This is a genomic window from Streptomyces sp. NPDC059696 (genome assembly GCF_042733745.1).
GTDB lineage: Bacteria > Actinomycetota > Actinomycetes > Streptomycetales > Streptomycetaceae > Streptomyces.
Genome location: NZ_JBHWFG010000014.1, coordinates 1 through 110193, shown reverse-complemented (window position 1 = coordinate 110193; position 110193 = coordinate 1). Strand labels below are relative to the sequence as shown.

Annotated in this window: 118 protein-coding genes, 1 rRNA gene and 2 pseudogenes (1 of these 121 only partly in view); 58 read left to right on the top strand and 63 right to left on the bottom strand. The window is 71.6% G+C overall.

The window, feature by feature from the left end:
• The 6 genes from ACFV20_RS17655 to ACFV20_RS17630 all read right to left on the bottom strand — a co-directional run.
• Positions 1-859: the 5' portion of a DoxX family protein gene (locus tag ACFV20_RS17655; RefSeq protein ID WP_385657548.1), read on the bottom strand. The gene continues 890 nt to the left of window position 1, outside the view; the window shows 859 of its 1749 coding nt (coding positions 1-859); the start codon lies at positions 857-859; its stop codon lies off the left edge, out of view.
• Between the two features lie 128 nt (positions 860-987).
• Positions 988-1929, bottom strand: a complete 942-nt coding sequence (gene rlmB, locus ACFV20_RS17650) for a 23S rRNA (guanosine(2251)-2'-O)-methyltransferase RlmB (protein ID WP_385657545.1) — start codon at positions 1927-1929, stop codon at positions 988-990.
• A 107-nt stretch (positions 1930-2036) separates the two neighbouring features.
• Positions 2037-3434, bottom strand: coding sequence for a cysteine--tRNA ligase (gene cysS, locus ACFV20_RS17645; protein WP_385657542.1), 1398 nt, complete (start codon positions 3432-3434; stop codon positions 2037-2039).
• 97 nt (positions 3435-3531) lie between these two features.
• The gene (gene ispF / locus ACFV20_RS17640) at positions 3532-4026 is read right to left on the bottom strand and encodes a 2-C-methyl-D-erythritol 2,4-cyclodiphosphate synthase (protein WP_097217387.1); all 495 of its coding nucleotides are present in this window, start codon (positions 4024-4026) and stop codon (positions 3532-3534) included.
• Complete coding sequence (gene ispD, locus ACFV20_RS17635) at positions 4016-4780, bottom strand: 2-C-methyl-D-erythritol 4-phosphate cytidylyltransferase (RefSeq protein WP_385657539.1); 765 nt, start codon at positions 4778-4780, stop codon at positions 4016-4018. The genes ispF and ispD overlap by 11 nt, the downstream gene beginning before the upstream one ends.
• Before the next feature lie 354 nt (positions 4781-5134).
• The gene (locus ACFV20_RS17630; RefSeq protein ID WP_355097881.1) at positions 5135-5617 is read right to left on the bottom strand and encodes a CarD family transcriptional regulator; all 483 of its coding nucleotides are present in this window, start codon (positions 5615-5617) and stop codon (positions 5135-5137) included.
• Positions 5618-6199: 582 nt separating this feature from the next.
• Between ACFV20_RS17630 and ACFV20_RS17625 the strand changes: the two genes are divergently transcribed.
• A complete protein-coding gene (locus ACFV20_RS17625) occupies positions 6200-6874 on the top strand; it encodes a DUF461 domain-containing protein (protein WP_385657536.1) in 675 nt (224 codons plus the stop codon).
• 72 nt (positions 6875-6946) lie between these two features.
• On the opposite strand, the gene ACFV20_RS17620 is transcribed toward ACFV20_RS17625, so the two are convergent.
• Positions 6947-7627, bottom strand: a complete 681-nt coding sequence (locus tag ACFV20_RS17620; protein WP_030243122.1) for a response regulator transcription factor — start codon at positions 7625-7627, stop codon at positions 6947-6949.
• Positions 7624-8913 carry a sensor histidine kinase gene (locus ACFV20_RS17615; RefSeq protein ID WP_385657533.1) on the bottom strand — a complete coding sequence of 430 codons (1290 nt, stop codon included), beginning with the start codon at positions 8911-8913 and terminating at the stop codon, positions 7624-7626. The genes ACFV20_RS17620 and ACFV20_RS17615 overlap by 4 nt, the downstream gene beginning before the upstream one ends.
• A gap of 245 nt (positions 8914-9158) precedes the next feature.
• Here ACFV20_RS17615 and phoU point away from each other — a divergent pair, with 245 nt between their 5' ends.
• The 3 genes from phoU (at position 9159) to ACFV20_RS17600 (ending at position 10530) form a co-directional block, all read left to right on the top strand.
• Complete coding sequence (gene phoU / locus ACFV20_RS17610; RefSeq protein WP_385657531.1) at positions 9159-9860, top strand: phosphate signaling complex protein PhoU; 702 nt, start codon at positions 9159-9161, stop codon at positions 9858-9860.
• 109 nt (positions 9861-9969) lie between these two features.
• Positions 9970-10125: a hypothetical protein gene (locus tag ACFV20_RS17605; protein WP_167345925.1), complete on the top strand. Its 156-nt coding sequence runs from the start codon at positions 9970-9972 to the stop codon at positions 10123-10125.
• A 153-nt stretch (positions 10126-10278) separates the two neighbouring features.
• Positions 10279-10530 (top strand): SCO4226 family nickel-binding protein, encoded by a 252-nt coding sequence (locus ACFV20_RS17600; protein WP_053670838.1) that lies wholly within the window; start codon positions 10279-10281, stop codon positions 10528-10530.
• A gap of 237 nt (positions 10531-10767) precedes the next feature.
• Here the strand turns inward: ACFV20_RS17600 and ACFV20_RS17595 are convergent, their stop codons facing one another.
• Positions 10768-11913: an RNA polymerase sigma factor gene (locus ACFV20_RS17595; RefSeq protein ID WP_385657683.1), complete on the bottom strand. Its 1146-nt coding sequence runs from the start codon at positions 11911-11913 to the stop codon at positions 10768-10770.
• 8 nt (positions 11914-11921) lie between these two features.
• The gene (locus ACFV20_RS17590) at positions 11922-12329 is read right to left on the bottom strand and encodes a YciI family protein (RefSeq protein ID WP_385657528.1); all 408 of its coding nucleotides are present in this window, start codon (positions 12327-12329) and stop codon (positions 11922-11924) included.
• A 443-nt stretch (positions 12330-12772) separates the two neighbouring features.
• Here ACFV20_RS17590 and ACFV20_RS17585 point away from each other — a divergent pair, with 443 nt between their 5' ends.
• From ACFV20_RS17585 to ACFV20_RS17575, 3 genes are all read left to right on the top strand, one after another.
• Positions 12773-13618 carry a hypothetical protein gene (locus ACFV20_RS17585; protein ID WP_385657525.1) on the top strand — a complete coding sequence of 282 codons (846 nt, stop codon included), beginning with the start codon at positions 12773-12775 and terminating at the stop codon, positions 13616-13618.
• 114 nt (positions 13619-13732) lie between these two features.
• Positions 13733-13987: a hypothetical protein gene (locus tag ACFV20_RS17580; protein ID WP_385657522.1), complete on the top strand. Its 255-nt coding sequence runs from the start codon at positions 13733-13735 to the stop codon at positions 13985-13987.
• Between the two features lie 114 nt (positions 13988-14101).
• Positions 14102-14311, top strand: coding sequence for a hypothetical protein (locus tag ACFV20_RS17575; protein WP_385657520.1), 210 nt, complete (start codon positions 14102-14104; stop codon positions 14309-14311).
• A 12-nt stretch (positions 14312-14323) separates the two neighbouring features.
• On the opposite strand, the gene ACFV20_RS17570 is transcribed toward ACFV20_RS17575, so the two are convergent.
• Both ACFV20_RS17570 and ACFV20_RS17565 read right to left on the bottom strand, forming a co-directional pair.
• Entirely contained in the window at positions 14324-15190 is an 867-nt protein-coding gene (locus ACFV20_RS17570; RefSeq protein WP_385657518.1) for a tetratricopeptide repeat protein, read from the bottom strand.
• Positions 15191-15381: 191 nt separating this feature from the next.
• Positions 15382-16920: a ricin-type beta-trefoil lectin domain protein gene (locus tag ACFV20_RS17565; protein WP_385657515.1), complete on the bottom strand. Its 1539-nt coding sequence runs from the start codon at positions 16918-16920 to the stop codon at positions 15382-15384.
• An 813-nt stretch (positions 16921-17733) separates the two neighbouring features.
• Here ACFV20_RS17565 and ACFV20_RS17560 point away from each other — a divergent pair.
• Both ACFV20_RS17560 and ACFV20_RS17555 read left to right on the top strand, forming a co-directional pair.
• A complete protein-coding gene (locus ACFV20_RS17560; RefSeq protein ID WP_385657512.1) occupies positions 17734-18456 on the top strand; it encodes a hypothetical protein in 723 nt (240 codons plus the stop codon).
• A 746-nt stretch (positions 18457-19202) separates the two neighbouring features.
• Entirely contained in the window at positions 19203-19538 is a 336-nt protein-coding gene (locus ACFV20_RS17555) for a transposase (protein WP_385657509.1), read from the top strand.
• An 80-nt stretch (positions 19539-19618) separates the two neighbouring features.
• Here the strand turns inward: ACFV20_RS17555 and ACFV20_RS17550 are convergent, their stop codons facing one another.
• Positions 19619-20380 (bottom strand): phosphoglyceromutase, encoded by a 762-nt coding sequence (locus ACFV20_RS17550; protein ID WP_385657506.1) that lies wholly within the window; start codon positions 20378-20380, stop codon positions 19619-19621.
• Positions 20381-20564: 184 nt separating this feature from the next.
• Between ACFV20_RS17550 and ACFV20_RS17545 the strand changes: the two genes are divergently transcribed.
• A complete protein-coding gene (locus ACFV20_RS17545; RefSeq protein WP_385657503.1) occupies positions 20565-21833 on the top strand; it encodes an MDR family MFS transporter in 1269 nt (422 codons plus the stop codon).
• Between the two features lie 357 nt (positions 21834-22190).
• On the opposite strand, the gene ACFV20_RS17540 is transcribed toward ACFV20_RS17545, so the two are convergent.
• On the bottom strand, positions 22191-22526 hold the full coding sequence (locus ACFV20_RS17540) for a DUF6233 domain-containing protein (protein ID WP_385657500.1): 336 nt from the start codon (positions 22524-22526) through the stop codon (positions 22191-22193).
• 98 nt (positions 22527-22624) lie between these two features.
• Between ACFV20_RS17540 and ACFV20_RS17535 the strand changes: the two genes are divergently transcribed.
• Entirely contained in the window at positions 22625-23065 is a 441-nt protein-coding gene (locus ACFV20_RS17535; protein WP_385657497.1) for a nuclear transport factor 2 family protein, read from the top strand.
• A gap of 42 nt (positions 23066-23107) precedes the next feature.
• Here the strand turns inward: ACFV20_RS17535 and ACFV20_RS17530 are convergent, their stop codons facing one another.
• Both ACFV20_RS17530 and ACFV20_RS17525 read right to left on the bottom strand, forming a co-directional pair.
• Positions 23108-23803 carry a hypothetical protein gene (locus ACFV20_RS17530; protein WP_385657494.1) on the bottom strand — a complete coding sequence of 232 codons (696 nt, stop codon included), beginning with the start codon at positions 23801-23803 and terminating at the stop codon, positions 23108-23110.
• A gap of 113 nt (positions 23804-23916) precedes the next feature.
• Positions 23917-24342 carry a DUF2000 family protein gene (locus ACFV20_RS17525; RefSeq protein ID WP_385657492.1) on the bottom strand — a complete coding sequence of 142 codons (426 nt, stop codon included), beginning with the start codon at positions 24340-24342 and terminating at the stop codon, positions 23917-23919.
• A gap of 49 nt (positions 24343-24391) precedes the next feature.
• Between ACFV20_RS17525 and ACFV20_RS17520 the strand changes: the two are divergent.
• Positions 24392-25273: pseudogene (locus tag ACFV20_RS17520) on the top strand (AraC family transcriptional regulator); the annotation flags it as partial.
• Here ACFV20_RS17520 and ACFV20_RS17515 read toward each other — a convergent pair.
• Positions 25267-25776 (bottom strand): YbjN domain-containing protein, encoded by a 510-nt coding sequence (locus ACFV20_RS17515; RefSeq protein ID WP_385657490.1) that lies wholly within the window; start codon positions 25774-25776, stop codon positions 25267-25269. The pseudogene ACFV20_RS17520 and the gene ACFV20_RS17515 sit on opposite strands and share 7 nt — an antisense overlap.
• Complete coding sequence (gene mshA, locus ACFV20_RS17510) at positions 25769-27106, bottom strand: D-inositol-3-phosphate glycosyltransferase (protein ID WP_385657487.1); 1338 nt, start codon at positions 27104-27106, stop codon at positions 25769-25771. The genes ACFV20_RS17515 and mshA overlap by 8 nt, the downstream gene beginning before the upstream one ends.
• 233 nt (positions 27107-27339) lie before the next feature.
• Here mshA and ACFV20_RS17505 point away from each other — a divergent pair, with 233 nt between their 5' ends.
• The 4 genes from ACFV20_RS17505 (at position 27340) to ACFV20_RS17490 (ending at position 31716) form a co-directional block, all read left to right on the top strand.
• A complete protein-coding gene (locus ACFV20_RS17505) occupies positions 27340-27756 on the top strand; it encodes a CPCC family cysteine-rich protein (protein ID WP_385657484.1) in 417 nt (138 codons plus the stop codon).
• 31 nt (positions 27757-27787) lie between these two features.
• Positions 27788-28606 carry a class I SAM-dependent methyltransferase gene (locus ACFV20_RS17500; RefSeq protein ID WP_385657481.1) on the top strand — a complete coding sequence of 273 codons (819 nt, stop codon included), beginning with the start codon at positions 27788-27790 and terminating at the stop codon, positions 28604-28606.
• Positions 28607-28803: 197 nt separating this feature from the next.
• A complete protein-coding gene (locus ACFV20_RS17495) occupies positions 28804-29886 on the top strand; it encodes an NlpC/P60 family protein (protein WP_385657478.1) in 1083 nt (360 codons plus the stop codon).
• Between the two features lie 477 nt (positions 29887-30363).
• Complete coding sequence (locus tag ACFV20_RS17490) at positions 30364-31716, top strand: PP2C family protein-serine/threonine phosphatase (RefSeq protein WP_385657475.1); 1353 nt, start codon at positions 30364-30366, stop codon at positions 31714-31716.
• Between the two features lie 26 nt (positions 31717-31742).
• On the opposite strand, the gene ACFV20_RS17485 is transcribed toward ACFV20_RS17490, so the two are convergent.
• From ACFV20_RS17485 to ACFV20_RS17475, 3 genes are all read right to left on the bottom strand, one after another.
• Positions 31743-32075 carry a DUF2516 family protein gene (locus ACFV20_RS17485; RefSeq protein ID WP_385657681.1) on the bottom strand — a complete coding sequence of 111 codons (333 nt, stop codon included), beginning with the start codon at positions 32073-32075 and terminating at the stop codon, positions 31743-31745.
• A gap of 118 nt (positions 32076-32193) precedes the next feature.
• The gene (locus ACFV20_RS17480) at positions 32194-32859 is read right to left on the bottom strand and encodes a hypothetical protein (protein ID WP_385657472.1); all 666 of its coding nucleotides are present in this window, start codon (positions 32857-32859) and stop codon (positions 32194-32196) included.
• An 88-nt stretch (positions 32860-32947) separates the two neighbouring features.
• On the bottom strand, positions 32948-33565 hold the full coding sequence (locus ACFV20_RS17475) for a helix-turn-helix domain-containing protein (protein ID WP_385657469.1): 618 nt from the start codon (positions 33563-33565) through the stop codon (positions 32948-32950).
• On the opposite strand from ACFV20_RS17475, the gene ACFV20_RS17470 reads away from it, so the two are divergent.
• Complete coding sequence (locus ACFV20_RS17470; RefSeq protein WP_385657466.1) at positions 33564-33746, top strand: hypothetical protein; 183 nt, start codon at positions 33564-33566, stop codon at positions 33744-33746. The two genes, ACFV20_RS17475 and ACFV20_RS17470, sit on opposite strands and share 2 nt — an antisense overlap.
• A 169-nt stretch (positions 33747-33915) precedes the next feature.
• Here ACFV20_RS17470 and ACFV20_RS17465 read toward each other — a convergent pair whose 3' ends face one another.
• Complete coding sequence (locus ACFV20_RS17465) at positions 33916-34902, bottom strand: alpha/beta hydrolase (RefSeq protein ID WP_385657463.1); 987 nt, start codon at positions 34900-34902, stop codon at positions 33916-33918.
• A gap of 152 nt (positions 34903-35054) precedes the next feature.
• Positions 35055-35660: a GNAT family N-acetyltransferase gene (locus ACFV20_RS17460; protein WP_385657461.1), complete on the bottom strand. Its 606-nt coding sequence runs from the start codon at positions 35658-35660 to the stop codon at positions 35055-35057.
• A gap of 108 nt (positions 35661-35768) precedes the next feature.
• On the opposite strand from ACFV20_RS17460, the gene ACFV20_RS17455 reads away from it, so the two are divergent.
• Complete coding sequence (locus ACFV20_RS17455) at positions 35769-35897, top strand: GntR family transcriptional regulator (RefSeq protein WP_385657679.1); 129 nt, start codon at positions 35769-35771, stop codon at positions 35895-35897.
• Here the strand turns inward: ACFV20_RS17455 and ACFV20_RS17450 are convergent.
• Positions 35863-36612, bottom strand: coding sequence for a class I SAM-dependent methyltransferase (locus ACFV20_RS17450; protein ID WP_385657458.1), 750 nt, complete (start codon positions 36610-36612; stop codon positions 35863-35865). The two genes, ACFV20_RS17455 and ACFV20_RS17450, sit on opposite strands and share 35 nt — an antisense overlap.
• A 111-nt stretch (positions 36613-36723) precedes the next feature.
• On the opposite strand from ACFV20_RS17450, the gene ACFV20_RS17445 reads away from it, so the two are divergent.
• The 3 genes from ACFV20_RS17445 to ACFV20_RS17435 are packed head-to-tail and all read left to right on the top strand — an operon-like array spanning position 36724 to position 39092.
• Positions 36724-37272 (top strand): DUF2269 domain-containing protein, encoded by a 549-nt coding sequence (locus tag ACFV20_RS17445; protein WP_385657455.1) that lies wholly within the window; start codon positions 36724-36726, stop codon positions 37270-37272.
• Positions 37273-37320: 48 nt separating this feature from the next.
• A complete protein-coding gene (locus tag ACFV20_RS17440) occupies positions 37321-37908 on the top strand; it encodes a WHG domain-containing protein (protein ID WP_361116474.1) in 588 nt (195 codons plus the stop codon).
• Positions 37909-37913: 5 nt separating this feature from the next.
• Positions 37914-39092, top strand: a complete 1179-nt coding sequence (locus ACFV20_RS17435; RefSeq protein ID WP_385657452.1) for a GDSL-type esterase/lipase family protein — start codon at positions 37914-37916, stop codon at positions 39090-39092.
• A 15-nt stretch (positions 39093-39107) separates the two neighbouring features.
• Here ACFV20_RS17435 and ACFV20_RS17430 read toward each other — a convergent pair whose 3' ends face one another.
• From ACFV20_RS17430 to ACFV20_RS17410, 5 genes are all read right to left on the bottom strand, one after another.
• Positions 39108-39731 (bottom strand): RraA family protein, encoded by a 624-nt coding sequence (locus ACFV20_RS17430; RefSeq protein WP_385657449.1) that lies wholly within the window; start codon positions 39729-39731, stop codon positions 39108-39110.
• 24 nt (positions 39732-39755) lie between these two features.
• The gene (locus ACFV20_RS17425; RefSeq protein ID WP_385657446.1) at positions 39756-41846 is read right to left on the bottom strand and encodes a HelD family protein; all 2091 of its coding nucleotides are present in this window, start codon (positions 41844-41846) and stop codon (positions 39756-39758) included.
• Positions 41847-41886: 40 nt separating this feature from the next.
• Positions 41887-42525 carry a TetR family transcriptional regulator gene (locus tag ACFV20_RS17420; RefSeq protein WP_385657444.1) on the bottom strand — a complete coding sequence of 213 codons (639 nt, stop codon included), beginning with the start codon at positions 42523-42525 and terminating at the stop codon, positions 41887-41889.
• A gap of 26 nt (positions 42526-42551) precedes the next feature.
• Positions 42552-44741: a phosphotransferase family protein gene (locus tag ACFV20_RS17415; protein WP_385657441.1), complete on the bottom strand. Its 2190-nt coding sequence runs from the start codon at positions 44739-44741 to the stop codon at positions 42552-42554.
• Positions 44742-44999: 258 nt separating this feature from the next.
• Entirely contained in the window at positions 45000-45863 is an 864-nt protein-coding gene (locus ACFV20_RS17410) for a GntR family transcriptional regulator (RefSeq protein ID WP_385657438.1), read from the bottom strand.
• A gap of 194 nt (positions 45864-46057) precedes the next feature.
• On the opposite strand from ACFV20_RS17410, the gene ACFV20_RS17405 reads away from it, so the two are divergent.
• Positions 46058-46240, top strand: a complete 183-nt coding sequence (locus tag ACFV20_RS17405; protein WP_385657435.1) for a hypothetical protein — start codon at positions 46058-46060, stop codon at positions 46238-46240.
• Here the strand turns inward: ACFV20_RS17405 and ACFV20_RS17400 are convergent.
• Positions 46237-46959: an HAD family hydrolase gene (locus ACFV20_RS17400; protein WP_385657432.1), complete on the bottom strand. Its 723-nt coding sequence runs from the start codon at positions 46957-46959 to the stop codon at positions 46237-46239. The two genes, ACFV20_RS17405 and ACFV20_RS17400, sit on opposite strands and share 4 nt — an antisense overlap.
• Before the next feature lie 26 nt (positions 46960-46985).
• Positions 46986-47879 (bottom strand): winged helix-turn-helix domain-containing protein, encoded by an 894-nt coding sequence (locus ACFV20_RS17395; protein ID WP_385657429.1) that lies wholly within the window; start codon positions 47877-47879, stop codon positions 46986-46988.
• A 147-nt stretch (positions 47880-48026) separates the two neighbouring features.
• Here ACFV20_RS17395 and ACFV20_RS17390 point away from each other — a divergent pair, with 147 nt between their 5' ends.
• Positions 48027-48215, top strand: coding sequence for a hypothetical protein (locus tag ACFV20_RS17390; protein ID WP_031143363.1), 189 nt, complete (start codon positions 48027-48029; stop codon positions 48213-48215).
• Positions 48216-48251: 36 nt separating this feature from the next.
• Here the strand turns inward: ACFV20_RS17390 and ACFV20_RS17385 are convergent, their stop codons facing one another.
• The 3 genes from ACFV20_RS17385 to ACFV20_RS17375 form a co-directional block, all read right to left on the bottom strand.
• Positions 48252-49085 carry a winged helix-turn-helix domain-containing protein gene (locus ACFV20_RS17385; protein WP_385657426.1) on the bottom strand — a complete coding sequence of 278 codons (834 nt, stop codon included), beginning with the start codon at positions 49083-49085 and terminating at the stop codon, positions 48252-48254.
• 366 nt (positions 49086-49451) lie between these two features.
• On the bottom strand, positions 49452-50717 hold the full coding sequence (locus ACFV20_RS17380) for a GNAT family N-acetyltransferase (RefSeq protein WP_385657424.1): 1266 nt from the start codon (positions 50715-50717) through the stop codon (positions 49452-49454).
• A gap of 78 nt (positions 50718-50795) precedes the next feature.
• Positions 50796-51428, bottom strand: coding sequence for an aerial mycelium formation protein (locus tag ACFV20_RS17375; RefSeq protein WP_385657422.1), 633 nt, complete (start codon positions 51426-51428; stop codon positions 50796-50798).
• A gap of 211 nt (positions 51429-51639) precedes the next feature.
• On the opposite strand from ACFV20_RS17375, the gene dtd reads away from it, so the two are divergent.
• Positions 51640-52065, top strand: coding sequence for a D-aminoacyl-tRNA deacylase (dtd, locus tag ACFV20_RS17370; protein WP_185007077.1), 426 nt, complete (start codon positions 51640-51642; stop codon positions 52063-52065).
• 46 nt (positions 52066-52111) lie between these two features.
• On the opposite strand, the gene ACFV20_RS17365 is transcribed toward dtd, so the two are convergent.
• The 6 genes from ACFV20_RS17365 to ACFV20_RS17340 all read right to left on the bottom strand — a co-directional run bounded on the left by ACFV20_RS17365 (position 52112) and on the right by ACFV20_RS17340 (position 56946).
• The gene (locus ACFV20_RS17365) at positions 52112-53077 is read right to left on the bottom strand and encodes a YgfZ/GcvT domain-containing protein (RefSeq protein WP_385657419.1); all 966 of its coding nucleotides are present in this window, start codon (positions 53075-53077) and stop codon (positions 52112-52114) included.
• A 10-nt stretch (positions 53078-53087) separates the two neighbouring features.
• Entirely contained in the window at positions 53088-53525 is a 438-nt protein-coding gene (locus ACFV20_RS17360; protein ID WP_385657417.1) for a Fur family transcriptional regulator, read from the bottom strand.
• Between the two features lie 51 nt (positions 53526-53576).
• Positions 53577-54152: an FABP family protein gene (locus tag ACFV20_RS17355; protein ID WP_385657414.1), complete on the bottom strand. Its 576-nt coding sequence runs from the start codon at positions 54150-54152 to the stop codon at positions 53577-53579.
• 219 nt (positions 54153-54371) lie between these two features.
• The gene (locus ACFV20_RS17350; protein WP_385657412.1) at positions 54372-55367 is read right to left on the bottom strand and encodes a hypothetical protein; all 996 of its coding nucleotides are present in this window, start codon (positions 55365-55367) and stop codon (positions 54372-54374) included.
• Positions 55364-56266, bottom strand: a complete 903-nt coding sequence (locus tag ACFV20_RS17345) for a hypothetical protein (RefSeq protein ID WP_385657410.1) — start codon at positions 56264-56266, stop codon at positions 55364-55366. The genes ACFV20_RS17350 and ACFV20_RS17345 overlap by 4 nt, the downstream gene beginning before the upstream one ends.
• Positions 56263-56946 (bottom strand): hypothetical protein, encoded by a 684-nt coding sequence (locus ACFV20_RS17340; RefSeq protein WP_385657408.1) that lies wholly within the window; start codon positions 56944-56946, stop codon positions 56263-56265. Before ACFV20_RS17340 ends, ACFV20_RS17345 begins: the two co-directional genes overlap by 4 nt.
• Positions 56947-57194: 248 nt before the next feature.
• Between ACFV20_RS17340 and ACFV20_RS17335 the strand changes: the two genes are divergently transcribed.
• On the top strand, positions 57195-57557 hold the full coding sequence (locus ACFV20_RS17335) for a DsrE family protein (RefSeq protein WP_385657405.1): 363 nt from the start codon (positions 57195-57197) through the stop codon (positions 57555-57557).
• 67 nt (positions 57558-57624) lie between these two features.
• Here ACFV20_RS17335 and ACFV20_RS17330 read toward each other — a convergent pair whose 3' ends face one another.
• From ACFV20_RS17330 to ACFV20_RS17295, 8 genes are all read right to left on the bottom strand, one after another.
• Entirely contained in the window at positions 57625-57885 is a 261-nt protein-coding gene (locus ACFV20_RS17330; RefSeq protein WP_366710741.1) for a DUF3099 domain-containing protein, read from the bottom strand.
• Between the two features lie 86 nt (positions 57886-57971).
• A complete protein-coding gene (locus ACFV20_RS17325; protein WP_003991226.1) occupies positions 57972-58259 on the bottom strand; it encodes a DUF1416 domain-containing protein in 288 nt (95 codons plus the stop codon).
• A gap of 39 nt (positions 58260-58298) precedes the next feature.
• Positions 58299-59144, bottom strand: a complete 846-nt coding sequence (locus tag ACFV20_RS17320) for a sulfurtransferase (protein WP_385657402.1) — start codon at positions 59142-59144, stop codon at positions 58299-58301.
• A gap of 137 nt (positions 59145-59281) precedes the next feature.
• The gene (locus ACFV20_RS17315; RefSeq protein ID WP_350310325.1) at positions 59282-59362 is read right to left on the bottom strand and encodes a putative leader peptide; all 81 of its coding nucleotides are present in this window, start codon (positions 59360-59362) and stop codon (positions 59282-59284) included.
• Positions 59363-59564: 202 nt separating this feature from the next.
• The gene (locus ACFV20_RS17310) at positions 59565-60302 is read right to left on the bottom strand and encodes a DUF2993 domain-containing protein (protein WP_385657400.1); all 738 of its coding nucleotides are present in this window, start codon (positions 60300-60302) and stop codon (positions 59565-59567) included.
• A 139-nt stretch (positions 60303-60441) separates the two neighbouring features.
• Positions 60442-61557, bottom strand: coding sequence for a hypothetical protein (locus tag ACFV20_RS17305; protein WP_385657397.1), 1116 nt, complete (start codon positions 61555-61557; stop codon positions 60442-60444).
• A 2-nt stretch (positions 61558-61559) separates the two neighbouring features.
• A complete protein-coding gene (locus tag ACFV20_RS17300; protein WP_385657394.1) occupies positions 61560-61814 on the bottom strand; it encodes a MoaD/ThiS family protein in 255 nt (84 codons plus the stop codon).
• Between the two features lie 38 nt (positions 61815-61852).
• Positions 61853-62704 carry an alpha/beta hydrolase gene (locus ACFV20_RS17295; protein ID WP_385657391.1) on the bottom strand — a complete coding sequence of 284 codons (852 nt, stop codon included), beginning with the start codon at positions 62702-62704 and terminating at the stop codon, positions 61853-61855.
• Between the two features lie 171 nt (positions 62705-62875).
• Here ACFV20_RS17295 and ACFV20_RS17290 point away from each other — a divergent pair, with 171 nt between their 5' ends.
• The 6 genes from ACFV20_RS17290 (at position 62876) to ACFV20_RS17265 (ending at position 68846) form a co-directional block, all read left to right on the top strand.
• Entirely contained in the window at positions 62876-63664 is a 789-nt protein-coding gene (locus tag ACFV20_RS17290) for a response regulator transcription factor (RefSeq protein ID WP_385657388.1), read from the top strand.
• 128 nt (positions 63665-63792) lie between these two features.
• Entirely contained in the window at positions 63793-64815 is a 1023-nt protein-coding gene (locus ACFV20_RS17285; protein WP_385657385.1) for a LacI family DNA-binding transcriptional regulator, read from the top strand.
• Positions 64816-64926: 111 nt separating this feature from the next.
• Positions 64927-65937: a S1C family serine protease gene (locus ACFV20_RS17280; protein ID WP_385657382.1), complete on the top strand. Its 1011-nt coding sequence runs from the start codon at positions 64927-64929 to the stop codon at positions 65935-65937.
• A 31-nt stretch (positions 65938-65968) separates the two neighbouring features.
• Positions 65969-66202: a hypothetical protein gene (locus ACFV20_RS17275; RefSeq protein WP_385657380.1), complete on the top strand. Its 234-nt coding sequence runs from the start codon at positions 65969-65971 to the stop codon at positions 66200-66202.
• A 434-nt stretch (positions 66203-66636) separates the two neighbouring features.
• A complete protein-coding gene (locus ACFV20_RS17270; protein ID WP_385657377.1) occupies positions 66637-67374 on the top strand; it encodes a response regulator transcription factor in 738 nt (245 codons plus the stop codon).
• Entirely contained in the window at positions 67371-68846 is a 1476-nt protein-coding gene (locus tag ACFV20_RS17265; RefSeq protein WP_385657374.1) for a sensor histidine kinase, read from the top strand. The genes ACFV20_RS17270 and ACFV20_RS17265 overlap by 4 nt, the downstream gene beginning before the upstream one ends.
• A gap of 330 nt (positions 68847-69176) precedes the next feature.
• On the opposite strand, the gene ACFV20_RS17260 is transcribed toward ACFV20_RS17265, so the two are convergent.
• The 3 genes from ACFV20_RS17260 to ACFV20_RS17250 form a co-directional block, all read right to left on the bottom strand.
• Complete coding sequence (locus ACFV20_RS17260) at positions 69177-69374, bottom strand: DUF397 domain-containing protein (RefSeq protein ID WP_385657371.1); 198 nt, start codon at positions 69372-69374, stop codon at positions 69177-69179.
• Positions 69371-70192: a helix-turn-helix domain-containing protein gene (locus ACFV20_RS17255; RefSeq protein WP_385657368.1), complete on the bottom strand. Its 822-nt coding sequence runs from the start codon at positions 70190-70192 to the stop codon at positions 69371-69373. The genes ACFV20_RS17260 and ACFV20_RS17255 overlap by 4 nt, the downstream gene beginning before the upstream one ends.
• Positions 70193-70332: 140 nt before the next feature.
• Positions 70333-70539 carry a hypothetical protein gene (locus ACFV20_RS17250; protein WP_385657365.1) on the bottom strand — a complete coding sequence of 69 codons (207 nt, stop codon included), beginning with the start codon at positions 70537-70539 and terminating at the stop codon, positions 70333-70335.
• Positions 70540-70541: 2 nt separating this feature from the next.
• Between ACFV20_RS17250 and ACFV20_RS17245 the strand changes: the two genes are divergently transcribed.
• The gene (locus ACFV20_RS17245; protein WP_385657363.1) at positions 70542-70811 is read left to right on the top strand and encodes a hypothetical protein; all 270 of its coding nucleotides are present in this window, start codon (positions 70542-70544) and stop codon (positions 70809-70811) included.
• Positions 70812-71090: 279 nt separating this feature from the next.
• Positions 71091-72071: pseudogene (locus tag ACFV20_RS17240) on the top strand (pectinesterase family protein); the annotation flags it as partial.
• Positions 72072-72138: 67 nt separating this feature from the next.
• Here ACFV20_RS17240 and ACFV20_RS17235 read toward each other — a convergent pair.
• From ACFV20_RS17235 to ACFV20_RS17225, 3 genes are all read right to left on the bottom strand, one after another.
• Positions 72139-73170, bottom strand: a complete 1032-nt coding sequence (locus ACFV20_RS17235) for a glycoside hydrolase family 5 protein (protein WP_385657360.1) — start codon at positions 73168-73170, stop codon at positions 72139-72141.
• A gap of 180 nt (positions 73171-73350) precedes the next feature.
• Complete coding sequence (locus tag ACFV20_RS17230; protein ID WP_385657357.1) at positions 73351-74562, bottom strand: DUF2993 domain-containing protein; 1212 nt, start codon at positions 74560-74562, stop codon at positions 73351-73353.
• Between the two features lie 58 nt (positions 74563-74620).
• Positions 74621-76438, bottom strand: coding sequence for a bifunctional metallophosphatase/5'-nucleotidase (locus ACFV20_RS17225; protein WP_385657354.1), 1818 nt, complete (start codon positions 76436-76438; stop codon positions 74621-74623).
• Positions 76439-76582: 144 nt separating this feature from the next.
• Between ACFV20_RS17225 and mshD the strand changes: the two genes are divergently transcribed.
• Positions 76583-77509, top strand: a complete 927-nt coding sequence (gene mshD, locus ACFV20_RS17220) for a mycothiol synthase (protein WP_385657351.1) — start codon at positions 76583-76585, stop codon at positions 77507-77509.
• A gap of 68 nt (positions 77510-77577) precedes the next feature.
• Here the strand turns inward: mshD and ACFV20_RS17215 are convergent, their stop codons facing one another.
• Positions 77578-78540 (bottom strand): LysR family transcriptional regulator, encoded by a 963-nt coding sequence (locus ACFV20_RS17215; protein WP_385657348.1) that lies wholly within the window; start codon positions 78538-78540, stop codon positions 77578-77580.
• Positions 78541-78620: 80 nt separating this feature from the next.
• Here ACFV20_RS17215 and ACFV20_RS17210 point away from each other — a divergent pair, with 80 nt between their 5' ends.
• From ACFV20_RS17210 to pstB, 11 genes are all read left to right on the top strand, one after another.
• The gene (locus ACFV20_RS17210) at positions 78621-79013 is read left to right on the top strand and encodes a GntR family transcriptional regulator (protein WP_385657345.1); all 393 of its coding nucleotides are present in this window, start codon (positions 78621-78623) and stop codon (positions 79011-79013) included.
• Complete coding sequence (locus ACFV20_RS17205; RefSeq protein WP_385657342.1) at positions 79010-79894, top strand: ABC transporter ATP-binding protein; 885 nt, start codon at positions 79010-79012, stop codon at positions 79892-79894. The genes ACFV20_RS17210 and ACFV20_RS17205 overlap by 4 nt, the downstream gene beginning before the upstream one ends.
• Positions 79891-80895 carry an ABC transporter permease gene (locus tag ACFV20_RS17200; protein ID WP_385657340.1) on the top strand — a complete coding sequence of 335 codons (1005 nt, stop codon included), beginning with the start codon at positions 79891-79893 and terminating at the stop codon, positions 80893-80895. The genes ACFV20_RS17205 and ACFV20_RS17200 overlap by 4 nt, the downstream gene beginning before the upstream one ends.
• Entirely contained in the window at positions 80892-81821 is a 930-nt protein-coding gene (locus ACFV20_RS17195) for a hypothetical protein (protein WP_385657337.1), read from the top strand. The genes ACFV20_RS17200 and ACFV20_RS17195 overlap by 4 nt, the downstream gene beginning before the upstream one ends.
• A gap of 162 nt (positions 81822-81983) precedes the next feature.
• The gene (locus ACFV20_RS17190) at positions 81984-84350 is read left to right on the top strand and encodes an RNA degradosome polyphosphate kinase (protein ID WP_385657335.1); all 2367 of its coding nucleotides are present in this window, start codon (positions 81984-81986) and stop codon (positions 84348-84350) included.
• Complete coding sequence (locus ACFV20_RS17185) at positions 84331-85407, top strand: CHAD domain-containing protein (protein ID WP_385657333.1); 1077 nt, start codon at positions 84331-84333, stop codon at positions 85405-85407. Before ACFV20_RS17190 ends, ACFV20_RS17185 begins: the two co-directional genes overlap by 20 nt.
• A 32-nt stretch (positions 85408-85439) precedes the next feature.
• Positions 85440-85874 (top strand): NUDIX hydrolase, encoded by a 435-nt coding sequence (locus ACFV20_RS17180; RefSeq protein ID WP_385657330.1) that lies wholly within the window; start codon positions 85440-85442, stop codon positions 85872-85874.
• A 257-nt stretch (positions 85875-86131) separates the two neighbouring features.
• On the top strand, positions 86132-87262 hold the full coding sequence (gene pstS / locus ACFV20_RS17175) for a phosphate ABC transporter substrate-binding protein PstS (protein ID WP_385657328.1): 1131 nt from the start codon (positions 86132-86134) through the stop codon (positions 87260-87262).
• Between the two features lie 103 nt (positions 87263-87365).
• Positions 87366-88367, top strand: coding sequence for a phosphate ABC transporter permease subunit PstC (pstC, locus tag ACFV20_RS17170; protein WP_385657325.1), 1002 nt, complete (start codon positions 87366-87368; stop codon positions 88365-88367).
• The gene (pstA, locus tag ACFV20_RS17165; RefSeq protein WP_385657322.1) at positions 88364-89425 is read left to right on the top strand and encodes a phosphate ABC transporter permease PstA; all 1062 of its coding nucleotides are present in this window, start codon (positions 88364-88366) and stop codon (positions 89423-89425) included. Before pstC ends, pstA begins: the two co-directional genes overlap by 4 nt.
• Positions 89426-89495: 70 nt before the next feature.
• Positions 89496-90272, top strand: a complete 777-nt coding sequence (gene pstB, locus ACFV20_RS17160; RefSeq protein ID WP_385657319.1) for a phosphate ABC transporter ATP-binding protein PstB — start codon at positions 89496-89498, stop codon at positions 90270-90272.
• 109 nt (positions 90273-90381) lie between these two features.
• Here pstB and ACFV20_RS17155 read toward each other — a convergent pair whose 3' ends face one another.
• Together ACFV20_RS17155 and ACFV20_RS17150 are read right to left on the bottom strand one after the other, a co-directional pair.
• Positions 90382-91380, bottom strand: coding sequence for an anion permease (locus ACFV20_RS17155; RefSeq protein ID WP_385657317.1), 999 nt, complete (start codon positions 91378-91380; stop codon positions 90382-90384).
• 7 nt (positions 91381-91387) lie between these two features.
• Positions 91388-92008, bottom strand: a complete 621-nt coding sequence (locus ACFV20_RS17150; RefSeq protein ID WP_053670931.1) for a DUF47 domain-containing protein — start codon at positions 92006-92008, stop codon at positions 91388-91390.
• Between the two features lie 204 nt (positions 92009-92212).
• Here ACFV20_RS17150 and ACFV20_RS17145 point away from each other — a divergent pair, with 204 nt between their 5' ends.
• Complete coding sequence (locus ACFV20_RS17145; RefSeq protein WP_221516217.1) at positions 92213-92590, top strand: metal-sensitive transcriptional regulator; 378 nt, start codon at positions 92213-92215, stop codon at positions 92588-92590.
• 12 nt (positions 92591-92602) lie between these two features.
• On the opposite strand, the gene ACFV20_RS17140 is transcribed toward ACFV20_RS17145, so the two are convergent.
• Both ACFV20_RS17140 and ACFV20_RS17135 read right to left on the bottom strand, forming a co-directional pair.
• Positions 92603-92770 carry a hypothetical protein gene (locus tag ACFV20_RS17140; protein WP_385657690.1) on the bottom strand — a complete coding sequence of 56 codons (168 nt, stop codon included), beginning with the start codon at positions 92768-92770 and terminating at the stop codon, positions 92603-92605.
• Between the two features lie 91 nt (positions 92771-92861).
• Positions 92862-93713, bottom strand: a complete 852-nt coding sequence (locus tag ACFV20_RS17135) for a hypothetical protein (RefSeq protein WP_385657312.1) — start codon at positions 93711-93713, stop codon at positions 92862-92864.
• A 117-nt stretch (positions 93714-93830) separates the two neighbouring features.
• Between ACFV20_RS17135 and ACFV20_RS17130 the strand changes: the two genes are divergently transcribed.
• Together ACFV20_RS17130 and ACFV20_RS17125 are read left to right on the top strand one after the other, a co-directional pair.
• Positions 93831-94022, top strand: coding sequence for a hypothetical protein (locus ACFV20_RS17130; protein ID WP_385657311.1), 192 nt, complete (start codon positions 93831-93833; stop codon positions 94020-94022).
• Positions 94023-94115: 93 nt separating this feature from the next.
• Positions 94116-95669 carry an FAD-binding oxidoreductase gene (locus tag ACFV20_RS17125; RefSeq protein ID WP_385657308.1) on the top strand — a complete coding sequence of 518 codons (1554 nt, stop codon included), beginning with the start codon at positions 94116-94118 and terminating at the stop codon, positions 95667-95669.
• Between the two features lie 18 nt (positions 95670-95687).
• Here ACFV20_RS17125 and ACFV20_RS17120 read toward each other — a convergent pair whose 3' ends face one another.
• On the bottom strand, positions 95688-96386 hold the full coding sequence (locus ACFV20_RS17120) for a phosphatase PAP2 family protein (RefSeq protein WP_385657305.1): 699 nt from the start codon (positions 96384-96386) through the stop codon (positions 95688-95690).
• 246 nt (positions 96387-96632) lie between these two features.
• The gene (locus tag ACFV20_RS17115; RefSeq protein ID WP_385657677.1) at positions 96633-97634 is read right to left on the bottom strand and encodes an NlpC/P60 family protein; all 1002 of its coding nucleotides are present in this window, start codon (positions 97632-97634) and stop codon (positions 96633-96635) included.
• Positions 97635-98227: 593 nt separating this feature from the next.
• Here ACFV20_RS17115 and ACFV20_RS17110 point away from each other — a divergent pair.
• From ACFV20_RS17110 to ACFV20_RS17085, 6 genes are all read left to right on the top strand, one after another.
• Entirely contained in the window at positions 98228-98536 is a 309-nt protein-coding gene (locus ACFV20_RS17110) for a hypothetical protein (RefSeq protein WP_003991275.1), read from the top strand.
• 217 nt (positions 98537-98753) lie between these two features.
• The gene (locus ACFV20_RS17105; RefSeq protein ID WP_385657302.1) at positions 98754-99581 is read left to right on the top strand and encodes a hypothetical protein; all 828 of its coding nucleotides are present in this window, start codon (positions 98754-98756) and stop codon (positions 99579-99581) included.
• Positions 99571-100899, top strand: a complete 1329-nt coding sequence (locus tag ACFV20_RS17100; RefSeq protein ID WP_385657300.1) for a hypothetical protein — start codon at positions 99571-99573, stop codon at positions 100897-100899. Before ACFV20_RS17105 ends, ACFV20_RS17100 begins: the two co-directional genes overlap by 11 nt.
• The gene (locus ACFV20_RS17095) at positions 100896-102452 is read left to right on the top strand and encodes an SCO6880 family protein (RefSeq protein WP_385657297.1); all 1557 of its coding nucleotides are present in this window, start codon (positions 100896-100898) and stop codon (positions 102450-102452) included. Before ACFV20_RS17100 ends, ACFV20_RS17095 begins: the two co-directional genes overlap by 4 nt.
• Positions 102453-102458: 6 nt before the next feature.
• A complete protein-coding gene (locus ACFV20_RS17090; RefSeq protein WP_234845518.1) occupies positions 102459-103868 on the top strand; it encodes an ATP-binding protein in 1410 nt (469 codons plus the stop codon).
• 17 nt (positions 103869-103885) lie between these two features.
• On the top strand, positions 103886-105643 hold the full coding sequence (locus ACFV20_RS17085) for a TraM recognition domain-containing protein (RefSeq protein ID WP_385657294.1): 1758 nt from the start codon (positions 103886-103888) through the stop codon (positions 105641-105643).
• A gap of 129 nt (positions 105644-105772) precedes the next feature.
• Here the strand turns inward: ACFV20_RS17085 and ACFV20_RS17080 are convergent, their stop codons facing one another.
• Positions 105773-106315, bottom strand: coding sequence for a GNAT family N-acetyltransferase (locus tag ACFV20_RS17080; RefSeq protein ID WP_385657291.1), 543 nt, complete (start codon positions 106313-106315; stop codon positions 105773-105775).
• A gap of 93 nt (positions 106316-106408) precedes the next feature.
• Between ACFV20_RS17080 and ACFV20_RS17075 the strand changes: the two genes are divergently transcribed.
• Genes ACFV20_RS17075 through ACFV20_RS17060 form a run of 4 tightly spaced genes read left to right on the top strand, consistent with a single transcriptional unit; the run spans position 106409 to position 110050 of the window.
• On the top strand, positions 106409-107329 hold the full coding sequence (locus ACFV20_RS17075; protein WP_385657288.1) for an ATP-binding cassette domain-containing protein: 921 nt from the start codon (positions 106409-106411) through the stop codon (positions 107327-107329).
• Positions 107326-108108, top strand: coding sequence for an ABC transporter permease (locus tag ACFV20_RS17070; protein ID WP_385657285.1), 783 nt, complete (start codon positions 107326-107328; stop codon positions 108106-108108). Before ACFV20_RS17075 ends, ACFV20_RS17070 begins: the two co-directional genes overlap by 4 nt.
• 23 nt (positions 108109-108131) lie before the next feature.
• Complete coding sequence (locus ACFV20_RS17065) at positions 108132-109382, top strand: sensor histidine kinase (protein ID WP_385657675.1); 1251 nt, start codon at positions 108132-108134, stop codon at positions 109380-109382.
• Positions 109379-110050, top strand: coding sequence for a response regulator (locus tag ACFV20_RS17060; RefSeq protein ID WP_385657282.1), 672 nt, complete (start codon positions 109379-109381; stop codon positions 110048-110050). The genes ACFV20_RS17065 and ACFV20_RS17060 overlap by 4 nt, the downstream gene beginning before the upstream one ends.
• A 56-nt stretch (positions 110051-110106) precedes the next feature.
• Here the strand turns inward: ACFV20_RS17060 and rrf are convergent.
• A 5S ribosomal RNA gene (gene rrf / locus ACFV20_RS17055) occupies positions 110107-110193 on the bottom strand; the annotation flags it as partial.

The following is a 110193-nucleotide window of genomic DNA, read 5'->3' as shown; positions in this document are numbered from 1 at the left end:
CTTCGAAGTAGACGGGGTCGCACAGCTTGCCCATGCCGGCGTAGATGGAGATGAAGCCGAGGAAGACGCGCAGCGGGAGCAGGACCACGCCGAGGTTCATCCGGCGGCCCGGGTAGTAGGCGTGCCGGGCCGGGTCGTCGCCGTGCCGCTTGCCCCGGCGCCCGGTGTCGTCCGCTTCGGTCGCGTGCTCCTCGAACTCGCCGTCCGCGTAGTCCGGTTCGCCGTAAGCCTGTTCGTCGTAGGCCTGTTCGTCGTAGGCGCTGCCGACGGTGCGCATGGGCGGCAGCAGCCGGGTGCCGTCGGCGGGCTCGTGGGTGCGCTGCGGGCCGACCACGGGCGTCTCGACGGTCTGGGCGAGATCGCCCTCGTAGCCGTCGCCCGGGTAGCCGTCGCCGCCCGCGTAGCCGTCGCCGCCGTAGCCCGCGCCCTGGTACCCGGGGGTGTCGTACCCGGGGCCCACGCGGGAGATGACCTGGGTGGCCCCGGCGTCGGCGGCGGGCTCGTCGGCGTGGCGGACGCTCTCGTGCCGCACGGCCTGCAGGAGCCGGTGTGCGCCGGTGTCGTCGGGGGCGGATCTGCCGCTCCAGACGACGGGTCGGCGGCGGGCGGTGGCCCCGTCCGCCCCTCCCCCCACCTGGGGGATGCGGGCGGTGTCCTCGGTGGCGGTCAGATGCCGAGCGACCCGGGGGGACTGGACGCGACGCGTCGATACGCCCAACTGCACGCGGAAACTCGCGTGATTGACGATGACCTGCGCCGGGTCGCTCGGCACCTTCACCATGCTCAGCGCGGGAGCGTCGTCGAGTCCCGACGAGCGGTCCCCCGTGGGTGTGCGGGGTGTTCTGGTGTCCACACTCATCTAACCGAGTGACGTCGCGTTAGGACACTGCTTTGACCCGCCGGATCTGTCCGGACCCCGTCAAGCTTGTCCTCGTCGCCCCGATGACACCGGAATTACCCCGTACAGGTGAAGTTCCGGACGCTTGTTCAGCTGCGTCGGCGGGCCGCCTCGTACAGCACGATCCCCGCCGCCACACCGGCGTTGAGCGACTCGGCGCCGCCCGGCATCGGGATCCGCACCCGGACGTCACAGGTCTCCCCGACCAGCCGGGACAGGCCCTTGCCCTCGCTGCCGACGACGATGACGAGCGGGCCGTCCAGCGCCGCCAGCTCACCGAGGTCCGCCTCACCGTCGGCGGCCAGGCCGACGACCGTGATGCCGGCCTTCTTGTACGCCTCCAGGGCCCGGGTCAGGTTGGTGGCGCGGGCGACGGGGGTACGGGCCGCCGTACCGGCGGACGTCTTCCAGGCGCCGGCCGTCATGCCGGCCGCGCGGCGCTCGGGGACCACGACGCCGTGACCGCCGAACGCGGAGACGGAGCGGACCACCGCGCCGAGGTTGCGCGGGTCGGTGACGCCGTCCAAGGCGACGATCAGCGGGTCCTCGCCGCTGTCGTAGGCGGCGGCCGCCAGGTCCTCGGGGTGCGCGTACTCGTACGGCGGGACCTGCAGGACCAGGCCCTGGTGGTTGAGGCCGTTGGTCATCCGGTCCAGCTCGGGACGCGGGGCCTCCATCAGGTTGATGCCGCCGCGCTCGGCGGCGACCTGGAGGGCCTCGCGCACCCGCTCGTCGTTGTCGATGAACTGCTGGACGTAGAGCGTGGAGGCGGGGACGCCCTCGCGCAGCGCCTCCAGGACCGGGTTGCGGCCGACGACCAGCTCGGACGTGCCCTTGCCGCCGCGGCCACGGGCCACGGGGCGGCGCACCGACTGCTTCGCCTTGGCGTTGGCGACGCGGTTCTTCTTGTGTCCCTTGCGCATCTCGGCGGGCGGGGTGGGGCCCTTGCCCTCGAGGCCCTTGCGCCGCTGGCCGCCACTGCCGACCTGCGCGCCCTTCTTGCCGGACATGCGGCGGTTGTTGGCTGCCATGACCTACCTGTCTCTGCTGTCGCCGTGAGGCGGTGAAGTGCGTACGTCTATGAAGTGTGCCGCCCGGGGGCCCGGGCGGCACAATCGATCTTCCGGCCGCGGCCGGGCTAGCGCGGGCCGAGGGTCCAGCGCGGGCCCTGCGGGCTGTCCTCGATGACCAGGCCGGACTGGCCGAGCTGGTCGCGGATGGCGTCGGCGGTGGGCCAGTCCTTGCGGGCCCGGGCGGCCTCGCGCTGGTCGAGGACCATGCGCACGAGCGTGTCGACCACGCCGTGCAGGTCCTGGCCGCGGTCGCCCTCCCCGGCCCACTGCGGGTCCAGCGGGTCGAGGCCGAGCACGCCGAGCATCGCGCGGACCTCGGCGAGCCGGGCCACGGCCGCTTCCTTGTCGTCGGCGGCCAGCGCGCTGTTGCCCTGCCGGACCGTGGTGTGCACGACGGCGAGGGCCTGCGGCACGCCCAGGTCGTCGTCCATGGCCTCGGCGAAGGCCAGCGGCACCTCGGCGGCGGGCTCGACGACGCCGGCCTTCTCCACCACGCGCTGCACGAAGCCCTCGATCCGCGCGAACGCCGACTCGGCCTCGCGCAGCGCCTCCTCGCTGTACTCGATCATCGAGCGGTAGTGCGGGGTGCCGAGGTAGTAGCGCAGCACGATGGGCCGCCAGCGCTTGACCATCTCGCTGACCAGGACCGAGTTGCCGAGCGACTTGGACATCTTCTCGCCGCTCATGGTGACCCAGGCGTTGTGCACCCAGTACCGGGCGAACTCGTCGCCGTAGGCCTTGGCCTGGGCGATCTCGTTCTCGTGGTGCGGGAAGATCAGGTCCAGGCCGCCGCCGTGGATGTCGAAGGCGGAGCCGAGGTACTTGTGCGCCATGGCCGAGCACTCCAGGTGCCAGCCGGGCCGGCCGCGTCCCCACGGCGTCTCCCAGTCGGGCTCGCCGGGCTTGGTGGCCTTCCACATGGCGAAGTCGCGCGGGTCGCGCTTGCCGGTGATGCCCTCCTCGGCGGGCTGCCGCATCTCGTCGAGGTCCTGCCGGGACAGCTCCAGGTAGGAGGGCCAGGAGCGGACGTCGAAGTAGACGCTGCCGTCGGCCTCGTAGGCGTGGCCGCGCTCGATGAGGCCGCGCATCATCTCGACCATCTCGGTGATGTGGCCGGTGGCCCGCGGCTCGTAGGTGGGCGGCAGGCATCCGAGCACGGTGTAGCCGTCGTTGAAGGCGCGCTCGTTCTCGTAGCCGATGGCCCACCAGGGGCGGTTCTGGTCGGCCGACTTCGCGATGATCTTGTCGTCGATGTCCGTCACGTTCCGCACGAACGTGACGTCGTAGCCGCGGTACTCGAACCAGCGGCGCATGATGTCGAAGTTCAGCCCGGAGCGGATGTGCCCGATGTGCGGGGCCGCCTGCACGGTGGCACCACACAGGTAGATCGAGACACAACCCGGCCGGAGCGGGGAGAAGTCACGGATCTGCCGGGCGCTGGTGTCGTACAGGCGAATAGTCACCACTCCAGGGTAGTGGGCCCCGGGGAGTGCCTCAGGACCTTCACCCCGGGACGCACACATTCGTGACACAGGCGACGGGCAGGCCCGGCGCCCGCCCTCAGCCGGTGCGCACCACCAGGGCCGTGGCCACCGCCATCAGCCCTTCCTCCCGGCCGGGGAAGCCCAGCCCGTCCGTCGTCGCGCCCGACACCGACACCGGTGCTCCGGCCGCCTCCGACAGCAGCTTCTGCGCCTCGTCCCGGCGCTTGCCGATCTTCGGGCGGGGACCCACCACCTGTACGGCGATGTTGCCGATGCGGAATCCGGCCTCGCGCACGATGCGCGCGGCCTCCGTCAGGAGCGTGACCCCGGAGGCACCGGACCACTCGGGCCGGCCCGTGCCGAAGTGCTGCCCGAGGTCGCCGAGACCCGCGGCGGAGAACAGGGCGTTGCAGGCGGCGTGCGCGACGACGTCCGCGTCGGAGTGCCCGGCCAGGCCCGGGCCCGCGTCCTCCCACTTCAGGCCGGCGCACCACAGCTCGCGGCCCTCCTCGAAGGCGTGGATGTCGGTGCCGATGCCGACCTGGGGCAGTACGGGCTGGTCAGAAGCCATCGTTGAGCCTCCTGCGGGCCAGGACCGCCTCCGCGAGGACCAGGTCCAGGGGGCGGGTCACCTTGAAGGCCTCCTCGTGGCCGGGGACGGCCACGACCGTGAGGCCGAGCCGCTCGACCATGCCGGCGTCGTCGGTGACCTCGCCGGTCACCGTCTCGTGCGCCCTGACCAGGGTGGTCCGGTCGAAGCCCTGCGGGGTCTGGACCGCCCGCAGCAGGGCGCGCTCGGGCGTGGCGACGACCGGCTCCGGCTCGCCGGGGGTGCCGGCGGGTTCGACCTGCTTGACGGTGTCGGCGAGCGGCAGCGCCGGCACCACGGCCGGGGCGCCGTCCCGGACGGCCTCGATCACGGCGTCGACGGTGTCCACCGGCACCAGCGGCCGGGCCGCGTCGTGGACGAGCACGATGTCGTGGCCGGGCGGCAGCGCGTCGAGGCCGAGCTTCACGGACTCCTGGCGGGTCTGCCCGCCCGGGACGACCAGGAAGTCCGTCCGCTCGGGCAGGGCGTGCGCGTCGAGCAGCGAGCGGACCTCGGCGGCGCCGTCGGGCGGGGCCACGACGACGACCGTGGCGACGGCGCGGGAGGCGGCCATCGCGCGGACGGCGTGGATCAGCATGGGGGTGCCGCCGAGCGCGCGGAGCGCCTTGGGGGCGCCCGGGCCCAGCCGGACGCCGCGGCCGGCGGCGGGAATCACGGCCGCCGTACGGGCCGTGGAGGGTCCGGCGGACGGCGAGGGACGCGAATCGTCAGACATGGTTCCTGTCAGGTTTGTGTGCTGGCCCGGCGTGGGTATGGCCTGGAGGAGTGCCGGGCGCGACGCGCTCGACCGGACCCTTCCGTGACGCCGGTCGAGCCCGCTGCCCGGGACCCCGAACACCGGGGCGTGAGTGATAACACATCTCGGAGTGACGGCGCATCGGCTTCGGAGTACGAACATGCCGCAGCGCCCGGCGACAAGTATTTCGTCATCGGGCACCGCGGCATTTCGATGTGCTGGCGCGCGCTCGGCCGGCCTCGGCTGATCAGCCTCGACCAGCAGCCTTGATCAGCGGCTTCGGCCTGCGCAGAGCGCTGCGCGACAGGACTCGCTTCGGGAGGCGGCTTCGCCTCAGGAGGCGAGCACCTCGTCGAGCAGGGCTTCGGCCTTGTCCTCGTTGGTGTTCTCCGCGAGGGCGAGCTCGCTCACCAGAATCTGGCGGGCCTTGGCGAGCATGCGCTTCTCACCGGCGGACAGTCCGCGCTCGCGCTCACGACGCCACAGGTCACGCACCACTTCCGCGACCTTGATGACATCGCCCGAGGCGAGCTTCTCCAGGTTTGCCTTGTATCGACGGGACCAGTTCGTGGGCTCCTCGGCGTACGCCGCGCGCAGCACCTCGAAGACCCGGTCCAGCCCGTCCTGACCGACCACATCACGCACGCCGACGAACTCCGCATTGTCCGCTGGCACACGTACCGTCAGGTCGCCCTGGGCGACCTTCAGCACCAAGTAGGTCTTGTCCACGCCTTTGATCTGGCGAGTTTCGATGGCCTCGATCAGCGCGGCCCCGTGATGGGGATAGACCACGGTGTCGCCAACCTTGAACGTCATGTGACAGGTACCCCTTCCGTGGCTATCCAGGGTAACACGGAAACTGCGGGTACTGAATGGCGTTTTCGCAGGTCAGGGCATATCTCGGGGCTTGACAACTCCGACAGGAACGTGCTTCGGACAGGGATCGGAAGAAGGTATTCGCAGGTGGGAGCGGCTCTTCGGGGCGAGTGAAACGCGTACGCTACACGCATCCGGAGCATCCTCCAGAAGGCCGAACATCCCCATATGTCCGGTTCCGTATGATCGACTTCCGCTACTCCGTTCGGCGGCCCCGGCCGGGTTCACGTCGAATCCGGAATTGATCACCGGGCGTCCTGCCGAGCCTGCGGTGATCAATTCCGAGGCCGCCCGCGCATTCCTTCACGGAACATTTGCGGTGCCGCGCGGGTCTCTTATGTGAATGCCGGACGACGGCCACGCCAATGTGACACGGGAGTCACATGAGACTCAGGTGGGATCAGCGGTGCCGGGGGGTCGGGTGCGGCCGGACGAGGGCGGCTCGGTAACCTAAGGCCCGCTGACAGACACTTAGGGCGGCTTTATCGGCCGCTCCGCTCGAGTCAAGGAGTTGCCGCCGCCGTGAGCAGCAGCCTTCGACGCGGTGCCCTCGCCGCCGTCGTCACCGCGTTCTCGATCGCCTCGCTCGCCGCGTGCGGCGCCGGCAACGACGCCCAGACGCTGGAGATCAAGCCGGACAACGCGGCGACGAGCGTCGGCGACATCAAGGTCCAGAACGCGATCGTGATCACGCAGCCCGACCTCGAGTCGACCGGCCCGGCCGCGATCTCCGCCACCCTCTTCAACTCGGGCCGCAGCGCCGAGACGCTGGAGTCCATCACCCTGCCCGGCACCGGCAAGACCGCCGAGCTCAAGCCCGCCAAGGGCGGCAGCCTCAGCATCCCGGCCGGCGGCTCGCTGATCCTGGGCGGCAAGGACAACGCCACGGCGATGCTGCCGAGCAGCCGTGAGGCCGTGCAGGACGGCAACGCCCAGAAGGTCACCTTCACCTTCAGCAAGACGGGTGCCGTGAGCCTGCAGGCCTTCGTCGTCCCCGCCGAGCACTACTTCAAGGAGTGGGGCCCCACCGAGGTCCCGGCCGCGCCGGGCGCCTCGACGTCCCCGTCGGGTTCGCCGTCCGGTTCCCCCGCCGAGGGCGAGTCGGGTGCGCCGGAGAGCCCCGCGGCCGGTGAGACGCCGGGCGGCCACGCGTCCGGCACGCCGAGCGACGCGGCCTCGGCGAGCGCCGGTCACTGAGCAGACGCGACCAGGGCGGGCCCCCTCCGAGGAGGGGGCCCGCCCTTCGTGCTGCTGTCGCCGTCCGCCGGCCTACGGCTCGAACTTGTAGCCGAGGCCGCGGACCGTCACCAGGTAGCGCGGGGCGCCCGGGTCCGGCTCGATCTTGGCCCGCAGCCGCTTGACGTGGACGTCGAGGGTCTTGGTGTCACCGACGTAGTCGGCGCCCCAGACGCGGTCGATGAGCTGCATGCGGGTCAGCACCCGGCCGGCGTTGCGCAGCAGCATCTCCAGCAGGTCGAACTCCTTCAGCGGCAGATCGATCTTGGTGCCGCCGACGGTGACCACGTGCCGGTCGACGTCCATGCGGACCGGGCCGGCCTCGAGAGCCGCCGGGGTGACCTCCTCGGGCTCGCCGCGGCGGCGCAGCACGGCACGGATCCGCGCGACCAGCTCGCGCGAGGAGAACGGCTTGGTGACGTAGTCGTCGGCTCCTATCTCCAGCCCGACGACCTTGTCGATCTCACTGTCCTTGGCGGTCACCATGATGACGGGGACGTTGGAGCGGCCGCGCAGCTGGCGGCACACCTCCGTGCCCGGCAGGCCGGGCAGCATCAGGTCGAGCAGGACGAGGTCGGCGCCGTTGCGCTCGAACTCGTCGAGTCCGTCGGGCCCGGTGGTCGCGACGGCGACCTCGAAGCCCTCCTTGCGGAGCATGTACGACAGGGCGTCGGAGAAGGACTCCTCGTCCTCGACGACGAGCACTCGGGTCACGGAAGGACCTCCGGGGCGGGAAGCGTTTCGTACGCGGCTGATTCGGGGGATGTGGGGGTGGACCGCCCGGCCTCCTCGTCGAGGCCCGCGCCTCCTGCGCGCGTCTGACGGGCGGGCTGCTGAGACGCGCCGCGGGCCGCACCGGCCTCCGGCAGGCGCAGGGTGAAGGTGGAGCCCTGGCCTTCGGCGCTCCAGACGGTGACCTCCCCGCCGTGCGAGGCGGCCACGTGCTTGACGATGGCCAGCCCCAGTCCCGTGCCGCCGGTGGCACGGGAGCGGGCCGGGTCGACGCGGTAGAAGCGCTCGAAGATGCGCTCCTTGTCCTTGTCGGAGATGCCGATGCCCTGGTCGGTGACGGCGATCTCGATGTGGTCCCCGCCTGGGGCGTTCACGCTGCGGGCGGCTATGCCGACGCGGGTGCGGGCGGGCGAGTAGTTGACCGCGTTCTCGACGAGGTTGCCGAGGGCGGCGGCGAGCTGGCCGCGGTTTCCCCACACGCGCAGGTCGGCGGTTCCCCCCGAGGCCATGGTGATCTGTTTGGCGCCGGCCTGGTGCCGGCAGCGGTCGATGGCCTCGGCGACGAGCTCGTCGACGCGGACCGGCTCGGCGTCCTCCAGCGGGTCGTCGTTCTGCACGCGGGAGAGGTCGATGAGCTCCTGCACCAGGCTGGTGAGCCGGGTGGCCTCGATCTGCATACGCCCCGCGAACCGCTGCACGGCCTCGGGGTCGTCGGAGGCGTCCATCACCGCCTCGGAGAGCAGCGAGAGGGCGCCGACCGGCGTCTTCAGCTCATGGCTCACGTTGGCGACGAAGTCGCGCCGGACCGCCTCGATGCGGCGGGCCTCGGTCAGGTCCTCCACCAGCAGCAGCACCAGCCGGGAGCCGAGCGGCGCGACCCGCGCGGAGACGGCCAGGGCCTCTCCGCGTCCGGTGCCGCGCCGGGGCAGGTCCAGCTCGACCTGGCGTATCTCGCCGTCCCGCCGGGTGTCCCGGGCCATCTGCAGCATCGGCTCGACGGCGAGCTTGCCGCCGCGGACCAGGCCGAGGGCGTACGCCGCCGAGCTGGCCTTGACCACGGCGTCCGCCTCGTCGAGGACGACGGCGGACGACCTGAGGACCGACAGGACCGTGTCCACGCCGGGCGGGAGCACCGCGTCGGTGTGCAGGGAGCTACGGGTGGGGCGCTTCTGCTCGCGCTCACTCCAGCGGAACGCGAGCATGGCGATGACGCCGGTGAGCACCCCGGCGATCGCTGCCGCTGCGGCGACCGCCGCGTTCACGTCCATGCACCCAGGTTAGGCATGGCTCGGCCACCCTCCACAGCCGTCGGGCTGCGAGCTCGAACACTCGTCGCCCAGAGTTCACCTTGGAGCCAGTATTGGTTCATTTGGGATGCCGGAAACGGACGCGTACGGGGCGGAACGTGGGAGCGTGGGGTTCGGACCGCCGGTCATACGACGGTCGTACCGCCGGTTGTCCGGTGGGCCCCGGCCCTTGGACCCCCGACTGAAACGCACGAGAGGGAAGCCTGATGCGGGACGCGTACCACGAGGAACTGGACTCGATCGGCGACGGTCTGGTGGAGATGGCCCGGCTGGTCGGGTCGGCGATCGGGCGCGCCACGACCGCCATGCTCGACTCCGACCTGAAGCTCGCCGAGAACGTCATCGAGGCCGACCAGCGGGTCGACGAGCTCCAGCACGAGCTGGAGGCCCGGGCCATAGCCCTGCTGGCGCGGCAGCAGCCGGTGGCGACGGACCTGCGCATCGTCGTGACGTCGCTGCGCATGTCGGCCGACCTGGAGCGCTCGGGCGACCTCGCCCAGCACGTGGCGAAGCTCGCGCGCCTGCGCTACCCGGACCGCGCCGTCCCGAGCGACCTGCACGCCACGATCCTGGAGATGGGCCAGCTCGCGCAGCGCCTGATGGCGAAGGCCGCGGAGGTGATCATCACCAAGGACGTCGATCTGGCGCTCCAGCTGGAGCAGGACGACGACGAGATGGACCTGCTGCACCGCACCCTCTTCCAGCACCTGATGGACGACCGCTGGAAGCACGGCATCGAGACGGCCGTGGACGTCACGCTGCTCGGCCGCTACTACGAGCGGTTCGCCGACCACGCGGTCTCGGTCGCCAAGCGCGTGGTGTACCTGGTGACGGGTGAGCACGCCGACGAGCTCCAGGCGGACGTGCAGCCGGAGATCCAGGCGGTGTCGGGGGCGGAGAGCGCCTGACGGGCCCGGCCCGGGCGGTCGGGGCGCGTGGGCGCCTCAATGCGCCGTTGATGCGCCCAGCCGGACGGGCATCCAATGGGCGCAGGCACCAGCCTCGAGGAGGGACCCCATGGCCGAATCCCCCAGCACCACGCCCGACCCCGCCCGGCAGCGAGAGACCGAGCAGCCCGCCGAGATCAGGAGCCTGCCCCTGATCGCCGCGTGCGGCTGCGGCTCGGGCTGTGGCTGCGGGTGCCAGTCGGGCAGCCCCTGCCAGTGCGGCTGACGCCGGCGCTTCGCAGTCCGTACGAACCGAGGGGCCCCGGCCGTGTCGCCGGGGCCCCTCGGCGTGCGGTCGCCCGGGTGGCCGTACGGGCGGAGCATGAGAGGTAGGCAAGGCGGCGCGGGCGAGCACCGTGCCGGGAAGGAGGCGCGCGGCATGCCCAAGTTCATGGACGTCCACCGCGGGATGGAGGGCATCACGGAGGAGCAGTTGCGTGAAGCCCACAACGCGGACCTCGCGATCGAGAAGGACGAGCAGGTCCACTTCGAGATGGCCTGGGCGGACCCGGAGTCCGGCCACGTCTACTGCCTCTCCGAGGCCCCCTCGGCCGAAGCGGTCCAGCGCATTCACGAGCGCGCCGGGCACAAGGCGGACGAGGTGCATCCCGTGCCGTTGACGGTGCGGTGACGGGGGGTTGACCGGTTGAACTGGTGGGTCCCCGGTAGCAGGCCGGTGCCCCCGTCGTGTGCGGCGGTCTGATCTGTCGGCAGCGCCCGGGGGCGGCGGTCCGTCGGCGGCGCCCGTGTGTAGCGGTCCGTCGGCGGCGCCCGGGGGCAGTGGTCTGTCGGCGGCGCCCGGGGGCGGCGGTCCGTCGGCGGCGCCCGTGTGTAGCGGTCCGTCGGCGGCGCCCGGGGCGGCGGTCCGTCAGCGGCGTCGGTCGGTGTTGAGGCGGGCCGCCTGGCGGGTCAGATAGTCGCGTTCGGCGAGGTGGGGAGCCTTGCGGGCCGCCTCGGCGTACAGGCGGGCCGCCGTCTCCGGGTCGCCGTCGCGTTCGTGGAGGTAGGCCGCCACCGCGTCACGGCGGGGCAGCGTGTCGTCCACCTCCGCGAGCGCCGCGAGTCCGGCGCGCGGTCCGTCCGCCTCGCCCACGGCCACCGCGCGGTTGAGCCGGACCACCGGGCTGTCGGTGAGACCGGCGAGTTCGTCGTACCACTCCACGATCTGCACCCAGTCCGTCTCCTCGGCGGTGGGCGCGTCGGCGTGCAGCGCGGCGATGGCGGCCTGGGCCTGGAACTCGCCCAGCCGGTCACGGGCGAGGGCCGCCTGGAGGATGCCGACGCCCTCGGCGATCAGCCGGGTGTCCCACCGGCCGCGGTCCTGCTCGGCGAGCGGCACCAGACTGCCGTCGGGCGCGATACGGCCGGCGCGCCGGGCGTGGTGGAGCAGCATCAGCGCGAGCAGCCCCGACACCTCGGGGTGGTCGATCGCGGCCGCGAGCTGCCGGGTGAGCCGGATGGCCTCGGCCGCGAGGTCGACGTCGCCCGAGTAGCCCTCGTTGAAGACCAGGTAGAGGACGCGCAGCACGGTCGCCACGTCGCCGGGCTGGTCGAACCGCACGCCGGAGACGGTGCGCTTGGCACGGCTGATGCGCTGCGCCATCGTCGCCTCCGGCACCAGGTAGGCCTGGGCGATCTGCCGGGTGGTGAGCCCGCCGACGGCGCGCAGCGTGAGCGCGACCGCCGACGACGGGGTCAGTGAGGGGTGGGCGCACAGGAAGTACAGCTGGAGCGTGTCGTCCACGTCGGACGCGGGCCCGGGCGCCGGCTCCTCCTCGACGAGGTCCTCCCGCCTGCGGCGGGCACGGTCCGCGCGGGCCTGGTCGAGGAACTTGCGCCAGGCCACGGTGACCAGCCAGCCCTTCGCGTCCCGCGGCCGTTCGGACGGCCAGACGCGGAGCGCCTCGGCCAGCGCGTCCTGCACGGCGTCCTCGGCCGCCGCGAAGTCGGCTCCGCGGCGGACGAGGATCGTGAGCACACTCGGGGTGAGGCTTCTGATGAGGGCCTCGTCCATCGGTGGGGTCACTCCGTGATGGTGGGCGCGGCGGTCAGGAAGGGGCGTACCTCCAGCCACTCGTGGATCGGCTTGCCGCCCGCGCCGGGGGCGGCCGACAGTTCCCCGGCCAGCTCGACGGCACGGTCGTAGCCGTCCACGTCGATGATCATCCAGCCGGCGATGAGGTCCTTGGTCTCGGCGAACGGCCCGTCCGTGACCGGCGGACGCCCTTCACCGTCGTAGCGGACCCAGGCCCCCTCGGGGGCGAGCGCCTGCCCGTCGACGAACTCGCCGGTCTTCTCCAGCCGCGCCGCGAAGTCGTGCATGTACTGCATGTGGGCCGAGATCTCCTCGGGCGTCCACTGGTCCATCGGCACGTCGTTGACGGCCGACGGGGCGCCTCGGTAGTGCTTCAGCAGCAGGTACTTCGCCATGATGATTCTCCTCGGTGCCGGTGCGGCCATCTTGGCCGCTGTCACCCCGGGGACGGAGCCGGACGCGGGTTCTCGACATCCCCGCCGAAGTTTTTTCCGGCGGCGTCCGTATCCACTGGTGTCGCTCCGCATCCACTGGTGTCGCTCCGCATCCACTGGTGTCGCTCCGCTGTCGCTGCTTCGCCGGTGTGCTCGCGCAAGACCGTGGGGCGGGAGGACAAACCATACGGTGGGCGGACAAAACGCTCACGAAATGACCGTCATGCGCGATCCGCTCTGGCAGAGTCGATGCCTGTTCGAGGGGCCCCGACACGCGTGCCCCCTGCGCCCAGTGACCCGGGACATGCCATGAGCGACGCACGGAGCGACTCCGGACGGAACACCGGACCGGGTCGTATCGCCGCCCTCACGCCCGTCGTCGTCCGGCCCCTCTCCCCGCCCGCGTGACGTCCGCCGAGCAGCGCGCGGAGGGCGCGGGACCGTTCACCACCCGGCTCACCTGGCACGTCCCCGAAGGCGGCACCGCCGTATGGGAGTCACGGCTCGCCCGGCGGCGCGGCATCATCGCGGTCCGGCCGGACGGCGCCCCGACAGGCCGCCACACCAGGGCCGACGACCTCGCGCTCGGCCGGCTGCGCAGACTCAACGCCATCGCCGCGACCGCCTTCGTCATCGGCGGCGCCCTCTTCGCGCTCGGCGCGGGGGTCGCCCAGTTCGGCTCCGGCGACGCCACCACCTGCGCCTCGATCTACTTAGCCGGCGGCCTGTTCTTCAACACCGGCGGCTACGTCTCGCTGCTCCAGGTCGTCAACGCGCCCCGGCACGTCCCCGGGGGCGCCGGGCGTCTGGTCACGAGCGGCTGGCGCTGGTGGAGCTACGAGCCGACGCGGGTGGACTGGCTGAGCACGTTCGTCCTGTTCGCCGGAACGCTGGTGTTCGGCGTCAACCTGCTCGACTCCTTCCTCCAGGGGTTGAGCGTCCAGCAGATCAACCGGCTGATCTGGGTGCCGGACGTGATCGGCTGCCTGTTGTTCCTGATCTCCGGCCACCTCGCCTTCGTCGAGATCTGCCACGGCCGGGGCCCGTGTCTGCGTCGGCACGATCTCGGCTGGTCGATCGTCGCCGTCAACCAGCTCGGCTCCGTCCTCTTCATGGTCTCCGCGCTCGCCGCCTACACCCGTCCGGCCACCGCCGACCCGGCCAACGCGGACATCGCCAACTGGGGCACCCTCCTCGGCGCCGCGTGCTTCTCCGTGGGCGGCCTTCTGCAGTTCGGCGAACGCCCTTGAGCCGTGGGCGGGGGAGACCGCATTCGGATGCCATTCGGATGCCCCCTTGCCCGGGCGGGGCGATAATGGAAAGAGGAGAGACACAGCTTCTCTACTGTGAAAGGAGAGAAGACGGTGAGCCTCAATACGTATGTGAACGACGCGCAGGAGCAAGCCCTCAAAGAGAACGCGGCGGACTTCGCGGAGCTGGAACCTCAGCTGAACGAGGTGCGCAGGAGGGCCATGTCCCGCCTCGAGAAGGTGGGTCTGGTCGGCGGAGGGGACATCCTGAACTGCCTGGTCTGCGTGGTGTGCGAAGGATGGACTCTCGGCGACGACAACAAGTGCGGCAGCTGCTCCCACGCCTGGTTCTCGCACAACGTGCGGTAGCGGGGGCGCGAGGGTCGCGAGGGTCGCGAGGGTCGCGAGAACGATGTCGTCCCGGGCGCCCGTCGCAGCAAACCCTGTTGACCGGTGAGCGGCCACTCGGATTCGATCGAGGCCATGACCGATGGCGCCGCAGTCGACATTGCCGACGAGCAGATCCTCACCCAGCAGATCCTCCAGGGCATCAGGACCCTCCGCGAGCATCTGGACTGCTCACTGCATGAGGCCCTGGACGCCTTCGTCGCCAGGTACGAACTCCTCAGGGCGGAGCGTCCAGGCGAATTCACCTGCGGTCATGAGGAGTACTGGGTCGGCTTCTACTCGTGAGCCGCCGGGGGCTCAACCAAACAGCTCCCATCCGTTCCAGCTGCGTGCGCCGCCCGCCGCCCACGTATCGAGGAGCTGCCGGGCCTCGGCCTCAGGAGCGGCCAGCCAGACGGTCTGTGAGCCGCCGTGGGTCGGGGCGCCGGCATCGTCCCAGTCGACCCGACCCTCACTGCAGCAGGCGCACAGCAGGTGGAAGCTGCTTGCCGGCTCGGCACCGAAGTCATGCGAGAAGAATGAAGCCACCAGAGCTTCGACGTCGGACGCGTCCGCCGCGTTTACGGTCACACGCAGAGTCGGCAGCGAAGAAGCCTCGAAGAGCAGCAGTTCGTCGAAGACGGCGACGCTCCGGCCGTTGTACGTCCGCTCGCCGGTCGGCTCCCCGTCGTGCACGACGATCTCGCCGAAGCGACGGCCTTTCGTGGCAGGAACGTTCATCACGCGCCCTCGCGTCGGGCAGAGCCGCTGGATCCAGACCACCTCGCGCTCGCCACCCGTGTCCAGACGCACGCACGCCGGACCGAAGGCGCCGTTGATCTCCCCCTCACCCTCTGGCATCGGGATCCCGAAGCCCTCCCAGGCGTCACGGGCGGTCGCCCAGTCACGCTGGATGGTGGAAGCAACCCCCAGGTTCCAGAACGCCGGGTCCTGCTCACCGCGCGGCGAGCGGGCGGCAGCCTCACGGCCGAGTTCGTAGGCCTTGGCCCAGTTACGCAAGAACTTGTACGCCAGTGCTGCGTCGTACCACCACGCCGCACTGGGGCCCTCGTCCGGATAGTGAGCCAGGACCTGCTCGTACAGTTCGGCGGAACGCAGCCACTCCTCGGCGTCCCACATCTCGCGAGCCCGTTCCAGCAACTGCTTCGCCTCGGACTTCTCCACGCCCCTGCCCCTCCCTATGACCAGGGAGGGAGTTTCGCACGACGGCTGACGGGGCCCTGGAAGGAGATGCTGACGGGGCCCTGGAAGGAGATGTCGAACCGGTGATCTCTTCGCCCCGGAACAACTCGGTGCCGGCCGCGACTTGAGCCGGCGGCACTTCACCTGGCCGTTGTCAGTGCCGGCGGGGCGGGTCATTTCGCCCCCGCCCGCCACTGCTGAGCCGTGCCCCCGGTCAGCGGCTCCAGCGACAGCCCGCCGCCCTCGTCCGGGGTGACCGCCGACTCGATGGCGATCGCCGGGCGGATGACCCCGTCGGCGTCGACCGTGAAGCGCAGGTTGTCGCCGTGGTCGCCGTCAAGCGAGTCGCAGTCCCAGATGCCTACACCCCGGTCGACGGAACCGCGGCTGTCCAGGCAGTAGTCGGGGTCCGCGGACGACTGCACGACACCGCGACCGGTGTCGACGCGCCAGCGCTGGGTGGGGGCGGCGGTGCAGGGAGCGGTGACGACGTCGGTGCCGTTGTCGAAGTCGCCGGACACCTCCAGGCACCGGCCCGAGGCGGCGTTCACGACCTGGGCGTACGTGCCGTTCGGGGCGTGGGCCGTGGGGGTCGGGGACGGGCGGGGGCTGTGGCTCGGGCTCGGGGGCCGTGTCGTCGGTCTCGGGCTCCGCGTATGAGACGACGGGGACCTGGAGGTCCGGGACGGCGACGGTGTCGCGGACACCGTCGCCGTGACCGTGACCGGCGGCGCGGTCGTGGGCGTGCCGCCGGCGCCCGCCGAGCGGTGGCCCGCGGAGCCGCCCGAGGGCAGCATGAGGATCGCCAGGGGGACCAGAGCCACGCCGAAGGCCGCGGAGGCCAGCAGTAAACGGCGGGACGGAGGGCGCCGCGCTCCCCTGCCGTCGGCGACGACCCGGGGCTCGGCGCCTTGCCGGGTCGTGTACGCCGAACCGGACCAGGGCAGCAGGCCCTCCGCCAGGGCCGCGCGCGGGGTGTCCCGCAGGCTCGTCAGCTCCTCGTGTGCGGCCGTGCAATGCGGGCATTGCGCCATGTGCGTGTGCAGGTCGGCACTGTGGCGGGGGGCGTCCGCCCGCGTCGACTCCTCGATCAGGCGGCGGAAGTCCGCGCAGCGCGGGTCGTCGGAGGCGGCCAGGCGCGACCTGAGACAGGCCTGGGACATCGCCTGGAGGGCCTGCGTCGTGCCGTACACCACGTCCTGGGGGGCGAGGTCGAGGAAGACGGCCGTGCGGCCCTCGGGTTCCTCGTCCACGACGGCGTACCAGAGCAGGCCCTGGGTGCGGGAGGGCAGGGCGTGGAACGCGGCCAGCAGGGGCGGCAGCGGGCCCCCCGGGGTGCCGGTGGTGTTCAGGACCAGCAGCAGTCCGGGGTCCAGGCCCGCGGAGCGGTCGTCGCGGGCCCAGGAGGCGGCCAGCCGGGCGGTCAGCAGCAGGAGGTGGTGGCGGAGCGGGACGCGGGGTTCCACACCGTGTGCCGTCTCGCGGGCCGCCGCCGTGAAGGTCTCGGCCACCAGCCGCCGGGCCGCCGACTCGCTCGCGGTGCACAGCCGGGCGTAGGCGAGGGCCGCCGGGCGGTGCCGTCGGTGGAGCTCCCGCAGGGCCGCGTAGGCGGTGACGCTGTCGCCGCGCAGCAGTACGGTCAGCCGCGCGTCCGGCACTTCGCCGTACGGACCGCGGTCCGCGTCCCCGGCAATGTCGCCACCCTGAGCCATCCTCGCCCCTCCTCGCCCGCCGCCCGTCCCCTGTGCTGACCTACCAGCCAGTTTGGGGTGCCCACATGGTGGCGGAGGCGACCCTTTTGGAAAAGGGAGTTACCTGAAGTTACCTGAGGTAACCGACCGGGGCTTCGGCAACCGGGAAGCGGACCTCCGAAACGGACGGCCCACAAGATGCCGACAAACCCCCTATCTGCCAGGAAACCGCAGGCGGGGGGCTTGTTCGTGACTTGCTGGTCAGGGGCGGTGGACTCGTGCGCCTGGTCGTCGTCGTTGGTCGTCATTGGCCACTGCCGAGCGGCGTCGGGACGGCCCAGCCAACACCGCTATGGGCGTCGCCTTACCGCGTTACGCAGTGCCTCGAACCAACCCCTGAGGAGCCACCTCAGCCACCAGAACCAGCCTCTCCGCCTGCCCTGTGGCCCCCAGCGCAACGCCCCATGAAGCGAGTCTGGCAGAGCCTGCGCGGGGAGTGGGCGACCGTGGGGCAACTGCTCGCGAGAGCTGCTGCGTTCCACATACGGAGCCATCAGCTTGGGAAGTTGTGAAGTTGGGGCTGGGTGGAGGTCTGACCTTGGCGCACGGCTGGACTGCGGTCTGTGCGGGCTGGTTCGCTTTCACCGTGGTTCCCCGCTGTTCCCCGCTCGTTCTGGTGCGCTTGTGGTGCGGACTCAAGGCGGCGCCCGTCGGCGGCAGGATGGCCAGCTCCGTCAGCAGGCCACGACCTCGACGGGGCGGCGTCCAGCGGTCCCTTTGCAGACAAGCCTGTTCCGGCGCCGCTGTATGGGCGCGGATGAAGGAGACAGTTGCGTGGACACCCTTTCGGTGACGCTGGTCTCGGCGTTAACCTCCGGTGCCATCTCCATGGGGCTCGTGTGGCTGACCGGCCATCAGCAACGGCGAGACAGCAAACGCACTCAACGCGAGACTCAGAACCTCTCGTATCTCAACCCCCTCAGGTGGCACACCGCTGAAGCTCATCACCGGCTCTCGCTCTATGCCACCGCTGTCGACCGGCAGGGCTTCTACCGACCGGCTCAGGTGCTCAACGAACCGCAGGAAGTGGACGGAAAGAGCCCCGCTTGGTTTGCCGGGACGGGTGTCGCGCTGGTTTCAAGCATTTGGATTACTTCCTGCCTGTTCGCCCAGATGACTCGCACGCGTCACGACATACCGTTTCTGCGCTTGCCGGGAAAGGATGACACGAGACTTGCCGCCCTGATATTGAAGGTCCACGTAGCTTTCGCCGCCTGTGACGTCTACTACGCGACGCAGTCAAGCATCGGTGTTGATGTCTTTCTTGAACCTGAAGGACGACTCAGGAGCTACAGAGAATTTTGCGACCTCCTTTCGCAACCGGATCGGAGGGTGTGGGCAGACCCCCTCATCTGGTTCCACCTCGCCATCGCCAACGGTGAGCGTCGCCCCGACCTCCAGCGCGCCTTGGACGCCCTTCAAGAGTTGTCCGGGTTCCTCGACGACAGCCTTGCCGGCGGCGCGTCCCTGCAAGCGCGCTGGGACGCGGAGCGCTAGGACACGCCGCAACGGCAGCCCGTGATGATGGCCGATAAGCCCTCAGCTTGGGAACTAAGCGCGCGGTCGCCAGGCTGGCTGTGCCACAGACGCGCCGCACGGCAGCGGAGCGCATGGGTGACGGTCGGTCTACGCAGCGATCGTCGGATGAGGCGCTCACACACCGGTCCTGGCCCCGGTTCCCGGCGGTGCGGCTTCGGAGTGGCGCCCGCCGCCGGTCGCCGAGCAGGCTTCCGGCGTAGCGGCTTCCGTCAGTGCTGTCCGGGCCCAGTCCGTGGAGGCACCTGGGAAGGCCACGGGTTGGGTGGAGCAGCGGGGGCAGGGGGTGTTTGCCCTGACCCGAAAGGCGCCGCACCAAGGGGCGTTGGCGCGAACGAGGCCGGGACGGCTGACGGCGACGCCTCGACCGCGCGTCCCTTGCGGGCTCCCACCACGACGGAAACGCCCGCGATCTCTAGAGCGATCCCGGCCATACCGAGGAGGATCGGAGTGTGCAGGCCGTCCTCGGTGTCGCAGATCTGTACCGGTTCCTGTCCTATTTTCGTGGCCCGGCACTGCCACCCTGTGGCGTCGTCCATGTCCCACAGGGCGGCATAGGCGAGTAGGGCAAAGCCGGACAGCATCAGGGCGATCTGCAAGGTGCGGGCTATCGGTGACATGGTCAGTCACCATAGCGGTCAGGGTGTGCCCTTCGGGCACTGTCGGGTGCGCCGCACGATCGGGTTACATCTGCACTGGCTTGCCCTGTGGGGTTCCGCCAGGACGTCGTGCGGATTGCGAGGAATAGCGGGCCGGGTGTGACGGTCGAGCAGGTGGCCACCGACTTCGGAGTCCATCCGATGACGTTGTGGAAGTGGATGCGTCGCGCGGACATCGACGACGGGACCAAGCCCGGAACGACCAGCCAGGAGAGCGCCGAGCTTCGGGAAGCGCGTCGGCGGATCAAGCTGCTGGAGCAGGAGAACGAGGTCCCTGCGGCGGGCCGCGGCCTATCTGTCGCAGGCACATCTGCCGGGAAAGGGATCTACCCGCTCGTGAGACAGGAGCCGGAGCCCGGAGAGCGCACGGCCTCATCGCCCTGACGGCCCGGAGGCAGCCCAGAGGCAGCGAAAAGCCCCCTCCCGGCGGAGAACCCGCAGGCAGGGGGCTTACTCGTGGGCGGTTACTTCTTCTTGCCCTGGTTCTTGACCGCCTCGATCGCCGCTGCCGCTGCCTCGGGGTCGAGGTAGGTGCCGCCCGGGTTCAGGGGCTTGAAGTCGGCGTCGAGCTCATAGGAGAGCGGGATGCCCGTGGGGATGTTGAGGCCCGCGATGTCCGCGTCGGAGATGCCGTCGAGGTGCTTGACCAGGGCGCGGAGCGAGTTGCCGTGGGCCGCGACCAGGACCGTGCGGCCGGTCAGCAGGTCCGGGACGATCGCGTCGAACCAGTACGGGAGCATGCGGACGACGACGTCCTTCAGGCACTCCGTGCGCGGACGCAGCTCCGGCGGGAGGGTCGCGTAGCGCGGGTCGTGGAACTGGGAGTACTCGGCGTCGATGTCGAGCGGCGGGGGCGGGGTGTCGTAGGACCGGCGCCACAGCATGAACTGCTCCTCGCCGAACTCGGCGAGCGTCTGGGCCTTGTCCTTGCCCTGGAGGGCACCGTAGTGGCGCTCGTTGAGGCGCCAGCTGCGGTGAACCGGGATCCAGTGACGGTCCGCGGCCTCCAGGGCCAGCTGGGCCGTGCGGATCGCGCGCTTCTGGAGGGACGTGTGGACCACGTCGGGGAGAAGATCGGCGTCCTTCAGGAGCTCGCCACCGCGGACTGCCTCCTTCTCGCCCTTCTCGTTGAGGTTCACGTCCACCCAGCCGGTGAACAGGTTCTTCGCGTTCCACTCGCTCTCGCCGTGGCGGAGGAGGATCAGCTTGTACGGTGCGTCGGCCATGCCCCAGAGCGTAATCCACGCTTTCGCCCGTTCGCGTGGCTGCCCGGCAGGCGGACGTTTGACGGGATCTGTTAATTGAGTGGCCCCCGTCAACCGACGGCTCGTAATGTGCTCATGCCTTCAGCACTGCTTACACACGCGCTCCTCACCCACACCGCTCACGCCTTGCTGCCCCGGGGGATCCATGCCGTACGCCCTGCGTGCCCGACGTGCCGTCCGGGAGACGGTCTCCGGTCTCCCCCGCGAGTTCTGGTGGCTGTGGACCAGCACCCTCGTCAACCGGCTCGGCGCCTTCGTCGCCACCTTCATGGCGCTGTACCTGACCCTCGACCGCGGCTACTCCGCCTCGTACGCCGGTCTGGTCGCCGCCCTGCACGGGCTCGGCGGCGTGGTCTCCTCGCTGGGCGGCGGTGTGATGACCGACCGGCTGGGCCGACGGCCGACCCTGCTGATCGCTCAGGCCTCGACCGCCGTGTGCGTCGCGCTGCTGGGCTTCGTGCACGACCCGGTCGCGATCGCCGGCGTCGCCTTCCTCGTCGGCATGGCCTCCAACGCCTCGCGGCCCGCCGTGCAGGCGATGATGGCCGACATCGTCCGGCCCGAGGACCGCATCCGCGCCTTCTCCCTCAACTACTGGGCCATCAACCTCGGCTTCGCCGTCTCCTCCATGGCCGCCGGTTTCATCGCCGAGGTCAGCTACCGCGCCGGCTTCCTGATCGAGGCCGGGATGACGATGGCCTGCGCGATCCTCGTCTTCCTGCGGCTTCCGGAGTCCAAGCCGGCCGAGCAGGTGGTGCCGACGGGCGGCCTGGACGACTCCGTGAGCCTGCGCACCGTGCTGCGCGACGGACGGTTCATGAGCGTCGTCGGGCTGTCCTTCCTCGTCGCCCTGATCTTCCAGCAGGGGTCGGTGGGGCTGCCGGTGGCCATGGGCGAGGCCGGCTTCACCCCGGCCGAGTACGGCATGGCCATCGCCGTCAACGGTGTGCTGATCGTCGTGCTCCAGATCCCCGTCACCCGCTTGATCGAGCACCGCGATGCCCGTCGGCTGCTCGTCGTCTCGTCCGTCCTCGCCGGATACGGCTTCGCCCTCACCGCCTTCGCGGGGTCCCTGGGGCTCATCGCGCTCACGGTGTGCGTGTGGACGCTGGCGGAGATCGTCAACGCGCCGACGCAGACCAGTCTGGTCGTACGGCTGTCCCCGGTGCACGGGCGCGGGCGCTACCAGGGCATGTACACGATGTCCTGGTCGGTGGCCGGCCTCGTCGCCCCGCTGCTGTCCGGGTTCGTCATCGACCGGTTCGGGGCGGAGTGGCTGTGGGGGATGTGCGCGGTGGTGGGGACGGTGGCCGGGGCGGGGTACGCCCTGCTGATGCGGCGCGTGCCCGGCGAGGAGAAGGTGGTCGAGCCGTCGGCGGGGGTGCGGCCCCAGCCGGAGGTCGGCGCCGGGTGAGGCGGCGTCTCCGTCGTATCGGCGGCAAGCGCAGCGGCATCGAGCGCGAGCGCAGCCGCATCGGCTCGACCCGACCTGACCGACCCGACGTGACCGACCCGATCCGACCTGACCGACCTGACCTGACCTGACCGCCCCGACCCGGCGCGGCCCAGCGGGTCGGTCCGGCGGGTCGGGCCGGCGTGTGGTCCAGCGGGTCCGTCCGGCGGGTGGTCCGGCGTGTCGTTTCGGTCAGGCGGGTCGGCCCAACAGGCCCGTCCGGCGGGTGGGTCAGCGTGTCGTTTTCGGCGTCCCGGCGCCCCCTACCGCCGGAAGCGGGCCGTGCTACCCGTCGTCCTCCAAACCGGCCGCGCCGCACTACCCGTCCACGAAGCCCAGCTCCGTGTCCGGCCTGCACTGCGGGCAGGGTTTGACCCCTTCGGCGAGGGCTCGCCGGGCGTGGTCGCGGTCGACGCCCTTGCTGCGTCGGCCCGCGGTCCAGCAGCCGCCGACGTGGACGTACACGGCCTCCCGTCCGGACAGTCCGCGTTCGATCAGCCAGTCCGGCGCGGGCGGGCGGGCCTCGAGGCCGCGCCGGTGTTCGGCCTGGCGGCGTTCCTCGTCCGCGATCCATCTGCGGGTACGTGCCAGGTCGCGCACCTGCACGCGCTCCAGGAAGCGGAGCAGCGCGAGCCGCGACTCTGGATCGTTCATACGTTCGATTCTAGGAGCTGGTCGTCCCAGGGCCCACCCCACCCCGGGCTACCTCCGAGGTAATCGACATCCCCCGCCGGCCCCGGCAAGCTGAGTCCATGGCAACCGCCGACACCGCCGCCGACACCGCCGACACCGCCGAGGCCACCCGCTCCACCGTCCGGAAGTTCCTCGAACTCCGGCTCGCCGGTGACACCGAGGGGCTCACGGCCCTCTTCGCCGACACCGTCGACTGGATACTCGCCGAGAACCCCGTCGTGCCCTGGATCCGGCCGCGTTCCACCGCCGCCGAGTGTGCGGCACAGGTCGACGAGCTGGCCCGGTACACCGTCCCCGAGGACGCCCGCGCGTCCGTCGACACCTTCCTCGTCGACGGGGCGGACGCCGTGCTCATAGGGCACGTCTCCGGGACCGTCCGGGCGACCGGCAAGCCCTTCTCGGGGCCCTTCGCGCTGCGGCTCACCGTCGAGGACGGGCGGATCACCCGGCACCACCTGTACGAGAACAGCGTGTCGATCGCCGCGGCCTGTACGCCCTGACGCCCTGACGCGTGCCCGGGACCCTGGGCAGCGGCACCTACCTCAAGCACCCCGCACGACCCGGACGTACTGCCGCTTGCCCTCGTCCCGCACGACCACCCCCAGCCGCAGCAGCTCCCCGCGCAGCTCCCGGGCCTCGGCGCCGTGCTCGTCCTCACGGGTCTTGGCGCGGGCCACCAGCAGGGCGTCCGCGCCCGGTGGCAGACCGGGGGTGCCGGGGACCCAGCGGCGGAACTCGGCGTGGTGCGGGTCCCGCTCCGTCCACGGGTAGCCGTGTGCGGTGAGGGCGTCCGCGAGGCGCCGCCAGTTCAGGCCGCACTGCTCCCGCGCCAGCTCCAGACCGCCGGGGCCGACCAGGACGAGCTGCTTGCCGTCCCGGAAACACGCGGAGACCTCCGCGCGGGGGAACTCCTGGGAGCCGTCCCTGACGGCCAGCGTCACGTGGGTGGCACTGACGCGGACGGACAGCGACTCGTGCACCCCCCAGAAGCCGAGCAGCAGTCCGCTGAGCACGCCCAGAGCGACCGTGCCGAGGGTGAGGGCGGGTTCGGGAACCGAGGTCAGCAGTTCGGCCGGGCCTTCGAGGGGCGCCCACGGCAGGGCGAGCAGCAGGCGGGCGAGGAGCGGGAGCACGGCGCCCGCCGCCGCACCGCAGGCGACGCAGAAGAGCACGATGGCCCAGGCCGATTCGGCGAGTTCCGTCGCCCCGCCCGTCTGCGCACGAGGGCTCTTCCGCATGGGAACGTTCCTGGCTTCCTCCATACGGCCAGTCTCCTGAGCGGCCGTACACCCTGTCGTCAGCCGTTGGTCTACACGCCCTCGACTTTGGTCGCCCGCGGACTCCCTCCGGCTCAGGGGTGCATGCGCGCCCCCTTCACCACCTTGTCCACCGCGTTCCTCGGGCCGTACACGGCGAGCCCCACGAGGTCGAGGTCCGCGGTCGGTACGGCCCGCACGGCGGCGCGGTTGTCGCGGTCGTTGCCCGTGGCGAAGAGGTCGGAGGTGAACACCGCGCGGGGCAGGGCCCGGGACAGGGCGCGGGTGTGGGCGGTGGTCAGGGTCTCCTTGGTGGCCTCGAAGACCATGACCGGCTGGCGGAACATGGGGAGGTAGGGCACGCCGTCCGCGTCCTCGTACGGTTCGCCGATCACCTCCGGGACCTGCGTTCCGAGGCCGCTGACCAGGAACGATGTCACGTTGAGGCGCTGCCAGGGCTCCAGGTCCGCGCGCAGCAGGACGGCGATCTTCGTGTCGAAGCGGATCGGTTCGGTGTTCATGGCCCGAGCGTGCCCGCCGGCCGCGGCCGGGGTCTTGTACGTTCTTTGCATGGCCTCCGAGCCCGCCCCCGAGTCCACCTCCGAGCCCACACCCGAGTCCGCCTCCGAGCCCGCACCCGAGTGCACCGCCGAGCCCGCCTCCGAGTCCTCCCGGATCGTCTCCGCCTGGCGGCCGGCCGTCGAGGGGATCGTCGAGGTCTTCCACGCGCGGTTCACCGCGTACGCGTATCCGATGCACGTCCACGACGCCTGGACACTGCTGATCGTCGACACCGGGGCCGTGCGCTACGACCTCGACCGGCACGAGCACGGCACCCCGCAGGACACCGTGACGCTGCTGCCGCCGCACGTGCCGCACAACGGCTCTCCCGTCGGCGCCGAGGGCTTCCGCAAGCGGGTGCTGTACCTCGACGGGACGTACCTGGGCGACGAGTTCATCGGGGCGGCCGTGGACCGGCCCGATCTGCGCGATCCGCTGCTGCGCCGGCGGGTGGGTCAGTTGCACGGCGCGCTGGGGCGGCCCGGCGAGGAACTGGAGGCGGAGAGCAGGCTGTTGTTCGTCGGGGAGCGGTTGCGCGGGCATCTGCGGGGCGGGCCCGGCGCCGCTCGGCCGGCCGATCCCGTGCTCGCGCGGCGGCTGCGCGAGATGCTGGACGAGCGGGTCGTCGAGGGCGTCGTCCTGCGCGAGGCCGCCGGGCTGCTCGGCGCCCATCCCGCCCATCTCGTACGGGCGTTCAGTACCGCCTACGGCATCGCCCCGCACCAGTACCTGACGTCCCTGCGCGTGGGGCGGGCCCGGCGGCTGCTCCTGGAGGGGCAACCGCCGGGCGAGGTGGCGGTGGCGGCCGGCTTCTACGACCAGTCACATCTCACCCGGCACTTCCGCAGGCTCGTGGGGGTGCCGCCGGGGCGCTACACGGCGGGTCAGCGCTCCGGGCGCTGGGTGAGGTGGGCGAACGCGTCCAGGTTGCGGGTCGACTCCCCCCGCGAGACCCGCCATGCGTACTCCTTGCGGATCGCCGAGGCGAAGCCCAGCTCCAGCAGGGTGTTGAAGGCACCGTCGGAGGCCTCCAGGACCTGGCCGAGCAGACGGTCCAGCTCGTCGGCGGTGACGGCGGACAGGGAGAGGCGGCCGGTGACGTAGACGTCGCCGTGCTGGTCGACGGCGTAACTCACGCCGTAGAGCTTGAGGTTGCGCTCCAGGAGCCAGCGGTGGACGCCCTGTTCGTTCTCGTCGGGGTGGCGGATGACGAAGGCGTTGAGCGACAGGGAGTGGCGGCCGACGATCAGGGAGATCGTCGTCTTGAGCTTGCGGGTGCCCGGGAGCTGGGCGACGTAGGTGCCGCGCTCGGGGCTCTCCCACTCCAGGTCGGCGTCCTTGAGCACTCCCTCGATGACCTGTGCCGCACGCTGTTCCTGATCGGTTTCACCCATGCAGCGAGCGTACGCGACGCCGATGGGCCTGCATCGCGGCCGTGTAGACGTCCGCCGTGGCGGCGGCGGCCGTGTCCCAGCCGAAGGACTGGGCGTGGCGGGCGGCCTGGTCGCCCAGCCGGGAGGCGAGTTGGGGGTCGTCGGCGAAGTCGCGCAGCACGCGCGCGTAGTCGGCCGGGTCGTGACCGCGGACGAGGAAACCGGTGTGCCCGTCGCGCACGGCGACCGGCAGGCCGCCGACCGAGGCCGCGAGGACCGGGGTGCCGGCCGCCTGCGCCTCTATCGCGACCAGGCCGAAGGACTCGCTGTAGGAGGGCATGACCAGGACGGAGGCGGCGCGGAACCAGTCCGCCAGCTGCTCCTGGCCGACCGGCGGGCGGAACCGGACGACGTCCGCGATGCCCAGGCGCGCGGCCAGCTTCTGCAGGCCCTCGGGCTTGGCGAGGCCGCTGCCGGAGGGGCCGCCGACGATGGGTACGAGGATGCGCGAGCGCAGTTCGGGGCGCTGGTCGAGCAGGACGGCGACGGAGCGCAGCAGTACGTCCGGGGCCTTCAGGGGCTGGATGCGGCCAGCGAAGAGCGGGATCAGGGCGTCCTGGGGCAGGCCGAGGCGGGCCCGGGCGGCGGCGCGGCCGTCGGCGGGCGAGAAGCGGCTGAGATTCACGCCGGGGTGGACCACGGCGACCTTGTCGGGCTCGGCCGTGTAGTGCCGCACCAGTTCGTCGGCCTCTTCGGTGGTGTTGGCGATGAGGCGGTCGGCGGCGGCGACGATCTGGGTCTCGCCGATGACGCGGGCGGCCGGTTCGGGGGTGTCGCCGTCGGCCAGGTTGGCGTTCTTGACCTTGGCCATGGTGTGCATGGCGTGCACCAGGGGGACGCCCCAGCGCTGGGCGGCGAGCCAGCCGACGTGGCCGGAGAGCCAGTAGTGGGAGTGGACCAGGTCGTAGTGGCCGGGGCGGTGATGGGCCCAGGCCTGCATCACGCCGTGGGTGAAGGCGCACAGCTGGGCGGGGAGGTCCTCCTTGTTGAGGCCCTCGTAGGGGCCGGCGTCGATGTGCCGGACGAGGACACCGGGGGCCAGCTCGACGGTGGGCGGGAGCGCGGCGGCGGTGGCGCGCGTGAAGATCTCGACCTCCACGCCGTGCGCGGCCAGACGCTGGGCCAGTTCCACGATGTAGACGTTCATGCCGCCCGCGTCGCCGGTGCCGGGCTGGTGGAGCGGCGAGGTGTGCACGGAGAGCATGGCGACGCGGCGGGGCCTGCGGTGCAGCCGCAGGCGGGCCGGCGACGACGCGGAGCGCCTGCCGAGCCTGCCGATGTACTGGCTCACGTGGCGTTCCTCCTCGCTCCGGGCATGCCTTCGCAGGGCGCACGGGTGCCCTCCGACGGGATGCAACACCGGAGGGGAGTGCTCCATTTCCGGATTCAGGAGTTTTACCGAATCATTACCGCTTGTCGCTCAACCGTTCGAGGGAGGGGCCCTGGTTTGAGTCACCGGGGTGCGGGCCGGGGCGAGCGGTGCTTTCCCGGCGGCGAACCCCAGGGCGCTTATCCTTCACCGGCATGACAGGCACACGGCATGACCCCGCACCGTCCCCGCCGCCCGAGGAACTCCTCCCCTGCCCGTGCTGCGGCCACCGCACCCTCGGCGAGCTGTGGGCCTACGAGATCTGCCCGGTCTGCTACTGGGAGGAGGACCCCTTCCAGCTCCGCCACCCCACGGCCGGCTTCGGCCCCAACCACGGGCTGAGCCTGATCGAGGCGCAGGCGAACTACCGGCGGATCGGTGCCGTGACCGAGGAGATGCGGCGCCACGTACGGCCGCCACGGGACGACGAGCCGCTGGACCCGGGGTTCCGGCCGGCCGACCCGGACCGGGACCCGTTCGAGCAGGGGCCGGCCCACGACCCCATGCCCGACGACCTCACCTCCCTGTACTACTGGCGCCCCACGTACTGGCGGCGGCACCTCGCCCCCTGACCGGTGGCGGAAGCCGCTTAACCTCGTAGGCATGACATCCCGCGCGGCGACCCGACCCCTGGGCACGGTGACGCGCGGGACGACCAACCCCAACCGGCTGCGCCGCATGGACCGCTGGATCGCGGCGACGCACGGCGCCGAGCTGCGCCGCGCCGCCGACCCGGTCGCCGTCGACCTCGGGTACGGCGCGGCCCCCTGGACGGCCGTCGAGCTGCTGCGGCGGCTGCGCACGGTCGCCCCCCGCACGCGCGTGGTCGGCATCGAGATCGAACCGGCCCGGGTCGCGGCGGCGCTGCCCTACGAGCGGCCGGGGCTCGCCTTCCGGCACGGCGGCTTCGAGATCCCGATCCCGCAGCGGCCCCTGCTCGTCCGCGCGGCCAACGTGCTGCGGCAGTACGACGAGGGCGAGGTCGCGGCGGTGTGGCAGCGCCTGTGCGCACGGCTCGCACCGGCGGACCCGGCGGCCGGGTCGCGCGGCGGGCTGCTGGTCGAGGGGACCTGCGACGAGATCGGACGCCGGCACGTGTGGGTCGCGCTCGGCCCGGAGGGGCCGCGCACGGTCACCTTCGCCACCCGGCTCGGCTCCCTGGAGCGCCCCTCCGACCTGGCGGAACGCCTGCCGAAGGCCCTCATCCACCGCAACGTCCCGGGCGAGCCGGTGCACGCCTTCCTGCGGGACTTCGACCGCGCCTGGGCGGCCGCCGCCCCCTACGCCTCCTACGGCGCCCGGCAGCGCTGGATCCGCGCGGTACGGGACCTGACGGCCGACTGGCCGGTGACGGACGGGCCCGCGCGGTGGCGGCAGGGCGAAGTCACCGTGCGCTGGGCCGCTTTGGCCCCGGGTGCCTGATTCCTCCCGCCCGCGCAGGGGCCGTTGGAACGATCTCCTTGAGTCGTTCGTCACACAGACCGGGAGATCGTCACCCGGGGGGCATGGCGACGCGGGGGCGGCGGGAAGTACTACCCCTGTCGCTTTCCCTGCCGACATGGCAGCATCCCCAGGCGAGCCGCATGTTACTGACGGTTAATCAGTTTGGGGGCTGAGGTATGGGTACGGGCAAGCGTGGCCTGATCGCGACGGCGGTGGCCGTGGTCTGTGCGGTCACGGTGCTGGCCGCACCGGGCACGGCGTTCGCGAACCCCACCCCCTCTCCCACTCCCAGCGCGACCTCCGCACCCGCCAAGGACCTCGAGGCCGTCCGCAAGAAGCTCGACCGGCTCTACCGCGCCGCCGGCCGCGCCACCGACGAGTACAACGCCGCCGACGAGAAGGCGGACAAGCAGTCCGCCGAGGTCGTCGCGCTGGCCAAGAAGATCGTCAAGGGCCAGGACAAGCTCAGGAAACTCAAGGACCGCGCGGGCGCCGCGGCCGCCGCCCAGTATCGCGGGGGCGGACTGCCGCCCGAGGCCCACCTGGTGCTGAGCGACGACCCGCAGGACTTCCTCGACGGCGCGGGCCGCGTCCGCGAGGGCCATCACGCGACCAAGGGCCTCCTCGGCGAACTGACCCGCACACAGGAGGACTTGGAGCAATACGCCAAGGACGCCTCCGCGCAGCTGAAGAGGCTGGAGGCGGGCCGCAAGGCCAAGGCCGCCGCCCAGAAGAAGATCGAGAAGCAGATCGCGCAGGCGGAGAAGCTCGAGTCCGAGCTGCAGAAGGAGGAGCAGGAGCGCCTCGCCGAGCTGGAGAAGGAGGCGGCGGACAAGGCGCAGACCGCCTGGCTCGACTCCGGCATCCTCGAGGAGATCGACGGCAAGGCCTCCGCGCAGGGCAAGAAGGCCGTGAAGTACGCCACGGCCCAGATCGGCAAGTGGTATCAGTGGGGCGCCGAGGGGCCGAGGACGTACGACTGCTCGGGGCTGACGTCACAGGCCTGGATATCCGCCGGGCGCGGCATCCCCCGCACCTCGCAGGAGCAGTGGAAGCGGCTGCGGCACATCGACATCCAGGACATGCGCCCCGGCGACCTCATCATCTACTTCGGCGACGCCAGCCATGTCGCCATGTACATCGGGGACGGAGCGATCGTGCACGCGCCGCGCCCCGGACGGACCGTGACGATCGCGGGCGCCGGGACGATGCCCATCCTCGGGGTGGTACGGCCGGACGCGGACGCGGACGCGGGCTGAGGGCCGACGCCCGCAGACGCCAGACGCCAGACGCCGACCGAGCCACGGCGCGGCACGGCACGGCACGGCACGGCACGGCACGGCACGGCACGGCACAACAAGTCATGCGCGGCAGCAAGACACGGAACGGCGCGGCAAAGTAAGGCACAACGCGGCATGGCACGGCACGACACGGCACGACACGGCACGACACGGCACGGCACACCGGATATCGGACGCCCGCGGTGAGCTGGCCCACGTGACCCACCGCACGGTTTCTTGCGGGTCGGCCGTGCGCTGACGTGACGTTCGTCATCCCCGCAGCATCTCCGAGCTGTCCAACTGAGGGGCATATCGCGGCATATGACGCCGGCCGGTGGCGCAGCGGCGTGGCTCACACCATTCCAATGCGGCGCCGACACCCGCTATGGTCCCGCTCGGTGGGTCGAGGTCCCTCGCCCCGCCATGCCCTCGGGGGGAGGGAAGGAACCCAAGACGATGCCCGTACCCATACCGCGGCAGAGAGCGATCCCGGCCGCGGAGAGTGGTCAGGCGCAGGCCGTGTCCCCGCGCGGCGGCTCGGCCGAGGAGTCCGCGAAGGACACCTCGCCCACCGGCCGCACGCCGGACACCGCCGGAATCACCGACACCACGGACAAGGTGGAGAACAACACCGCCCACACCAACCTGACGCTGCTGCTGATCGAGGACGACCCGGCCGGTTCGCCGATCGTGCCGGACATGCTCGACCAGGCAGGCAAGCCGATCCGCGTCCGCACGGCCCGCAACCTGACGGAGGCCGGCCGGCTGCTGACCGACGACGTCCACTGCATCCTGCTGGACCTGGCGCTGCCCGCGCCGGGCCACGCCGATTCGGCGGACGAGCTCGCCGTGCTCCGGCACGTGCTGGAGCTCGCGCCCCGGCACGCCGTGCTGGCGCTGACCGCGTCCGGTGACGCCGAGCGCGGCGCCGAGGCCGTGCGGGTGGGCGCCCAGGACTACCTCTTCCGCGACGAGCTCGACGGCAGGCTGCTGAGCCGCGCGATCCGCTACGCGGTGGAGCGCAAGCGCTCCGAGTCGGCGGAGCGCAGGCTCGCCGAGGGCAAGCTGCGCGCGCAGGAGAACCGTCGCCTGGAGCGCGGTCTGCTGCCGACGCCGCTGCTGGAGGGCTCGTCGCTGCGGTTCGCCGCCCGGTACCGCCCGGGCCGCTCGCGCGCGCTGCTCGGCGGCGACTTCTACGACGTGGTGCGCACGCCGGACGGCACGGTGCACGCCATGATCGGCGATGTCTGCGGGCACGGCCCGGACGAGGCCGCGCTCGGTGTGGAGCTGCGGATCGCGTGGCGGGCGCTGACCCTGGCGGGCCTGTGCGGCGACCAGCTGCTGGGCACGCTCCAGCAGGTGCTGGAGCACGAGCGGGCCGACGACGAGATCTTCGCGACCCTGTGCACCGTGGACATCGCGCCGGACGGCCGCCGGGCCGGGCTGTGCCTGGCGGGTCACCCCTCGCCGCTGCTGGCCCGACCGGGCAGACCGGCCCGCCTGCTGCCCTACGACAACAACGGCCCGGCCCTCGGGCTGCTGCCCGGCGCCCGCTGGCCGCGGATGCAGGTGGAGCTGGGCGCCGAGTGGAGCCTGATGCTCTACACCGACGGCCTGATCGAGGGCCACATCGGCCAGGGCCGGGAGCGGCTCGGGCAGGACGGCATGACGGAGATGATCCGCCGCCAGCTCGCCGAGGGCCTGCGGGGCGAGCAGCTGCTGCGGGCGGCGGTGAACGAGGTGCGCGACCTCAACGGTGGCGAGCTGACGGACGACGTGGCGGTGCTGCTGCTGGACCGGGTGCCGTAGCCCCGGTACAGCTGCTCCGAGAGCCCTTACCGGCCGCCGTTCCAGGGGCCGTAGGGGCCGTCGCTGCTCGAGCCGCGGTTGCTGCGGCCGCCGCCCGGGAGCGCCCGGATCGCGGGGCGGACGTCGACCATGTACACGATCGTCGCGATGAGGCCGATGATCGGCAGGAACGACAGGATCGGGAAGAGCAGGTTCACCACGAAGGCGACCCCGAGGACGATCAGCCAGAAGGGCTTGGTCTTCTTGTCCGCCGCGCGGAACGCGTCCTCCCGGCGCACGGCGGCGTCGAGCAGCGCGAAAGCGCTGAAAACGATCAGGGCCATGCTCAGAAGCCACATGAACCCCGCGAAGCCCTGCATCAGCACAACGTCCACCACCTGACTCGGCTCGTCCTACGCGGTCACCGTACCCGTACAACGGGCCGGACACCCCCAGGGTGCCCGGCCCGTGTGGCCTTCGCAGTACTGCCCCGCCGTACTACTTCGCGGGCGGGGTGGTCTTCTTGGCGGTGGTGGGCTTGCGCACCGGGGTCTTCTTGGCGGCCGGGGCCTTCTTCTCCTGGGCGGCGACGGGCTTCGCCGGCTCCTCCGTGACCGCGACCGGCTGCGGCTTCGGCTTCGGCTCGACGGCCACGGCCAGCTCCTCGACGCCCTCGGCGACGTCCTCGATGCTGTCGGCGGCCTCGCCGCGCCAGGTCCGCACGGCCTGCTCGCCGTGCTCGGCGACCTTCTCGTACGTCTCACGGGCCTTGACGGCGTACTCGGCGGCCACGCCGACACCGCGCAGCGCGAAGTCCTGGGCGCTCTCGCCGATCTTCTTCAGGTCCGCGTCGATGGTGCTGCCGAGCTTCTTGATGTCGACGTCGATGGAGCCGATGAACTGCGTGACCTTGGTCTGCAGGGTCTCCTGCGTCTCCTTGACGCGGGCGGAGGCTTCCTTGGCCCGCGCGGAGGCCCTCTCCTGGACGGCCTTGGTGTCGGTGTTGCGGACGGCGTCGAACCGCGCGGGGGCTTCGGAGCGCAGCTGCTCCACCAGGGCCGGCACCTTCTTGGCCTGCTGAAGGGCGAGGTCGGCGGTGCCTGCGGCGAAGTAGAGCGGCGTCGGGTCGCTGAGGGTCTTGCGCAGGTCGTCGGTGATGGCCATGGTGATGGTCCTCCCGGATTCTGTATCGCTCGAGGGTTCGGCTGAGGGTTGTGTGATCCGCGGCGGGCGGCCCATGCCCTGGTCCGGCTCAGCCGGCCGTCTGCTGCGGATCGGTGTCACTGCGGCCGCCGCTCTTGCGGGTGCGGCGGGTGGCGGTCGTACCGCCGTCGTTCGTGCTGTCGTTCTGTGCGGCGCTCGTGCGGCTGCGGCGCCGGGCGGACTGACCGCCGTCGGCCGGGCCGGCGGAGGGTATCCCGGTGCCGGGAGCGTCCCCGTCGACGCTCACCGCACCGTCGGCGGTGACGACGCCGACGACGCCCGCGCGCTCCGAGCCGTCACTGTCCCCGGCCCCGTCCCCGAATCCGTTCTCCTTGCGGAAGGACTCGTAGATCTGGAGCAGCACCTGCTTCTGCCGCTCGTTCAGCGTCGGGTCCGCGAGGATGACGGCGCGCGTCTCCACCTCGTCCCGGTCGCGCTCGGCGTCGAGGATGCCGGCCCGGACGTACAGCGTCTCGGCGGAGATACGCAGCGCCTTGGCGACCTGCTGCAGCACCTCCGCGCTCGGCTTGCGCAGCCCGCGCTCGATCTGGCTCAGATACGGATTGGACACCCCGGCGGCGTCGGCGAGCTGCCGCAAGGACAGCTGCGCGGTGCGCCGCTGCTCGCGCAGGTAGTCACCGAGATTGCCGACGTTGAGCGAGGCCATGCCTCCACAGTGCAACACCCCGCTAACTATTGCAAGCACCCGCTTGCAAAAGTGCGCCACACCACGCGACGGTGCCCCGCTCGCAACCGTCCTGTTGACCGTTCTCGCCGACGCCCCGGCCGCCCTCGCCGCCGTCGAGAACGGTCACACCTCGGGCAAGGTCGTCATCAAGGTCGCATGAGTAGCGCCGGTGCCGGACTCCGGGATGTCCGTCACGCGATATGAGGCCTCGCGGTTCCGCTCCTCCCGGGCACGTCCGGCCGGCTCTCTGACCTCGAACACCAGACGGCCGCCAGACCGCAGTGCCTCGTACGCGCCGCGCGGGGTCTCGCGCCATGCCTGCGGATCGTTCAGTCCTGGAGGGTGGTGAGCCAGTCGGTCAGCAGGGTGTTGACCTGTTCGGGGCGTTCCTGCTGGATCCAGTGGCCGCAGCCGTCCAGGAGGTGGGAGGCGGACAGGGCGGGGAGGGTGGTGGGGTGGGCGCTGATGGCGTCGGCCATCCAGGTGGTGGAGGCGTCCAGCGCGCCGCCGATGAACAAGGCGGGCTGTGGGAGCGGGGCTCCACGGTAGGGGGCGAGGTCTTCCCAGTCGCGGTCCATGGCGCGGTAGCGGTTGAGGGCGCCGGTCAGGCCGGTGCGCTCGAACTCCCCGGCATAGACGTCGAGATCCTCCTCGCTCAGCCATGCCGGGAGCGGACCGGCGGGAAACCGGTCGCGCATCCGGCCGCCCGGGGTGATGAAGTGCGGGTCGGGTTCGCCCTCGGCCGGCATGGTGGCGGCGGACAGGGCCGCGTAGAAGCCCGCGAGCCAGCCCCGGACGTCGGGCTCGATCTCCGCCTCGGCGCGGCCGGGCTGCTGGAAATAGGAGACGTAGAACTCCTGCTCGGGGCCGCCGATTTGGCTGAAGACGTCGCTGGGGCGGGGGCCTCCGGGCGGCGCGTACGGGACGCTCAGCAGACCGACCGCGCGGAAGACCCCCGGGTGGAGCAGGGCGGAGGCGGCGGCGATGTTGGAGCCCCAGTCGTGGCCGACGACCACCGCGCTGTCCTCTCCCAGGGCGCGCACGACGGCGAGGTTGTCCTCCACCAGGTCGAGCAGACGGTAGGCATCGACCGCGGCGGGCTTGGAGGAGCGGCCGTAGCCGCGTACGTCCATCGCCACCGCCCGGTACCCGGCCGCTGCGAGGGCCGGGAGCTGGTGGCGCCAGGAGTACCAGGACTCGGGAAAGCCGTGCACGAGCAGGACCAGCGGGCCGCGGCCCTGCTCGACCACGTGCAGGCGTCCGGCCGGGGCTTCGACGGTGCGGTGGCGGAGGGCGGCGGTCGGCTCGGATCGCATGGGCGTCTTCTCCTCGGTTCGCGGGCGGCCGGGGGCTCGCGTCGATCATGCGGCGCGGCGGCGACCGAACGCGATCGACGTTGCCGTTCCGGCAAACCCGCTGACGCCTCGCTCAGCGCCTGTTCTCCGCCCCGCGTGATCCGCCGGTGCGCTCAGACCAGGAACGCGTGCAACCCGGCCACCGCGAGGGTCTGTTCGGCTTCCCAGGCCTCAAAGGTGCTCACGGGCCGGAAGCCGAGGCGGGCGGCCAGCGCGAGGGAGCGGGTGTTGGCCGTCTGGGTGACGATCAGGACCGGCTGATCGGGCAGTTCGGCCGCGGCGGTGCCCAGCGCGGCGGTGGCCGCTTCGAAGGCCAGCCCCTTGCCCCAGCCCTCGCGGCGCAGGACGTAGGTCAGTTCCAGTTCCCCGCCCTCCTCGGTGACGTGTCCGGGGAGGTCGGACGGGCGTCGGTGCAGCAGGAGCGTCCCGACGAGGCGGTCGGTCGTCCGGTCCGCGATGACGAACGTGCCCGGCTTGTCGGTGACGTACTGGACCCCCGTCGCGTCGAAGTACTGCTCGACAGCACTCCGCGGCCTCGGCCCCCCGAGGTGCGACCGCACCTGTGGATCGGTCTGCAACTCCACGAACCCGGCGCGGTCGGCGTCGCGCGCCTTGCGCAGCCGGAGCCGGGGTGTGGTGATCTCCGTGGCGGAGAGGGTGGGTGAAGTGGCCGCCGGGGCAGGGGGACCCGGTGTTTTCGGTGTGTTCGGCGAGGTCATGGATCCCATCCTGACCGGGGCGACCGACTCACTCGGACTTGGCGAGCCCCTCGACGATGCAGAAGGGATGCCCGGCCAGGGTCCGGTGAGCCGGCGGCGGACAGGCCCATCCCCTCCGAGAGCCACCTTGCCGACGAGTACGGCGTAGCACGACTGACCGCCCGGCGGACCGCACAGGAACTCCGCGAGCGCGGCCTGATCGTCACCGTGCGGGGCAAGGGTTCCTTCGTCGTCTAACAGTCGGTCGCCGACGCCCCCACAGAAGACGAACCGAACGGCTGAGGCCACCGCCCCGACCGCGCCCTACCCCGGCTTGTACGCCAGGAACGTTTCCCGCCCGCCTCTTCGCCCCGCCCTCCGGTTCCTGCAGCATCCGTGTCGTGACCACCAGCCCGGCCCGGGCGAGCAGTTCCGCGATGCGGTCCGGTGGCAGCAGGTGGGACTCGTAGGACACCGGATGGTCGCCGTACGCCCGGGTCGGGTGCAGGTGTTCGCCGTTGCCGACGTGGCCCGACAGCATCAGGCGGCCCCCGGGTGCGAGGGTGCGGTGGAACTCCGCGAAGACGGCCGGCAGCCATTGCGGCGGGGTGTGGTGGGTGGAGTAGTACGCCAGGATGCCGCCGAGTGCCCCACTGTCGATCTCCAGTGCGGTCATCGAGCCGACGGTGAAACGGAGTTCCGGGTGGGCCGCCCGGGCCAGTTCCACCATCTTCGGGGACACGTCCACGCCGAAGGCCGGTACGCCCAGGGCGGCCAGGTGCGCCGTCACCTTGCCGGGGCCGCAGCCCAGGTCGGCGACCGGCCCGAGGGGGGCCGCGAGTTCGGCGAAGGCGGCCAGCATCGCGCGGGACACCGGGTCCAGTTCGGCGGGCTCCGGGACGATGCGGACATAGGCGGCGGCGACGGTGTCGTAGGACTCGCGGATCGCGGTGAGGTGGGACGGCTCGGTCATGCCGCGACCGTAGGGGGCGGCGGTGACACCGGCCCGTACTCCGGCGTCGGTACGCCGGTCTACTCCCGCGGGGAGACGACCGCGCGGCCCCGGCCCGGCAGGGTGACGGGCATGGACATCGAAACGAGGCACAAGCCGGACACGAGGCCGCCCCGGAGGCTGGGCCGGTCCGCCCGCCGGGCCGTTCTCGTCGTGCACGTCACCACCTCCGCCTGCTGGCTCGGGCTCTCGCTCGGGCTGCTCGCGCTCGGGGCCACCGCGGCCACCACCGGATCCCACCCGACCGTGGAGGCCTCCGTCCGGGCCATGCGGCTCTTCGCCGACTGGCTGCTCCTGCCCATCGCCCTGTTGACGCTCCTCAGCGGCCTGCTGCTGTCACTGGGCACGACGTGGGGCCTGGCCAGGTACCGGTGGGTGTACACGAAGTTCTGGCTGACCCTCGCCACCACCACGGCCACGGTCTTCGCCCTGCGCCCCGCGGTGCACGCGGCGGTCACAGCCGTCGCCGCGGGCGGGCCGCTGCCGGACGCCGGTGACGTGCTGTTCGGGCCGGTCGTGTCGCTGTCCGCCTACGTCTTCATGACGGTGATCTCCGTCCTCAAGCCGTGGGGGAAGACCCGCCGCGGCCGCAGAAACATAACCACACAGCCATTTGCCTAAATGTTTTAGGGATGGGCATACTTCCTTCAGGTACAAGGGAGGGCCCTTATGGCACGTGCAGGACTGACACCCCAGCGGCTGACGGAGGCCGGCGCCGAACTCGCCGACGAGGTCGGCTTCGAGCAGGTCACCGTCTCCGCACTGGCCCGCCGGTTCGACGTCAAGGTCGCGAGTCTGTACTCGCACGTGCGGAACTCCCAGGATCTGAAGACGAGGATCGCCCTGCTCGCCCTCACCGAACTCGCCGACCGGGCCGCCGACGCACTGGCCGGACGGGCCGGCAAGGACGCCCTGTCCGCCCTGGCGAACGTGTACCGGGACTACGCCCGGGAACACCCCGGCCGCTACGCCGCCGCCCAGCTGCGGCTCGACCCGCAGACCGCGGCCGCGAGCGCCGGGGTCCGGCACGCGCAGATGACCAGGGCCCTGCTGCGCGGCTACGACCTGACGGAGCCGGACCAGACCCACGCGGTCCGGCTGCTCGGCAGCGTCTTCCACGGCTACGTCAGCCTGGAGCTCGGCGGCGGTTTCAGTCACAGCGCTCCGGACACCGAGGAGACCTGGGCCCGGATCCTCGACGCCCTCGACACGCTGCTGCGGAACTGGCCCGCGGCCCCCACCGATCCCCGAGGCTGACACCCATGCACACCGAGCACGACTGGATCACCACGCCCGTCACGGCGGACCTGCTGCGCGGCGCCCTCGACGTGGAGCGCACCGAGCACGGCCTGCTCCCCCACCGCCTGCCCGCCCGGGCCCGCGCGCAGAACACCAACCCGCAGCTGGCGATGGCCGAGGCCCAGCCCTCCGGCGTACGGCTGGCGTTCCGCACCGCCGCGACCGCCGTCGAGCTGGACACGCTGCGCACCAAGCGCGACTACACCGGCTTCCCGTCCCGCCCGGACGGCCTGTACGACCTGCTCGTCGACGGCCGCCCGGCCGGCCAGGCCACCGGGACCGGCGGCAACGTCCTCACCGTCGACCTGACCACCTGGGAGAGCGAGCTCACGCCCGGCCCGGTCGGCACCGTCCGCTTCACGGACCTGCCGGCCGAGGAGAAGGACGTCGAGATCTGGCTCCCGCACAACGAGACCACCGAGCTGGTCGCCCTGCGCACCGACGCCCCGCTCGTGCCGGCACCGGACCGGGGACGCCGGGTGTGGCTGCACCACGGCAGCTCGATCAGCCACGGCTCGGACGCCGCGAGCCCCACGGCCATCTGGCCGGCGATGGCCGCGGCGCGCGGCGGTGTCGAGCTGATCAACCTCGGTCTGGGCGGCAGCGCGATGCTCGACCCGTTCACCGCACGCGCCATGCGGGACACCCCGGCCGACCTGATCAGCGTGAAGATGGGCATCAACATCGTCAACCAGGACGCGATGCGGCTGCGCACCTTCGGCCCCGCCGTGCACGGCTTCCTCGACACGATCCGCGAGGGCCACCCGGACACCCCGCTGCTGCTCGTGTCCCCCATCCACTGCGCCATCCACGAGGACACGCCGGGCCCCACCGCCCCCGACGTGGAGGAGATCCGCAAGGGCCGCCTGGTCTTCTCCGCCATGGGCGACCCCGCGGAGACGCCCACCGGCAAGCTCACCCTGACCGTGATCCGCGAGGAGCTGTCCCGGATCGTCGGGCAGCGCGCCGCCGACGATCCGAACCTGCACTACCTCGACGGCCTCGACCTCTACGGCGCGCAGGACGCCGCCGCGCTCCCCCTGCCCGACCACGTCCACCCGGACGCGGCCACCCACCGTCACATCGGCGACCGCTTCCACGCACGGGTCTTCGCCGACGGCGGGCCGTTCGCCGCGAAGTAGCGACCGGCCGGCCGGTCAGCCCTCGAAGCCCTGGTCCGCCAGGATCCGGTCGATGCGGGTGCGGTGGGCCGACTCCCAGGCGTCCAGGGTCTCGTCGGCCTCCTTGGCCAGCTTGGCCCGGGCCGCCGCCAGGACGTCCTCGCGGCGGGCCGCGGGCACCACCACCACGCCTTCCTCGTCGGCGACGACCGTGTCGCCCGCGTCGACCGCGACCCCGCCGCAGCGCACCCGCCCGTTCAGCGGCCGGGCGGCCGACTTGGTGCCCGGGATGGGGATGACACCGCGGGCGAACACCGGGAAGCGCAGGTCACGGACCTCGCCGAGGTCGCGGATCAGCCCGTCGGCGACGAACGCGGCGATGCCCCGGCGCTGCGCGACGGCGCACACGTTGCCGCCGGCCAGGGCGTAGTCCAGGTCGCCGGACTCCACGACGACGACCGAGCCGGGGCCGGCCCGGTGGATCGCGGCGTGCAGCATCAGGTTGTCACCGGGAGGGCAGGTGACGGTGAAGGCCGGTCCGGCCACCCGTGGCACGGGTCCCCACAGGGGCCGGACGCCGATGTCCATGACCTGCTCGCGGCCCAGCAGATCGGCCAGGGTGGTCGTGGGGATGTCCGTGAACGCGTCGACGTCAGTCATGACACGGACCCTAACCACCCTTCCCTAGAAGGGCAGTGGCCTCCCCCGCACCACCTCGAGCCGGGAGACCGCCCGGGTCAGCACCACGTACAGCCGGTTGAGTCCCCGTTCCTCGGCCTCGGCGATCGCGGCCGGCTCGACGGCCACGACCTGGTCGTACTCCAGGCCCTTGACCACGCTCGCCGGCACCAGGGCGACCGGGGCGCCGAGTTCGTCCGGGCCCGCCGCCCCGATCCCGGCCGCGTCGAGCGCCGCCCGCATCCGCGGAACGTCCGCGTCGGCCGCGACGACCCCCACCGAGCCCTCCCGGCCCAGCGCGTCCCGCACGGCCGCCACGACCGCCCCGGGCACGCCGTCCACGGTCGTCTCCCGCAACCGCAACTCGCCGTCGGCGCGCAGCGAACGGGCCGCCGGCACGTCCACGTCGAGGCGGTCCAGCAGCCGGTTGGCGAGCTCGAGGACGGCCTGCGGCACCCGGAAGCCGGTGGTCAGGGCGACCACGGCCGCGTCGGGTTTGCCCAGGTGCGTGAGGACCGTGCGCCAGGACCGCGCCGCCCACGGTGTCGTCCCCTGCGCGAGGTCACCGAGCACCGTCAGCGAACCGAAGCGGGCCCGCCGGGCGATCGCCCGGCACTCCATCGGGGACAGGTCCTGTGCCTCGTCGACGACGACGTGCCCGTACCCCTCCGGGTGCTCGATCAGGCCCGCCACCTCGTCGAGCAGCACGAGGTCGGCGGCCGACCAGCGCGCCGACTTCCAGGACCTGGGCGGCCGCCGCCACAGCAGGGCCCGCTGCTCACCGGCGTCGAGGAGCCCCTCGGCCGCCGTCGCCAGCGCCTCCTCGTCGCCGAGCAGTCCGGCCACCACCTCCTCGGGCCGCACCCGCGGCCAGACGGTGTCGACGTACGCCGACACCGGCCGGGTCCGCTCGATCCACCGCACCCAGGCGTTCGGGGGCGGCCCGGACCGCCGCTCGGCCTGCTCGCGCAGACACCGCACGATCCGCGCCCGCACCCGCTCCCGCCCGACCCCGTACGGCGGTTCCTCCTCCCGCACCCGTGCCACGATCTCCGCCAGCTCCGCCGCCGGGACCCGCCACCGGTACGACCCGTCCGGCACCGTGAGCGAGGCGCCGCCGCCGTCGGCACGCACCCGCGCGTACAGCGCGCGCCGGAGCACCTCGGCCATCCGGGCGTCGTGCTTCACGAGGGCGGCCGGCCCGTCGTCGGCGCCCCGGACGGGGCAGCGGGCGATCTCCTCCCCCAGGGTCGACTGCCGCACGCCGGTCTCGCCGAGGGCCGGCAGCACCTCGGCGATGTACGACAGGAAGGTGCGGTTGGGTCCGAGGATCAGCAGACCACCGCGCCGGATGCGCTGCGGGTACGTGTAGAGCAGGTACGCCGCCCGGTGCAGCCCGACGGCGGTCTTGCCGGTGCCCGGCGCGCCCTGCACGCACACCGACACCGGCAGGTCCCCCCGTACGAGGTCGTCCTGCTCGGGCTGGATCGTGGCGGCGATGTCCCGCATGGGCCCGACCCTGGGCCGTTCGATCTCCCGGGCGACGATCTCGCTGTCGCGGGTCTCCCCCCGCTCCAGGTGCTCGTCCTCCAGGCCGGTGAGGTCCCGGGAGTCGCCCCGGCTGCCGGGCGCCCAGCCGAACCGCCGCCGCACGGCGACGCCCTGCGGGTCACGCGCCGAGGCCTGGTAGAAGGCGCGCGAGACGGGCGCACGCCAGTCGACGACGAGGGGCGGTGCGGCCGGGTGCTCGGAGATCCGCAGCCGCCCGATGTGCAACGGCCCCTCCCCGCTCTCCCGGGCGCTCTCCCGGGCGCTCACCAGGGCGCTTTCCTGGGCGCTTTCCCGGGCGCTTTCCCGGGCGCTCACCAGGGCGCCGAAGAACAGCGGCCCCTCGGGCAGTTCCCGCAGCGCCTTGGCCCGGCTGCGCAGCCGGTACCCGAGGACTTCGGCGTCGGCCCCGGACGCGGACACGTCCTCACCGGTGACGACCTGCTCACCGGCGCCCTCCACCATCGCGGCGAGAGCGGTCCGGCAGCGTTCGTGGTGGGCGCGTTCCTGGTCGAGGGCGTGCTGGAGGGAGGGCTCGGTGGAGGTCATTCCCCCGAGCGTACGCGAAAATCTAACCGAGTTAAATAAATTACCGAGTCTCACTCGTGGATCCGTGAGGCCGGAGGCCGGGAGGCAGCGCGGCCGCGAGCCGGCCGAACGCCCGCTCCGCCGCCGCCACCGCGTCCGGCCGCACGTCGGCCACGCGCTCCCCCGCGGCCATCCGCCGCCAGTTCTCCAGCGCCAGCACCCGCAGCACGGCCATGATCTGCCCGGCGGCCAGCCGCGCGTCCAGGTCCCCTCCGAGTACCTCGGCGAGCGCGGCCTCCGACCGCTCCTGGTGCGCGTACGCCCGGGCGACCAGGGAGGGCGTGCCGTAGAGCAGCGCGTGGAAGGCCAGCACCTCGGGGTGGTCGTTGAGCCCGGTCACCGGGTCCCCCCGCTCCAGCCCCTCCACGAAGTGCCGCCGCAGCGCCTCCACGGGCGCCGCCCGGGCCTGCGCCACCACCCGGGCCGCCTCCCCCTCGTGGTCGGCGATCCGGTACAGCACCAGGTCCTCCTTGGCCGGGAAGTACCGGAACAGCGTCGGCTTCGAGATGTCGGCCGCCGCCGCGATCTCCGCGACGGACACCGCGTCGAACCCCTTCTCCAGGAAGAGCCGCACGGCGATGTCCGACACCGTCTCGTACATCCGCTGCTTCTTGCGCTCACGCAGGCCCGGGTTGGTCATACCGGGGAGCCTACGCAGCGGCGGGCTCAGGCCAGGGCGCGGGCGAGGTACGGGTTCGCCGTGGAGCGCACCGGGAGGCCGAGCGAGCCCGTGGCGACGGCCAGCGTCACTGCGTAGGAGTCCACCGCCCGCCGGACGTTGGGGGCGTCCAGGCTCGCGCCCGTCACGATGCGGTCCAGGTCGACGTAGGCGGAGCGCACGATCTCCAGCCTGCGGTACACCCGCCAGTCCGTGCGCCAGTCGCGGGTGTACGCGGCGGGCAGCAGCCGCTCCCAGCGGCGGAACATGCGCTCCCTGATCTCCGGCCGGGTCGGTGTGAGGTGCATGTGCCGGACGAGGTCGTAGAGGGGGTCGCCGACGACGGCCATCTCCCAGTCGATGATGGTCAGCGCCAGCCGGTCGTCACGGCGTACGAGGTTCCAGGGGTTCAGGTCGCCGTGCAGGAGCGCGGGCTCCCGGTCGCTCACCTCGTGCCGGGACAGGATCAGCTGCAGCCGGTCCGGGTCGGGCAGCCCGAGGTGCCGCGCCAGCTGCTGCGAGGCCTTCGGCAGGTCCCGCACCAGGGAGACCAGCTGGTCCCGCAGCCAGCGGTGGAAGGCGCCCTCGCCGGCCGTCGGGTCGACCTGCTCGTACCTGACCCGCGTCAGGGCGCACAGCTGGTCCACCAGGCCGTCCGCCTCGTGCGGCAGCAGACCGTGCACGGGGTGGTTGGGGGGCCGGTCGACGTCCCGCGGCCCGACGTAGGTGTGCAGGGCGATGGTGTCGCTCTGGTAGGTCTCGCCCAGGGCGAGCACCCGCGGGGCCGCCACCCCGACGGACGACTCCTCGATCGCGCGCAGCACGGCGTGCTCGCTGAGGAAGCCGCGCTCCCGGCGACACACCTCGGGCAGCTTCCGCCGTACGACCACGGGTGAGTCGAAGCCCGGCACCGCCACGACGGTGTTCAGGTGCGCGGTGCCCTTGAACACCCGTCCCGCGGGCGCGGCCCCCTCCGCCAGCAGGGCCTCCCGGACCGCCGAGGACGGGAAGTCGCCGCGCTCGGGCACCCGCCGGTCGGGGCGCCACTCGAACGCCTCCGCGATCCACGCCCGGCCGCTGATGTCCCCGTTCATCCGTGACACCAGCCAACGGAACAGGGCGCGCCGGATCTCGCCCTCCCGCGGCACACCGACGAGCCGCAGCGGTTCCGCCGCCGCCTCCAGGGCCCGGCGCACCTCGGCCGTCGCCTCGTCCAGACTCGTCTGCGTGAACGATTCCTCCAGCGACCGGGCGGCCCTCATCACGTCGGGGAAGACGGACTGCGCCCGCTCGAACGCCAGATAGTGCCGCAGATCCCGCCCCAGACCGCTGACCGCGGCCGGCCGGACCCGCTGCATGGCCTCGCCCCAGGCGTCGACCACTTCGGCCCACTGGTGCGCCGGGTACCGCATCCGCACGAGATGCGTCGCGAGGTCGTGCAGCGGGTCGCCGTAGGTGGCGAGCTCCCAGTCGACGCAGATCAGGGGCGGGTCGCCCGCGTACGACACGATCACGTTGTCACGGTGCAGGTCGGCGTGGAGCAGGCTGTAGGGCCGCCGGGCCATCGCGGGCACCCGGCCGGCCAGTTCGGTGAGCGCGTCCTCCGGGATGCCGAGCGCTGCGAACAGCCCACCGAAAGCAGTCCAGTTGGGCCGCCTGATCTGCCGGTCGGCCAGATGGGCCAGCGTCTGGAGGAAGCCCTGGCTGTCCGTGTCCTTGCGGGGCCAGACGGAGGGCAGGGCGGGCAGCGCGCCCCGCCGTACGTGGGCCATCTGGGCGAGCAGCCCGGCCAGGGCCCGGATCAGCAGGGTGTCGACGGGTTTGCCGTCGGCGCAGACGCTGGAGAGCGGAACGCCCTCCACGAAGCTGTGGACGGCGAAGTCCTCCCCCTTGACCAGACATTCCGGAGCGTGCGGCAGCACTCCCCGGACGGCGCCGAGGATCTCCGCCTCGTCCTGCCACGTCCGGATGACGACGGGCAGCGCGTCCGGACGCCGGATCCGGACCGTCACCGACGTCCCCGGCTCCCGCCCGACCAGGCGGGCCATGCTCTCCGTGAGCGGAACAACGTAGTTCCGGTTGTGGTGGCCGCTGGTCGCCACGCCCCGCTCGGCGGCCCGCTGTACGAAGGCGCGCCAGGTGGCGTCGTGCGAGGCGCGCTCCCCGAGCAGAGGACGGGAAGGAGAGGGTGCGCCCACGGGCCGCTCCGGAAGTACGAGAAGGGGGGACGGTCAGGCAAACGGTAGGTTCGCGGTCGGTACCGCGCACGGCGGAGTGCGCCATCACGGGTGGTTTGCCACTCATCCGCATGAGCGTGCGCGAGCTTGTTCGATGGCGGCCGGTCGGCCCTCTCCCATACGAACGAGGACGAGCGGATGACTCAATCGCTGCACGGTGCGGGAATGCTACACCCGGCGGTCCCCCGTGCCCCTGCCGTCTCCGGAGTGCCTGTTCCGCTACTCGGGCCCCTCGGACAACAGGTCCCACACGGAGCCGTACCACTTGCGCATGCTGTCGACGAAGACGCTGCCGGCCGAGTCCGGATCGTCGTCCTGGACGTGGTGCGTCAGCGTGGCACCGAGACCGAGGACATCGAGGGCCCGCAGCTGATCCCCGTTGTCCAGGACCAGATCGCGCTCGACGATCTGGTAGAGGCCGTGCAGCACCTCGACCCCGTTGATGACGTACAGCTTGAAGGTCGGTGTCAGGGGCGCGTGCCGGATGCGGAACTCCACGGACGGAACCAGTGCCGCCGCCTTCAGTTCCCTCAGCACGTGCGTCAGGGACTCGGTGCTCCGCCTGGTGATGGTGCGGAAGCGGTCCCTCAGGCGGGGGGCGTCCGCGGGGTCGAGGGCGCGCGGATAGGGCAGCTCCAGCGACTCCGACGGCAGCAGGACGCGCAGGGCGATGCGCTGGGGCGCGATCTCGCGGGAGCGGATCCGCTCTGCCTGCAGCCGGATGTGGACGTCCAGCGACTCGGACGTCAACGTGTAGACGTCCAGCGTGACGTCCTCCTGCTCGAACGCCGCGCCGATCAGCGGGCCGAGCCGTTGGCTGCTCGTCGGCGACTGGATCCGCTGGGACTTGATCACCCGGGTGCCGCTGCCCTGGCGGGACTCGATCCAGCCTTCGCTCTTCAGCTCCGCGAGGACCCGCTGCACGGTGTCGCGGGAGACACGGAACTCGGCGGCCAGCTCACGCTGGGACGGCAGGCGCGAGTGCAGCGGATAGCGGCGGCCGCCGGCGATCCGCGCCCGCAACTCGGTCGCGACGCGCTCGAACTCTCTGCCGCCGCCTTCGCCGGCCTGCCCCTCGCTCACACCGCGACCGTACCTCTTCCCCCGGGCGGTCAAACCGCCGTCAGCCGGCTCGGCCAGTCAACTTTGGCGGACAACTGGGCTGCCGGTTAAGGGATCAGTACCCCAGGGCAGAACCACCGTGCGACAACCAGTCCAATTGGACTGCAAGTTGATCGCTCATCGGGAAGTGGTTCCGGGGTGGGTCTGGGGGCGCCATGAAACTCGCACAACTGCTGTCCGCACTCTTCGGCTTGACCTTCGAGCGCGTGATCGAGACCCGCTACGGCCCCTCCGGCGTCCTCTGCCTGTTCCTCCTCGGAGCCGGCCTGCGCACCCGGAACCCCACCTGCCTGATCATCGCCGCCGTTCTTCTCGGCCTGTTACTCGCCCAGCGTTAGGGCCGCCGCAGGCGCAGCAGCCGCAGCAGCGGCTCCAGGGAGTCCAGGACCACCTCGGCCCCGGCGGCCTTCAGGAGCTCGGCCTTCCTCGCGTTGCGGGCGTACCCCAGGAAGGGCACGCCCGCGCCCTCGGCCGCCTCGTGGTCGGACGGGGTGTCGCCGATCATCAGGGCGTCGCCCGGCGCAACCCCCATCGCGTTCAGCGCCCGGTTCAGACAGTGCGGATGCGGCTTCAGGTGGTGCAGTTCCTGGGTCCGGCCGTAGATGTGCGGGGCGAAGCAGCCGGCGAGGCCGCGCCCCGCGAGGTACTTGCGGACCACCCGCGGCGAGTTGTTCGTGGTGATGGCCAGGCGGGAGCCCACGGCGGTCCAGGTGCGGATCAGCGGGTCGGCGTAGGCGGTCGGCCAGGCCGAGGACGCGGCCCGCAGTTCCTCCTGGGTGAGACGTTCCTCCAGCTCGGCGACGAGGTCGCTGCCGGGGTGGCGGCGGTCCACGGCGCGCAGCACCACGTGCGGGTCGAGGGACTCCCGCTCGGTCTCGGTGAGCAGAGCGTGCAGGCCCCGGCCCTCCAGCCAGGACACCAGGTCGCTCGCCACCTGTTCCGCGGAATGCCCGGCGAACAGACGGCAGATGGGCCCGTCGAAGTCCCAGAGCACGACACGCGCGCGTCCGGTCAGATCGCGGAGTCCGTACGGATCGTTCTCGGTCTCGATTGTCACCGCACCAGTCTGCGTCGTATCAGGAGTCACGAGGAGAGTGTCAGGTCGGTCGTGATGGTTTCCCAGAGGGCGTCGAACCACTTCTGGGATTCCTCCACGAACGCCGCGTCCCGCCGGCCGGCCCGCCGGGCGAAGGAGAACAGCAGGGACTTGGAGCCCAGGACGTCGTACATGTCCAGGGTCCGGCTCCCCCACTCCTCCTCGCGCCTGGTCAGCATGTAGTAGCCCATCAGGGCCTCTTCCCCGTTCAGGAGGTACAGCTTCACCGGCGGGGTGAACGGCAGGGCCCGGAAGCGGACCCGGACGTCCATGCCGTGGGTGGAGCGCAGCGCGAGCAGGTTGTGCTGCAGCACCTGGCCCTGGGCGTTGCGCATGGCCAGCCAGCGCTGGTGGACGGAGTCGTCCTCACCGTGGGACTCGACCGGGACGGGGAAGGCGAGTTCGATGTCGCGGGACGGGACCAGGATGCGGACGTCGATCGACTCGGGGCGGATGCGGCCCTCGTGGATCAGGCGCAGCGGCTCGCCCAGGGCGACCATCAGCGTCTCGGCGGTGTGACAGACGACGTCGGCGCGCACGGCGCGTGCCGAGAACGCCTCCACCAGGCGCGGGGCCAGGCCCACCATGGTCGGCTGGGGCTCGCCCCGGGCGGGGGCCGGGGCCGCTACGCGCGGGGGGCTGCCCTTGCTGACATTGGTGAGGAGACCGTCCCCCTGGAGGACCCGCAGGGCCTGGCGGACCGTGCCGCGCTCGACGCCGAACTCCTCGGCGAGTTCCGCCTGGGTGGGCAGGCGGTCCCCCGGCTTGAGCTCACCGGCGCGGATGCGTTCCCGCAGGCTGTCGGCGATCTCCTGGGGCGATGACCTTCTGCTGCCGTTGACTGCCACGTTCTCCGCCACACTCTCTTGGGTCACGACCAAACGCTACAACTCTGATTTATCTGGCGGGAGTTGTTCGGAAGTTGTTTATGACTAGGGGCCAAGTGGGGACAACTTAATCAGAGTTGGTTGCCAACTTCTCGGAGTTGGCGGAAGTTTTGCTTCCGGACTTCCGAAGGGGGAACACCGATGCCCGCCCTCGCTCTCCTCTCCGCCGCCTTCGTCGTCGCCTTCGAGCAGCTCGTCCAGTGGAAGTACGGTCCGGCCGGCATCGTCGGCCTGATCCTTCTCACCGTGGGCGTCAAGGCCAAGAGCCCGGCCGTCAGCTCCGCCGGAGCGGTCGTGCTCGCGCTGCTGATGACGGGGCCCGCCCGATGAGTCACCGCACCACCCCGAAACGGCCCGTGGGGGACGTCAGCCCGTGAGCACCAGCTCCGAACTGATCGTCTCCCACAGTGCGTTGAACCACAGGTGCGACTGCTCCACGAACGTCGTGTCCCGCAGCCCGGCGCCCTGCCGGAAGGCGAACAGCATGGACCGGGTGCCCTGGGCGTCGTACAGCGCGGGCTGCGCGCGGTCGGTCTCGGCCTCCCGGCGCGTCAGCGTGTAGTAGGCGAACAGCGCCTCCGTGCCGTTGAGCAGGTACAGCTTCACCGGCGGGGTGAAGGGCAGCGCCCGGAACGTGACATGCACGTCGATGCCGTGCGTGGCACGCAGGGCCAGCAGATTGTGCTGGAGGACCTGCCCCTGCGCGTTGCGCATCGCCAGCCACCGCTCGTGCACCCAGTCGTCACCGCGCCCCTCGACCGGCACCGGGAAGGCCAGGTCGATGTCCCGGCTCGGCAGCAGCACCCGGACGTCGACCTTGGCCGGTTTCAGCCGCCCGGCGTGGATCTGGCGCAGCGGCTCACCGATGGCGAGCGTCAGGGAGACGGACGTCAGGCACACGGCGTCGATCTCGACGTGCTCCACCTCGAACGCCTTGGCTATCCGTGGCGCGAGGGCCACCGTCGTGGGCCGCGGCAGCGCTTGTGGGCCGGTCAGCGCACCGGCGGGGTCGGACGCGACGGTCGCCGGGCTGCCCTTGGACACATTGGTGAGCAGCCGCTCCGACTGCAGGACCCGCAGCGCCTGCCGCACGGCACCGCGCTCGACCTGGAACTCGTGTGCCAGCTGGGCCTGGGTGGGCATGCGCTCGCCGGGGCGCAGCGCCCCCGACCTGATCCGGGCACGCAGCTCCTCGGCCACCTCGTGAGGGGTTCGCCGTGGCCGCCCTGACCTCTTCCGTCCTCGGACGGAGTCGTCCTCCGGGTGCGCTTCCGGGTCCACACCGGCACAGTACAACTTCCCGCCATCTTTGGGCAGTTCAGCGGAAGGTGGTTATGAGCCGCTTCCGGGCGGAGATAAGTACTGTGAAGTTGGTAGCCAACTTGGGGAACATGGTCACACCTTCAAGGAGGTTGGCCACCCGCCAGAGGACTCCCTTCCGGAGGGGAGCCGGGAGTCCCGCCCGGCCGGCACGGCCGCACGACAACCACAACAGAACAGCTCGCTACGGATGCGGGCCCCAGCACACCAGCGGCCACCGCCGGCACCCCGGCAGGAGGGAGCGGCTCAGAACATGTCCGGGCACCAAGGCCGCCTGGACGTACGCAGCAGGGCGTCGGCCTTCCGGGCGGCGCCCACTCGTTCCTCACGCACCCGCCCCAGCGCCGCCAGCCGCACCGCCGACTCGTCCCCGAGCCACAGCGCGGCCAACTCGCCCAGTCCCAGCGCGAGTTCCGCGCTCTGCGTGGTGGGCGTGCAGGACGCTCCCTCGGGCGAGGCCTCCAGCCGGTAGCGCCCGCCGGTCAGCCCGTCCACGCCGGCGACCTCCAGCACCAGCGTCCCCCGCCCCTCGTACGTCCGCGCCTGAAGCGCCCGCTCGACGTCCAGGACGCGCACCCACAGCCAGTCGGCGAGCGTGGTGATGCGGGCCGCCCTCGGGTCGGGGAGGAGGTGCGGGAGCAGGTCGTCGGGCGCTCGCCAGCCGCTCTTCACCCGCACCACCCAGTCGATGGAGCACAGGTACTCCCACAGCGCGCGCTCCGCGGCCGGTGTGGTGCCGATCAGCCACCGCACGGTCGCCGTGTTCAACGGCTGCTTGGCGTCACCCCAGTTGTCGTCCACCTCGTACACGGCCATGCCCTCGACCTCACCGGACGCCGAGCGGTACACGGCGTAGAAGGGCTGCTTCCACGTCGGGTCCCAGGGCAGGGCGCCGGTGTTGGCCTTCCACCAGAAGGCGTCGCGGTCGATGACGCCGGGCCGGTCGCGGCGCAGCCGCTCATGCAGGTCGGGTCCCAGTTTGCGGACGTCCTCGCCCTCCACCAGGTCGATCCGCCCGCCGTCGGCCGGACCCGCCCACCGGGCGTCGAGGCCCGTGCGCGGCACGTCGACGGTCCACTCCGCCATCGAGGTCGCCGGGCCGAAGCCGTACCGGCCGTAGATCGGGTACTCCGCGGCGATCAGCGTCGCGACGACGTCCCCGCGGTCCTTGGCGGCCGCCAGGTCCCGCGCCATCATGCGGCTGAGCAGTCCGCGGCGGCGGTGGGTGGCCGTGACGGTGACGCCCGTGACGGCGTCGGCCGGGACGACGGCCCCGCCGACGGCCGTGAGCTCCTGGCCGAAGGAGCGGAAGGTCGCCACACACCTGCCCTGGTCGAAGGCTCCGAGGAAGCGGCCCTCGACGAACCGCTCGCGCCGCCGGCCCTCGATCTCCTCCTCGGAGGGGGCCGGCGCCCGCAGGAAGCCGGTGTTCACGGCACGCAGCCAGTCGGCGAACTCGGCTTCGGCGATCGGGCGTATCTCGATGTCGTCGGCAGGGGGCGCGGAGGTCATGGATTCACGCTAGGCGGAGGGCCGGCCGGTGTCGTCCGAATATCCGGCCGCCGGCCCTCCCCCCGGGCCCCGAGCGCCTCACACCAGCAGGTCGTCGACCTGGGCCTCCCCCTCGCGGTAGCGGCGGGCGATCTCGGCGCCGCACTCGTCGGCCGTGCACTGGAGCCGCCGGCGGCGCCGCGACACCTGCTGCTCGTGACGCTCCAGCCGCCCCATCGCCGTGTTCAGCTCCAGGTCCGTGCGCGCGCCCAGGTCGGACAGCTCGACCTCGTCGAGCATCTCCGCCGCCAGCCGCCGGTACTCCTCGCCCTGCGGGGTGCCCAGCGTGACGTGACGGGCCGAGGAGCGGTGCCGGGCCGGGCCGTCCCGCAGGATCTCCGCCAGCCGCTCCACCACCGCGGTCTGCTCCGGCACGGCGGCGGAGGCCGCCCGCGCCGGGCTGCGCCGGGCCATCTCCGCGCGCAGGATGTCGATCCGCCCCTGGAGCAGCCGCCGCAGATAGCTGAGGTCCGCCTCGTCGCGCTGGGCCTCGCGGCGCAGCGTGCGCAGCTCGGGCAGGCTCAGCGCGGGCAGCTCGGGCGCGGAGCGGTCCGAGGGCAGCCGCGGGCTGTCCGTGCGCTGTGTGGGCGGCCGGTGGTACTCCGACGCGCCCATCCCCGTGTACGTCGACCGGACAGCCGCCTGCTGCTGTCCGGTGCTTGATGTGCTCATGTGCCTCAACCGTCCCCTCGACCGGTGTGTGCATGCATCGTGCCACCCCAAGTGGCCGCTATGGGAACGAGTGCCCCCGATAGACCCCAGTTGGGCGGTATAGCAGTAAAGTACGGCCGTGCAGGGGCTGTTGGCGTCCGCGCAAACCACCCTTTCGGGCCATCCGCCGACCGCGCGGGGCGCGGATGTCACCGCCCTGCATGATGGACGTATGCGAGCAGTGGTGCAGAGGGTGGACGGCGCGAGCGTCGTCGTGGACGGCGAGACCGTGGGTGCGATCGAGGGCGAGGGGCTGTGCGTCCTCGTCGGCGTCACCCACGAGGACACCAAGGAGAAGGCGGCCCAGCTGGCCCGCAAACTCTGGTCGATCCGCATGCTGCACGACGAGAAGTCGTGCAGCGACATCGACGCACCGCTCCTGGTGATCAGCCAGTTCACCCTCTACGGCGACGCCCGCAAGGGCCGCCGCCCCACCTGGAACGCCGCCGCGCCCGGCGACGTGGCCGAGCCCCTCGTCGACGAGGTCGTCGCCCAGCTGCGCTCCCTGGGCGCGACGGTGGCCACGGGCCGCTTCGGCGCGGCGATGAGGGTATCGCTGACCAACGACGGCCCGTTCACCGTGCAGATCGACATCTGACCCGAAAGGTCTACAAGCGTCAGGGCCGAAGATCCACCGGGAGGGTCTACGGCTCGACGACGACTTCCTGAGCCGCTGCCGTGTCACCGGCCACCAGCGGGGCGTCCACCGCCACGTTCCGCTTCACCAGGGCGAGGGCGACCGGGCCGAGTTCGTGGTGACGGGCGGACGTGGTGATGAAGCCGACCTTGCGGCCGTCGGGGCCGTCCTGCGCGAGCCGGAGCTCCGTCCCGGCCGCGGGCAGGTGGACCTCGCTGCCGTCGAGGTGCAGGAAGACCAGCCGGCGCGGCGGCTTGCCCAGGTTCTGCACCCGGGCGACCGTCTCCTGCCCCCGGTAGCAGCCCTTCTGCAGGTGTACCGCCGAGCCGATCCAGCCCAGCTCGTGCGGGATGGTGCGGTGGTCGGTCTCGAAGCCGAGCCGGGGCCGGTGCTGCTCCACGCGCAGTGCCTCGTAGGCGAGGAGCCCGGCGGGCGGCCCGGCCTGCCCGGCGTACGCCTCCAGATCGGCGCGCGGCAGGAACAGGTCCCGGCCGTGCGGCGTCTCCCGTACGACCACGCCGTCCGGCACCTCGGCGATGGATCCGGCGGGGAGGTGCACGACGGCGATGTCGGCCGTCCGGTCGGCGACCTCGACCTTGTAGAAGAACTTCATCGACTCCAGGTACGCGATCAGCGCCTCCTGGGTGCCCGGCTCCACATGGGCCCAGACGGTCGCGCCGTCGTCGACGAGGTACAGGGCGTGCTCGATGTGGCCGTTCGCGGAGAGGATCAGCGCCTCGGTCGCCCGGCCCGCCGGGAGGTCGCTGACGTGCTGGGTGAGCAGCAGGTGCAGCCAGGTGAGCCGGTCCTCGCCGGTGACGGCGACGACGCCCCGGTGCGAGAGGTCCACGAATCCGGTGCCGTCGGCGAGGGCGCGCTGCTCACGGAACAGATCTCCGTAGTGGGCGGCGACACCTTCGTCCACGCCCTCGGCGGGGACGGCGCCGGGCAGGGTCAGCAGGGGGCTCTTCATATCCGTAAGCCTACGACTCGGTAGTTGAAGCCTTGAGTGTGCAGTCCCCGCACCGGCCGAAGATCGCGAAGTGCTTCATGTCGGTGTCGAAGCCGAAGGTCTCCCACAGGGTGGCCGTGAACTCGGCGGCCACCGAGACGTCCGCCTCGATCACGTTCTGGCAGTCCCGGCACACCAGGTGGATGTGGTGGTGCCGGTCCGCGAGGTGGTACGTCGGCGCCCCGTGCCCCAGATGCGCGTGACTGACCAGGCCGAGCTCCTCCAGGAGCTCCAGCGTCCGGTACACCGTCGAAATGTTGACCCCCGACGCCGTCTTCCTCACTTCCACGAGGATGTCGTCGGGGGTCGCGTGCTCAAGGGTGTCCACGGCTTCGAGCACGAGTTGCCGCTGCGGGGTCAGCCGGTAGCCGCGCTGCCGCAGATCGCTTTTCCAGTCGGTGCTCACCACACCCAAGAGTCTAGGTGCACTCGCGTGCGACCGGTCGAGGAAGGCGGGGGCTCACTTGAAGAAGGCGATGCCGTCGTCCGGCATGTCGTCGGGCAGGGCCTTGGCCCAGCGCTCGACCTCCTCCGGGGTGACGACCTTCTTCAGGTGGGCAGACATGTAGGGGCGCAGCTCGACCTCGGGGGTCTGCTTCTCGCCGACCCACATCAGGTCGCTCTTGACGTAGCCGTACAGGCGCTTGCCGCCGGTGTAGGGCCGGGAGGCGGCCGTGCGGGCCACCGCGTCCGTGACGAGGTCGATCTGGGGCTTCTTGTCGGCCAGCTCGCCGTACCAGATCTCGATGACGCCGTCGTCGCGGGTCATCGTCACCTCGACCTTGCGGTCGGCGTCGACGCGCCAGTAGCCGTGCTCGGACTCCAGGGGGCGGACCTTGTTGCCGTCCTGGTCCAGCACCCAGCTGTGGGACTGGTACTCCAGGAAGTCCCGGCCGTCGTGGGTGAAGGTGACCTCCTGCCCGAAGTTGCACTTCTCGGAGCCGGGGAAGTCGTGCACACCGGCGCCCGCCCAGGTGCCGAGCAGGAAGGCGAGCGGGACGAGGTCCTTGTGGAGGTCGGACGGGATCTCGATCATGGGAACTTCCTAGACGTGGGTCAGCGCTGGCCCTGGTACAGCTTCTTCACGGTCAGTCCGGCGAAGGCGAGGACGCCGACGGCGACCAGGACCAACAGGATTTCGAAGAAGATCTCCACGGGGTGCTCCTTGAGCGGGGGTGCGAACGGTTGCACAGGGCCGAGCCCAGCTTACGCGGCCGGGTTCCGGGCCTCATGGTGAGGTGCGCCCGCGCTGACGTCAGCCGAGCAGTTGGCTCTGCAGCGTCACCGTCTGCTGGAAGGGCACGGCCCTCGCGCCGCCCTTACGGGACTGCACGACCAGCGCGAGGGTGTCACCGGCGGCGAGGTAGGCGTGGCGGACCTGTTCGCCGCCGTGCGGCCTGGCCTCGTCGTAGACCACGCGCTGGACGTCCTCCACCAGGGCGTCCTGGGGAAACGACTCGTCGTCGACGGACGTCGCGGCGCCGCGCAGCGGGAACCTCGGCGCGCTGAAGGGGGCGAGATACGGCCCCAGCAGCGCGTCCACGACCGCCGCGGTGTCGAACTGGAGCAGGTAGATCCGCGTGCGCGTCCCGTCCGGCATGCTCCAGCCGCGGGCGGCGATGTGCCGCAGCCCCTGGTCGGTGAGACGCTGCCCGACTTCCGCGCGGTCGTCCTTCGCGGCGTACTCCGCCAGGAAGTCCTTCCGCGCCAGCCAGCCGTCCGCTCCTCGCAGCGTCCTGTCGTTCTCGGCGCCGGCGGGAGCGGGCAGGAGGAGGGAGCGGAGGTCGGCGTGGTGCGTGCCGGCCGGGTTGGCGTCGGCGAAGGGGCCCGGGCTGCCCGACGGCAGCGGCGGCCTGGTGAGCACGGGGTAGTCCCAGCGTCCGTCCGGCTTGGTCGAGAGCCCGGGGAGGTCGGTCCGCTCGGGTCTCGTGAGACCGTACGCCGTGGCCCCGGCGACCGTCGCGAAGACGGCCACGGCGGCCGTCCAGCGCAGGACGCCCCGCAGCACTCCACGCCCCCGGCGGCCCTCCTGGCCCCCCTGGCCCTCCTGGTCCTGCTGGTCCTGCTGGTCCCCCTGGCCCCCCTGGTCCTCCCGGCCGTCCTCGCCCTTCCGGCCGTCCTCCTGGCCCTTCGGGTCCCTCTGGCCCTGCTGGTCCTCGTCGTCCTTCCGGTCCGTGGGGACGGGCGCCGGCAAGGGCTCCGGTGGCACCTGCCGGGCGGGTCGCACGGCGGTCTGCTGCTCCTCGGTCATATCGCCTTCCCCGGCTCGGTGATGCGGTTGAGCTGCTCGCGGAACAGCACCGCGGCCCCCTTGGTGTCGAGTGGCTTCGCACCGTCCGCGACGGCGGTGACCAGGACGTTCCCGACGTGGGCGAAGCACAGCATCGTCTCCAGCTCCTCGTCGTCCTTGGGCGACAGGAAGCAGGAGGCGTTCTTGTGGCCCTTGATCTCAGGACCCGCGCGGAAGACGTCCAGGGCCCCCAGGAACGCGCTGCGCATCCGCGAGGCGTCCCGGACGGCGTCCCGGTTCTCCATCCGGGCGAGCTGGACGCGCACGGCGACGGCCCCGTCGGTGAAGCCGTCCGAGAGCTGGGTCGTGCTGAGGTAGCTGCGCATGGCGACGCCGCTGATGCGCTGCCGGTCGACGGCCTCCTCCAGCCGCTTGCGCTGCGTGCGGGGCAGGCCGCTCAGCGCCTCCTTGCGCAAGGCCGTGGCCTCCCTGCCGCTCAGCGCGGTGTCCCGGCCGTGCTCACCGAAGTCGGGGCCCGGCCCCCAGCCGTCGGTCCCGTACGGCACGAGCATGCCGGCGAGGCCCGAGGGCGTGGCCTTCTTCTCCGCCCCCGACGCGCTCCCGGCCTCCGGCAACGCCCAGACCGGCGCGCCCGCGTCGCGGTCGGCGCCCTTCACGGCCACGACGGTGTACCCGACGCCGCCGGCCACGGCGATCGCCAGCAGCCCGGAGACGGCGGCGACGGCGGGCCTGACACGGCGTGCGGGCTTCCGGGGGAGTTCGCCGACGGGCTGCGCCCCTGCCCCCTCCGCCGACGACTCGGCCGGCGCCACCGGCGCGACCGGCGCAACCGGGGCGACCGGCGCAACCGGGGCGACCGGCTCCACCGGCTCCACCGGCTCCACGTGGTTGTCACTCACAGCCGCTCCATCTGCCGCTCGGCCAGGTCCATGATCTTCGCCTTGGAGATCGGCTCGGTGTCCACGATCCACATCTCCAGGGCGATGTCGCCGCGCCAGGCGTGTGCCTCGGCGGTGTACACGCTCTGGTAGCCGGGCTTGGCCTCGGGGCGGGTGTGGACGTAGACCCGCCCATTGCCGGAGCCGGGGACGGCCCAGCTGTCGGTGCCGCCCTCCTCCTCGACCCAGTACTGCGTGTTCTCGACGTTCTCGGCGGCGGCGAGCGCCTCCTCCTGCCGGAACTGCACCAGGCGGATCTCCACCTCCTGGGTGCGGCCGACGAGCCAGCCGGTGACGGCCGCGCGCCGGAACTCGTCGCCGACGAGCTCGCCGAACATCTCCCCCGGCTTGTCGTAGAACGCCGCGTACTCCGCCAGGTCCAGCCAGCCGTCCCCGCTCATCAGGTGCGTCGCGTCCCGCGCCCCGCGCGGCTTCTTCAGCAGCAGCTCGCGCAGGTCGCCGTCGGTCTTCACCCGCCGGTCCCGCGCGGCCGACAGCGGCTCGGGCCCCTCGCCCTCGGCCTGCGCGAGCACCGGCTGCGCGAGCGAGGGCAGCTTCGTGGGCGCGCGGTGCGCCTGCACGAGGTAGCCGGCACAGCAGCCGGCTACCAGCCCCAGCGCGGCGGCGGCACCGATCAGCACGGCCGTACGGCTGCGTCGACGGCGACGCGGCCCGGGCCCGGGCCCAGGCGCGGGTGCGGGCACGGGCCCGGGCGCGGGCGCGGGCGCGGGCGCGGGCGCGGGCGCGGGCGCGGGCGCGGCGGCCGCTTCTTCGTCGGTATCCAAGACGTCCCCCCACACACAGAACGTGAGTTGCGCATTCCGTATGCGCGCACAGGAGACCCCCGGCCGACGCCCGCGGTTGCACGGCCGTTGATTACGATTCGGACATGGCGAAGAAGCTGGTGATCAAGGTGACGGCGGGGGCCGACGCCCCCGAGCGGTGCTCCCAGGCGTTCACGGTGGCGGCGGTGGCCGTCGCCAGCGGCGTGGAGGTCTCCCTGTGGCTGACCGGCGAGTCCGCCTGGTTCGCCCTGCCCGGCCGGGCGGCCGAGTTCGAGCTGCCGCACGCGGCGCCCCTGCCCGACCTGCTGGACTCCCTCCTCGCGGGCGGCCGCGTCACCCTCTGCACGCAGTGCGCGGCCCGCCGCGACATCACGGAGCAGGACGTCCTCAAGGGTGTCCGGATCGCGGGCGCGCAGGTCTTCGTCCAGGAGGCGATGGCGGACGACACGCAGGCCCTCGTCTACTGAGGCGCTCGCCCGGGCACGTCGGTGCGTGCCCCGTCGCCGCTGCCGAGGGCATGCCCCCCGGGCCGGTTCAGTGCCGGCGCTTCTTGCCGTCCAGCTCGTCCCACCACTCGTCGGACTGGGGGTCCCCCGAGGGGTCGTCCCACCACCGGTCCTCCGGCCCGCGCCGGTTCGCGACCATGGCCGCCACGGGCGGGATGACCATGGCGACCACGCACATCCCGACGGCGACGGGAACGGACCACAGCCGCACGACACCCCAGGCCAGCACGAACAGGCCGATGCAGAGGCCCATCATCGCGAAGTACGTGTGACGCCGCCGTGCGTACATGCGTCCAGCGTAGGTCCGCACAGGCCGAAGGGCCGCACCCCAGGCGTCCAACCCGGGGGGTGCGGCCCTTCGAAATCCGGTCGCCGTCAGACGGCGATCGCGACCTCCGCCAGGCCGCCCTGCTGGGCGACGACCGTGCGGTCGGCGGTGGCGCCGGGCACGAGGGCACGGACGGTCCAGGTGCCCTCGGCCGCGTAGAAGCGGAACTGTCCGGTCGCCGAGGTCGGCACCTCGGCCGTGAACTCGCCGGTGGAGTCCAGCAGACGGACGTAGCCCACCACGGGCTCGCCGTCCTTGGTCACCTGACCCTGGATGGTGGTCTCACCGGGCTTGATCGTCGAGGCGTCGGGGCCGCCGGCCTTCGCACCGCACATGTCGTACTCCTGAAGTCTGGAAAGGTCGGTCGGGGTTGCTTACTTGTTGGCGCCGAGCTCGATCGGCACGCCCACGAGGGAGCCGTACTCGGTCCAGGAGCCGTCGTAGTTCTTGACGTTCTCCACACCGAGGAGCTCGTGCAGCACGAACCAGGTCAGCGCGGAGCGCTCACCGATGCGGCAGTAGGCGATGGTGTCCTTGGCCAGGTCGACGCTCTCCTCCTCGTAGAGGGCCTTGAGCTCCTCGTCCGACTTGAAGGTGCCGTCGTCGTTGGCGTTCTTGGACCACGGGATGTTGCGGGCGCTCGGCACGTGACCCGGGCGCTGGGACTGCTCCTGCGGCAGGTGGGCCGGGGCGAGCAGCTTGCCGGAGAACTCGTCGGGCGAACGGACGTCGACGAGGTTCTGCGCGCCGATGGCGGCCACGACGTCGTCGCGGAAGGCACGGATCGAGGTGTCCTGGGCCTTGGCCTTGTAGTCCGTCTTCGCACGCTCCGGCACCTCGTCGCCGGGCACCAGCTCGCGGGCGTCGAGCTCCCACTTCTTGCGGCCGCCGTCGAGGAGCTTGACGCTCTCGTGGCCGTACAGCTTGAAGTACCAGTAGGCGTACGAGGCGAACCAGTTGTTGTTGCCGCCGTAGAGGACCACGGTGTGGTCGTTGCCGATGCCCTTGTCGGACAGGAGCTTCTCGAAGCCCTCCTGGTCGACGAAGTCGCGGCGGACCGGGTCCTGGAGGTCCTGCGTCCAGTCGATCCGGATGGCGTTGCGGATGTGGTTCTTCTCGTAGGCGGACGTGTCCTCGTCCACCTCGACGATGGCGATGGTCGGGTCGTCCAGGTGCTCCTGGAGCCAGTCGGCGTCGACCAGGACGTCGTTGCGGCTCATGCTTTTCTCCTCCGGGGCAGTTACGGCGGGGGCGTGCGAGGTCTGCAGGGCGCGCCCTTGAGGCAGGGCGGCGCACGGGTGCCCGTGATGCGGGGCTGCGGGGATGCGCGCGTCGGCGCGACTGCCGACGCGATCGCTCAGAAGGTGCGACAGAGCATGGCGGCGACGCGGCACAGGTCTACTGCCCGCCGCTTCGTGAGGTCCGCCTGTCGCTTCATACCGTCGATCGTAGGGACGGTGTGGCAGGCATGTCACCGGCGTGTCGCATGCTGAGACGGGATGATCCGCGATGTGGGACACGGAGGCCGTACGAGGCAGGGCGGCGGGGGTCGCGACCCGATGCGCTGGTCGTCACATCTGCGCTGCGGACGCCGCCGTCTCGCCCACCGGACACCCCTGGTCCACCGCCTTGCGCCCTGCCTACCCGGCCAGCCGGACGTCCGAACCCTTCACCGTGATCTCGACGCCGTCGGCGGCGGCCTGGACCGTGTCCAGCTCGATGCCGCCGGGCAGACCGTCGATCTTCTGCTGGAAGTCGGTGATCGCCCGCACGCGGTTCTCGGCGAGGTCCACACCGCCGAAGCTGGGCAGGCCGTCGGCGTGCACGCGGACGGTGCCGTTCTCCACCTTCACCGAGCTGAGCACGGAGACCGGCTCGGGGAGCTTGGTGCCGAGGACCGTGGCCTCGACGGTCACCTTGATCTTGCCGTTGCCGCCGTCGGACAGGCCCACGACGTTGGCGGTGACGCCCGGGGCGACCTGCGTGGGTTCGGACTTCGCCGTCTTCAGCAGCTCGTCGTAGGCGATGGTCGCGGTGCCGGTGGCCGTGGAGGCCGTGGCGGAGCTGTAGTCGCCGGAGAACTCCACGCCCTTCATGTCGGCCTGGAGGTCGTCGATACGGATCTTCCGGCCGTCGTCGCCCGCGGCGGCCTCGTAGTCCTTGATGCCGACCTCGACGTCGTCCAGGGAACCGCCGGCGACCTGGGTGAGGAACGGGAAGCCCTTGATCGACACATCGGGGGTGGACGGCAGGTTCTCCGTCGTCTTCAGCCGATCGGCGGCCTCGTCCTCGGCGAAGTTCACCGCGATGCGGTCGGCGACCACGAACAGCCCACCCAGGATCACGACGAAGATCAGCAGTATTCGCAGTGCGCGCATGCGGTGTGTCCCCCACCGGTCCGGTGCTGCGACGACCCGGTGGCCGTCCCTTGCGCGAGGGTAACGCCGAGGGGAAGGGGCATCGGAGGATTGTTGATCATCTGTGACAGACCGGAGGCCCGGGGTCCGGGCCTCCGCGCTACGCCAGCGCCCTGCCCAGCACGTACACGGCCGGGGCCGCCGAGGCCAGCGGCAGGGCCACGCCCGCGGTGAAGTGGACGAAGCGGGACGGGTAGTCGTAGCTCGCGACCCGGTGGCCGATCAGGGCGCAGGCGGCGGCGCCCGCACCCAGGAGGGCCCCCGGCGTGCCGAGGCCGGTGGCCGAACCGGCCGCGATGCCCGCACCCGCCGCGGCGAGCAGGGACACCACCACGGAGGCCGGGGTCGGCAGCGGCAGGGCCCGGGCCAGGACGGCCACCGCCACCCCGACCGCGCCCACGGTCACCGCGTCCGCCTCGGCCGCCAGGTACCCGCCGGCCACGATCGCCAGCGCCGAGGCGGCGACCGTCGCCATCAAGCCGTACATCCGCTCGTCCGGGTCGGCGTGCGAGCGCAGTTGCAGCACCAGCGCCAGCAGGACCCACACCCCGAGCGTGCCCAGGATCGCCGACGGGGAGCGGCCCGAGGCCAGCAGCGCCGCGTCGGCGGCCAGCGCGCCCGCGAAGCCCAGCGCGATGCCCTGCCGGGCGGGCCACATGCCGTTCAGCCGGAACCAGCCCGCCGCCGTGACGGCCTGCAGGACGACCAGCGGCACGAGCAGCGCGTACGTCCCGACCGCCGCGGCACCGGCCAGGAGCAGCCCGAGCAGCGCCGTCAGCGCGGCCGGCTGCATGCCGGGCTCGATGATCGGGGAGCGGCCCTCCGCCCGGGCCCGCTGCGCGTCCGTGACCCGCGTGTTGCCACCGACGGTGGCGGGGCCGTAGCCGGGGGCGGAGGGGTCGGTGGCCGGGGCGGCCGGGGCCGCGTGGCCCTGCTGGGGCTGCGGTGTCCCGGGGTCGCGGGACGGCCGGGGGGTCCGGGACGACTGGGGCGTCAGGATCGCCGTCTCCGGGTCCGGCGCCTGCGCGGACACCGCCCGGTGGTTCTGCGTCTCCCAGGTCTGCCCCTGCCACTGCTGCGTGTACTGCTGAGCGGCGTGCGGGTCCTCGTACCCCTGGGGCCCCTGCCCGGGCCAGGCCTGCGGCTGCTGCCCGTAGGGGTCGTAGCCGTCGTACGGCTGGTGGGGCTGGTGGGGCTGGTTCGGCTGGTCGGTCATCGTCACCCTCCTGCGAACGGCGGGAGCACCTCGACCGTGCCGCCGTCGGCCAGCCGTACCGTCTCATGCCCGCGTGTGCCCACCGGGTCGCCGTCCACGAGGAACGAGCACCGGCGCAGGACGCGCTCGAGTTCACCGGGGTGCCGCTCGCGCACCCCGTCGAGCGCCTCGGCGAGCGTGACCGCCTCGAACGGCTCCTCGGCCACCCCGGCCGCGGCCTTGGCGGCGGCCCAGTAGCGCACCGTGACCTTTGGCATCTGCTTCCTCAATGAATTCGACGGTGAACCCCGTCAGGCTAGCCCGCCCGGGCGACGGCCCACTCCCCGATGCGGGCCAGCAGTTCCTCGCCCGCCGCGTGCTCGGCGTGCCCCATGCCCGGCTCCAGCCACAGTTCGCCCTGGTCACCGGCGGCCGCGGCCAGCATCCGCGGATGGTCGAGGGGGAAGTAGCCGTCGGCGTCGCCGTGCACGATCAGCAGCGGGGTCGGGGCGATCCTCGGCACCGCCTCCACCGGCGAGAGGGGCACCGGGTTCCAGTCCCGGTGGTGGATGCGCGTACGGAAGCCGTACCGGCCCACGATCCGCCCCTCGGGCCGGGTCACCAGCCAGTGCAGCCGCCGCATGGGCGCGGTCCCCCGGTAGTACCAGCGGGCCGGCGAGCTGACCGAGACCACCGCGTCGGTCTGCCCCGGGTGCAGCGCCGCGTGCCGGAGCACCACAGAGCCGCCCATCGAGAAGCCCACGGTCACCACCCGCGCGTGCCCGCGTCCGCGCGCCCAGGCCACCGCCGCCGCCAGGTCGAGCACCTCCCGGTCGCCGACCGTGGAGTGCCCGCCGGACGTCCCGTGCCCGCGGAAGGAGAAGGTGACCACGGCCCCGTACCGCGCGAACGCTCGCGCGATCCGACGCATGTGCGGGCGGTCCACCGCGCCGGTGAATCCGTGGGCGACGACGAACACGGGATGAGCGGAAGACGTCCCCGAGGTGTCGCGCACGGCCGCTCCCGGCTCGTACAGGGCGTCGATCGGCACACCGTCCGACGTCCTCAGAAGCGCCCGCGACGGCGTCCGTACGGGCTGTCCCCCGCTTGTCTCGCCATGCGGACGATCGGTGGAACGCGCCACATGACCTGCCGGACCAGAGCTCATGTGGGCTATTCTGCTGGGCAGAGGACTCGGGCACCGTAGCCCCCGGGTCCTTTTGTGCTTTCGGAAGCGTTGTATACGACGCGGGAAACCGCAGGTGTACGGGCCTTCGGGATCGCAGAGCGGTGCTGTGCCAACAAACGTCCTCGCAGGGACCGAGGAGGAACCAGACGTATGAGTTCTCTGCTGCTCCTGACCAACGCCCTCCAGCCGTCGACGGAGGTGCTCCCCGCCCTCGGCCTGCTCCTGCACAACGTGCGTGTAGCGCCCGCGGAGGGCCCCGCCCTCGTCGACACCCCCGGCGCCGACGTCATCCTCGTCGACGGCCGGCGTGATCTGCCGCAGGTCCGCAGCCTGTGTCAGCTGCTGCGCTCCACCGGACCGGGCTGCCCGCTCGTCCTGGTCGTCACCGAGGGCGGCCTCGCCGCCGTCACCGCGGACTGGGGCATCGACGACGTCCTGCTGGACACCGCGGGCCCGGCCGAGGTCGAGGCCCGGCTGCGCCTCGCCATGGGCCGGCAGCAGATCGTCAGCGACGACTCCCCCATGGAGATCCGCAACGGCGATCTGTCGGTGGACGAGGCGACGTACTCGGCGAAGCTCAAGGGCCGCGTCCTCGACCTCACCTTCAAGGAGTTCGAGCTCCTGAAGTACCTCGCCCAGCACCCCGGCCGGGTCTTCACCCGCGCCCAGCTGCTCCAGGAGGTCTGGGGCTACGACTACTTCGGCGGTACGCGCACGGTCGACGTGCACGTACGGCGGCTGCGCGCCAAGCTCGGCCCGGAGCACGAGTCACTGATCGGCACCGTCCGGAACGTCGGTTATCGATTCGTTACGCCGGAGAAGCCGGAGAAGATGGAGCGCGCCGCCGAGGAGGCGAAGGCCAAGGCGGCCACGGCGAAGCAGGACACCGCGGACAAGTCGGCCGCCCCGGAGGCCGCCGACGCCCACGCCAAGGCGTAAAGAGCCGAATTGCGCCGCCGACCTGGGCATCGCCCCCCGCACGGGCCGCCCCGGACGGCGATCGGGATATCGTACGGAAGCTCCTTTACGCCCTGCCCACAGCCGGTATATCCGCGTAGACTCCGCGCGTGGCCAAGGTGACTCGGGATGACGTGGCGCGGCTGGCAGGGACTTCCACTGCCGTGGTCAGCTATGTCATCAACAACGGACCCCGGCCGGTCGCCCCGGCCACGCGCGAGCGTGTCCTCGCCGCGATCAAGGAACTGGGGTACCGGCCCGACCGGGTCGCCCAGGCGATGGCCTCCCGGCGCACGGACCTCATAGGCCTGATCATCCCGGACGCCCGCCAGCCCTTCTTCGGGGAGATGGCGCACGCGGTCGAGCAGGCCGCCTCCGAGCGCGGGAAGATGGTCCTCGTCGGCAACACGGACTACGTGGGCGAGCGCGAGGTCCACTACCTGCGGGCCTTCCTGGGCATGCGGGTCTCCGGCCTGATCCTCGTCAGCCACGCGCTCAACGACCTGGCCGCCGCCGAGATCGAGGCGTGGGACGCCCGCGTCGTGCTGCTGCACGAACGGCCCGAGGCCATCGACGACGTCGCCGTCACCACCGACGACCTCGGCGGCGCCGAGCTCGCCGTCCGGCACCTGCTGGAGCACGGCTACGAGTACGTCGCCTGTATGGGCGGCATAGCCGAGACGCCCGCGGTCGGCGACCCGGTCTCCGACCACGTCGAGGGCTGGCGCCGCGCGATGGACGACGCCGGGATCTCCACGGAGGGCCGCCTCTTCGAGGCCCTCTACAACCGCTACGACGCCTACCAGGCCGCCCTGAAGATCCTCTCCGGGCCGGGGCGCCCGCCGGCGATCTTCTGCTCCACCGACGACCAGGCGATCGGCCTGCTGCGCGCGGCGCGGGAGCTGCGGATCGACGTCCCCGGCGAGCTGGCGGTGGCCGGATTCGACGACATCAAGGAGGCGGCCCTCGCGGACCCGCCCCTGACCACGGTCGCGTCCGACCGTTCCGCGATGGCCCGGGCTGCGGTCGACCTCGTCCTCGACGACGGGCTGCGGGTCGCCGGGTCCCGGCGGGAGCGGCTGAAGGTGTTTCCGTCGCGGCTGGTCACCCGGCAGTCCTGCGGCTGCGCGTAGGCCCCGGGCGGTTCAGGCGCCGCGCGTCTTTATATCGGGCATACGAGGTTCTGTCGGGCTTCTCAGGGTGCACTCAGGAAGCTCTCATGGTCGGGCGACAAGCTCGGTTCCATGACCGAGAGCTTCCACCGCAGTGGCGAGTACGAGAACCCTCACGAGGGTCAGCAGCAGGCCCCGGTGAACCCCGAGTGGCCGCCCCCGCCGGCGTACGCCCCGGCGCATGCTCCGCACCGGCCGAAGCGCACCCGCGGCCCCGCCGCCCTGATCGCCGCCGTGGCGATCGTCGCGGCGGCGATAGGCGGCGGCACCGCCTACGGCATCCAGGAGCTGACCGGCAACGACACCGTCGCCTCCAGCTCCACCAGCACCAACGTGGTCCCCTCCAGCCAGAAGGGCACGGTCGCCGGGGTCGCCAAGGCGGTCAGTCCGAGCATCGTCGAGATCAGCGCCGCCTCCAACGCCGGGTCCTCCACCGGCTCCGGCGTGATCATCACCAGCGGCGGTGAGATCGTCACCAACAACCACGTCATCGCCGGGGCCTCGCAGATCAAGGCGACGACCAGCGACGGCAGGTCGTACACCGCGAAGGTCGTCGGCACCGACAGCAAGAAGGATCTGGCGCTGATCAAGCTGGAGAACGCCTCCGGCCTGAAGGCGGCCACGCTCGGCGACTCCTCCGGGCTCCAGGTCGGCGACCAGGTCGTGGCGATCGGCTCCCCCGAAGGGCTGTCCGGCACGGTCACCAGCGGCATCGTCTCGGCGCTCGACCGCGACGTCACCGTCCCGACCGAGGAGGGCCAGGACCAGGGCCAGGGCCAGCAGCAGGGGCAGGGCGGCCAGTGGCCCTTCGAGTTCGGCGGACGCCAGTTCAACGGCGACACCGGCAACGACACGACGACGTACAAGGCGCTCCAGACCGACGCGTCCCTCAACCCGGGCAACTCCGGCGGCGCGCTCATCGACATGAACGGCAACATCATCGGCATCAACTCCGCGATGTACTCGCCGACGAGCCAGGCCTCCTCGTCCTCCGACGCCGGAAGCGTGGGCCTCGGCTTCGCCATCCCGATCAACACCGTCAAGGCCGACCTCGCGAAGCTGCGGGCGGGCTCGACCGACTGAGTCGGAGCACCGGGCACCGAGGAGTACGACGATGATCCAGCAGGTGGTGCACACGGAGCCGGGCGCGGACCCGGCGGGGGTCGGGCTGTCCCTGGCGGTGGCGTACGCGCTGCACGCGCCGACGGGCCGGGCGGCGGAGGTGGCGCCGACGGGCCGGGCGGCGGAGATGGCGCCGACGGGCCGGGCGGCGGAGATGGCGCCGACGGCGACGGCACGCCGGACGAGCCGGCGCGCGAGGACCCGGCGCCGAACGGCACGAGGCTGACACGCCTCTGCCGCGGGCCGGCCACCGGGCAGGCCCCCTCCCGGGCCGCCGCCACCCCCGGGGCGGGCCCCCTCCCGGACCACCGCCAAGGGGGCAGGCCCCCTCCCGGACCACCGCCACCGGGCAGGCCCCCTCCCGGACCACCACCACCCGGCAGGCCCCCTCCCGGACCACCACCACCCGGCAGGCCCCCTCCCGGACCACCACCACCCGGCAGGCACCCTCCCGGACCACCACCACCCGGCAGGCCCCCTCCCGGACCACCACCACCCGGCAGGCACCCTCCCGGACCACCACTACCCGGCAGGCGGCGCTCGCCACGACCGCCCACCACGGGCCGGCGCCCCCCCCATCCCCAGCCGTCGGCGTGGGACGCTGAGAGCGTCAGATCAGCAGCACCCCGCCCCCCTTCCACCCCTGAGGATCCCCGACCCATGAGCCCCGCAGACGGCGACCGTGACCCGCAGCGCATCCTGATCGTCGACGACGAGCCGGCCGTACGCGAAGCGCTCCAGCGCAGCCTCGCGTTCGAGGGGTACGGGACCGAGGTCGCCGTCGACGGCGCGGACGCCCTGGACAAGGCGGCGGCCTACCGGCCCGACCTCGTGGTCCTCGACATCCAGATGCCGCGCATGGACGGCCTGACGGCGGCCCGCCGCATCCGCGCCACCGGCGACACCACGCCGATCCTCATGCTCACCGCCCGCGACACCGTCGGCGACCGGGTCACCGGCCTCGACGCGGGCGCCGACGACTACCTGGTCAAGCCCTTCGAGCTGGACGAACTCTTCGCCCGCATCCGCGCCCTGCTGCGCCGCAGCTCCTACGCGGCCTCCGTGGGCGCGGCCGGCCCGGCCGACGAGGACGCGCTCACCTTCGCCGACCTGCGCATGGACCTCTCCACACGGGAGGTCACCCGGGGCGGGCGCCCGGTGGAGCTGACCCGGACCGAGTTCACGCTCCTGGAGATGTTCATGGCGCACCCGCGCCAGGTCCTCACCCGGGAGCAGATCCTCAAGGCGGTCTGGGGCTTCGACTTCGAGCCGTCGTCGAACTCCCTGGACGTGTACGTGATGTACCTGCGCCGCAAGACGGAGGCAGGAGGGGAGCCGCGCCTCGTCCACACCGTCCGGGGCGTCGGCTACGTGCTGCGGCAGGGCGGCGCGGAGTGAGTCCCCGGACGGTCGTACGGCGCTTCCGCTCCCTGCCGATCCGCTCCCGGCTGGCGCTGCTGGTGGCGGCGGCGGTGGCGTTCGCCGTGGCGGCGGTCTCGGTGACCTGCTGGTTCATCGTGCAGGGGAAGCTGTACGACGAGATCGACGACGACCTGAAGTCGTCGGTCGGGCCGCTGCGTTCGGAGGAGGTCCAGGGCCTCACGGACAGCTGCCGCCAGACGCCGTCCGACTCCCTGGGCATGGGGTCGCGGCCCAAGAGCTACGGGCAGCTGGTCCGGGCCGACGGCAAGGTGTGCCTCTTCCCGAGCTCCACCGCCCGGGTGCAGGTCGGCGGCGAGGACAAGGCCGTGGCCAAGAACCCCGACCCCAACCAGGCCCACATCCGCGACGGCACGGATGACGACGGCAACAAGCTGCGGGTGCTGACCACGGCGGTCGTCGTCAAGGACGGGCCCCTGACACAGGGCGTCGCCGCCGACTACTCCCTCGTCATCGCGCTGCCGCTGAAGGGAACCCAGTCCACGCTCAACGAGCTGGCCCTGATCCTGCTGCTGGTCTCCGGCGTGGGGGTCATCGGCGCCGGAGCCGCCGGTCTGGCCGTCGCCCGGGCCGGGCTGCGCCCCGTCGACAAGCTGACCGAGGCGGTCGAGCACGTGGCCCGCACGGAGGACCTGAACATCCGCATCCCCGTGGAGGACGACAGCGAGGACGAGATCGCGCGCCTGTCCCGGTCCTTCAACTCGATGACGTCGGCGTTGGCGAGCTCCCAGGAACTGCAGCAGCAGCTCATCGCGGACGCGGGCCACGAACTGCGTACGCCCCTCACCTCGCTGCGCACCAACATCGAACTCCTCACCCGCAGCGAGGAGACGGGCCGCCCCATCCCCGAGGCCGACCGCAAGGCGCTCCTGGCCTCGGTGAAGGCCCAGATGACGGAACTGGCGGCCCTCATCGGCGACCTCCAGGAACTGTCCCGCCCCGACACGGGCCAGCACGGGGGCCGGACCCAGATCGTCGCGTGGCAGGACACGGTCGAGTCGGCGCTGCGGCGGGCCCGGCTGCGCGGCCCGGACCTGACGATCACGGCGGACATCGAGCCTTGGTTCGTCCGCGCGGAACCCTCCGCCCTGGAGCGGGCGGTGGTCAACATCCTGGACAACGCGGTGAAGTTCAGCCCGGGGGGCGGCACGATCGAGGTCCGCCTCGCCTCGGGCACCCTCACGGTCCGCGACCACGGCCCGGGCATCCCCGCCGACGAACTCCCCTACGTCTTCGACCGCTTCTGGCGCTCCCCGAGCGCCCGGGCCCTGCCCGGCTCGGGCCTGGGCCTGTCGATCGTGGCCCGCACGGTGCAGCAGGCGGGCGGCGAGGTGTCCCTCTCCCCGGCGGAAGACGGCGGCACGGTGGCGACGGTACGCCTCCCGGGCGCACCGACACCGCCCCCGGAGGAACCTCCCACCTCGGCCTGAGCCGGGCGGCGAGCAGCCCCGGTGGGAAGGAAGCACGTGGGCCACACCGCTGATGGAAGCGGGCACTCCCACCGGCCGACAGCCGCTGCGCCCACCCGGCGTGCAGGCGAGACGCGGACGCGCCGCCAACGCCGATCAGCGAGGCAACGGGCGGTGGCCCGCACTCAGGCCTGGCCACCCGCCTTTCCGGGCCGCTCGCTCGCTTCTCTCCCGTGCTGGAGCGGCCTGGGTCAAGGGTGGCCCGCAGGGCCATCGCCGAAGGCGACGCGAAGCGCCCTTGATGCAGGCCGTGGAAGCACGACCCTGCCAAGAAGCGGGCGGCCCCGACCGCTACTTCTTGACGTACGCGAGAAACGACGCCCAGGGGCTCGCGCCGAACACGAGTATCGGACCATCGGGCTGTTTGGTGTCACGGACCGGGACGGTGCCGGGGCATCCGTCCTTGACTGCAAGGCAGTTCGTGCCGCCCCCGTCGCTGTAGGACGACTTACGCCACGCGCCGGTGGTGAGGTCAGGGGCTCGGTTCATTCTCTGCACTCCTCTAGAAGGCGCTTGATGAACGCCGTCGACTCCGCGGGAGTCAGCGCCGCGTCCCTGACGCGATCGTAGGACAAACGGAAGCGCAAGACCTTGTGCCCTTCCGTGATCAACTCACCGAATCCGTTGCCCTCCGTCCAGGCGACCGGATCACCGGCACGCTGCCAGAACAACCAGAGATGGCTGTCCATCAGGTCGTGCACCCCGGCGGCGAAGGGCAGGACCTGGATTGCGACGTTCGGCAGCTCGGCCGCGTCCAACAGGTGCGACAACTGGTCGGTCCACACCTTCGCGTCGGGAACGGGCCGCCGCACCGCCCCTTCATCCAGGATCACGCGCACGCTGGGCGCAGACTCACGGCACAGCAACTCCTGCCGCCCCATCCGAGCAGCTACCTGTTCCTCGACGTCCTCACTGTTGCCTGCCGTTGTCTGGGCGCCGGACAACCCTGACAACACCGCCCGGGCGTAGTCCTCGGTCTGTAGCAGACCCGGCACGCGCAGCTGGAACATCCACATGATCTGCGCCGTCGCCTCAAGGTCCATGAACGCCTTGTACTTGTCCTTGATGACCTCCCTGCGCGCGTCCCGCCACTCGCGAACCAGCAGGTCACCAGACCCGTAATAGCTGTCCAGGTCCTCCATGACCGCACGCTTGGAGAGCCGTTCACCCTTCTCCAAACGGCTCAGATAGCTCTTGTCGTACCCCGTCTCCTCGGCCAACTGACCGAGCGACTTGCCCGCCTGCTCGCGCAGGAACCGCAGCGTCCGCCCGAGGACCACCCGCCCGCCGTCAACCACTTCGCCCACGTCACCCCTCCCCGTTGCCTGGAGGGCCAGGCAACGCCCGGCCCCTTCCGCAGCGTACGGCCGGCCAGTGACCATCGAGGCACGAACGGTAATCACCGCTCGTCAAACCCCCTGCCGCCCCGAAGGGTTCCCTCGTGCGCCTACGCCTCGCCCACCTCTGCGAAGCCCTCCTGCTCACCCTGGTACGACTCCTCCTCCCGGCCCGAGGGCGTCATCGAGCGGTCGGACCGGCCCTGCGGGTGGCGCCACCACCGGCGCCCGGTCCCCGGCCCCGGCCCTTGCCCGTGGAGCCCCTCCACATGGACACCCCTCTCGTCCGGCCCTACCTCCGCGCCCTGGAGATCCACGCATGAGGCTCCTGCCCTGGACCGGTGCCGACGGCAAGCCCTGTTACCTCAGCACCGACGACCCCGGCAGCCTGCTCTCCCGGCTCGCCGACGAGGTCGAGGCCGCCCAGCTCGCATCCGCCGAGACCGTCCTCGCAGGCGCCGCCGCCGTCCTGCACGACCCCGACGCCGGTGACCGCGCCCTGCGTTTCGCGTTGACCCGGGCCGTGGAGTCCCTGGGCGAGGTCCTGCGCATCGCAGCCGGCCGCCACGGCGACGCCCGACGGCCGTGAGGACAGGATCGAGGAGAAGCCCGGCCCCGCAACCGCACGAAGGAGGGCGCCGCACCCGGCAACCTTTGCGGGCCGTGCGGCGACTGCTCTGCGGTCATTCCCCCACACGGAACGGATCGCCGCATGAGTGAGCCGCGCAGCACGGCCCAGCACCGTCGCCGCAGCAGCCGTACGGCCCTGGCGGTCGGGATCCCCCTGACCCTGAGCGCCACCTGTGCCTTCGCCTACGGTGGCGACCTCGGCGTCCCGGGCTCCACCGCACTGCAGGCCTCCGCCGCCACCACCGCCACCACGACCACCGTCACCACCACCCTCACCGTCGCCAAGGACGGCAGCGGTCAGTTCAAGACCGTCCAGGCCGCCGTGAACGCCGTACCGGCGAACAACCCCTCGCGCGTGGTGATCGCCGTGAAGCCGGGGACGTACCGGGAGCTGGTGAAGGTGCCCTCCGACAAGCCGCACGTCACCCTCCAGGGGACCGGCGGGAGCCGCAAGGACACCACGATCGTCTACAACAACGCCTCGGGAACCCCCAAACCCGGCGGCGGCACCTACGGCACAGGCGGCAGCGCGACCGTCGCCGTCGAGGCCGACGACTTCCAGGCGCGCAACCTGACCATCTCCAACGACTTCGACGAGAAGGCGAATCAGAACATCAAGGACCAGCAGGCCGTCGCCCTGCGGACCGCCGCCGACAAGGTGTTCCTGGACGGGATCATCGTCAGCGGGGACCAGGACACCCTGCTGCTCGACACCGCGTCGAAGGACCGGCTGGGCCGGGTCTACCTCGGCAACTCCTACGTCATCGGCAACGTCGACTTCATCTTCGGCCGGGCCACGGCCGTCGTCGACAAGTCCGTGATCACGCTGAAGAAGCGCTGGGACGGCACCTCGACCGGATACATCGCCGCGCCGAGCACTGCCGCGAACCGCAGGGGCTTCCTGATCACCCGTTCCACGGTGAACGGGGACGTCTCGGCCGGCGGCTTCCACCTCGGACGGCCCTGGCACGCCGGCGGGGACGCGTCCCTCGATCCGCAGGCCACGGTCCGCGACACCAGCCTGAGCAACGCGATCAGGTCGGCGCCGTGGACCGACATGGGCGGGTTCTCCTGGAAGGACGACCGGTTCGCCGAGTACGGCAACCACGGCCCCGGTGCGGGCCCGGCGAGCGCGGACCGGCCCCATCTGACCGACGCGCAGGCCGCGGACCAGGAGGTCGCGGACTGGCTCGCGGGCTGGACGCCTTCGGCGTCCTGAACGGCTCCCTTCCGGGTCCGGCTGACGAGCGGCGCCGGACCCGGAAGGGCCACCACCCCGAGCGTGCCTATTGCTTCCAGGCGTAGTGCAGCCGGTCCAGGCCGCTCTGGTTGTTGACCGTCAGGCTGAGCCGCGTGCCCGTGCCCTGGAGCGTGGTGAGGGAGTAGGTGTCACCGGTGCGCAGGCCGGGCCAGTAGACCGAGCCCAGCCCGAGCTCCCTGATGGTGTCGGTCGCCGCCTGGATGTAGGCGATCTCGTTGGAGGTGCCCGCCGGGCCGTTGTAGTCCAGGCCGGTGGTCATCGAGGCGCCGAACTCGTCGAGGATCGTGCGGGACGCGCAGTCGCCGATGCGGCTCTTGAAGTCGGCCTTCCACTGGTCGACGCCGGTCCAGTCGGTGTGCCAGAAGCCGTAGTTGTGCAGGGCCAGGCGGACACCCTTGAGCCGGGGGTCGGCGCAGACCGGCTTGACGTCCTCGCTGTACTTGTAGCCGCCGATCAGGACCCGGTCGCGGGGCACGGCGCGGTGGGTGTCCACCCACTTCGCGGCGATGTCGGTCCACTCCTGGGCGGTGTAGCCGAACGGCTCGTTCATCGGCTCGAAGTGCACCTTGGAGTCGCGGGCGTAGGCGGAGGTGATCCGTGCCCACATCCGGTCCCAGGACGCCTGGTCGTCGATCCTGCCGTCCTTGGCGTCGTCGGCCTCCCAGTAGCCCAGGATGACCTTGAAGCCCTTGTCGGTGGCGGCGTCGATCGCGCCCCGGTACGACGTCCAGAACGGCCCGTTCACCGACGTCGGATTCACCGGGAGGCGGACGGTGTTGGCGCCCAGCTTCGCGAACCCGCCGATGATCGCCCGGGACTTGGCGTACGTGGTGGCGTAGCCGTCGGCGGTGGACAGGCCCGAGGGCACGACCGCGTCATGGGCGTAGTTGTCGCGCGGGTCGGCCCAGTTGACGCCCTTGAAGTCGCTGACGGGCGGCGGGGAGGGACGGTGGGCGGGAGCGGCGGCCGCAGGGGAGGCGAACGCTCCACCGATTGCCGTGACGCAGGCCAGCAGCGCCCCGACGCCGGCTGTTCCGCGCTGGTTCTTTCGGGACACGACATCCCCTTCTGAGCAGGTGCGAGGAGAGCGGGCCGGCAGCCGGACCGCTCATGGGAGCACGAAACTAGAAGGGGACTCGAACAGAGGTCAACACTTCTGCACACAAAGTTTCACCCAGGGCGGTCTCAACCGCCCACCGTCAACCCCGAGCCGGACAGCCGCACCCGGATGCCGTCCTCAACCGCCCACCGTCAGCCCCGAGCCGGACAGCCGCACCCGGATGCCGTCCTCCTCGACCCGGACGTCCTCCAGCCGCACGTTCCCCTGCTCCGGCTTCGGCAGTTCGAAGGCCAGGGCCAGCCGGTCGGCCAGGACCGGACGGGTCAGGCCCGCCAACTCCCCCAGCAGATCGGGGTCCAGGCCCAGGCTCCTGAGCACCTGCGGGTTGTCCAGGGCGAGGTCGATGAGGTTCAGGCGCTGGGCCTGGCGGGCGAAGCGCGGGGAGCCGGTCAGCTCGGTGAGCTTGCCGTCGTCGGCGAGGGCCTGCCGCACGGTCGTCTCGGGCACGCCCATGCGCTGCACGATGGCCGGGACCGACAGCAGTGCCTTGGCCTTGCGGGTCTCCCGGGCGAGGTCGGCGGAGGCCTCGGGCGTCAGGTGCAGCCCTTCCGAGGGGCGTTTGCCGGGGCGGTAGGTCGCCAGGTCCCCGATGTCCAGGCGCATGCCGCCGATCTCGGTGGCGATGCCCCGCTCCCCCTGCCGCTGGATCCGGGCCTCGGCGCGCAGCCTCAGGCGGTGCCCGGCGACCGGCAGGGTGCCGCGCGCCCGCACCCGGTCCCGGCCCTCCCCGGTGAACGTCACCTGGGACGCGCCGAGTTCGCGGTTGAGGTCGCCGAAGGACAGCAGGACGTCCCCGTCGAAGCGGGGGACACCGGCGCCGCGCACGGAGGTCAGGCCGTCGGCGTTCAGCGTCACGTCGTGGGCCGTGGCCGACACCTTCGCCAGCGAGACACGGTCGGCGGCGACGTCCGGGACGGTCACCTTCACCGACTCCAGCCGCTTGCCGGCGAGTTGGGTGAGGAAGGGGAAGCCGCCGATCTCCACCTCGGGCGCGGCGGCCAGGTCGAGGCGGTCCTTGAGGGTGTCCGCGGCCCGGTGCTCGGCGTAGAGCACCGCCCAGCGGTCACCGAGGGCGGCGAACGCGGCGAGGACGACCAGGCCGACGACCGCCTTCACCGCGAACGGCAAGCCAGCGAAACGATTCTTCCGACGCCGTTTGCCGCCGCGGCGGTGGTCCGGCGGGGCCCAGGCGTCCTCGGCGCCCGCATCGCGTTCCTCCGTGAGGAACTCCTCCAGAGGGGTTTCCTCCAGAGGCCCGTCATCGAGGGCGGCGAGCTCCTCGTACGGGTTCGGCCGGGGATGCGCATCTAGGTGGTGGGGGGTACGCATCGATCCATCCGACCATGCGCACCTCCCCCACCCGCAACTCGAACCCCGGGTATGCGACCTACTTCACGATCGTGATCCGGTCCGCCTTCGGCGGCGCGATCGGGTTCGACGCCGAGGAGTTGGCCGTCAGGTACTGCTCCAGCGCGGCCAGGTCGTCGGAGCCGACGACGTCGTTCGTGCCCTGGCCGAGGGTCGGGAAGCCGTCACCGCCGCCCGCGAGGAAGCTGTTCGTCGCGACGCGGTAGGTGGCGGCCGGGTCGATGGCCGAGCCGTTCAGCTTGATGCTGTCCGTGACCACCCGGTCGGCACCGGACTTGGTGAGGTCCAGCGTGTACGTCAGGCCGGACGAGACCTGGAGGATCTTCGGCGCGGCCGCGTTCGGACCGGACACCTGCTCCTTGAGCGCCTGGATCACCTGCGCGCCCGTGAAGTCCTGCAGATTCACGGTGTTGGCGAACGGCTGGACCGTGAAGCCCTCGGCGTAGGTGACGACACCGTCGCCCTCACCGGCCTTGGCCGCGTAGGTCAGCGGGGCGCGGATACCGCCCGGGTTCATCAGCGCCAGGTCGGTCTCCGGGTCGAGCTGCTTGCCGTGGGCGAGCTGCGCGTCGGCGATGAGGTCGCCGAGCGGGGACTCGGTGCCGGTGTTGCCGATGTCGCCGGAGATGTAGCCGATCGGCTTGTTGCCGATGGGCGCGGCCAGCGTGTTCCACTTGCCGATCAGCTCGGTCATGTCGGGCGCCTTGGGGACGTCCCGGGTGACCACGCGGTTCGCGGACTTCACGGCCGTACGGGCGATGTCGCCGGTCTTCCGGTCGTAGGTCAGCGTGGTGTCGGTGTAGAGGCGGCCGAAGGACGCGGCCGAGGTGACCATGCGGGGCTTGCCCGACGGGTCGGCGATGCTGCACACGTACGCGTTGTGGGTGTGGCCGGTGACCAGCGCGTCCACCTGCGGTGTGACGTTCTTGGCGATGTCGACGATCGGCCCGGAGACGCCGTCGCCCGCACCCGGGGAGTCACAGTCGTAGTTGTACGACGTCGACGCCGGGAAGCCGCCCTCGTGGATGAGCGCGACGATCGACTTCACGCCCTGCTTCTGGAGCACCTTGGCGTACTTGTTGATCGTCTCGACCTCGTCCTTGAAGGACAGGCCCTTGACGCCCTCGGCGGAGACGATGTCCGGGGTGCCCTCCAGGGTCACGCCGATGAAGCCGACCTTGACGCCGTTCTTCTTCCACACCCAGTAGGGCTTCAGGATCGGCTTCTCGGTCTTCTCGTCGAGGACGTTGGCCGCGAGGTAGGGGAAGTCGGCTCCCTTGAACCTCTTGTCCGTGTAGCAGCCGTCCTTCGGGTGGCAGCCGCCGTTCTGCAGGCGGGCCAGCTCCTTGGCGCCCTCGTCGAACTCGTGGTTGCCGACGGAGGTGACGTCGAGGTCGAGCTTGTTCAGCGCCTCGATGGTGGGCTCGTCGTGGAACAGCCCGGAGATCAGCGGGGAGGCGCCGACCATGTCGCCGCCGGCCGCGGTGATGGAGTACCTCTGGCCCTTGCGGGCCTGCCGCAGGTGCGTGGCGAGATACTCGGCGCCACCCGCGTCGATGGTCTTCGTCGTGCCGTCGGGCTGTGTCTCGGTGACCCGGCCGGAGGAGCCGGCGGGCGGCTCCAGGTTGCCGTGCAGGTCGTTGAAGGACAGCAGCTGGACGTCCTGGTAGCGGCCGGGCCAGTACCCGCCCCCGCGGTGCTCCTCCCCGGCGGTCGCCGACCCGGGCAACCCCGCGGCGGCCAGCGCGCCGACGGTGACGACACCGGCGGCGAGAGCGACGAAACGGTTCGTACGACGTCTGCGGCGCTCCGAGTGCGCCGGTGCAGTGGCTGGCATACGCCCCCCTGTGGGTCTGTGGAGACAGTGATGTCGTCCGGCGCAGCCTAGAGTCAACGCGCGTAGCGCGACAGGTGTTTCATGGTTACATCTGGGTTGCCTTTTGCCGCCGATTTGCCGGTGGTGCCCCGTACCCTCGTACGCATGACCAGCAACGACACCGTAAGGCCGGGCCGCCCCCGGTCGATCGAGACCCTTGCCGCGCTCTCCGCGGAGCAGACCGAGGCCGTGCTCGGGCTGCTCGACGAGGCGGCCCGGACCGACGGGCAGCAGGCGGTGTCCGAACAGGGCCGGTTGCAGCTGCGCGGCGGGGAACGGGAGGGCGTGTCCCATCTGCTGCTCACGGCCGGCGGGCAACTCGTCGGCTACGCGCAGCTGGAGGACACGGACCTGGTGGAGCCGCCGGCCGCCGAGCTGGTGGTGCACCCCGGGCACCGCGGGCACGGGCACGGGCGGGCCCTCGGCTCGGCGCTGCTGGCGGCGTCGGGGAAGCGGCTGCGGGTGTGGGCGCACGGCGGGCACTCCGCCGCCCGGCATCTCGCGCAGGTCCTGGGCCTGACGCTGTTCCGTGAACTGCGTCAGATGCGGCGGCCGTTGACCGACTTCGACGCACCCGAGCCGGTGCTTCCCGAGGGTGTCACGGTGCGCACGTTCGTCCCCGGTGAGGACGACGCGGCCTGGCTCGCGGTGAACGCCGCCGCCTTCGCCCACCACCCCGAGCAGGGCTCCCTCACCCAGCGCGACCTCGACGACCGCAAGGCCGAGCCGTGGTTCGATCCGGCGGGCTTCTTCCTGGCCTTCCGCGGCGGTGAACTCGTCGGCTTCCACTGGACGAAGGTGCACGCCGAGGAGGGCCTGGGCGAGGTGTACGTCCTCGGCGTCGGCCCCGGCGCCCAGGGCGGCGGCCTCGGCAGGTCCCTGACCACGATCGGGCTCAGGCACCTCGCGGAGCAGGGCCTGCCGACGGCGATGCTGTACGTCGACGCCGACAACAAGGCGGCGGTGAAGGTGTACGAGCGGCTGGGGTTCACCACGCACGAGGTGGACCTGATGTACCGGACGGAGACCTGAGCCGTGCCGTCGGCGACCGGCCTGCGGGTCCGGCCCGCCGCCGAGTCCGACCTCGCCGCCCCAGTCCTTCACGCCGCTGGAGAAGCGGCCCGGGTAGCAGGCGGGTCCGCCCATGACGGCCGCCAGAGGTCGCCCTCCGGTGGCCGGGGCCGGGTCGCGGTCAGGTGGTCGCGCAGTGCCGTCAGACCGGGGTGCAGGTTGTCCGCGCGCCAGAGCAGGGAGTGCGGGTAGACCGGCGTGGGGTCGCGCAGGGGGACCAGCCGCAGGTCGTGGCCGACGGGCCAGACGTGCGGAGTCCGTTCGCTGAGGAAGGTCGCCAGGCCGGGGGATCCGGCGATGGTGTCGAGGAGCGCTTCGAGACCGAAGTTGGGTCCGATGGTGTCGACGGCCGGTCCGAACTCGGCGGCGAGCGCCTCGTAGTAGGCGTGCCACTCGGTGCCGGGCGCGTTGCCCGGCATCCAGATGCGGTGCCCGGCGAGCTGCTCCGGCGTCACCCAGGGGGCCCGGGCGAAGGCGTGGCCGGGGCCGACGCACAGGTGCATCGGCTCGTCGAGGACCGGCAGGGCGGCGATGCCGTCGGGGAGCGGGTGCCCGGGCATCGTGACGGCGCGGAAGGTGGCGTCGACGGCCCCGTCGCGCAGCGCGGTCACGGCCGTGTCCACGTCGAAGAGGGTGACGACGTCCAGCGGGATCTCCGGGTGCGCCCGGTGGAAGTCCTGCACGAGCCCGCCGGGGGCGGCCCGGCGTCCGACGACGTCCACCCGCAGCGCCCGGCTCCCCGGCCGCACGGCGGCCGCCGCCCGTTCCTCGGCCCGCAGCAGGGCGCGGGCGTGCGGCAGCAGGGCCTGCCCGTCGATGGTGGGCTCCGCCCCGCGCGGCGTACGGACCAGCAGCCGCACCCCGAGGTCCTTCTCCAGCGCGGCGATCCGCTTGGAGACGGCCTGCTGGGTGAGACCCAGATCCACGGCCGCACGCTGGAACTGCCCGGAGTCGGCGATCGCGACGAAGGCCCGTACGGCTTTGAGGTCCACGAGGGGCAGGGTAACCGCGCTTGACTTTCCGGCCCTCCTTCCACCACCCTTTCACTACTCAATTAGTGAAAGGGTGTGCAGTGGTCGAGTACCGCATCGACCGGCGCAGCGGCGTGGCCACCTACGTCCAGATCGTCCAGCAGACCAAACAGGCCCTGCGGCTCGGCCTGCTGGAGCCGGGGGACAAGCTCCCGACGGCCCGTGAGGTCGTGGAGGCCACCGCCATCAACCCGAACACGGTCCTCAAGGCCTACCGCGAGCTGGAACGCGAGGGACTGGTCGAAGCCCGGCGCGGGCTGGGCACGTTCGTCCGCAAGTCCCTGGGCACCGCCCCCGCCGACTCCCCGCTCCGCGCCGATCTCGACGCCTGGGCGGCCAGGGCCCGCGAGGCCGGCCTGGAGCGCGAGGACGTGGCCGCCCTCTTCACTTCCGTACTCGACGCGCATTTCGCAGACTTCAAGGGGGACGCATGACCGACACCGCCATCGAGGCGGCGGGGCTGGGCAGGAGGTTCGGGCGCCGTCGCGCTCCGGCCCTGGACGGCTGCGCCTTCCGGCTCCCCGCGGGCCGCGTCTGCGCCCTCACCGGCCCCAACGGCGCCGGCAAGTCCACCCTGCTCGCCCTGGCGGCCGGGCTGCTGCGTCCCACCGAGGGCACCGTCACCGTGCTCGGCACCACCCCGGCCGCGGCCCGCGAACGGCTCGCCTACGTCGCCCAGAACAAGCCCCTGCACCCCCAGCTCACCGTCGCCGGCACCCTGCGGCTGGGCCGCGACCTCAACCCCCGCCGCTGGGACGCCCGCACGGCCGAGCGGATCGTCGCCGAGGGCGACCTCGACCCCGGCACGAAGATCCGGTCGCTCTCCGGGGGCCAGCGCACCCGCGTCGCCCTCGCCCTCGCCCTCGGCAAACGCCCCGAACTGCTGCTCCTGGACGAGCCGATGGCCGACCTCGACCCGCTCGCCCGGCACCAGCTGACGGCCACGCTCATGGCCGACGCCGCCGACCACGGCACCACGGTTGTCATGTCCTCGCATGTCGTCGCGGAACTGGAGGGTTCCTGCGACCACCTGCTGCTGCTCGGCTCCGGCCGGGTCCGGCTCGCCGGGCCGCTCGACGAGCTGCTCGCCGCGCACACCCTGGTCACGGGCCGTGCGGGTGCCACCCTCGACCCGCACACGGTGGTCGAGTCCCGCACCACGGGCCGCCAGCTGACCGCCCTGGTCCGGCCCGCGGGCCCCCTCGGCGACGGACTCCACGGCGACCGCCCGTCCCTGGAGGAAGTGGTCCTGGCCCACCTGCGCGTCCCCGACGCCCCACCGCTGCTGCTCGACGCGCGGGAGGCCGCCGTATGACCCTCGACACCATGGCGACACCGGCCGTCCCCCGGCCCACCTCGTCGTCGCGCGGCCTGCTCCTGGCCATGCTCCGGCTGCACCGCTCGGCGCTGCTGTTCTGGCTGGGGCTGGTGGTGGTGGCCGCAGGGGCGCTGCTGTGGGCCACGGGCCCGGGTGCGGACGCGGCCTGGACCGAGTACGCGGACACGGGCTGCGACCTGTCCCGCCCGAACCTGGGCTGCGACATCCCCGGCCCCGCGGGCAGCCGGTACCAGACGGCCGTGGCGGTCGGCATCGGCCTCGTCAGGCTCCTCCCGTTGCTCATCGGGGCCTGGGCGGGCGGCGCCCTCATCGGCCGCGAGCTGGAGAACGGCACCGCTCAGCTCGCCTGGACCCAGTCGGTGGGCCCCCTGCGCTGGCTGGCCGCCAAGCTCGCGGTCCCGGCCCTGCTGCTCGTGGCGGGCACGCTCACGCTGACGCTGCTGCATCGCATCCTGTGGTCGTCGGACCGTGCCCCGCTCAGCGTCATGGGCTGGCGCGCCTGGTACGACGGCGGCACCTTCGAGATCAACGGCACCATCGCCGCCGCCCAGGCCCTCGCCGCCCTGGCCCTCGGCGTCCTGGTCGGGCTGCTGCTGCGCCGGACGCTGCCCGCCCTCGGCGTCGCGGCCCTGGCCGTCGTGTCACTCCTCTACGTCCTCGACGAGCTGCGCCCGCACCTGTGGCCGGTGAAGACGGCCGTGAGGGGCCTGGACGAGGGCACCGCCGGCTCCGACAGCATGATCGTCGAGACGGGTGCCCTGTCCGCTTCCGGCGCCCGCGTCCCGATCCCGGCGTGCTCGGGCGAGCCCGGCTGCGAGGCCAGGAACGGCATCACCCACTACTACGCCGACTACCACCCGGCCTCCCACTTCTGGCCCCTCCAGCTCATGGAGACCGGCCTCCTCCTCGCCGTCGCCGCCCTGGCGACCACGGCCGCCTTCGTCCTGCTGCGCCGCCGCACGGGAGCCGCCGTATGACCGCCCCCGGCACGGCGTCCGCCGCACCCGCCACCCGGCCCGGCTCCCCTCGGGGAGGGCTGCTCCGGGCGGTCGCCCGGACCCACCGCACGGCCCTGGTCCTGTCGCTGGCGGCCCTGGCCGCCGCGACGGCCGCCCTGCTCCTGCTGCACTCCCTCGCAGACGAGGCCAGGGCGGGCATGAGCGCCTGCGCCACACCCCCCACCGACCGGCTCCCCTCCTGTGCGGCGGTCGAGGCGATCACCGCCGACGAGACGTACGCGAACGGCATCGCCGTACTCGCCACCGCCCTGTCCTGGGTGATGTTCCCCGTGGCCGCCTGGGCGGGTGGCGCCCTGGTCGGCCGCGAACTGGAGAGCGGCACCGCCCGGCTGGCCTGGACCCAGTCGGTCGGTCCCCTGCGCTGGCTGGCCGTGAAACTGGCCGCCCCGGCCGCCCTGCTCACCGCCGGTACCGGCACGCTCGTCCTGCTGAACCGCTGGGCGCGCGGGGACGGCGATCCCGACCTGACCGGCGACTGGTACCACCCGGACGCGTTCGTGTCGACGGGCCCGGTGGCCGTGGCCTACGCCCTGGCCGGACTCGCCCTCGGCGCCCTCGCCGGGCTGGTGTGGCGCCGGGCCCTGCCCGCCGCGGGTGTGGCCCTCGCCGCCGCGCTGCTCGTCCACAGCCTCCTGGAGCGGCACCGCGAGGACCTCTGGCCCGCCGTGACCCGCACCGAGGCCGGCACCCTCGCGCTGCCCCGCTCCGCGTTCCAGGTGGCCTGGGCCGACACTCCCCGGCACGGCGTGACGCTCACCCGCGCGACCTTCCACCCCCCGTCGCACTTCTGGCCGTTGCAGTACGTGGAAACCGGCCTCCTGCTGGCCCTGACCACCACCGCGACAGCCGCCGCCTTCCTCGTCCTGGCCCGCCGCCTCCCCTGAACCCGGTCCGCGCGTCCTTCCACGGGGGGATGGACGCGCGGACCGCACGACCGGCCCCCGCACGAGCACCCGGCCCTGTGGACCCCCGCGAGCCGCCCCCCGGTGTCCCGCACGTCATGTCTCCGTAACCATCGATTCAGACGAGCTTGCGAAGCTCGGCCAATGAATCCCGCCGTGCCCGAGCCTTCCCCGCCCCGCGAGGGTCCCGAGGGAAACGGGAGCACTCATGTGGCGCCTCCGCTCCCGCCCGCGCTGTCCGACGCGCCCGTGATGCTCGCGGCGCGGAAGAATGGGTCCATGAGCCAGCCGAACACCCAGGCACAGGTCCAGCACCCGCAGCCCTCCGTGGGCTCCATCGCGGCACACCGCCCGCACACGGTCGCGGCGGCGGTCTCCGATCTGGAACCCGACATCGACGCCGACCTCGACGCCTACGAGGAGTCGCAGGCCGACGGTGCCCAGCTGCCCCAGGGCCGGTTCCTCGACCGGGAACGCAGCTGGCTCGCGTTCAACGAGCGGGTCCTCGAACTCGCCGAGGACCCCAACACGCCCCTGCTGGAGCGGGCCAACTTCCTCGCGATCTTCGCCAGCAACCTGGACGAGTTCTTCATGGTCCGGGTGGCCGGACTGAAGCGCCGCATCGCCACCGGCGTGGCCACCCGCTCCGCCTCCGGCCTCCAGCCGCGCGAGGTGCTGGAGATGATCTGGGCCCGCTCCCGCGAGCTCATGGCCCGGCACGCCGCCTGCTACCACGAGGACGTCGCCCCCGCACTCGCGGAGGAGGGCATCCACCTGGTCCGCTGGAACGAACTGCAGGAGAAGGAGCAGGCCCGCCTGTTCACCCTGTTCCGGCACCAGATCTTCCCCGTGCTGACCCCGCTGGCGGTCGACCCGGCCCACCCCTTCCCCTACATCTCCGGCCTGTCCCTGAACCTGGCCGTCGTGGTGCGCAACCCGGTCACCGGCCACAAGCACTTCGCCCGGGTGAAGGTGCCGCCGCTGCTGTCGAGGTTCCTGGAGAGCTCCCCGGGCCGTTACGTCCCCATCGAGGACGTCATCGCCGCCCACCTGGAGGAGCTGTTCCCGGGCATGGAGGTCCTGGAGCACCACGCCTTCCGCCTCACCCGCAACGAGGACCTGGAGGTCGAGGAGGACGACGCCGAGAACCTCCTCCAGGCACTGGAGAAGGAGCTCATGCGGCGCCGCTTCGGCCCGCCGGTGCGCCTGGAGGTCGAGGAGTCCATCGACCGCGAGGTCCTGGACCTGCTGGTACGCGAGCTGAAGATCGGCGAGGCCGAGGTCTACCCGCTGCCGGGCCCGCTGGACCTCACGGGCCTGTTCCGCATCGCCTCCCTGGACCGGCCGGAGCTCAAGTACCGCAAGTTCGTCGCCGGCACCCACCGCGACCTCGCCGAGGTCGAGTCGGCGTCCCCGCCCGACATCTTCGCCGCGCTGCGCGAGCGGGACGTGCTGCTGCACCACCCCTACGACTCGTTCTCCACGTCCGTGCAGGCCTTCCTGGAGCAGGCCGCCGGCGACCCGGACGTCCTCGCCATCAAGCAGACCCTGTACCGGACGTCGGGCGACTCCCCCATAGTCGACGCGCTCATCGAGGCCGCCGAGGCCGGCAAGCAGGTCCTGGTCCTGGTCGAGATCAAGGCGCGGTTCGACGAGCACGCCAACATCAAGTGGGCGCGCAAGCTGGAGGAGGCCGGCTGCCACGTGGTCTACGGCCTGGTCGGGCTGAAGACGCACTGCAAGCTGTCGCTGGTGGTCCGCCAGGAAGGCGAGACGCTGCGCCGCTACAGCCACGTCGGCACCGGCAACTACCACCCCAAGACGGCCCGGCTGTACGAGGACCTCGGTCTGCTCACGGCCGACCCGCAGGTCGGCGCGGACCTCTCGGACCTCTTCAACCGGCTGTCCGGCTACTCGCGCCGGGAGACCTACCGGCGTCTGCTGGTCGCCCCCAAGTCGCTGCGCGACGGCCTGGTCTCGCGGATCACCAAGGAGATCCAGCACCACCGCGCGGGCCGGCCCGCGTACGTCCGCATCAAGGTCAACTCGATGGTCGACGAGGCCGTCATCGACGCCTGCTACCGGGCCGCCCAGGCCGGTGTGCCGGTGGACATCTGGGTGCGCGGCATCTGCGCGGTGCGCCCGGGCGTGACCGGCCTGTCGGAGAACATCCGGGTCCGCTCGATCCTCGGCCGGTTCCTCGAACACTCCCGGGTGTTCGCCTTCGGCAACGGCGGCGAGCCCGAGGTGTGGATCGGCAGCGCCGACATGATGCACCGCAACCTCGACCGCCGGATAGAGGCCCTGGTCAGGGTCACCGACCCGGCCCACCGGGCAGCCCTGAACCGGCTGCTGGAGACCGGCATGTCCGACTCCACCGCCTCCTGGCACCTCGGCCCGGACGGCGACTGGACCCGGCATGCGACCGACGCGGACGGACAGCCCCTGCGCAACGTCCAGGAGATGCTCATAGACGCCCGGAGGCGCCGGCGTGGTACAGCGACACCTTGACCCGACGGACCCCCGGTCCAGGCACGTCGGGCCCGCCCCCACCGGAGACGCCCTCGCGGGCTATCTGCGGGCCCAGGCGACGGAGTTCCTCCGGGCGCTGCGCCTGCACCGGGAGACGGGGTCGGGGGCGAACGGCTCGGAGGGTTCGGCCGAGGCGGCCCGCGCCCTGCGCCGCTCGGCCCGGCGCATCAGCGCCAGCCTGCACTCGTTCCAGTCCCTCCTCGACGCGGACTGGTGCGAGGCGATGCGCCCCGAACTGGCCTGGGTGTCCGGGACGCTGGCGATGGAGCACGCGTACACGGCCCGGCTGGAACGGCTGCTGGCGGCCCTGCACCGCCTGTCGGGCTCCACGGCGCTCCCGGCCCGGGCGAACGCACGGGTGGACGGGGGGACGCCCCCCAAGGCCGGTGTCCCCGCCCAGGACCGCGGCAACCTGACCGTGGGAGCGGCGAAGGCGGGCGCCCTGCTCGACCGCCAGCTCACCCTCGCCCGCACCCGCGCCCACTCCACGGCCCTGCAGGCGCTGGGCAGCAGCCGCTTCCACGCCGTCGCGGACAAGGTCGCGGTCCTGGCCAGCGAGGTCCCGCTGACCGAGGCCGCCGGCACCACCGACCTGCGCCCCCTGGCCACGGCCGCCCAGGACCGCCTCGCCGACGCCGTGAGCGCCCTGCCCCTGGTCACCGCGGGGAACCCGTACAACGCCACGGCACTCGTCCACGGGCTGTCCCCGGACACGGTCGCGCACCCCCAGGACGCCCCGTGGCACCAGGTCCGTCTGCTGCTGCGCCTGCACCGCTACGCCCGTGAGGCGGTCAGCGGGCCGAAGGGCAACACCGTCGTGGACCTGCGCCTGCTCTCCGCGGGCCAGGCCCTGAACCGGCACCGCGACGCCTCGGAGGCGGCGGCAGCGGCGGCCCAGGCGGCCCGTACCCCGCGCATCGCCCCGGCCACGGCCTACGCCCTCGGCGTGCTCCACGCCGACCAGCGGCACGACGTGGAGGCGGCGCGCTTCGCGTTCCAGCAGGCCTGGCAGAAGGAGACCGTGGGCGCGTCATGACCAGGCCCGGCACCAGGAGGCGGTGAGACCCGGTGAACATCCCCAAGGACACCACGGTCCAGGCGGCGGGCTGCGTCCTGTGGCGTCGCTCCCCGGCCACCGGCGAGGTGGAACTCTGCCTCGTCCACCGGCCGAAATACGACGACTGGTCCTGGCCTAAGGGGAAACTGAAACGCGGGGAGGAAGCCCTCGCCGGAGCCCTGCGCGAAGTGGCCGAGGAGACGGGCTGCCGGGCCGTGCCGGGGCCCGAGCTGTCCACCCGGCGCTATCTGGCGAGCGGTCGCCCCAAGCAGGTCCGTTACTGGGCCGCCGAGGCGGTGAGCTGCGCGTTCGTGCCGACGGACGAGGTGGATCAGGTCGTGTGGCTGGCGCCCGCCGCCGCCCGCGACCGTCTCACACAACCGATCGACCGGCCCCTGGTCGACGAGCTGCTCGCCGTCCTGCACCTGCCCCGCACGGCGGGCTGACCGAACGGCCCCGCTCCGTCCACGCAGTCCGTGAAAGCGCAACGTCGTCGTTCTCCCCCCGTGAGCATTCCGTGACCTCACCAGGCCTTAGGCAGGGGTTCACCCCTCGTTCATGTCCGGCCATCGGCGCCTTCACCTGATCTGCCTAATTTCAGCCTTAACGACGCGAGCCGCGCCCACGGGGGGCGTGACCGCGTCCGCAGCACTCAGACTTCGCACGCCGCCGATCAGGACGGCGGCTCCTGGAAGGAACTCAAGTGAAGCTTCAGCGCATGAACCGGCGGGCCCTCGCTCTCGGTGCTCTCGCCGTCTCCGGCGCCCTGGCCCTCACGGCGTGCGGCTCCGACGACACCGGCGGCAACAGCAACGGCGGCGGTTCCTCCAACGCCGCGGCGCCGAGCAACGTCAAGTGCGACGACGCCAAGGGCCAGCTGCTGGCCGACGGCTCGTCCGCGCAGAAGAACGCCATCGACGCCTGGGTGAAGCAGTTCACCGCGGCCTGCCAGGGCCTCCAGATCAACTACAAGGGCGGCGGCTCCGGCGCCGGCGTCACCGCGTTCACCCAGGGCCAGGTCGCCTTCGCCGGCTCCGACTCGGCGCTGAAGCCCGACGAGGTCGCCGCCTCCAAGAAGGTCTGCAAGGGCGGTCAGGGCATCGACCTGCCGATGGTCGGCGGCCCGATCGCGGTCGGCTACAACGTCAGCGGCGTGGACAACCTGGTCCTGGACGCCCCGACCCTGGCGAAGATCTTCAACGGCAAGATCACCAACTGGAACGACGAGGCGATCAAGAAGCTGAACCCCGACGCGAAGCTCCCGGACCTCAAGATCCAGGCCTTCCACCGCTCGGACGACTCCGGCACCACGGACAACTTCACCAAGTACCTGATCGCCACCGCCAAGAGCGACTGGCCCTACGACGGCGGCAAGACCTGGCAGGCCAAGGGCGGCCAGTCCGCCTCCGGCTCCTCCGGTGTCGCCCAGCAGGTGAAGCAGACCAACGGCGCCATCGGCTACTTCGAGCTGTCGTACGCCAAGGACGGCCTGAAGACGGTCGACCTGGACACGGGCGCCGCCCAGCCGGTCAAGGCCACCGTCGAGAACGCCACCAAGGCGATCTCCGAGGCCAAGGTCGTCGGCACGGGCAAGGACCTCTCCCTGCAGCTGAACTACGGCACCAAGGCCGAGGGCGCCTACCCGATGGTCCTGGTCACCTACGAGATCGTCTGCGACAAGGGCAACAAGGCCGACACCCTGCCCGGCACCAAGGCGTTCCTGCGCTACATCGCCTCCGAGGACGGCCAGAAGGTCCTCTCGGAGAACGACTACGCGCCGATCCCCGCCGACATCATCTCCCAGGTCCGCACCACCATCGAGGGCCTGAGCTGACCCGCGTGCGGCCCGGCCCCCTCCCCGGGACCGGGCCGCACCGTCCGGTGCACCGCCGCCAGTGGCCGTACCCCGCGTACGGCTCCGCAGACCGGAGAACCCGATGGGCACACCCACACAGATAACCGACGCACCTCCCCCCGCCCCGCAGCCCGACCTCGACAAGCGCGCCGCGCGCGGGGCCACCCGGCCCGGAGACCGGATCTTCCTCGGCCTCTCCCGCGGCTCGGGCATCCTGCTGCTGGTGATCATGGCCGCGATCGCGGTCTTCCTCACCTACCGCGCCACCCTCGCGATCAGCAAGGACGAGGGCAACTTCCTCACGACCTTCCAGTGGGACACCAACCTCGTCCCGCCGAACTTCGGCATCGCCGTCCTGGCCTTCGGCACGGTCGTCTCCTCGATCGTCGCCATGGTCATCGCGGTCCCGGTCGCCGTCGCCATCGCGCTGTTCCTCACGCACTACGCCCCGCGCCGGATCCGCGGCCCCATCGCGTACGTGATCGACCTGCTCGCCGCGGTGCCGTCCATCGTCTACGGCCTCTGGGGCGCCCTCGTCCTGGTGCCGAACATGACCGGCCTCTTCAGCTGGCTGAACGACTACTTCGGGTGGACCGGCATCTTCTCGTGGGAGGGCGGCGCCCCCCGCTCGATGCTGACCGTCGGCATCCTGCTCGCGATCATGATCCTGCCGATCATCACCAACGTGAGCCGCGAGGTCTTCCGCCAGGTCCCGCAGATGCACGAGGAGGCGGCCCTGGCGCTCGGCGCCACCCGCTGGGAAGTGATCCGCATGGCGGTCCTGCCCTTCGGCCGCTCCGGCGTCATCTCCGCCTCGATGCTCGGCCTCGGCCGCGCCCTCGGCGAGACCATGGCCGTCGCCACCGTGCTCTCCCCGACCTTCGACATCCAGGCCAGCCTGCTCGACCCGGGCGGCGGCACGTTCGCCCAGAACATCGCCAGCAAGTTCGGTGAGGCCACCGAGTTCGGCCGCGACGCGCTGATCGCCTCCGGCCTGGTCCTGTTCGTCATCACCCTGCTGGTCAACGGCGCGGCCCGCGCGATCATCGCCCGCCGCAAGGAGTACTCGGGGGCCAACGCATGAGCACCGCGACCATCACCCCGAAGGGCCCCGGCACGCTGCGCGGCGCCCGCCTGCCCAAGTGGTCCCCCTACGCCATCGCCGCCGGCTCGATCGCCCTCGCGGTCGGCATCGGCCTCGCCGCCGGCCTGCACAGCCGCGTCCAGTGGGGCCTGATCGCCGCGATCCTGTACGTCGTCGGCACCTACGCCATCGCCGCGGGCGTCGAGGGCAAGCGGCAGGCCAAGGACCGCATCGCGACCTCCCTGGTCTGGGTCGCCTTCCTGCTCGCCGTCGTCCCGCTGGCCTCCCTGGTCTGGTCGACCGTCGCGCGCGGCGTGAAGGTCCTCGACGTCTACTTCCTGACCCACTCCATGGGCGTCGTCGCCGACACCGAGCCCGGCGGCGGCATCTACCACGCCATCCTCGGCACCCTGGAGCAGGTCGGACTCGCCACGGTGATCGCCGCGCCGATCGGCGTGCTCACCGCGATCTACCTCGTCGAGTACGGCCGGGGCAGGCTCTCCCAGGCCATCACGTTCTTCGTCGACGTCATGACCGGCATCCCGTCGATCGTCGCGGGTCTGTTCATCCTCAGCCTCATGCTGATGTTCGACATGCAGCCCTTCGGCTTCGCCGGCTCGCTGGCCCTGGCCATCCTGATGATGCCGGTCGTCGTCCGCTCCACGGAGGAGATGCTCAAGCTCGTCCCCAACGAGCTGCGCGAGGCCTCCCTGGCGCTCGGCGTCCCCAAGTGGCGCACCATCCTGAAGGTGGTCCTGCCGACCTCCATCGGCGGCATCACCACGGGCATCATGCTCTCGATCGCCCGCATCACCGGTGAGACCGCCCCGGTCCTGCTGCTGGTGTGGGGCAACGCGTTCATCAACGCCAACCCCTTCGAGGGGGCGCAGGCCTCGCTGCCGCTGTACATCTACCAGCAGTACGCGAACAGCGCGGGCTCCGGTGCGGCGTACGACCGCGCCTGGGCGGCGTCGCTCACCCTGATCGCCTTCGTGATGCTCCTGAACCTGGTGGCCCGCGGGATCGCCCGCTGGAAGGCCCCGAAGACCGGTCGCTGACGCGACAACCTGCGGCTACCGCCGCCCGGGGCCACAGCGACCCCCCAGACTTTTTGGAAGTGAAGTAGTCATGGCCAAGCGAATCGACGTCAGCGGACTGACCGCCTACTACGGTTCCCACAAGGCGATCGAGGACATCTCGATGACCGTCGAGCCGCGCTCGGTGACGGCGTTCATCGGCCCGTCCGGCTGCGGCAAGTCGACGTTCCTGCGCACCCTGAACCGCATGCACGAGGTCACCTCCGGCGGCCGCGTCGAGGGCAAGGTGCTCCTGGACGACGAGGACCTCTACGGCGCCGGCATCGACCCGGTGTCGGTCCGCCGCGAGGTCGGCATGGTCTTCCAGCGGCCGAACCCGTTCCCCACGATGTCGATCTTCGACAACGTCGCGGCGGGCCTGCGGCTGAACGGCAACTACAAGAAGAGCGAGCTCTCCGACATCGTCGAGCGCTCCCTCAAGGGCGCGAACCTCTGGAACGAGGTCAAGGACCGGCTGAACAAGCCCGGCTCGGGCCTGTCCGGCGGCCAGCAGCAGCGTCTGTGCATCGCCCGGGCGATCGCGGTCGAGCCGAACGTCCTGCTCATGGACGAGCCCTGCTCGGCGCTCGACCCGATCTCCACGCTCGCCATCGAGGACCTGATCGGCGAGCTCAAGGAGCGCTTCACGATCGTCATCGTGACGCACAACATGCAGCAGGCGGCCCGCGTCTCGGACCGCACGGCGTTCTTCAACCTCGCGGCGGTCGGCCAGCCCGGCAAGCTCATCGAGATCGACGAGACGGAGCGCATCTTCTCCAACCCGTCGGTCCAGGCCACGGAGGACTACATCTCCGGCCGCTTCGGCTGAGCCCCACCCCCACCGACTCCTCGCGGTGCTGCATGGCGGTGCCACCGCGAGGCCGAAAAAGGGCCCGCCCCTCTCCCAGGGGCGGGCCCTCTCGTCTGCGTCCGGCGCGTTACAGGACCACCAGGTTCACGATCCAGAAGGACGCGGCGGCCACGATCGCCGCGGCCGGCATCGTGATGAACCAGCCCAGGATGATGTTCTTGGCGACGCCCCAGCGCACGGCGTTCACACGCTTCGTCGCCCCGACGCCCATGATCGCGGACGTGATGACGTGGGTGGTGGAGATCGGCGCCTTGAACAGGAACGCCGTGGTGAACATGATCGACGCGCCGGTCGTCTCCGCCGCGAAGCCCTGCGGCGGGTCCAGCTCGATGATCTTCCGGCCCAGCGTCCGCATGATCCGCCAGCCACCGGCGTAGGTGCCCAGCGACAGCATCACGGCACAGGCGATCTTGACCCACACCGGGATCGGGTCGCCGTAGTCCTCGACATCGGCGATGACGAGCGCCATCACCACGATGCCCATGGTCTTCTGCGCGTCCTGCAGACCGTGACCCAGCGCCATGCCGGCCGCCGAGACGGTCTGCGCTATGCGGAAACCCCTCTTCGCCTTGTGCGGGTTGGCCTTGCGGAAAAGCCACAGGATCGCCGTCATCACCAGGTAACCGGCCAGCAGGCCGACCACCGGGGAGATGAACATGGGGATGACGACCTTCTCCAGCACCCCGCTCCAGTAGACGGTCGTCCCGCCGGCCAGCGCCGCCCCGACCATGCCGCCGAACAGCGCGTGGGACGAGGAGGACGGCAGCCCGAAGTACCAGGTGATGAGGTTCCAGACGATCGCGCCCACCAGCGCGGCGAAGAGGATGCCCATCCCCTTCGAGCCGGTCGGTGTCTGGATCAGGCCCTCGCTGACGGTCTTGGCGACCCCGGAGCCCATGAACGCACCGGCGAGGTTCATCACCGCGGCCATGGCCAGCGCGGCCCGCGGCGTCAGTGCCCGCGTCGAGACCGACGTGGCGATCGCGTTCGCCGAGTCGTGGAAGCCGTTGGTGTACGTGAAGAAGAGCGCGACCCCGATGGTCACGACCAGAGCAAGGGTGTCCATGAAGGGCTCAGGACTCCTTGACGGCGATGGTCTCCACCGTGTTCGCCACGTGCTCGAAGGCGTCCGCCGCTTCCTCCAGCACATCCACGATCTGCTTGAGCTTCAGCACGTCCATGGCGTCGTACTTGCCGTTGAACAGGTGCGCCAGCAGCTTGCGGTGGATCTGGTCGGCCTGGTTCTCCAGCCGGTTGACCTCGATCCAGTACTCGGTGAGGTTCTCCATGGTCCGCAGGTGCGGCATCGCCTCGGCCGTCAGCTCGGCGGCGCGCGCCAGGACCTCGATCTGCTGCTCCACGCCCTTGGGCAGTTCCTCGACGTTGTAGAGGACGACCAGGTCGACGGCCTCCTCCATGAAGTCCATGATGTCGTCGAGCGACGAGGCGAGGGAGTAGATGTCCTCGCGGTCGAACGGCGTGATGAAGGAGGAGTTCAGCTGGTGGAAGATCGCGTGCGTGGCGTCGTCACCTGCGTGTTCCGCTGCCCGCATACGCTCTGCGATCTCGGCCCGGGCGGACGAGTCCGCCCCGAGCAGTTCCATCAGGAGCTTCGAGCCCGTGACGATGTTGTCCGCGGAGGCGGCGAACATGTCGTAGAAGCTCGTCTCCCTGGGGGTCAGACGAAAGCGCACGTGGGGTCCTCGGGGTGCTTCGGTTTCGGTCAGGCTGATGCTAGGCGCAACATCCGGCCACGGCTATCGGGCCGCCCACCAGTGTCACCCATCGGGCGCGGTGATGAGCACGGGGGCGGTTCCCAGGGCCGTATACCCGGCAAAGTTCGGTACCATATACCCACCAGGGGTATATGTCGGCCCACTGCCCACCAGGAGGAAGCGATGACGGACGTGACCGACGCAACAGATGTCGCACATGTCACCACCGGCACCGCCGACACCACCGGTGCGGACGGGACGGCCGATCACGACCACGGCGTGCACGGGTACCACAAGCAGAAGGACGAACACCTCAAGCGCCTGCGCCGCATCGAGGGCCAGATCCGCGGCCTGCAGCGCATGGTCGACGAGGACGTCTACTGCATCGACATACTCACGCAGGTCTCCGCCTCCACCAAGGCCCTGCAGTCCTTCGCCCTGCAGCTGCTGGAGGAGCACCTGCGGCACTGCGTCGCGGACGCGGCCCTCAAGGGCGGCGACGAGATCGACGCGAAGGTGAAGGAGGCGACCCAGGCGATCGCCCGCATGCTGCGGACATGAGCCGGGCGCCGTTCAGCCCTCCGGGGAGCCCCGCTCCTCGGCCACCCTCAGCACCTCGTCGATGCTCTCCAGGCTCAGCCGCTCGCGGGCGGCCGAGGCCGCGATGATCAGCTCTCCGCACAGCTCGATCTCGGCGAGGGCCACGTGGTCCTGAACTGCCGTACCGCCGACCGGAGCCACGTGCATCACCTCATCTCTGCCGTTGCCGACTTCCTAGAGTAGGGAGCGGCACACACACCGCGCATGGCACGGACGGGCTAGTTCACGCCGGTCACTCCTCGGCGATCCTGCCCGCGTAGATGTCGTCGGCCCTCGGCAACCGTACGCGCACCGAGGCCCCGAAATCGTAGAGCAGCGTGGTCGAGGCGACGGCGACGGGGCTCTTCTGCTGCCCGTTCAGGAAGCTGAAACGGTGCCTGACCTTGCGGATGCGTCCCTCGTCGTCGAGGTAGGCGTCGAACGGCACCGCGGCCGTGGCGAACCCCTCGGCCGCCGCCTTCAGGGGCCCCTCGTTCCCCTTGGACGCCCGCCGGGCCGCGTCGCCGAGGTCCGCCGTCCCCCGGTAGTGCCGCACTGCGGTGCCCGCGACCTCCGTCCTGCCGACGTAGGTCGCCGTCCGCGTCCCGAGCAGCACCTCGGCCGCCGTGAACGGGTCGGTGGCCCCGCCGGTGACGAGGTTGCCGTCGGACAGGGTCCGCGTGTCCACCCGCACCCACTTGTCCCGGGGCACCCCTGCGCCCCGGTTCTTCATGAACAGCGCACCGGGCGCGAGCAGTTCGGTGATCGGCCGGCGCTCGGCGACCCCGGCGGGGTCCTGCGGCAGCAGCACCTTCAGCCGCCCCATCCGCTCGCGGTAGTCGTACGCCCCGGCCCCGCGGATGGTCACCCGGGTCCCGCCGGCGGCCATCTCCATCGACGTACGGGCCTTGGAGCTGCCCGCGTCGACGAGCCGGCCGGCGGCCTGGCGCAACACGGTGACGGCCTCCCCGCCGCGGGAGTCCCCGGCGACCGCGTCACCCCCGGAGCACCCGGCGCACGCCGGGCCCGCCCCGGCCAGGACCACGGCCGCGACGACCGCCGCTCGCGTCCGCCGGTGCCGCCGTTCCCGCTGCCGCCCAGTCATCGCCTGCCTACCCCCAGCCGGTACGTCCGTCACGGGCCCCTCGTTGTTCCGGTTAACGACGGGTTTGTGCCCCCGTCACGCGCGTCCGCCGACGGCCGCCGTACGTACCCTTCGCCCGTGCTGGGTAACGTTATCGGTGTGGCGCATCTGGACGGGCCGGAGCCTCCCCCCAACCTCCCGGAACACCGCACGACGACCCTGGAGAAGGGCCGTTTCTGCATGGCCCACTGCATCTGCGGCTGGCGCGGCCCGGCCCGGAGGGCGAGAAGCCAGGCACGCACGGACGCCGAGCGGCACGCGACGGGCTGAGCCGGTGGCGGACTTCGCCCCACCCGTGTCCGGGCCATGGAACCCGCACCCCCCGTCCCCCCGTCTCCCAGGGCGGAACCACCGGGAGGCCCCATGGAACGGCGCACGATCCTCACAGGCGGCACGGCGGCGATCGCCGCGGCCGCGACCCCCTTCACCACCGCCTGCACCCCGTCGGGCACCCGCTCCGCGGGCACGGCGACCGACGCCGTGCGCACCTCCGCCACGTCGAGAACCGCCGCGGCCGGCTGGTCGGCCCTGGCCCGCGACCTCGACGGCCCGCTGATCCGTCCCGGCGACGCCGGCTGGCCCGCGGCCCGGCAGCTGTACAACACCCGCTTCGACCACCTGAAGCCCGCCGCGGTCGCCTACGTGTCCCACACGGACGACATCCGCACGACCCTGGCCTACGCCCGCGCCCACGCCCTGCGCGTGGCGATCCGCAACGGCGGCCACTCCTACGCCGGCTGGTCCTCCGGCGACGGCCGTCTGATCGTCGACGTCTCCAAGCTCAACCGCGTCCGGGCCTCGGGCACCACCGCGGTGGTCGGCGCCGGCGCCAAACTCATCGACGTCTACCGGGCCCTGGCCGCGAAGGGCGTCACCATACCGGCCGGTTCCTGCCCCACCGTCGGCGTCTCCGGCCTCACCCTCGGCGGCGGCCACGGCGTGGTCTCCCGCGCCTACGGCCTGACCTGCGACAGCCTCACCCGGGCCACCCTCGTCACCGCCGACGGCAAGCAGATCACGGCCGACGCGCAGGAGAACAAGGACCTGTTCTGGGCCCTGCGCGGCGCCGGCAACGGCAACTTCGGCGTGGTCACGGAGCTGCACTTCAAAACCCACCCGGCGCCGCAGGGCGTCTCGGCGTACCTGTCCTGGCCCTGGTCGAAGGCGGCCGCGGTGGTGAAGGCCTGGCAGGAGTGGGGTCCGTCGCAGCCCGACGAGATCTGGTCGTCCCTGCACCTGGCGAACGCCGCGGGCGGCACCCCGACCGTCTCGGTCTCGGCGTTCTCCCTCGGCACCCACGGCGAGCTGAAGAACGCCGTCGACCGCCTGGCCGACCGCGTCGGCGCCCCGGCCCGCAGCGTCTCCCTGAAGCGCCGCTCGTACGAGGAGTCGATGGAGGTGTACGCCGGCTGCTCCTCGTTCCCGACGGACGCGCAGTGCCATCTGCCCGGCTCGACCCCGGGCCGCTCCCCGAAGGGTGCGCTGGGCCGCGAGACCTACGCCGCGGCGTCGGACTTCTTCGACCGCTCCCTGTCCGCGGCCGGCATCCGCACGCTGCTCGCCCAGATCGCCTCGGTACGCGGCGGCACCGGCAGCATCGCCCTCACGGCCCTGGGCGGTGCGGTGAACCGCGTCTCCCCCACCGCCACGGCGTTCGTCCACCGCCGTTCCCGGATGCTGGCCCAGTACATCGCCGCGTGGCGGGCCGGCACGGGCGGGACGACGGCCCGCGACTGGCTGGGCTCGGCCCACAAGGCCATGCGCCCCCACGCCTCGGGGGCGGCCTACCAGAACTACACGGACCCGACCCTGACCGACTGGCGCACGGCGTACTACGGAGACGCGGCGGCCCGTCTGACCAAGCTGAAGAAGCAGTACGACCCGAACCGCTTCTTCACGCATCCCCAGGCGCTGTAGGCAGGTCGCGCCGTCGCGCTAGGCGGCGAGGTCCCGCTCCGAGGTCCGCTCGCTGCGGGCCTCGGGGATCACCGTGTCCTCCCCTTCGGCACGCCCTCTGGCGCGCACGAGCCATCCCGCCCGGGGCGAGCGCTCGACGGCCTTCACCACAGGCGTCAGCAGGGCCATGGCGAGCGGCGACAGCAGCAGGGCCACCGCGGTGCCCAGCGCGAACCCGCCCACGACGTCGGTCGGGTAGTGCACACCCATGTAGACGCGGATGAACCCGCCGAACAACGCCAGCACGAGGGCGACGAGTCCGTACTTCCGGTGGGCGACGAACAGTCCGACCGCCATCGCCATGACGATCGTGGCGTGGTCGCTGACGAACGAGTAGTCGGTCTTGCCCTGGACGAGCACCTCGAGCCCCTGGTGGTCCAGGAACGGCCGGGGCCGCTCCACGAACCCCCGGATGGGCACGTTCACCAGCACCGCGATACCGGCGGCCAACGGCGCCCAGACCAACGCCGCGACGGTGGACGCCGCGTCCTCGCCGCCGCGCCTGCGCACCGACCACCAGCACCACACCACGAGCAGGACGATGCCGAGCAGCAGCCCGTACTCACCGACGTACTCCATGACGCGGTCGGACCAGGCCGGCGCGTCCTTGGCCAGGCCATTGATGTCGTACAGCAGGTCGACGTCGGGGTTCGACCCGGATTCGGCGAGTCCAGCCATGGTGCTGCGGCCCCTTCGTCGTCTGTCCCGGCGCACCCGTGCATGCGCCGCTGCTGCCACCCCCGTGGTTGTAGATCCGCTTCCGCCGCACGCGTGCGTGACGCGTACCGAATGGACGTCTGCTCGGCTACGTCAACAGGAACGCATGGTCCCCGTTGATACGTTCCACACTCCACCGAATGATCACGCAGACGTTATCGAAGAGAGATAAGTCTTCGCAGCTCAGGGGGTGGGTTCACGCACGGTTCACACCGTCGTGGGCAGTGCTTTCGCGCCATCTTCGGTGACGCGGGTGGCTCCGAAGTAGTCCGGCGTGTCGATCGGGTCGAATCGGATGACGGCACCGGTCCGGGGCGCGTCGATCATGTACCCGCCTCCGACGTAAATGCCGACATGCCGGATGGCGCGGGAATTGGTGAGGTCGTCCGAGAAGAACACCAGATCGCCGGGGAGCAGTTCGTCCCGGGAGGGATGCGGACCGGCGTTGTACTGGTCGTTGGCCACACGCGGGAGCCTGATGCCCACGGTCTCGTAGGCGGCCTGGGTCAGTCCCGAGCAGTCGAAGCGTCCGCCCTGTTCAGCGGTGCCGGTGCCGCCCCACAGATAGGGCGTGCCGAGCTTCTTCTGCGCGTACTCGATCGCGGCGGCGGCCTGCTCGGAGGGATCGACCCGCCCGACCGGCGCCTCGAAGCTCGCGGAGAGGGTGGTGATCCGCTTCACGTAGTTGCGGGTCTCGGTGTACGGCGGCACGCCCCCGTACTTGATCACCGCGTACGCGCCGGCGTTGTAGGCGGCCAGCATGTTCGCGGTCGGATTCCCGCCAACCTTCTTCACGTAGGAGGCGAGTTCGCAGTCGTAGGAGGCGGCCGACGGAATCGCGTCCTTCGGATCCCACACGTCCCGGTCGCCGTCGCCGTCGCCGTCGATGCCGTGCGAGGCCCACGTGCCGGGGATGAACTGCGCTATCCCCTGCGCCGCGGCCTGGCTCTGGGCCCTCGGGTTGAATCCGCTCTCCTGGTAGAGCTGGGCGGCGAGCAGGGCCGGGCTGATGGCGGGGCAGAGGTTGCCCCACTTCGCCACGAGGGCCGCGTACGCGGCGGGCACCGACCCCTTGGCCAGCGATTTCGCCCCGCCTCCCACGCCGTTGACCAGGTTCCCGGCGACGAGATAGACCCCCACGACGAGCAGCATCACGAAGGCCAGCGCGGAACTGATCGCAACACTCGCCACGATCCACGCCTTACGCACCGTCAACCGCCCCTCGCCGCCCAGGAGTCCGTTGGTCAGTGTAGAGGCGACCGCCACGCCCGGGAATGATCACGGACAGGAGAGTCGGCGCACTCGGGGCGGCGGCCCCGGCACGAGCGGCACGACCAGAGCACGACGCCCCCGGCCCGGCGCACGGATGCACGGCGCCGGCCGACGCACTTCCCCCGGTGACAGACCGTCACCAAGGGGTGCCGCCCCCTTCGCCGCGCCCGGGTAGCCTTCACCCGGAGAACACCGGCGCGACCCCTCACCCGACCAGCCGTCAGAAACAGCCGCCAAAGGTGGGAAAGGCCGTGAAAGGGCACAACGACGGAACCACACACCAGGTTCCGCTCAGGCCTCATTGCCCGGCGTGACCTGCCGTGATACACAGAGTGACCATACGATCCTTCGTACACCGCCCGTCCCCTCCCCTAGGGCCCGGAGCGGAACGGTGGCAAGGTATTCGTACGAAACCCGCCAATCAATGACGCCAAGTCGACATCCGACAGCATCATTGTCGGCGAGAATGATGCCTGACCTCTGCACTACCGCAGAGGGTGCGGAACTACCCAACAGGGGCGGTGACTTACATGCTCTTTGCGGCCGACAAGGGAGACATCAACACCATCATCGGCGGGATCGCTCCGGACTGGGGCCCCTTCGGCAGCCTGGGCAACGAGGCGAAGGTGATGATCGAGGTCGTGATGGCGGTGGCCATCCTGCTCTGCCTCGGCATCGCCATCTGGGGCGCCGCCAAGCAGCGCATCGGAGCCACCGCCCTGCGTGACACCTTCAGCGCGGAACAGGGCAAGGGCCTCATCATCGCCGGCCTCACAGGGGTCTTCATCATCGGTTCCCTCGGCACCCTCTTCACGATCGTGTACGGCATGGCCGTGTAGCCCGGGCACCCGTAGGCCCGCCGGGACGCCCGGTCCGCTCCCCCTCCCCTCCATCCCACCCGCCCGTCGTGCCCACCGGCTGAGGTTGCGTTTCCCTGATGTCGAGTCACCACACCGCGCCCGCGCGGGAACCAGCACGGCTACCGTCGTACGAGCAGTATGAAAAGTACGACCGGTACGAAGTGTTTCCGCACGACGTCGAGGGGGCGTACGCGGCATGAGTCTCGGTGACGACCACGAGTCCTCCGGCGGTTACGCCGGCACGGGCCAGACCCGCACCCGCCTGCCCGACCCCGGCGACGCCTTCGGCGACCCCCGCCGCCGCACCTCGTCCCGCAGCCTGGTCACGGTGGTCGGCGTGGTGGTCCTCCTGATCGCAGCGATCGCCTTCGCGAACCGGGGGGACGGCGACAGTTCCTCTTCGACGGACGGCTCCTCCGGCAAGCCCGACGCGGCAGCGACGGCTCCCTCCGGCCAGCGCCCCGTCAAGTCCAAGTCCGCCGCGGGCATCCCGTCGGGCTTCGCCCAGGACCAGGAGGGTGCGGAGAGCGCGGCGGCGAACTACGCCGTCGCCCTCGTCTCCGCCGACATCCTCAAGCCCGCACGGCGACCCGAGATCGTCCGACAGGTGTTCGACGCGGGCAAGGTCTCCGAGCTGGAGAGGAACCTCGACCAGGTCTACAGCAAGGCGTTCCTGGAGAAGGTCGGCCTGGACGAGAACGGTGAAGCGCCCAAGGGCAGCACCTACGTCTCCCGCACCATGCCGGTCGGCACCAAGGTCACGGACTTCTCCGGCAGCACCGCCACCGTCGAGGTCTGGTGCACCGGCGTGTTCGGTATGACCGGGGAGAGCTCGCAGAACCCGGTCGCCAACGACTGGTTCACCATGACCCTCCAGCTGCGCTGGACCGACGGCGACTGGAAGGTCGACAGCTTCTCCCAGAAGGAGGGCCCCGCGCCGGTCAACGGCGACAACAGGGTGTCGACGTCGGACGCCATCTCGAAGGCCGTCGAGGAGTTCGGAGGGTTCACGTATGCCCGGTAGCCCACGCCACGCCGTCAAGGTCGCCGCAACCCTCACCGCCGTACAGACGGCCCTGGTTCTGTTCGCCGCCCGGGCCACCGCAGCACCCACACCGTCGCCCAGCCCCAGCAAGAACAACTGCTCCCTGCTCTCCGGCAGGGCGCTCGAGATCTGCGAAGGCGACACCGACAGCGGCAGCGGATCCGGCACCTCCCGCCTCGACCCCACCTCCACCCTCGACCCCCTCTCGTCCCTCGCCAAGGGCTGCGCCGAGGCCGCCTCCTGGACCGTCGACAAGCTCAGCGACGCCGTGCAGGAGACCGCCACCGTCGACTTCACCAACCCCAAGTTCCTCCAGCAGTACGCCGTCGTCTTCGCCGCCTCGACGATCCTCACGCTCCTGCTCTGGCTCCTGGCCGTCGCCAAGCGAGCCGTCCGCGGCGTCCCCCTCACCACCGCCCTCTCCGAAGCCATCGGCTTCCTCTGGCTGACGGTGCTGGCCTCCGCCTTCACCCCCCTCATCCTCTACACCGTCGTCTCCGCCACCGACGGCGTCACCGAGGTCCTCGCCAAAGCCACCGGCGACCAGACCGACGCGTTCTTCGGCACGTTCTCCGAAGCCCTCAAGAAGGGCGAGGACATCGGCGGCGGCCCGATCATGCTGATCGTCGTCTCCCTGGTCAGCATCCTCGCCGCCGGCGTCCTCTGGCTGGAGCTCGTCATCAGGGCCGCGCTCCTCTACGTCGGCGCCCTCCTCGGCACCGTCGTCTACGCCGGCCTCGTCGACAAGAACCTGTGGGGCCACGTCCGCCGCTGGGCCGGCATCATGATCGCGGTCATCCTCATCAAGCCGGTCATCGTCATCGTCCTCGGCCTCGCCGGCGCACTCTCCGCCGACGACGGACCCAACGCCTTCTCCGCCGTCGTCTCCGGCCTCGCCATCATCCTGCTCGCCATCTTCGCCAGCGCGATGATCTACCGCTTCGTCCCCGGCTTCGGCGACGAGATCGCCGGCTCCCGCAACAACCGCCTCATGCAGGGCGCCGAGAGCAAGGCCGCCGCGGTCATCAGCTCCCCGGCCACCCTCGTCGCGCAGGGCATCAAGACCCACAGCTCCCGCGCCGACAACAACGGCGGAGGCAGCCAGTCCTCCGCCTCCCGCCCCAGCAACCCCGCCTCCGGCGGAGTCGCCGCGCACAGTGCGCGCACCTCGAACGGCGGCGGCGGATCTGTCCCCTCCGCCGCACCCGCCCCCCGTTCGAGCAGCCCCGTCAACACTCCCCACGCCAGCAACACCCGCAACAGCAGTACCAACCGCACGGGAGGTGAAGGGCGTTGACGACCGAGTCCCACGTGTCCCATCCGGTCACGCCCCGCCGGACATATCTGATCGGCCGCGCCCGGCCGAACGCGATCATCGGCCGCAACCGCGAGACCGGCGAGATCGCCCTGATCGTCGTGGGCGCGTTCCTCGGCATGATGTGCGGGCTCCTCGTCCCGGTCCTGTCGCTGCGCATCGTGCTGCTCGCCGGGTTCCCGATGCTGGCGCTGGCCGCGGTGTACGTGCCGTACAAGCACCGCACCTTCTACAAGTGGTTCGAGATCAACCGCAGCTACAAGCGGACCCTCAAACAGGGCACCACCTACCGCTCCACCGCCATCGAGGCCGGCACCCGGCTGGACGGCAAGGAGATCGAGGTCGGCCCGCCCCCGGGCATCGGCCGCATCACCTGGCTGGCCGCCCCCTTCGGCCCCGACGAGATCGCCGTGCTCCTGCACGCCGACCGCAAGACCGTCACCGCCGCCATCGAGATCGAGGGCCCCGGAGTCGGCCTGCGCGACAGCGAGGACCAGGAAGCCCTCGTCGACCGCTTCGGCACCCTGCTCAAGCACGTGGCCAACGGCGACGGCTTCGTCACCCGCCTGCAGATGCTGGCCCGCACCCTCCCGGCCGACCCGGACGCCCACGCCAAGGACGTCGCCGTCCGCGGCGACGACAAGGCCCTGCCCTGGCTCCAGGAGTCCTACGACCAGCTCCAGTCGATGGTGTCCACCAGCAGCGAGCAGCACCGCGCCTACCTCGTCGCCTGCATGCACTACACCCGCGACCTCGCCGCCGAGGCCAACGCCATGGCCCGCGCCGCCCGCGCCCACGGCGGCAAGGTCGACCGGGACGCCGGACTCGCCGTCGTCATGGCCCGCGAGCTCACCGACATCTGCTCGCGCCTGCAGGAGGCAGACATCCGCGTCCGGCAGCCCCTCGGCCAGGGCCGGCTGTCCTCGCTGATCCACTCCATGTACGACCCGGACCACCCCATCGACCACATCCAGGCGATGACGAATCGTAATGCCTGGCCGGCCGAGCTGGACGCCATGGAGCCCACCTACCTCCAGGCCAAGACCCGCGAGTCCTCCACCCGCGCCCCCTGGTGCCACGCCACCGCCTGGGTGAAGGAGTGGCCGATGACCCCCGTCGGCGTCAATTTCCTCGCCCCGCTGCTCGTCCACACCCCGGACGTCATCCGCACGGTCGCCGTCACCATGGACCTCGAACCCACCGAGGTCGCCATCGAGCGCATGCTCACCGAGAAGACCAACGACGAGGCCGAGGCGTCCCGCGCCGCCAAGATGAACCGCACCGTCGACCCGCGCGACGTCGCCGCGCACTCCCGGCTCGACCAGCGCGGCGAGGACCTCGCCAGCGGCGCCGCCGGCGTCAACCTCGTCGGCTACATCACCGTCAGCTCCCGCTCCCCCGACGCCCTCGCCCGCGACAAGCGGACGATAAGGGCCTCGGCCGGAAAGTCGTACCTCAAGCTGGAATGGTGCGACCGCGAGCACCACCGCGCCTTCGTGAACACCCTTCCCTTCGCCACCGGCATTCGGAGGTAGGACCTGATGCGGGACCCGCTGTCCGTCCTCACCGACGCCTTCACCTCCTTCCTCTTCGGGAAGGTCGAGACGACCAGGCTCCCGGTGCGCACGTCCACGGGCCAGGCCCAGGCGGTCTACCTCCCGACCGCCGCCCCCGGCCTCGGCGACTCCGGCGTCATCATCGGCCGCGAGGTGTACTCCGGAAAGGGCTACATCTACGACCCCTTCCAGCTCTACGGCCAGCAGCTCCCGGCCCCCCACTGGCTGGTCCTCGGCGAGTCCGGCAACGGCAAGTCGGCGCTGGAGAAGACGTACGTCCTGCGCCAGCTCCGCTTCCGCGACCGCCAGGTCGTCGTCCTGGACGCCCAGGGCGAGGACGGCGTCGGCGAGTGGAACCTCATCGCGCAGGAGCTGGGCATAACCCCCATCCGCCTGGACCCGATGGCGGCCCTGGACATGGGCATCCGCCTCAACCCGCTCGATCCCGCGATCACCACCACCGGCCAGCTCGCGCTGCTCCGGACGATCATCGAGGTCGCCATGGGCCACGGCCTGGACGAGCGGTCCGGCTTCGCCCTCAAGGTCGCCCACGCCTACGTCAACGAGACCATCGTCGACCGCCAGCCCGTCCTGACCGACATCGTCGAACAGCTGCGCCACCCCGAACCCGAATCGGCCGAGGCGATGAACGTCGCCATAGACGACGTACGGGCCTGGGGCCTCGACGTCGCCCTGGTCCTGGACCGCCTCGTCGACGGTGACCTGCGCGGCATGTTCGACGGCCCGACGACGGTGGGCATCGACCTCGACGCCCCCCTCATCGTCTTCGACCTGTCCCACATCGACCGCAACTCCATCGCCATGCCCATCCTCATGGCGATCGTCGGCGTGTGGCTGGAGCACACCTGGATCCGCCCCGACCGGAAGAAGCGCATCTTCCTGGTCGAGGAGGCCTGGCACATCATCAACAGCCCCTTCGTCGCCCAGCTGTTCCAGCGCCTGCTGAAGTTCGGCCGACGCCTGGGCCTGTCGTTCGTGGCGGTGGTCCACCACCTGTCCGACGTCGTGGACGGCGCGGCCGCCAAGGAGGCGGCGGCCATCCTCAAAATGGCCTCCACCAGGACGATCTACGCCCAGAAAGCCGACGAGGCCAGGGCCACCGGCCGGGTCCTCGGCCTGCCCCGCTGGGCGGTCGAGATCATCCCGACCCTCACCCCCGGCATCGCCGTCTGGGACGTCAACGGCAACGTCCAAGTCGTCAAACACCTGGTCACCGAGACCGAACGCCCCCTGGTCTTCACCGACCGCGCGATGACCGAGGCCTCCGCCGACCTCACGGACGACGCCCTGCACGCCGCCGAACTCGAGGCGGAGGAACGGGCCGCGGCCTTCGTGGAGCACCACCTGGGCGACTCCGAATCGACGGTGGCGTAGGCGGCAGGGGAGGACACGTGAGACCGGACGACCGCCACCCCCAGCGGGACGGCCAGGGAGGCATCCCCGACGGCCTGCTGGTCGGCATACTCGCGTTCCTCCTCGGCATGACCGTGCTGGTGTGGACGGCCACCGGCCTCGCCTCCTGGTTCGCCCACGGCTCCTGGCCCTCCGGCGTCACCTTCACCCGCACGCCCCTCGCCATGCGCGCCCTCATCGCCAAGCCCCACGACATCCCCGCCGCCTGGCCCGAGACACCCCCCGCCGAACTCTCCGGGTACGGCCTCTTCTGGGGCCTGTTCATCGGCCAGCTGATGATCCTGGTCGTCCTGACGGTGTTCGTGATGGGCACACTGGCCCGGTGGCGGGCGGTCCGCGCGAGACGCCGCCTGGAGAAGGCAACACCGGCGGAAGGCACTCCGACGCACACCCCCACCACAACTCCGACCCACGAACACCCGGCCCCGGCCCCGGCCCCACATGGGCTGCCGACACCGGCACAGCACGCACCGCAGGCACAGCAGGCACCGGCCCCAGCACAGCACGGGACGTCGGCACCGGCCCCAGCACAGCACGGGACGTCGGCACCGGCCCCAGCACAACACGGGACGTCGGCACCGGCCCCAGCACACCACGGGACGTCGGCAACACCCCAGTACCACGCCCACGCCCCCGCCGCGCCGCAGCACGACGTCCCCACCCCCCGCCGCGCCGCCCCCGAGCCCACGCACCCACCGCAGACGCCGGAACCGACGGCGTCGGCCGCGTACCCGGCGGCGCCCACGCTCCCCGCCCCGGTGACGGCCCCCACGACCCCGGCATCCCTGTTCGGGCAGGAACGGGTGGGCGGGTGGGAAAGAATCCTCGTAGCCCCGAGGGAAACCCGCCAGACCACCGCCACCCAAGCGGTAGCCGACGCGGCGGGCCCCACCCTGGTCGTCACATCCAACCCCGCGCTCTGGCAGGAGACGAAGGACGCCAGAGCCAAACTGGGCCCCATCCACCTCTACGACCCCACCCACCTCTGCGACACCCCGTCACGCCTCCACTGGTCGCCCACAGCCGGCTGCGAGGACAAGGCGACGGCGGCCACCAGAGCCACCGCCCTCCTCACCCCCGTACGCCCCACCGCCAAACTCGACCAGGCGGTCAGCGACACGGCCACCACCCTCCTGCGGAGCTACCTGCACGCCGCCGCCATCGACGGCCGCACCATCCGCCATGTCCACCGCTGGTCCCAGGGCACCCAGATCCAGGACGCCGTACGCATCCTCCGCACCAGCCTCAAAGCCGCTCCCGGCTCCGCCGGCGAACTCGAGGGCGCCCTCACCGCCCACCCCGAACGCCGCGACATGGCCCAGCAGCTGACGACCCGTGCCCTCACGGCCCTCTCCACCATCAACATCCGTGAGGCCTGCACTCCCAACCGAAATGATGCCCTCGCCTTGGATTCCTTCGTCCACGAAGGGGGCACGCTTTACGTAGTGGGGGAATCCATCGAGGACCCCAGGACGAACCCGGGCGCGATGCCCTTCCTGACGGCCCTCGTCTCCAGCGTGGTCGAGCGCGGCCGGCACATGGCCGAACGGTCATCGGCCGGTCGCCTCGACCCACCAATGACGCTCGTCCTGGACGACGTCGCGGCCGTGGCCCCGCTTCCCCAGCTCCCGGAGCTGCTGGCCACCGGAGCGGACCGGGGCATGCCGACCCTGGCCCTGCTCCGGTCCCGCGAACAGGGCCGAGCCCGCTGGCCGCACGACGAACTCCCGGTCTGAGACCCCACCCGGACTTCCGGTCCGAGGCCCACCCCGACTCCCGGCCGGCGTGAGGCCCCACCCCGACTCCCGGCCGGTCCGAGGCTCACCCCGACCCCCGCCCCGCCTGAAGCCCCTCGCCGAACAGACTCACTCCCGTTCGAGCACGAACTCCAGCTCCCGCTCCCCGCCCTCGCCCAGCGGCACCGTCAGCCCGCTCGGCAGGAACCCCGCCCGCCGGTAGAACCGCTGCGCCCGCCCGTTCTCCTCGTGCACGATGAGCCGCACCCGCTCCAGCCCCCGCCCCCACGCCCACTCCAGGGCCGCGTCGAACAACACCTCGGTCAGCCCGCTCCCGCGCTCCTCGGGCCGTACGAACACACCGACCACATGCCCCTGCTTGCGCTCCACCGGAAAACCGGCCCAGTCGGTCGTCCCGGGCTCCTCGACGAGCACCGTCAGCGTCCCCACCCACCGCCCGTCCGGCCCCTCGGCGATGATCTGCTGCGCCTTGTCCGCCCCCTCGGCGGCCCCCGCCGTCCGCTCCTGCCAGAAGGAGTCCGGCCGGGCCACGGCCTCCTCGTAGGTCTCCAGGAACGCCAGGTGCGCCACCGGGTCCCGCAGCGCCGCCAACCGCAGCTCCTTCGCCGCAGGCCACTCCTCGGCACGCACGGACCGGATCACATAGCTCATGCGGCCACGGTAGTACCCGGGTACGACCCGCCTCACCCCGATTACCGCCGCCGGTCCGACGACCGCCGCCCCCGCCCGCACGAGCATCGAAGCATGCTGACGGCACACGAACTCACCAAACGCTACGGCGACCGGACGGTCGTCACGGACCTCTCCTTCACCGTCCGCCCCGGCACCGTCACCGGCTTCCTCGGCCCGAACGGCGCCGGCAAGTCCACGACCATGCGCATGCTCCTCGGCCTCGACGCCCCCACCCGCGGCCACGCCACCGTCGGCGGCCGCTCCTACGCCGCCCACCCCGCACCCCTCACCGAGGTCGGCGCCCTGCTGGAGGCCCGCTCCGTCCACCCCGGCCGCACCGCCTACCACCACCTGCGCGCCCTCGCCCACACCCACGGCATCTCCCGCACCCGGGTCGAGCAGGTCCTCGGCCTCACCGGCCTGACCGACGTCGCCCACCGCCGCGTCAAGGGCTTCTCCCTCGGCATGGGACAGCGCCTCGGCATCGCCGCCGCCCTCCTCGGCGACCCTGCCACCCTCATCCTCGACGAGCCCGTCAACGGCCTCGACCCGGAGGGCGTGCTGTGGATCCGCACCCTGCTCAAGTCCCTGGCCGCGGAGGGCCGCACGGTCCTCGTCTCCTCCCACCTGATGAGCGAGACGGCCCTCACCGCCGAGCACCTGGTCATCATCGGCCGCGGCCGCCTCCTCGCCGACACCACGGTCACCGACTTCGTACGCCACTCCGGTGCGGGCGCCACCAAGGTCGTCACCCCGGACGCCACCGCCCTCGCCGGCCTCCTCACCGCACCCGGCGTCGACATCACCACCGACACCCCCGGCACCCTCCGGGTCCGCGGCACGGACGCGCAGCACATCGGCCGCGCCGCGGCCGCCCACGGCATCCCCCTGTACGAACTGACCCCCGGCACCGCCTCCTTGGAAGAGGCCTTCATGGACCTCACCCGCGACGCGGTGGAATACCCCGCGACCCTGGAAGGAGCGGCAGCATGACCACGGCGACCACCCTCCCCCACCGCGTGACCCCGGCCCGCGTCCTGCGCTCCGAATGGCACAAGTTCCGGACCCTGCGTTCGACCTGGATCACCCTGGCCGTCACCAGCGCCCTCACGGCGGCCATGGGCGTGGGTCTGGCCACCGCCTACGACGGCACGGGCGACGGCGGCATGGACACGGTCGTCTTCGTCCTCCTCGGCACCCAGTTCGCGCAGATCAACCTCGGTGTCCTGGGCATCCTCGCCACCGCCGGCGAGTACTCCACGGGCCAGATCCGCGCCACGATGACGGCCGTCCCCCGCCGCCTGCCCGTCCTGTGGTCCAAGGCCGCCGTCCTGGCCGCGGTCGCCCTCCCCCTCACCCTGGCGACGAACCTCCTCACCTTCCCCCTGGCCCAGTCCTTCCTCACGGGCACCGACCTGGCGGCCTCCTTCGGCGACCCCGGCGTCCTGCGCGCCCTCGTCGGCAACGCGGCCGGACTCACCCTCCTCGCCGTCCTCGCCCTGGGCATCGGCGCCCTGGTCCGCTCGGTCCCGATGGCCATCGGCGTCTTCATCGGCATCGTCATGATCCTCCCGGAGGTGCTGGCCGTGCTCCCGTACGCGTTCGTCGACGACGCCGCCCGCCACTTCCCCGGCAAGGCCCTGGAGGCCCTCACCACCGCGCAGCCGATGCCCGGCTCGACGACACCCGGCGCCGCCCTCCTGGCCATGGCTCTGTGGACGGCGGTCGTCCTCACGCTCGCCTCGGCGGTCCTGCGCCGCCGGGACGTGTGACGCCCGGCACCGCAGCCCTCACCATGGACCCCGTGACGGAAGACCGGGCGCCGGAGCCCCTCACCGAGTACGCCCACCGCCTCACCCGCAGGGTGCGCGCCTTCGACCGACGCCACCCCCTGCTGTGGGACCTGCACTTCACCGCCTTCTGGGTGACGGCCGCCCTGATCGACTACGCGGGCGGCGGCTGGCGCCACAACGCCCACAGCCTCGACGTCCCCGGCTGGCTGCTCCTCACCATGAGCCTCGGCCTCTCGGTCCCCCTCCTGGCCCGCCGCACCCACCCCGGGGCCGCCCTGGCCGTCACGATCCCCTTCGCCGCCGCCGACGCCTGGACCGGCGCGGCCCTCCAGGCGGCCCTGCTCCAGCTGGTCCTCGTCTACCACCTCGCCCTGCGCCGCCCCCTGCGCGACCTGTGGTGGGCGACGGCCCTGGTACTCGCCCCGGTCCTGCTGTCGGTCGTCCGTCACGGGGAGGGCACCTGGGACCAGCAGATCGGCTCCCACCTGATGTCCGTCACGGTGGCCGTCCTCATCGGCGTCACGGTCCGCACCCGCCACCACTACACGGAGGCGCTGGAGGACCGGGCCCGCCGTCTGGAGACCGAACGCGACCAGCAGGCCCAGCTCGCCACCGCCGCCGAACGCGCCCGCATCGCCCGCGAGATGCACGACATCATCGGCCACAACCTCTCCGTCATCACCGGCCTCGCCGACGGCGGCCGTTACGCCGCCGTCAAGTCCCCCGAGCGCGCCGGCCAGGCCCTGGAGGCCATCGCCACCACCAGCCGCCAAGCGCTCACCGAACTGCGCCGTCTCCTCGACGTCCTGCGCGAGGAGGAACAGAACCAGCCCGACCTGGCACCGCAGCCGGGCCTCACCGATCTCGACCGGCTCCTCGACGGCGTCCGCTCCGCGGGCCTCCCCGTCAGCACCACCACCCACGGCGTCCCCGACCTCCCCCCGGGCCGCCAGCTCACCGTCTACCGCGTCATCCAGGAAGCCCTCACCAACACCCTCAAGCACGGCGGCCCCGACGCGACCGCGGCGATAGAGCTCTCCTACGAGGAGAAGGCCGCCGTCACGGTCACGATCACGGACACGGGCCGCACCGGCCGCGCCGACGACTTCGGCCGCGACCGCGGGGGCCGGGGACTTCCCGGAATGCGCGAGCGAACGTCCCTGTACGGCGGCACACTTGAGGCCGGCCCACGCCCCCACCCCGAGCGGGGCTGGCGCGTCCGTCTCCACCTCCCGGAGGAATCCCCGCAGTGACCACGGTCCTGATCGCCGACGACCAGCCCCTTCAGCGCTTCGGTTCCCGGATGCTGCTGGAGAGCCAGGACGACATGACGGTCGCGGGGGAGGCGACGAACGGAGCCGAAGCGGTCCGGATGGCCGCCGAGCTCCATCCCGACGTGGTCCTCATGGACATCCGCATGCCCGGCCTGGACGGCATCGAGGCGACCCGCCGCATCACCGCCGCCGGCGACCGCACCCGCATCCTGATCGTCACCACCTTCGACCTGGACGAGTACGCCTACGCCGGCCTGCGCGCGGGCGCCTCCGGTTTCCTCGTGAAGGACGCCCAGCCCGAGGAACTCCTGTCCGGCATCCGCGCGGTGGCCACCGGCGACGCGGTCGTCGCCCCCAGCCTGACCCGCCGCCTCCTGGACGCCTACGTCCACCACCTGCCGTCCGGCCCCACCGCGGAGGCCGGCGCACCGGAGGACCCTCGCCTCGCTTCGCTCACCGACCGGGAACGCGAGATCCTGACGGTCATCGGCCAGGGCTGGACGAACACGGAGATAGCCGCGCGCCTGCACCTCGCCGAATCGACGGTGAAGACCCACGTGGGCCGCATCCTTGCGAAGACGGGTTCCCGCGACCGTATTCAGGCGGTCATCCTGGCGTACGACGCGAAGCTGGTTCAGCCGTCGTGAAACACAGGAAACACAAAAAGGCCCACACCATAAGGTGTGGGCCTTTTTCAAAAATTGTTCGGCGGCGTCCTACTCTCCCACAGGGTCCCCCCTGCAGTACCATCGGCGCTGTAAGGCTTAGCTTCCGGGTTCGGAATGTAACC

Coding starts and splice junctions, on each gene's coding strand:
- ACFV20_RS17405 (WP_385657435.1), top strand. CDS start 46,058: ATGAAACTCGCACAACTGCTGTCCGCACTCTTCGGCTTGACCTTCGAG.
- ACFV20_RS17295 (WP_385657391.1), bottom strand. CDS start 62,704: ATGAGCTCTGGTCCGGCAGGTCATGTGGCGCGTTCCACCGATCGTCCG.
- ACFV20_RS17090 (WP_234845518.1), top strand. CDS start 102,459: ATGCGGGACCCGCTGTCCGTCCTCACCGACGCCTTCACCTCCTTCCTC.
- ACFV20_RS17600 (WP_053670838.1), top strand. CDS start 10,279: ATGCCCAAGTTCATGGACGTCCACCGCGGGATGGAGGGCATCACGGAG.
- ACFV20_RS17320 (WP_385657402.1), bottom strand. CDS start 59,144: ATGAGCCGCAACGACGTCCTGGTCGACGCCGACTGGCTCCAGGAGCAC.
- ACFV20_RS17300 (WP_385657394.1), bottom strand. CDS start 61,814: ATGCCAAAGGTCACGGTGCGCTACTGGGCCGCCGCCAAGGCCGCGGCC.
- ACFV20_RS17325 (WP_003991226.1), bottom strand. CDS start 58,259: ATGTGCGGTGCGAAGGCCGGCGGCCCCGACGCCTCGACGATCAAGCCC.
- ACFV20_RS17490 (WP_385657475.1), top strand. CDS start 30,364: ATGCCCGTACCCATACCGCGGCAGAGAGCGATCCCGGCCGCGGAGAGT.
- ACFV20_RS17590 (WP_385657528.1), bottom strand. CDS start 12,329: ATGGCGAAGTACCTGCTGCTGAAGCACTACCGAGGCGCCCCGTCGGCC.
- ACFV20_RS17200 (WP_385657340.1), top strand. CDS start 79,891: ATGACCCTCGACACCATGGCGACACCGGCCGTCCCCCGGCCCACCTCG.
- ACFV20_RS17515 (WP_385657490.1), bottom strand. CDS start 25,776: ATGGGTGAAACCGATCAGGAACAGCGTGCGGCACAGGTCATCGAGGGA.
- ACFV20_RS17540 (WP_385657500.1), bottom strand. CDS start 22,526: ATGAACGATCCAGAGTCGCGGCTCGCGCTGCTCCGCTTCCTGGAGCGC.
- ACFV20_RS17505 (WP_385657484.1), top strand. CDS start 27,340: ATGACAGGCACACGGCATGACCCCGCACCGTCCCCGCCGCCCGAGGAA.
- ispF (WP_097217387.1), bottom strand. CDS start 4,026: ATGGCTTCTGACCAGCCCGTACTGCCCCAGGTCGGCATCGGCACCGAC.
- ACFV20_RS17530 (WP_385657494.1), bottom strand. CDS start 23,803: ATGCGGAAGAGCCCTCGTGCGCAGACGGGCGGGGCGACGGAACTCGCC.
- ACFV20_RS17450 (WP_385657458.1), bottom strand. CDS start 36,612: ATGACCGAGCCGTCCCACCTCACCGCGATCCGCGAGTCCTACGACACC.
- ACFV20_RS17500 (WP_385657481.1), top strand. CDS start 27,788: ATGACATCCCGCGCGGCGACCCGACCCCTGGGCACGGTGACGCGCGGG.
- ACFV20_RS17470 (WP_385657466.1), top strand. CDS start 33,564: ATGCCTCCACAGTGCAACACCCCGCTAACTATTGCAAGCACCCGCTTG.
- ACFV20_RS17190 (WP_385657335.1), top strand. CDS start 81,984: ATGAATCCCGCCGTGCCCGAGCCTTCCCCGCCCCGCGAGGGTCCCGAG.
- ACFV20_RS17430 (WP_385657449.1), bottom strand. CDS start 39,731: ATGACTGACGTCGACGCGTTCACGGACATCCCCACGACCACCCTGGCC.
- ACFV20_RS17205 (WP_385657342.1), top strand. CDS start 79,010: ATGACCGACACCGCCATCGAGGCGGCGGGGCTGGGCAGGAGGTTCGGG.
- ACFV20_RS17110 (WP_003991275.1), top strand. CDS start 98,228: ATGCTCTTTGCGGCCGACAAGGGAGACATCAACACCATCATCGGCGGG.
- ACFV20_RS17420 (WP_385657444.1), bottom strand. CDS start 42,525: ATGACCAACCCGGGCCTGCGTGAGCGCAAGAAGCAGCGGATGTACGAG.
- ispD (WP_385657539.1), bottom strand. CDS start 4,780: ATGTCTGACGATTCGCGTCCCTCGCCGTCCGCCGGACCCTCCACGGCC.
- ACFV20_RS17630 (WP_355097881.1), bottom strand. CDS start 5,617: ATGACGTTCAAGGTTGGCGACACCGTGGTCTATCCCCATCACGGGGCC.
- ACFV20_RS17485 (WP_385657681.1), bottom strand. CDS start 32,075: ATGCAGGGCTTCGCGGGGTTCATGTGGCTTCTGAGCATGGCCCTGATC.
- pstB (WP_385657319.1), top strand. CDS start 89,496: ATGGCCAAGCGAATCGACGTCAGCGGACTGACCGCCTACTACGGTTCC.
- ACFV20_RS17545 (WP_385657503.1), top strand. CDS start 20,565: ATGCCGTACGCCCTGCGTGCCCGACGTGCCGTCCGGGAGACGGTCTCC.
- ACFV20_RS17575 (WP_385657520.1), top strand. CDS start 14,102: ATGACCGATGGCGCCGCAGTCGACATTGCCGACGAGCAGATCCTCACC.
- pstA (WP_385657322.1), top strand. CDS start 88,364: ATGAGCACCGCGACCATCACCCCGAAGGGCCCCGGCACGCTGCGCGGC.
- ACFV20_RS17080 (WP_385657291.1), bottom strand. CDS start 106,315: ATGAGCTATGTGATCCGGTCCGTGCGTGCCGAGGAGTGGCCTGCGGCG.
- ACFV20_RS17355 (WP_385657414.1), bottom strand. CDS start 54,152: ATGATCGAGATCCCGTCCGACCTCCACAAGGACCTCGTCCCGCTCGCC.
- ACFV20_RS17155 (WP_385657317.1), bottom strand. CDS start 91,380: ATGGACACCCTTGCTCTGGTCGTGACCATCGGGGTCGCGCTCTTCTTC.
- ACFV20_RS17145 (WP_221516217.1), top strand. CDS start 92,213: ATGACGGACGTGACCGACGCAACAGATGTCGCACATGTCACCACCGGC.
- ACFV20_RS17075 (WP_385657288.1), top strand. CDS start 106,409: ATGCTGACGGCACACGAACTCACCAAACGCTACGGCGACCGGACGGTC.
- dtd (WP_185007077.1), top strand. CDS start 51,640: ATGCGAGCAGTGGTGCAGAGGGTGGACGGCGCGAGCGTCGTCGTGGAC.
- ACFV20_RS17440 (WP_361116474.1), top strand. CDS start 37,321: ATGGCACGTGCAGGACTGACACCCCAGCGGCTGACGGAGGCCGGCGCC.
- mshD (WP_385657351.1), top strand. CDS start 76,583: ATGACCAGCAACGACACCGTAAGGCCGGGCCGCCCCCGGTCGATCGAG.
- ACFV20_RS17230 (WP_385657357.1), bottom strand. CDS start 74,562: ATGCGTACCCCCCACCACCTAGATGCGCATCCCCGGCCGAACCCGTAC.
- ACFV20_RS17390 (WP_031143363.1), top strand. CDS start 48,027: ATGCCCGCCCTCGCTCTCCTCTCCGCCGCCTTCGTCGTCGCCTTCGAG.
- ACFV20_RS17125 (WP_385657308.1), top strand. CDS start 94,116: ATGGAACGGCGCACGATCCTCACAGGCGGCACGGCGGCGATCGCCGCG.
- ACFV20_RS17495 (WP_385657478.1), top strand. CDS start 28,804: ATGGGTACGGGCAAGCGTGGCCTGATCGCGACGGCGGTGGCCGTGGTC.
- ACFV20_RS17465 (WP_385657463.1), bottom strand. CDS start 34,902: ATGCGATCCGAGCCGACCGCCGCCCTCCGCCACCGCACCGTCGAAGCC.
- ACFV20_RS17365 (WP_385657419.1), bottom strand. CDS start 53,077: ATGAAGAGCCCCCTGCTGACCCTGCCCGGCGCCGTCCCCGCCGAGGGC.
- ACFV20_RS17290 (WP_385657388.1), top strand. CDS start 62,876: ATGAGTTCTCTGCTGCTCCTGACCAACGCCCTCCAGCCGTCGACGGAG.
- ACFV20_RS17565 (WP_385657515.1), bottom strand. CDS start 16,920: ATGGCTCAGGGTGGCGACATTGCCGGGGACGCGGACCGCGGTCCGTAC.
- ACFV20_RS17475 (WP_385657469.1), bottom strand. CDS start 33,565: ATGGCCTCGCTCAACGTCGGCAATCTCGGTGACTACCTGCGCGAGCAG.
- ACFV20_RS17135 (WP_385657312.1), bottom strand. CDS start 93,713: ATGACTGGGCGGCAGCGGGAACGGCGGCACCGGCGGACGCGAGCGGCG.
- ACFV20_RS17480 (WP_385657472.1), bottom strand. CDS start 32,859: ATGGCCATCACCGACGACCTGCGCAAGACCCTCAGCGACCCGACGCCG.
- ACFV20_RS17615 (WP_385657533.1), bottom strand. CDS start 8,913: ATGGACGTGAACGCGGCGGTCGCCGCAGCGGCAGCGATCGCCGGGGTG.
- ACFV20_RS17375 (WP_385657422.1), bottom strand. CDS start 51,428: ATGAGCACATCAAGCACCGGACAGCAGCAGGCGGCTGTCCGGTCGACG.
- ACFV20_RS17595 (WP_385657683.1), bottom strand. CDS start 11,913: ATGGACGAGGCCCTCATCAGAAGCCTCACCCCGAGTGTGCTCACGATC.
- ACFV20_RS17445 (WP_385657455.1), top strand. CDS start 36,724: ATGGACATCGAAACGAGGCACAAGCCGGACACGAGGCCGCCCCGGAGG.
- phoU (WP_385657531.1), top strand. CDS start 9,159: ATGCGGGACGCGTACCACGAGGAACTGGACTCGATCGGCGACGGTCTG.
- ACFV20_RS17275 (WP_385657380.1), top strand. CDS start 65,969: ATGATCCAGCAGGTGGTGCACACGGAGCCGGGCGCGGACCCGGCGGGG.
- ACFV20_RS17535 (WP_385657497.1), top strand. CDS start 22,625: ATGGCAACCGCCGACACCGCCGCCGACACCGCCGACACCGCCGAGGCC.
- ACFV20_RS17435 (WP_385657452.1), top strand. CDS start 37,914: ATGCACACCGAGCACGACTGGATCACCACGCCCGTCACGGCGGACCTG.
- ACFV20_RS17070 (WP_385657285.1), top strand. CDS start 107,326: ATGACCACGGCGACCACCCTCCCCCACCGCGTGACCCCGGCCCGCGTC.
- ACFV20_RS17245 (WP_385657363.1), top strand. CDS start 70,542: ATGAGGCTCCTGCCCTGGACCGGTGCCGACGGCAAGCCCTGTTACCTC.
- ACFV20_RS17550 (WP_385657506.1), bottom strand. CDS start 20,380: ATGGCCGACGCACCGTACAAGCTGATCCTCCTCCGCCACGGCGAGAGC.
- ACFV20_RS17310 (WP_385657400.1), bottom strand. CDS start 60,302: ATGCGCGCACTGCGAATACTGCTGATCTTCGTCGTGATCCTGGGTGGG.
- ACFV20_RS17425 (WP_385657446.1), bottom strand. CDS start 41,846: ATGACCTCCACCGAGCCCTCCCTCCAGCACGCCCTCGACCAGGAACGC.
- ACFV20_RS17315 (WP_350310325.1), bottom strand. CDS start 59,362: ATGAAGCGACAGGCGGACCTCACGAAGCGGCGGGCAGTAGACCTGTGC.
- ACFV20_RS17605 (WP_167345925.1), top strand. CDS start 9,970: ATGGCCGAATCCCCCAGCACCACGCCCGACCCCGCCCGGCAGCGAGAG.
- ACFV20_RS17225 (WP_385657354.1), bottom strand. CDS start 76,438: ATGCCAGCCACTGCACCGGCGCACTCGGAGCGCCGCAGACGTCGTACG.
- ACFV20_RS17270 (WP_385657377.1), top strand. CDS start 66,637: ATGAGCCCCGCAGACGGCGACCGTGACCCGCAGCGCATCCTGATCGTC.
- ACFV20_RS17065 (WP_385657675.1), top strand. CDS start 108,132: ATGGACCCCGTGACGGAAGACCGGGCGCCGGAGCCCCTCACCGAGTAC.
- ACFV20_RS17280 (WP_385657382.1), top strand. CDS start 64,927: ATGACCGAGAGCTTCCACCGCAGTGGCGAGTACGAGAACCCTCACGAG.
- rlmB (WP_385657545.1), bottom strand. CDS start 1,929: ATGGCAGCCAACAACCGCCGCATGTCCGGCAAGAAGGGCGCGCAGGTC.
- ACFV20_RS17330 (WP_366710741.1), bottom strand. CDS start 57,885: ATGTACGCACGGCGGCGTCACACGTACTTCGCGATGATGGGCCTCTGC.
- ACFV20_RS17305 (WP_385657397.1), bottom strand. CDS start 61,557: ATGACCGACCAGCCGAACCAGCCCCACCAGCCCCACCAGCCGTACGAC.
- ACFV20_RS17335 (WP_385657405.1), top strand. CDS start 57,195: ATGGCGAAGAAGCTGGTGATCAAGGTGACGGCGGGGGCCGACGCCCCC.
- ACFV20_RS17195 (WP_385657337.1), top strand. CDS start 80,892: ATGACCGCCCCCGGCACGGCGTCCGCCGCACCCGCCACCCGGCCCGGC.
- ACFV20_RS17105 (WP_385657302.1), top strand. CDS start 98,754: ATGAGTCTCGGTGACGACCACGAGTCCTCCGGCGGTTACGCCGGCACG.
- ACFV20_RS17350 (WP_385657412.1), bottom strand. CDS start 55,367: ATGACCGAGGAGCAGCAGACCGCCGTGCGACCCGCCCGGCAGGTGCCA.
- ACFV20_RS17120 (WP_385657305.1), bottom strand. CDS start 96,386: ATGGCTGGACTCGCCGAATCCGGGTCGAACCCCGACGTCGACCTGCTG.
- ACFV20_RS17525 (WP_385657492.1), bottom strand. CDS start 24,342: ATGAACACCGAACCGATCCGCTTCGACACGAAGATCGCCGTCCTGCTG.
- ACFV20_RS17380 (WP_385657424.1), bottom strand. CDS start 50,717: ATGACCTCCGCGCCCCCTGCCGACGACATCGAGATACGCCCGATCGCC.
- pstC (WP_385657325.1), top strand. CDS start 87,366: ATGGGCACACCCACACAGATAACCGACGCACCTCCCCCCGCCCCGCAG.
- ACFV20_RS17260 (WP_385657371.1), bottom strand. CDS start 69,374: ATGAACCGAGCCCCTGACCTCACCACCGGCGCGTGGCGTAAGTCGTCC.
- ACFV20_RS17100 (WP_385657300.1), top strand. CDS start 99,571: ATGCCCGGTAGCCCACGCCACGCCGTCAAGGTCGCCGCAACCCTCACC.
- ACFV20_RS17460 (WP_385657461.1), bottom strand. CDS start 35,660: ATGACCTCGCCGAACACACCGAAAACACCGGGTCCCCCTGCCCCGGCG.